Here is a 110734-nt window from a genome sequence, read left to right as displayed (position 1 = left end):
ACGCCCTTCATCCGCCCACCCACGGTCCAGATCGACACCGTCCGCGCGTCCATCCGCCAGGACAGGCAGCGGTCGTCGAACGGCTGGGCCGCGCCCGGGCGAAACACGATCGGCCGGGCCAGCACCCGCTCACGCCGGGCGGAGCCGGGCCTGCCCAGATTGCCGTTGCGGACATGGGCGTGCAGGGTGGCGTAGGCGTCGGCGACCTTCTTGATGACATGCTGCGCGGCCTGAGCCGCCAGCCCGTACCTGTCCTTGACCTGCCCATAGACGTGCCTGCGCAGATCGTAATTGCGAAACACCCGCCGGTCGTGGGCGAGCTGCGAGACCCAGGTGGCCGCGTCGTTGACCACGCGCAACGTCGCCTCCAGCGCCGCCGCCTGCTCAGGCGTCGGCAGCAGCCTGACCTGCACCACCAGCTTCACCTCGAACACATTATCGCCAACCCCATGCCACCGGGATAGGAAACGAAGAACGCCCGGGCTGAGCCGCTCCACGGCCTACCGGTCACCGCACCGCTCGGGCCTTGGCGGCCCTCCCGCGCTGTCGTTTCCTCCCAGGCGTGAACGCCCAGGGTTCCACGCCAGATCACGCTGAAAATGTCCGCTCCTGCCTTGTTCGTGAACGTGCCCGTCAAGGACCTCCACCGCTCCAAGAGCTTCTACACCGCACTCGGCTTCGACTACTTCGGCATGACCGACGACATGGCGTCCGTGATCGTCAGCGAGCGCACCCAGATCATGCTGCTGACCGAGCCGACCTTCGCCGGCTACGCCAGGAACGAGGTCGCCGACCCCGCCAAGACCACCCAGGCGATCCTGGTCCTCGGCCTCGACGACCAGGAGCAGGTGGACGAGCTGCTCGGCAAGGCCGTGGCCGCCGGAGCCGAGGAGCTCGGCGAACCCGTCACCGCGGGCGGACGCTACCAGCGTCACTTCGCCGATCCTGACGGCCACCACTGGTCCGCTCTGTGCATCGCGGCTCCGGGCAGCTGACATGACGATCCCCACCATGGTCACCGGGACCGCGACGTCGGCCGACGGCACGAGCATCGTGTTCGACCGCCTCGGCGCGGGACCGGTGGTCGTCCTGGTCCATGGCGCGATCACCGACCGGTCCCATCCGACGCTCGCCGAGGTCGCCCGGGTCCTCTCGCGCTGGTTCACCGTGGTCAACTACGACCGCCGTGGCCGGGGCGGCAGCGGGGACACCCGCCCCTACGCCGTCCAGCGAGAGATCGAAGACCTTGCCGCCGTCATCACCGCGACGGGCGACCGCGCCATGGTCTTCGGCGGGTCCTCCGGCGCCGCACTGGCACTGGAGGCCGCCGCCCGCCTGCCCGCGATCACCGCCGCCCGCCTGCCCGCGATCACCTGCCTGGCCCTGTGGGAGCCGCCGTACCACGTCGACTCGACCGCCCCTCACCTGCCGGACGACTTCGCCGCCCGCCTCACCACGCTGATCGAGGCGGGACGGCCGGGCGACGCGGTCGAGCTGTTCATGGTGCGGGCCGCGGAGGTCCCCGCCGACGCGGTCGCCGGCATGCGGAGCCATGCCAGTTGGCCACACCTCGAGGCCATCGCCCGGACCCTCGCCTATGAGGCCGAGATCATGAGCCCCGCGAACCGCCTCCCCACTGCCATCGCCGCCTCGCTCACCCAGCCCGCACTCGTCCTCAACGGCGGTGACAGCCCCGCCTGGATGCGCAAGGCCGGAACCGCCGTGGCCCGCACCATCCCCACCGCCTGCCACCGGCTCCTCCCCGGCCAGTCTCACGACGTGGCCCCTCAGGCCCTGGCCCCCGAACTCCTCGAGTTCTTCGCCAGAGAGCAAGGTCACCCCTGATCATCCACCGGGCTCGATCCGCGTCCAGACGCCGCAACGCACGACAGGCTGGCCGACAACAGAACCCGTCACCGATGTCGTGGGATTGATCCGTCAAGCATGCCCCGGGACAACACACACATATCAGCACCAATGCGCATGCAAAACACCCATGTTTCTACTAGGCTGCCCACCTGACCTTAACTCTGACGCATCTGCTGATACGCAGCAAACTGCTGCTTACGCCTCTTATAGCTATAGCAACGAACAACTGAGGAGTTCCGTTTTGACCCATCCGCTCGATGGCACGGAGAATGAAGCGATCTCAATCGCCGTGGATCCCTCCCTGTGGGTCCTTGGGGCGGCTCCGGACGCGTTGGACGAGCAAGCGCGCTCGTGGCGAGGCCTGAAGAAGGCCGCGGCGTCGACCGACCACCAGATCAGCGGCGCGGCGAAACGGGTCATCGGCACCGGGTGGTTGGGAAGGACCGCGAGCGCATACGACAATCATCGAAGGAAGGTGGGCGGCGGACTGGACGACCTCGCCCAGACAGCGGGCAAGGTCGCGGATCTGCTGGAGCAGACAGCCGAGATCCTCCGGACCAACCAGGACCTACTGACGCGTGAAGCCGAAAAGATCTCCGGTGTGCCGTCAAGGCAGGGCACGCCGCTGTCCTTCTATCCCGCGGACGCCACCCAGGCGCGACTGGTGCGCGACGCCGTCCATGTCGCGAAACAGATTCGATCGCGTGTGGACGAGAAACTAGCCGAAAAGCGCGGGCAGCTTGAGTCGGCGCAGTCCACGCTGGCCGACATCGCCAAAGCCTGGAAGCCGCGAACCATCGGCATGCTGAACATGAACATCGGCATGGGATACAAGAACTCCCCCAAGAATCCTGAAGGCACCGACCAGAACGATATCCCGGACGTCGCGCAGACCATCGCCGACAAGAACATCGATGTCGTCACCATTCAAGAGATAGCGGGCACCGAGGCGAAGAACCTCGAGCGGGAATTGGAGAAGCGCACCGGAGACGACTGGACGGTCCACTTCGGCGAGACGAAGAAATCTCCATATTGGGGGGACGGCTGGCTGCCGAACGGCGTGTACGAGCCGTTCGGCAATGCCGTCGCGGTACGTCACGGCCGCACCATCGACTCATCGCAGTACGTCGACAATCACGATCTGACCGCAGAGGGGGACTTCATCAGAACCCCGGACGGCGGGTATGTGACCGACGGTACCGCGAGGAAGGCGGTGGAAATCGAGATCACGTTCGGGGGCAGTTGATCCTTCGGACGAGCCTCACCAACGCGGGACGGTGATGTCGACGCGCTGGCCGTCGTGATCGGAGGATCCTCCGTCGACGCGTTCCGGATTCTGGGCCACGATCCCGGGAGCGGTGATCACATAATCGATGTGCCTGCCGCCGCCAGAGGTGCCCCCGTCGTTGAGCCGGCCCGCGTCAATCCGATGACCGTCTTCCTCGAAGCCCTTCATGGCCTCCGCGGACCGGTCTCCCGCATTGGATTCCACGTTGAAATCGCCCCCGACAACCCCCGGGCTTTTGTTGAACAACTGGTGGAACTTATCGATCTGTCCCGCTCGAACATGGTCGTCGGCCGCGGCATCGTTTCCAGGGTTTTCCTCGCCGTGCAGGACCGGGGGGCGCACTTCTTCGCTGCCGGTGGAATGGACGTGGGTGCTGTATACGCTCAGCGTCTGCCGGCCGAGCGTCGCATTGATCCGGTCGGCCTCTTCATGATCAGTCTCCTTGAAGGAGCGGATCACGTCCCGCAGTCGGATGACGTCCTCATCCAACACCATGCGCAGGTGATCCGCGGCGGTGCCGCCGGCCTCCTTGACACTGCCAAACAAGCCGGACATTTCCTTTGCGGCGGGCGTGTTGCCGAACGCGTTGAAGCCAGGAAAATACTGCGACCTGGACGCGATGGGGTTGTCAGATGCCTTGGTCAAGGCATCCCCTGCTTTCGCCAGCGCGCTGTTCGCCTGAGTCACTGAGGTGGCCAGCGCGCCAACCTCCTCGTAGTACATCAAGACACGTGAGGCCATGATCCAACTGTAGGGCCAATGAATTCAGGTTCGCCGCGATTTGTGTTTTTTGCGCGCGTCTCGCGGCTCCTTCGATCTCCGAGGACGGAGCCGCCTGATTCGTTCACACGACGGCTGAGCCCATCGAGGCCCGGTCCGGCGCGACGCGGCGGCGCCGGGTCGGCAGCCCGAGCGTCGGGTTGGCGACGGCCCAGGCGGCGCCCTTGCAGACCAGTTCCTTGTAGACGGCGGCGAGCCGTCCGGTCAGGGCGGCCCGCACGGCGCGGTCGTCGGCGGTGACGTACTGGATCAAGCCCTCCTTGCGGCCCAGTGATACGCACTGGTTGAAGTAGCGGATAGGCGTGTTCGGGAGCTTTCCGCCGGTCAGGCGGGCCGCGATCGCGTCGGCGGCCTGCCACGCGGTCGGACTTCCCGAGGCGCACGACATCCGCAGCGGCTTGTCGCCGGGGCCCATCGCCAGGGCGGCGTCGCCGACGGCGTACACGTCCGGGTGCGAGACCGAGCGCATGGTCCCGTCGACCACGATCTGGCCGGTGCCGCTGACCTCCAGGGCGGTCGCCTTCGCGATCGGGTGGACCGCGAAGCCGGCGGTCCACACGGTGACCGCGGCCGGGATGGCCCTGCCGTCAGCGGTGGCGACGCGGTCGGCTTCGACGCCGGTGACGTCGGCGTGCTCGTGCACGGTGATCCCGAGCTTGCCGAAGACCTTCCGCACGTGCTCGCGCCCCTTGGGCGAGAGCCAGTCGCCGAGGCCGCCGCGGGAGGTGAGGGCGACGTCGAGGTCCGGGCGGGCCTCAGCGATCTCGGTCGCGGTCTCCAGGCCGGTGAGACCGCCGCCGACGACGACCACGGTCTGCCCGGCGTCGAGGCGGGCCAGGCGCTCGCGCACCCGGAGCGCTCCGGGACGGCCGGCGATCTCATAGGCGTGCTCGGCGGTTCCGGGGACGTTCCGGGCGTTCCACCCGCTGCCGAGGGCGTAGACGAGCGTGTCGTAGGCGAGTTCGCCGGCGCCGTTCGCGTCGATGACGGCCACGGTCCGGCGATCGACGTCGACGCCCGTGACCTTCGCGAGCCTCACTTCCACGCCGGTGCCCGCGAACATCTCGCTTAAAGGCCGGGGCTTGAGGCGCTGGCCGGCCGCCAGCTGGTGCATGCGGACGCGCTCCACGAAGTCGGGCTCGGCGTTGACGAGGGTGATGGCGACGTCCTCGCGGTGGAGCCGCTTGGCGAGGCGGCCGGCGGCGACGGCTCCGGCGTACCCGGCTCCGAGGACGACGATGCGGTGTTGCATTTCCTTGCTCCTGTCTTGCGCGGGTTTGCCACTTGAACCGGCCGGCCCGCCGTTTCCTGACAGGAACGCGATGTGAAGCACCTCACATGGCGCTCAGAAGGCGTGGAACAGGGGCGCCCCGTGGTCGGCGGTCGCCCAGCGCGCGGTCGCACGTTCGAGCTTGTCCGGGTTGACCTGGTTGCGGATTGCGGCGATGCCCTCGGCGGTGACCTCCAGGGACATGACGCCGACGACTCGGCCGTCCACGACGACCAGGACGGCGGGGTCGCCGTTGGCGGTCCAGGCGTAGACCTCGGGCGCGCCGCCGATCAGGGCGCGCTTGGCCTCGCCGGGCGCGAACAGGCCCCGCAGGAACTTCGCGACCGCGACGGCGCCCTCGAACGCCTTGGCGCGTGCCGGGACCTTGCCGCCGCCGTCGCCGATCGAGATGGCGTCCTTGGCGAGCAGGCGCACGAGCGGCTCGATCTGGCCGCTGGTGGCGGCCGCCAGGAACTCCTCGACGATCCGCCGGGCCGCGGCCTCGTCGATCGCGGAGCGGGCCTTGCCGTCCGCGACGTGCTTCTTGGCTCGGTGGAAGATCTGCTGGCTGGCGGCCTCGGTGATGTCGAGGATCTCGGCGATCTCCCGGTGCGGGTAGTCGAAGGCCGCCCGCAGCACGTACACCGCCCGCTCGTTGGCGGACAGGCGCTCCATGAGGGTGAGGACCGCGTACGAGACCGACTCGCGCCGCTCGGCGGTGTCGGCCGGGCCGAGCATCGGGTCCCCGGCGAGCAGCGGCTCGGGAAGCCACTGGCCCACATAGGTCTCGCGGCGCGCCCGCGCGGAGCTGAGCTGGTTGAGGCACAGGTTGGTGAGGACCTTCGTCAGCCAGGCCTCGGGGACCTCGATGCGGTCGACGTCGGCGGCGTGCCAGCGCAGGAACGTCTCCTGCACGGCGTCCTCCGCCTCCCCGGCGGAGCCGAGAAGGCGGTAGGCGATGGCCTCCAGGCGCGGCCTGGAGGCCTCGAACCGGTCGACGTCGCTCGCGCTCAACGGCATGGCCCGATACTAATCAGCCCGAACGGCGCGAATCGCGAGGAACCAAACTCGGGCTTGGAGCGCAGGAACCATCGGCCCCCCGACTCCCCCGTGTCGTTCTCGTTGTGACGCTGGCCCAGGTGTTGTCGTCGGGCCAGTACCGAGCCCTCGTTCTGCGCCGGCCGACGGTTTAGCCGACGCAGCCCGGAATGGTGTTCAGCGGACTGCAGTTATCGGGGGTGTTGTTACGGACAATCGAGTTCCGGATCTCGACATTGGCGTTTCCGGTGGCGATTCCACCGCCTCCGGATCCCGTGTTCCCCTCGACCACGACACGGTCGAGCTTGGTGGTGCCCAGGTTGGAGATGCCTCCTCCCAGGCCGCCGGAGGTGTTGGTGGTCACGGTGCTCGAGATGAGGTGCGACACGCCGCCCGGCTGGGTGTTCAGCGCCCCGCCGTTGATCGGCGCGCTGTTGCCGGTCAAGGCACTCCGGTATACGGTCAGCGTCCCGAAGTTGATGATCGCGCCGCCTCCGACGCTCGTCGCCGAGTTCGCGTTGAGCCGGCTGCGGGAGATCGTCGCTTTGGCGCCCGCATTGTTGGCGAACGCGCCACCGTTCGATCCGCTGTTGCCGGAAAGGGTGGCCTGCTCCAGAACCACGGTGCCCGCGTTGAGAATTCCACCACCGAGGCCCGCCGTGCTTCCGCCGAGAATGGCGACCCTTTGGACACGGAGCGTCGCTCCTGATGCGACCTCCAGGACGCGGAAGGCCTCGGAGGCGCTCGGGTCACGCCTGATCCTCGTGTTCGACCCGCCCACCAGAGTGGTGTCGCCCGTGACGACCGGCAGCGCGACGCCGGGGGCGTTCGCGGTGGCGTAGTTGTAAAGGCAGTACGGCGCGAGAAGGAGCCTGGCGACTCCGAATCCGTTCGCCGCCCGGATCGCCGCGGCGAGCGCGGCCGCGTCGCACGGAACGACCAGGACCCTCGCCGGGCCGGCCATCGCCTGTGCTGACGAGGGCACCGCGACCAGCGTGATTCCCGCGAACACAGCGGCCCCGACGCCGCCGACGATTCTAGAGAGAAAGCCCATCGCGCCACCCCTATACAGAAATGGACATTTGTCCTATTGGTGACGAAGACCTGTCGGCATCGCCGACAATAGGGAAACATGGCTGAGCGCGGTGAATCCTCGGGGCGCAGCTCTGTTCTGAACAGTTGACCAAGATTTGCGATCGCCTTTCATGGCGCCGCACGCCCGACGTCGTTACGCCGGCTCCCCCGGCGGGGTGGCCACTAACCAGGTGGAAGGCCCCAGGGAGGCGCAGCTGGCATGGTTCGCCCTGGCAGTGGTGGCCTTCGTCGTGGCGGGCGGGCTGACGCGCCGGGACGTGGCTTTCCCGGCATCCGAGAAGGACCGGATCGAAAGGTTCAACGCGCTGCTCGGCCCCTCGGGAACGCCCGTTCCGCAAAAGGCGTTTCCCGCCGGGATGATGACGGAGATGCGCTACGGGGGATACGCGCTCTCCGGCATGGCCATAGCCATACAAATCGAGAACACCAGCTCGCGGTCCCTGTCGATCTCAGCCATCCGGGTCACCCGGCTCCGGAAGTCGCGCATCGCCACCGGCGCGGTCTTCTATCTGCCGTCGGGAGCCGGAGACGGTCATCACATGTTTCTTCGACCTCGATTGGCCCGACCCCATACCGCGCGTATTCTCCTCGACGACGGACCTCGGCGACGAGCGCCGCCCGCCCACCGACATGCCCTTCTTCCGCGCCCATGGAGTGGCTGTCGCGGCGAACGACCGCTCCACTCCGCTGGACATCGTCTTCAACGCCGACAACGCCTCCTATGATTTCGCCATAGCGTTCGACTACACCTTCCAGAACGACGACCGGAAGTACACACAGACCCTCCTCAACGGCGATCAACCATGGCGGGTCACCGGCTCGGCCTGCCGCACCGACCGAAATCGGGTGACAAGACGTACAAGCCGAGCCTGCGCTATGAGTTCGTGCGGGACATGGCGTATGTCCACGACGAGTACGTGACGGTGCTCAGCACTCCGGCGCGTGGTTGCGCGCGACCGCCGATGAATCACGAGATCTCCACTCGCTGAAATACCTGTCGCATATCCCCATTGCCCACCCGTATGGTGTTGCCATGGTGGGGCGGCTGGTCGTCGTCATAGGTTTCGACGGCATCGAGCTCATCGACGTCGCATGTGTGACTACCGGTTTCGACTTCGCCAACCGGCAGGGCGCCGACCCGGCGTACCAAGTGGTGTTCGCGACCCCGATGGGCCGGCCCGTGCGGTGCGACTCCGGGCTCGAGCTGCCCGGGCAGGGCCGCATCGACACGATGGGCGGTCCGATCGACACCCTGATCGTCTCGGGTGGCCAGGGGCACGAGACCGCCGCCGCCAACCCTCGGCTCGTCAGCCAGGTCGTGCGGCTCGCCAGGCTGTCGCGTCGGGTCGCGTCGGTGTGCACCGGGGCGACCGTGCTGGCCGCCGCCGGGTTGCTCGACAACCGCCGCGCCACCACGCACTGGTACGAGGCCGGACGGCTCGCCACCCGTTTCCCGAAGGTGCGGGTCGACCCCACGCCGGTCTTCGTCCGGGACGGCGCGGTCGCGACATCAGGCGGGGTCACGGCTTCTCTGGATCTCACGCTGTCCTTCATCGAGGAGGACCACGGGGCCGAGCTCGCCCGTCGCGTGGCCATGGGCACGGTCACCTACCTGAGACGTCCCGCGGATCAGGGGCAGGTGAGCCTGTTCAACCAGATTCCGCACGCTGACCAGGCCCTGGTCCGGCGGGTCATCGACTACGTGACCAGCCACGTCGACGGGGATCTCAGCGTCGCCCGCCTGGCCGCGCTCGCCGGGGTGAGCGAGCGGCATCTGAGCAGGCTGTTCGTCGAGTGCGTCGGCCGGACCCCCTCGCGGCTGGTTCGCGACACGCGCCTCGAAGCGGCCTCCCAGCTGCTCACCGCGACCCGTGAGCCGGTCGCGGCCATCGCCCGGCGGTGCGGGTTCGCCTCCGCCGAGTCCTTACGGCAGGCGTTCGTGGCATGGGCCGGGGTCTCGCCGTCGCGGTTCCGGGGAAGATCATAAGGCTCGGTGCCACGGTCGGCGCCGGCCCGGGGGAACCCGGGCCGGCGCACTCGCGCGTCCGGCGTCAGCCGCCGGCGCTGAAGGACGATCCGCCGTTACCGTAGACGGTCATGTCCACCCAGGGGTGGGACTCCTGGATGCATGAGACGTAGGGGACAAGGCAGAAGACGCCCTGGGTCCGCTTGCGCCACTGGGTCGATCCGCGGCCGCCGTTGCTCGTCAGCGACTCGTGGCCCTTGAACGACCAGCCCACCATGTAGACCTCGGCCCACCTGGTGTACCAGTGGGCACTGGTGATCCGGGAGCCGTCACGGCAGTAGTCCATCCTCTGGAAATACTTCCAGAGCCATTGGCCTACGCGGTTCTTGCCTCCCCGGTAAGCGGTCCAGATCCAGCAGGAACTCGCCATGATCCGGGACCGTTCCTCCGCGGAGACGATGACGCCGTTCTGGGCGAGCCTCGCGAGATACTCCTCGGGGGCGATGGTGTCCAGCGGCTCCTCGCCGTTCTCCGTGGTGGCCAGTTCGGTGTCCGGGTCCGCCGGGGACGACGAGACCTTCTGGGACGTCGTGCTCTCCGCTCCCGCCGCGGGCGCGAGCGTCAAGCAGGCGAGCGCGACCGCAAGCAGCAGAACAAACGCATGTCGTACGAGTGGAATACGCCTTCGCAGGCTTTTCATGGCTGTCCTTCTCCGCGATTCACAAAGAATCGCATATCGGCCTGAGCGAATGGACCTTTCACTAGTAGTACGGTCCTGGACGGGGAGCTCGACAAAATTCATCTCCGATTTCCGGCCGGGCGGTTCATGGCCCGCCGTACGGAGGCCGTCGCACGGCGATACCGCATCTCGACGGCGGCGGCCGATTCACCGCGCACGACCCCGATCTGCACCCAGGTCGCGCCCTCCATCCGCAGGCGGACCAGGTGGCGGATCTCAGGGTCGAGCCGCGCGATCAGGGTTGCCGCACGCCGGGCCTCGTCCCAGTCGGCCACGACGTCCTCGAAGCCGTGGGGGCGCGGCATCAGCGCCGCGTGGTGGCGTAACACCTGGTCGCGGGCCGTTCGACGGTGGTGGTCGACCACCAGTCGCGCCGCGACGGTGGCCAGGAAGGGCCACGCCCGCTCCTCCACCAGGCCGGCGAAGGTGGCGGTGCGCAGCAGCGCGTCCTGGACGACGTCCTCCGCTTCCGCCCCCGCCCCCATACGCGACGCCAAGGCCAGCAGCCTCGGCCGGTGCGCCATCAGGACATGCCAGCGTTGCTCTGTGACATTCATGCCACGGCCCTCTCCGATTTCCTGCAGGCCAAGGGCCCGGCAAAGCCGCCTGCCCCCAGCCGCCCCGTTGGATGAGTTCATCTCGCGACGAACAGACCGGACGTCACCAGGACCGCCGCCGGACATTTTCGGGCCGCCCTGGGAAATTGCCGGTCAATGTCCGCTGCTGATCCTGGCCCGGTTCATCGCACGCACCGGGCGGTCACCCCGTACGGCCTCTCTTGGTTCTGATCAGGATCGAAGCAGTTCGAGGCCTTGGCCGGAACGCGCCCGGGCGTGCCCTGTCCGGATCTCCGGGGTTCCCGTCCGGTTGTCAGGGCGTGGAGAGGTCGATCTCGACGACGGAAGAGTCGTTCGACGTTGCTTCGTGTTGAAACTCGGGTCAGGCCGGCCTGGCGGCGAAGCCCCAGGCCGGCTCGTTCACCTGTCCGTCTCACGCTGTCGGCGACAGACCGCCGGACGCCGTGAGACGGTGATCAGGCCGCTCGCCTCGGCCGGCAACAACGGCACCCGATCGGGTGACACGCGGGCCCCAGTCACGTCAGCGATCGGCTGTGGGGGGCCAGGCTGGTGGGACAAGCTCCGTAGCTCGTCCTTCACGTTCCGATCTTCGCGTCTGCCCGGTGCGCCGTACCGAGAGCGGTGATGAGTTCCACGGTGAGCGGCTCCCCGCTCGGCAGGCCGCCTCCGGTACCCAATGGGGCGTCCCCCGGGCTGATCAGCAGATTCCCCGCGCAGAGCGAGGTGTTCAGTGCCACGCCCGGGTCGACCGCGAGTAGGCCCGACTCGCTGATGGTGGCGAACACCAGGTACCGGGAGCCGATGACGAAGTCGTATCCGCACGCGGCGCTGTCGGCGTTGGTGGCCACCTCGAACTCGGCGCTCGACTTCCCCTTGTAAATGTGGTCGGCCCGGAAGGTGTAGACGACCGGTGGCGGGGGATCGAGCGGGTCTCCTTCGACCCGGCGAGCGGCCATCACCGTCCCGGTGAAGACGGCCGCCGCCATCTTCACCTGCTCGGCCGGTTGGAGAGGAACGCAGGAGCAGGCGCATGCCGTACCGGGAGCGACCATAATGGCCCCTGCCAGCAGAAGCAGCACGACGAGTAGTCGATGTCTCATGCCCCTCACGACGCATCCCTCCGCGCGAGGGTTCTCCATCGGATCATGTTTGGAAATCCCTTTGCTTCAGGAAGACGAACCTCATGACGAGACGGATGACCGGATGCGCCAAGGGCGCCGATACCCGTTCACCCGCGACCGGATGAAGAACGTCAAGGCCGCATCGCGGACGATCCGCTTGCCCATGCTCACCGCAGACGTCTCGAACCTGTTCCGGCAAAGATGAACCCGGCAGGCGGCAAGGCGAAGTACCTCATGCCGGCCCTTGTTCTGGGCGCGGCTCCCGTTCTGCTTGCCGACTGGTTCATCGTTGCGTCGGTCCTGGGACGCGACTGCGTCGTATCAGAGGGAGGCAACATAACGGATTGTGGTGGCGGGCTTTCGGAGGAAGAGCTGTCCGTCGCATCGGGCCTGATCGCACTGGTGATGCTCATCCTCCAGCTAGGGCTGATCATCCTGGTGCGCCGACGCATCCGCTCCCGCCCGCAATGAGCTTGCCTGATGGTGACGAGTCCGCCACAACGCCGCCCGCGCGAGAAGAGCGGCTCTTGCGGGAGCGGTTGGCTGCCCACAGCACCTTCGCCGGCGGAGTGATCAAACCGGAGGCCTGGTCTCCAGCCGCTCGGCCACGGTGACGTCCTCCATCGCGACGGGCGGCGTTGAGGCGCGAGTCGAGCCCTGGCGGGCCTACCGCCGCGCATACTCCCGGACGGCCAGGGAGAGGGCCAGGACGTACGGGCCGAGCAGCAGTGCGGCACACAGCAGTGCATACCAGAACTGTGGCCTGAACGGCCCGAGCAGGAGCCCGTCGGCCGCCCACGTCAGCACGGCGACCGCGACCGGGACCACGAAGAAGGCGAACCAGGCCAGCACCCCGGCGAACCCGGCCAGCCACACCCAACGGAACCACCGCCCGGCCCGTATGTCGGCGGGCGAGGCCGCGAGCAGCTCCGCCGCCTGCGCCGGGGTGAGCCTGCCGAACGCACGCCGCAGCAGCAGGCTCTTGACCCGCCACAGGTCGCGGCAGCCGAGCGCGTTGACCAGCACCGCGTACAGGTCGGTACGCAGGAAGACCATGCACTGCCACAGCAGGCCCGCCAGCTTCACGAACACCCACACCGCGAGCGTCGCGTCCACCACGGGAGCCGGCGACCACACCCCTTGCCGGATCAGCAGACGCGCGCCCAGCAGCAGGCTGAGCAGGACCACGTCCACCGCCATCCCGCCGAGCAGCGGCCCGTAGCGGCGGCGGCGCGGCACCGTCCACATCTGCGAGAGGTCGGTCTCCAGGACGAGCAGCATCATCCGCCGGTCCACCCCGAACCGGGACTCGATGCCGATCGCGCGGGCGGCCAGCCAGTGCCCGCACTCGTGCAGAGCCGTCGACGCCAGAACGAACGGCATGAGCAGCAACGCGCTCAGCCCGACGTCGTCGAGCAGGAACGCGTCCTGGGCCGGGCTCGGGAACAGCGACGGCGAGGCGGCGAACACGGCCAGACAGAACAGGGCGAGGGCGGTGTAGCAGGCCCAGGCCACCCGGCCGAAGAACGGGCGGGCCACGCGCCGGCTCACGCCCCCCATCCAGCGCCGCATCTGGATCGGCGCGGTGCGCACGACCCGGAGTTGCACGTCCGGCCGATCGTCGACGAAGCCCAGCTCGGCGAGGGTCGCCATGAACGACGGCACATCGACGGGCTCACCGGCGAACGCCTCGGCCTCGGCGGCGGCCTCCTCCTCGGTCGCGCCGCGCAGCAGCGCCGAGATCACCACTCCGCCCACGGCGGGCATGGCCACGAAGGCGCCGGTGGCCGGATCGCCGACCAGGGCCTCGTCGCCCTCCTCGACCACGGTGAGCGGGCGCAGCCGGACCCTGCCGGTCATGGGGGTCACCGCCTGGCCAGCGCGCACGCCGGGCAGCCCGGGTCGCGGGGGAACGGTTGCCACACGGGGACGAGCCCGTTCAGCAGGTCGAGGACGACGCGGGCCCCGGCCGCGCGCGGCGGCTCGACGCCGGTCAGATAACGCATGACCTCGTAGGCGACCAGCGATCCGACCTGCATCGCCATCGGCCCGGTGAGGCCGTTGGCGAGCCGCAGCCCGCGAGTGAGCCGCTGCGCGACCGCCGCGGTCGTGCGTCCGTCCGGGCGGCGCAGGTCTGACTCGTCACAGCGCAGGCAGGCGCTACTGCCCGGGTCGACGGAGAAGTAGATGAGCTGGGTGCGAGTCATCCCGCCGGCGACCAGCGGGACGCCCGCGCGCAGCGCCGCCTCGTTCACCCACAGGTTCGCGTCGGGCGCGCCGTCGAGGCCGCCGGCGATCACGTGAACGTCCCCGGTCAGGTCCTTGAGGTCGTCCGGGCCCGAGATCCACCGGTCCACGGAGCGGACCTCGATGCCCGGGTCGTACTCGCGCACCCATTCGGCGGCGCGTTCCACCTTCGACCGGCCGATGTCGGCGTGCCGGTAGAGGAACTGGCGGGCGAAGTTGCGCGGAGCGATGTCGTCGCGATCCACCAGCGTCAGCGCGCCGACGCCGAGCCCGGCCAGGCACTGCACCAGGGACGAGCCGCCGCCGCCCGCGCCGAGCACGAGAACGTGCGAGTCGCGCAGCCGCCGGACGAACTCCGCTCGCGACCTGTCCAGCCGGGCGAAGGCCCCGAAGAACGTCAGATTGGAGAAGTGCCGCTCATCGGCGTCCGGGTCGCCCAGCAGGCGTTCGGCGGCGTCCTCGACCAGGCCGAGGGAGTCGAGCCCGGCGAGCCCGGCGCGGACGTCGTCCCCCGTGACGGCGACGCCCCGCGCGGTCAGCGCCGCACTCAACTGCTCCGCGGTGGCCGGCCCGCGGGCCAGTTCGTCGAGGAGCGCCGCGATCCGGCCGTCCGGATCAGCCAGCGTGTACGCCTCGCGCGGGTCGTGGACCACCACCAGTTCGTCGCCGAGGGATTCCCACGCGCACTCCTTCAACATCACCTGCATCGCTCATCCGCATCGCTCGTCGGGACGGAGTCGGTCGGGAGGCGGCCGCACCGCCTCCCGACCAGCTGAGAGGCGGTGCCTCAGGTCACGAACTGGGTCGCCTTGACGGCCTCGACCTTGCGAACCTCGATCTTCACCTCGTCCACCTCCTTCCGATGCTTCGATGTTTCGATCAACTTCCTCTCTTGGCCCACAGAAACCGCATATGGTCGCCATACAAGGACCGACCGCTGACCGTGCCGGGGAGACGAGGGTGGACTTCGCGATCCTCGGACCGGTCCAGGTCGCCGACGCGGGGCGGCCCATCCGGCTGGCCGCCAAGGCGCGCGCGCTGCTCGGCGTCTTCCTGCTCCATCCGAACACCGTCCTGACCAGAGACCGGCTGATCGCCTCGGTGTGGGACGACCCGCCGCGATCCGCCCTGCCGAACCTGCAGACGTACCTGACCGCGCTGCGCCGCGCCGCGATCGACGTCGAGACCGTGCCACACGGCTACCGCCTGAGCCTCGGCCCCGACCGGCTCGACGTGCTCGCCTTCGAGGAGGCCGTACGGGAGGCCCGGCTGGAGGCGGCGCGCGGAGAGCCCGCCACGGCGAACCGGCTGTTCGCGCAGGCGCTGGCGCTGTGGCGCGGCCGGCCCGCTGAGGACGTGACCCTGGCCGCGACGGTGCAGGCGCGCATCGCCGAGCTGGAGGAACGCCGGGAGAGCGCCCGGCTCGGCTGGATCGACGTACGCCTGCGGCTCGGCCTGTACGACGAGCTCGTCGGGGAGCTGACCCCGTTGGTGGAGGCCACGCCGCTCAACGAACGCCTGTGGCACCGGCTCATGCTGGCGCTGCACCGGGCGGGCAGGCGCGCCGAGGCGCTGGAGGCGTACCAGCGGGCCCGCTCGGTTCTCGTCGCCGAGCTGGCCGTGGAACCCAGCCAGGAGTTACGTGACCTGCACGCGGCGGTCCTCGACGACGCTCCCGTCCCCGCCCCCGCGCTGGAGGCGGCCCGGGAGCCCGCGTGGACGGGGATCTGCCTGCTCCCCGCCGACATCGCCGACTTCGTCGGCCGCGAGACCGAGACCCGCGACCTGGTCGCCGCGCTGGACGGCGGCAGGGCGGCGCCGGCCATCGTGACGGTGTCGGGGCCGCCCGGCGTCGGCAAGAGCACGCTGGCGGTGCATGTCGCGCACCTGGTACGGGAGCGGTATCCCGACGGTCAGCTGTTCGTCCGGCTGCACGACGCGTCGGCGTCGCCCCGCGACCCGTCCGACCTGCTCGCGGAGCTGTTGCGGGCGCTCGGCGTCGACTCCGCCGGCGTGCCCTCCTCCACAGAGGAGCGGGCGGCGATGTACCGGGCCAGGATCGCCGACCGCGCGGTGCTCGTGCTGCTGGACGACGCGGCCGGCGAGGCCCAGGTACAGCCGCTGATCCCGGGCACGCCCAGATCGGCGGTCCTCCTCACCTCCCGTGGCCCGCTGTCCGCGATGCCCGGCGCGATCACGTACGCCTTGGACGTGCCACCGCCCGCCGATGCCCACGACCTGCTCGCGGGCGTGGCCGGGGCGAGCCGCGTGGCGAGTGACCCGGAGTCGGCGGAGGCGATCCTGCGTGCCTGCGGGCGGCTGCCGCTCGCCCTGCGCATCGCCGGGGCGCGGCTGGTCGCCCGCCCGGCCTGGCCGCTGGCCGAGCTGGCGCGCCGGCTCGCCGACGCCTCGGCGCTGAACGAGCTGCACGCGGGCCACCTGGATGTCCGCGCCACGTTCGAGGCGAGCTACGCGACGCTGTCGGCACCCGCGCGGCGCGCGTTCCGGCTGCTCGGGTCGGTGGCCGCCGACGGCGTGGCGGCCTGGATGGTGGCCGCGCTGGCGGATGCGACCGCGTACGACGTGGACGGCTCCCTGGAGGAGCTGGCCGTCGCCGGGCTGATCACCGCCGGCGAGGCCGACGCCGCGGCCCGGCCCCGCTACCGCATGCACGACCTGCTGCGCGGCTTCGCCGCCGAGCTGTTCCTCGCCGAGGAGAGCAGAGAATGCCGGACGGCGGCGCTGCGCCGGGTCGCCACCGAGGCCCGCGCCCGTGCCGCCGACGCCGCCCGCGAGCTGCCCCTCGCCTTCGCCCCGCCGCCGCCCGGCGTCACGGCCCGGACGCCGCCCTGCCCGGAGGGCGGCGCCTGGCTGGCGGCGGAGCGCGGCGTGCTCGTCACCGTGGCCGAGACCGCCGCCCACTGCGGGCTGGTCCAGGAGGCGGCCGAACTCGCTTACGCGCTGGCGCCGTTCCTGGTCGTGCGCGGCTTCCACGACGACGCCGTCCGCATGCTGGGGGCGGCCGCCGGCGCCGCCGCCGCGGCGGGCGACACCGTCGCCGAGACGCGGTTGCGGTTGGTACGCGCCGACGCCGAAGTGGATCGCAGACGCGCCAGCGCGGTCGCGGACGAGTTCCGCCACCTGCTCAGCCGCTGCTCACAGGCTGGGGACCGGCACGCCGCGGCGTACGCGCTGCTCGGGGTCGCCGCCACCCTGGAGGCCGACCTGGGCTCCGCGCTCGCCGCCGCCACCCTGGCCGCTGAGCGGTTCCACGCGCTGGGCGACGGGCACGGCCTGCTGAGCGCGTGGACCGAGATCGCCGGGGTCCAGTTCTACCTGGGCCGCTACAACGCCGCCGGGACGACCTGCCGCCGAGCCCTCGCCCACCTCGAGGACGACAGCGCCGGCTCCAGCGCCATCCACCGGGCCCGTTTCCTGCGCGCCCTCGGCATCGCCTGCTACGAGACGGGGCGCGTCGAGGAGGCGATCGGCCACTACCGGGCCAGCCTCGACCTCTGCCGCGAGTTGCGATGGAGCAGCGGCGAACGACTGGCGCTGCACCGGCAGGCCCAGGCCGAGGCCGCGCTGGGTCGCCACGACACCGCCACCGGCATGCTCGCCCACTGCGCGGAGATGTTCGTGAACGCCGGAGACACGCGAGGGCAGGCGCTGATCGCCTACACGCTGGGCGAGATCAGCCGGTGGCGGGGGGACGAACGGGCGGCGCTGGCCCACTTCACCACCTGCCTCGACCGGCTCGATCCGCTCAACGAACACGTCTGGTCCGCTCGCGCCCGCGAGCAGATCGCCCGCTCCCGGGCCGCCCTCAGCTGACCGCCCGCTGTCGCCCCCCTTGATGGCCCGCCGATCGCCCTGGCTCCCTTCACGAGATCACCAGATCGGCTTCATGCGGTACGGCGTTGCGCGTCTACGCGGAGCCCAGAATGATGTGGCACCACACGGACGAAGGCGGCATGGTGGACTTCGTCGATCCGACGCACCGGCAAGCGGCAGCTCATCCACCTCTGCGTGTCGACCACACTTCGAGTGACCGACGATGGGTACGAGTGCCGAACCGACCAGTCCACCACCACGGTGAAATGGTCGCTGTTCGGACGGATCGTGACCGGCACCGAGTTTTGGCTGTTCTTCGCAGGTAGGCAGTTCATGGGCTTCCTTCCCAGGCGCGCCTTCAGCAGCGAGCAACAAGCCGAGCTCGATGACCTTCTGGCTTCTCGGCAGAACGCAGGAATTGCCTGACCGTGCTACGCCTCGAGCATTGACCTCTGCCTGACGAAAAGTCAGTCGCTGCCGGTCGCGGAAGTCGGCTGGCTCCGCGACGCCGAGCCCTCCACGGTCGAAGCCTGGTCATCGCCCGGCGACGAAAAGCGTCGGCACGTACCCGACGACCTTTACTGCGTCTACGGAAAGGAGCAGAACCGCCACGCCATCAGAGTGGAATATCTGCCTGACACCAGCCACCTGGTCACCTCGGCGGGACGCAACTCGGGCACAAAAAGCCAGTGGCGGCCGACGAGGAAGGGATGATGGTGCAGCTGATCGGCGAGGGCCGACGGGGTGCAGACGGTGAGCTGGAACCGTTCCTCGCCCTGCTCTCCCTGCGGGCCAACGTACATCTCCAGTAGCTCACAGGCATGGGTGGGTTCGTCGAGACTGTGCCCAAGTTCGAGGTCAGGCCATCGGAAGGCGCCCACTCGTGCTCTCATCACTCAATGATCGCGCACCATGGTGCAGCCATGAGGCTCCACAAACCGCGAATGATCGCGCGGTGGCCGTGGCCATGTGACCCACCCCCGAGATTGCACACGGACGAAGGGCACACCGCCCGCTTCTACCGTTATCGGGATCAGTCATTGCGGTAGGAATGTGATGTGAGCTCTGACTTAGTCACCCGCATCCTCTACAGAACCGGTTTCGTGGTCCGGTTGGTGCTGTTGTTCCCCCTGCTCGGAGGACTGGCCGTGGCCAGCGCCTCTTCCTTGCCCTCTTCTCGGACTTTGGAGCAGTTCCGTAGTGTGATGCTGGCCGGGGAGGTCGACCGGATCACCTATGAAGTCGACGACTCAGACCAATTGGTATTTCTGGTGTGGTCAGAGTCGCCTTTCGCCTGGCGGCGGGTCGAGGGCCGGATCGCGGACTTCGCGGGGCCGTACACGACCGCGCGCCTCACGACGGACTTGGGCAGCGCGTCTGTTCAGCCGTCCTTGGTGGTACAGCAGCCGACGTCGTCCTCTCGGATCGGCGTCTCCTCCGACTGGCCCTTCGGCATTTCAGGTGGCTGGTGGGTCTCCGTCCCTTGGCTGCTCGCCTTCCTCGCCATGCTGCGCTTCACCCCACGTCTCGCCAACCGGTGGGCGTGGTTCTGGCTGTTCACAGTCGGCCAGATCGGGGTGTTCGTCTACCTCATCCTGGAGCCGAGACCTTTGTGGCGAGGGCCTGGCGAAGGGCTCACCCGCGCCAAGCGGGTGAACGGGAGCGGCGGCTGTGGATATTCGATCCTCCTGGCCTTGGCCTCGGTGCCCGTGGCACTGGGCATCGCATGGCTCGTCGCACTGGCCACGGGCTGACGTTCATCGCGATTGATGCCCTGAGGAGACCCGCCCGCTGAGCGCCGCATCAATTCTCGGGTTCCGGGCCGACGAACAGGATGGCCTGGTTCTCCGAGCCGACCAGGCCGTCGTGGACGTACCAGCCGGGATCGACCTTGTCGGCGGGAACACCGTTCGGGTACGGCCGGTCGGAACCCAGGAAACTGTAGCGGTACTCGATGGGCACGTTACGCGCGCGGAGAATGGCGACCGCCTCGGCCACGGTGTACTTGTCGATGCCGGGCAGGCCGATGCCTGCGCCCGGCTCGTCCCCCTGACCCGTTTCGTACATCTCCCCTGGCCGCGCGGCGCGGCCGAAGACGATGCTGGCGTGCGCTCGGTAGCCCACCGGCACCTTGACGGCCACCCCGCACGCGAGTTCCCCGCACGGGCCCTCGATCGTCTCGATCCGGCCGGCCGGGTCGTCACCGTCCTCCATGAACAGGACCGAACCTGCCCGGTCCGGGCTTGTGGGGGCCAGTTCGAGGTCGATGTCCATTCCCTGCTGCCGGAACTCCTCCTGGTAGCGTTCGGGATCGGCGACCGGGTCCTGTACCCGGACAATCAGGTATCCGCCCTCGCGCTGGAAGGAGAGGGCCGCCGCCTCGGCACGCTGCGGTCCGACCCAGCCGGACGAGACTGCGACCACCGCGGCAGCCATCGCCGCCGCGAGCGGAAGGCCGACGAGCAGGCGCCGCCGCCACCAGGACCGGGGTGTGGGTTCCGGGGTGGTCGCCGTGATGTGCTCCGCCAGCTCTTCCCGGGACTGCCGGCTCACCAGCGCGGCCACTTCGTCGTCGGTGACGGGGTTGAGGCGGCCGATCGAGATCTTGGTCATACGGGGTCTCCTTCCTGTACTTGCGCGCGGGCCGTACGTCGCGGAGGGTCTTCCAAGAGGGCGCGGGCCAGACGGCGGCGGGCCCGATGCAGGCGGATCCGTACGGCAGTGGTCGAGCACCCCAGCACGATGCCGATCTCGGCGGCGGACGGCCCCTCCCAGTCGGCCAGCGACAGCACCTCCCGGTAGCCGTCGGACAGTTCCGCGAATGCCTCGGCCAGGGCGTCCATGTCGGCCGGTTCTTCCCTCAGGTGCTGAATCGCGCTCAGCTCGGATGCCAGCCGGGCGGTCAGCGCCGTGTGCCGCCGTTCACCGCGGTGATGGTTGGCGAGAACCCGCCGCGCGACCCCGAACAACCACGGGCGCGCCTTCTCGCCCGCGGGCACGTCATCCAGCCGGCGCCATACGGTCAGGAAGGTCTCGGCGAAGACGTCCGCCGCGTCATGGCCGTTCGACGTCCGCCGAACCACGTACCCGAGCACCGGATCATGGTTGGCCCGGTACAGATCCTCGAAACGGCGACGCCTGTCGTCAGGTGGTCGCACGAACCCACTTCCTCTCTGCAGGACCGGTGTGCATCCGACACCACACGTGTCCTGCAGAGAGCGGATGATTTCAGAGCTGTTCGCTGAGATCACGCGGTCGGTCCTGTGGGAGGCCCCGGAGGCGGGACGTCGCGCAACCAAGCGAAGGTCTGGATGCGCTGTACCGGCACGACGAGGATTGATCAGCGTGAGCCTGGCCTTCGCCACCGAGGCAGCCGGTCACGACCGGGAGAACCAAGACTTCGTAGGTGCAACCCCGGATGCGGTGGTCGTCCTTGACGTGGCCGTCGCCATATGACCCCGACTCCCAAGGTCGCGAAGTGTCACTGGAGTAGCTAAGCGACGTCGGGCCGTGTCATCAGCGGCGACCGCAGATGCAACGCCAGACTGGGACTGGCCGGGGGTACGGTGCTCCACGTCGCCACCGCTGTCCCCGTGTCGGCGTCGACCACCAGCCGGACCCGGTGCGGGGTGGTGATGACGTAAAGCTCGGCGACGAACGTGTTGCCCTGCCAGGCGCCGGCCGCGACGACAGGGCGGCCGAGCGGTGAGCTTTCCCGCCACTCGCCGTGGCCGGCCTCGACGTCGAGGGACGACCCGAGTCGCAGGAGCCAGCCACCGTCCACGGGATCGACGATCACCGTGGTTCCGTCGGGCAGAGCCGAATCCTCGACGGAGGCGTCGAGTCTCGCCTTGACGGAACGCTCCGGGGCGGCCGAACCCGGCACCGGCGCGAGTGACAGCCGCCGCAGCCGATCGGCGAGGATCTCGTCGTCCCGGGTGCTTCCCGCGTGGTCGACGCCGGGCAGCAGGCATTCCCAAATGGCGTCGAACACGTCCTGGGCCTGCCCCTGGGCGGTCACGGCGACCACGAGATCGTGCGACGGGACGACCACGCACTGCTGGCCGAAGGAGCCGTGACCGTGGTAACCGTGACGCGACATCCAGAACTGGTAACCGTAACCGCAGCTGAAGTCGACGTTGTCCTCGGATGGCTGGGTGTCGATGTGCCGGCTGGTCGCGAGCTCCACCCATTCGCGCGAGACGAGCCGCCGGTCGCCCCAAAGGCCGCCGCGCAGCAGCAGTTCGCCGAAGGCGGCGACGGCCTCGGTCGTGAGGTGCAGTCCGTGGAATCCGAAGGCGGCGCCGCTCGCCACCCGGTCCCATTCGGCGTGGTCGACGCCCATCGGCTTGAAGAGGCGCTCGTCGAGCAGCTCCGGGAGGCCGCGGCCCGTGACCCGTTCCACCATCCGGGCCAGGATGAAGGTGGTCGGATTGTCGTAGGCGTGCCGTGTTCCCTCGGCCTCGGGAAACGGTACGCGCAGGAAGCCCTTCACCAGGTCGCCCGGTTCCAGTTGCCAGGCCTCGGCGAGGCTGTCCGTACGGTGTCCGGCCGTCATGGACAGCAGGTGGTGAACGGTGAGACGGCGTCCCTGCTCCGAGATGTCGGCCGGAACGTGGTCGGGCAACACGTCCACCACCCGATCGTCCAGCGAGAGCAGCCCGTCGGCGATCGTGAGCCCCACGGCGACCGAGGTGAACGACTTGGTCAGCGAGTAGAGGAGGTGCGGGCGTTCGGCCGAGTAGGGCGCCCACCAGCCTTCAGCGACGACGTGACCGTGGCGCAAGACCATGATGGAGTGACACTCGATGGATTGCGCTTCGAGCCGGTCCAGCAGCGCGGTAACTGCGCGGGACGACATCCCCGAGTCGGCCGGTGTCGACCGTGGGAGTAGGGCGCGCTGGGAAAGCATCCCGGCAGCCTAACAAAACCACCCAATCCGCCCAATCGGGTTACGAGACATCACTTCGGACTTGCGGATCTGATTCTCAGTAAGGGGGCTCTCGCCGCGCCCTCACGGTGCCGCGAAAGTGCCCTGCCGGCGCACCGTGTGCCAGCGCAGCCGCACCCCCAGCAGCGCGGTCGCCACCGATTGGAACACCACCAGATAGATGAGCTGCCGGTAGACCACCTGCTGTAGCGGCAGCGCCCACAGCGCCGACACCCGCTCCCCGTCCAGGCGCAGCGCGTACCAGCCGGCGGCGGCCTGCACCACGACGAACCCGGCCCACACCGCCACCGCGGGCAGCGGGTCGCCGACGGCCACGTGGTAGACGGCCATCAGGTCGACCACCGGCGCCAGCAGCGGCAGCAGCACGTGGAACAGCGCCAGGTAACCCAGGCAGCGGCGGCCGAACGGCCTCGGCTCGGCCAGGGCGCGGCGGTGCTTCCACATCGCCTGCATCGTGCCGTAGCACCAGCGGTAGCGTTGCCGCCAGAGCTGGCGCAGCGTCGCGGGCGCCTCCGTCCAGGCGATCGCCCGTTCCTCGTACACCATCCGCCAGCCCGCCCGGCAAAGCGCCATCGTCAGGTCCGTGTCCTCGGCCAGCGTGTCGGTGCTCACCCCGCCGAGCGCGACCAGCGCGTCGCGCCGGAACGCGCCGATCGCCCCCGGCACCGTCGGCATGCAGTCGAGCAGCTCGAACGCGCGCCGGTCCAGGTTGAAGCCGATCACGTACTCGACGTGCTGCCAGTGGCCGATGAGCCCGCGCCGGTTGCCGACCTTGGTGTTGCCGCTCACCGCGCCCACACGCGGGTCGGCGAGCCGACGCACCAGATGCCCGATCGTGCCGGGCTCGAACACCGTGTCGCCGTCGACCATGACGAGGATCTCGTGGCGCGCGTGCCGGATGCCGGTGTTGAGCGCGACCGCCTTGCCCCCGTTCGCCTGCCTGATCACCCGTACGCCCGGCAGCCCGGTCGCGGCGACGGCCTCGGCGGTGCGGTCGGTGGAGCCGTCGTCCACCACCAGCACCTCCACCGGTCCGGGGTACGAGGTCGCCACAAGCGAGCGCACGGTCGCCGCGATCCCCGCCTCCTCGTTGTACGCGGGCACGATCACGCTCACCCCCGGCGGACGGTCCCACCGTCCGGCCCGTTCCGGGTCGCGCGAGCGGCGGGCGTGCACCCGGGCCAGCACCACCAGGAGCACCAGCCGTGCCAGCGTCAGGGCCCCGGTGACGAACAGCACCCACCACAGCGCGGTCGTGAACGCGTCGGCCCCGCGCTGCGCCAGGCCGAGCGCGGTGCCGGCGATCCGCGCAGTCTGCTCGGCCGGACGGTGAGCCGACGGCATGCCGAGCGCGGACGTCAGCGTCTCGGCGCGGTAGCCGGCCCGGTCCAGCTTGTCGAGCAGCCGGCCGACGGCCTCGACCGTCTGGGCGCGGTCGCCGCCGGAGTCGTGCATCATCACCACCGCGCCGCGCCCCCCGGACGGGAGCGCGGCCTTGACGATGTGGGACGCGCCCGGCCTGAGCCAGTCCTGGGTGTCGAGGTCGGTCAGCGCGATCAGGTAGCCCTGGCGGCCGAGCGCCGCGAGGCTGTCCCACTGCTCGACGGTGATGGTGCTCGGGGTTGAGGAGTACGGGGGACGGACCAGCGTCGTGTGCAGGCCCGTGGCTCCGGCCAGCGCCTTCTGCGTGAGGTTCAGCTCCAGCTTGGCCCGCCAGGCAGGGATGGCGGCCAGGTTGGGATGGGTGTAGGTGTGGTTGCCGAGTTCGTGGCCCTCGGCCACGATCCGGCGGGTCAGCTCCGGGTGGGCGGCGATCTTCGAGCCGACCGCGAAGAACGTCGCCTTGGCCCCCCACGCCTTCAGCACGTCCAGCAGGCGCGGCGTCCAGTCGGGATCGGGCCCGTCGTCGAACGTCAGCGCCACCGTGCGGGCCTTCAGGCGGGCACTGGACGGCTCGCCGCCGGTCAGGTTGAGCACCGGGCCGCCCCGGTGCAGCGGTTCCAGCCAGGTCACTGGGCTACCGCTGCCGGGCGCGGGCCCCGTCTCGCCGACGACGTTCTTGACGAAACCGTCGAGCACCAGCGCGCACCCCACCAGCGCCATCACGGTGAGCAGCAACAGCCAGTGACCCGACGGCTCGCCGTCCCGACGACGCGCCCGCCTCTTCACCCCATGACCGGCGTCACCTGCCCGCACAGGCTCGGGGGTCGTGCCGGGGCGGGGACGGCGGCGGCGCCGGGCGGGGGTCACGCCGGTGCTCCGGAAACGATGACGACCGGGGCCGGCGACGCTTGACCGGTGAGTTCGGGCTCGGGGGTCGCGGTCGCCTCAGGCTCGCGGGGCGGCACGATGTCGCGGATCGGGCCGAGTTCCGGCTCCATCGCCGCCTCCGTCTCGCGCCCGGTCGCCGGCGGCTCGGACGTGCGCGACTGCCGCGCGGACGGGGTGGCGGGAGACGCTGACCGGCTCATCTGGCGCGTACGGGAAGGCGCGGCAGACGTGCGAGGGCCGGGCTCCCGCCGGGACGCGGACCGGGACGGGGCCGGCGGGGTCCTGGACGGGGCGGAGGACAGCTCGCGCTTGGCCGGTTCGCCACTGGAAGCGGTGTCGTCGAGGATCGTGCCGGACGAGCCTGCAGGCCATCCGAGCCAGCCGTCGTCCGACAGCGGCGTGTCCGTGAGCACCGCGCCCACGAGCGTCGCCGTCATCGCGAGGGCGAGCGTGCTGACCACGGCCGCGCCCACCGTGAACCATCTCCTCCGCCGACCGCTGTGGTCGACGAAGACCGCGCCGTCAGGGGGCGCGGATTTTTCTCGGGCAGAGACAAGGGGGGACACATAGCCTGCTTTGAGGAGGAATCGGGCATAAGAGTAGCTGATTCCGCAGGTCCGCCCACCTCGCGGCCCCCCCACTCGGCCCGGATCACTACCAAGTACGCGACTGGACGGCCACGGCCCGGCACTGCCACGCCTCGTTGTTGCCGAGTGGCCCTCATCCGCGCTTGCTGCGCCCTGTCTTCGTGGAGCTGAGCCGGCTCGTGAGGCTCTTCGGCAATGGCCAGAGATGGTCGTGACGCAAAGTTTCAACTTCGACCGTCTTGGCTACTCAGCGTCTTTTGCATTCCCCAGAACGGCGACAGAACGGGCCATGGCGGTCGCTCTCACCAACCATCGCCTGAAGACACGACAGGAACTACGTGAGCAACTAATCGATGGCTTCATCGAGTCTTTAAAAGGAGACACCGTAGCAGCGTTAGCAGGGACGAAGCTACAAGCCGCACGCATTGGTGACCGCGAGTTACTGCGTAAGTACTACGAAGCAGACAACGTCTACGAGGTGGTGGACGCGATGCACTCGATATTACTGAAGGCCATGAATGCCGAGCGGGCTGCTCAGAACCTCCAGCCACTCGAACTATGTGACATCGACCACCTGGTTCTGTCTCCAGAGTCAGCAAGACAGCAGCAGGCGTGGAGAAAGTCTCCTTCTACTTTTAAGGTTGACCCCGCGCTGAGAATTAGGACTGATCGAGCGAAGGACCAAGGCGAATTGCACGGCCAGGCTCCCAAGATAGCCGCGAAGCGTGGAACAGCACGATCTTGACCTCACTCAGGGAGAAGCTCGTCTGAGCTAGAGAGTTTCAATGGCTGGGGTTACGGCGGTTTGAGGTCGAGGCCGGTCTCGGCGATGAAGCCGCTGATCAACTGGGGTCGGTACCGTGCCCCACCCGCCGCCCGACACCGTGACCACCGGCGTCACCCCACGCCTCCGCACCTGCTCCCGGCGTGCCCGCGCCTGGGCGGTCAACCCGCCAGGCAGGAGACTGGGCTCGTCTTCACCGCTGCCAGCGGCCGGCCGATCGAACCGTCCAACTTCCGGCGCAGCTTCGCGAACACCTGCGCCAAGGCGGGAGTGCGCAAGGTCCACGTTCACGCCACCCGCAAGACCTGCGCGTCCTTGCTCGTCGCCCTCGACGTCCCCCCTAGCGTCGCCATGCAGATCCTTCGCCACTCACAGATCGCGGTGACCATGAACATCTACAGCGAAGTCTCGTCGGAGGAAACGCGCAAGGCGCTGAAGCGCTTGGGGCAGCACCTCGGCTCCTGAGCCTACGTACACCCTTAGGGCCGCTTCCCAGGGAGCGGCCTTTGGCATAGCGTCAGGGGCTCTGATCTGTCGGTACCCCTCACTACGATCACCGCATGTTTGGCTTAGAAACGGTGGAGTCGATTCTCCTTGTCCTGCTGCTGCTGGTCATCGGGATCGGGATCAACAGGTGGATAGGACGGCGCAAGGTGGTGCGCATCTACATCGGCCTGGACCACATCACTCCTGTCGATGTTCAGGTCCGGGCTCACGACCTCATCGAGGCGGGCAAGTTCCGCGGCGCTGTAGAGCTGATCCGCAAGGAATCCCAGGTATCCCGGCGAACCGCAGTGGAAGCCGCACAGGTTCTGCGCGACGGTGGGATCCTGCCGGGCTTCCCTGTGTTCGATGATGGTGACCTGTCCACCAGGGTTCGCAAGCTGATCAAAGCTGGCAACCGAAAAGAGGCCGTCTTCCTTGTGCGCAGCACCGAGGACATGAGCCAGTCAGAAGCCGAAGCCTTCGTCGACTCCCTCTCACGAGAGCCGAACGCCTAACTCGGAGTGAGTTGTCGCCGCCGCTGTATTTTGCAGCTGTACGAGATCGAAAAGGCCGCTTCCCGATCATGGGAAGTGGCCTTTGACGTGCGGTGGAGCCTAGCGGATTCGAACCGCTGACATCCTGCTTGCAAAGACACACGCCGACCCCGCGCTACCAGCGCAAACGCAGCTCAGCCCACTGATCGACTCCCCGCAACGCCCCGCTGTTCCCCCTGGTTCCCCGCCCCATCGGGCATGCAACGGGCACGCCAGCCACCGTCTCCGGTGGGCCGGGGCTGAGGAACGAAGCCCTGGACCTTCGATCGCCCCCAACCAGCCACGGTGCCCGGCCACCCACAGGCGAGCCCGATCCTTGCCTGTTCGTTGACGGTATGTTCTGGTCGTGGGTTGGGATAGCGAGGGTGTGCTGGCGGGCCGGTACCAGAGACTGGGGCGGATCGGGCAGGGCGGGATGGGCGTGGTGTGGCGCGCTTATGACGCCGAGCTGGAACGCGAGGTGGCCATCAAGGAACTGCGGGTGCCCGAGCAGGTCACCGAGCAGGAACGGCGCGTGTGGTACGCGCGGATGCAGCGGGAGGCCCGAGCCGCCGCCCGGCTGAGGCACCCGGGAATCGTCACCGTCTACGACCTGGTGATGGGCGAGGACGGTCGCCCGTGGATCGTGATGGAGCTGATCCACGGGCAATCCCTGGAGCACCTGCTGAGCGAGCAGGAAGCCCTACCCGAGCGGCAGATCGCCGCAATCGGGTTGGCGATGTTGGAGGCGCTGTCGGCCGCCCATGCGCACCGTATCGTGCACCGCGATGTTAAACCGGCCAACGTGCTGCTGGAGGGCGATCGGATCGTCCTCACCGACTTCGGCATCGCCGCGGTGGAGGGCGATGCCACCCTCACCCGCCCGGGCACGGTGCTGGGCACGCCCGCCTACATGTCCCCCGAACAGATAGCCGGCCGGGCCGTCACTCCCGCCGCGGACCTGTGGTCACTCGCCGCGACCTTGTACGCAGCGGTGGAAGGCCGCCCGCCGTTCACCGCCCCCACACACGGGGCACTGTTCATCGCCATCGCCACCCAGGACCCCGCTCCACCCGAATGCGGCGGGCCGCTCGCGCAAGTCCTGAATGGCCTGCTGCGTAAAGATCCCGCCAACCGGCTATCCGTCGCGCAGATCCACGATCTGCTCACCACCGTGACAGGCTCCAGCAGCAAGCCCGACGCCCAGGCCCGACCCGCTGAGCAACAACCCGCGACCCGCACCGACACCCTCAGCTACACCGTCGACCTGACCCTCGTACAGGGCCCCGTACCCTCCCCAGATGACAAGGGGCTGTCCCGACTAACCCGTGCTGTCGAGGATCTGCCCAAGCAGGAAGCCGTCGCCATCTACCGGCGGCTGGCCGAAGCCGACCCCGACCGCCACCGCCCCAACCTAGCCCAATCGCTGCACAACCTCGGTCACACGCTGTATCAGCTGGACCGCTTCGCCGAGGTGGCATCCGCAAGACAGGAGGCCGTCGCCATCTACCGGCAGCTGGCCGAGGCCGACCCCGACCGCTACCGCCCCAACCTCGCCGAATCACTGAGCCACTTCAGTCACACGCTGTATCGGCTGGACCGCTTCGCCGAGGAACTGCCCGTGGAACAGGAGGCCGTCGCCATCTACCGGCAGCTGGCCGAGGCCGACCCCGACCGCTACCGCCCCGACCTCGCCCAATTACTGAGCAACCTCGGCAACACACTGAAGAGGCTGCACCACCATGCCGAAGCGGCACCCGTCGAACAAGAGGCCATCGCCATCTACCGCCAGCTAGGCCGAAGCTGACCCCGCCCGTGATCGCCCGGTGGCAAGCCGACCGGACCGCAGCCGGCTACCTCGCCCCGGACACCGGCGAGGTCCTGCCCACCTGGGAACAGGCCCTCGACGCGAGGTGGCGCGCAAGCTCGACGAGCTGGCACGGGGAGCCCTCGGCACATCGGGCACGGCCACAAGAACAGGCCCTCTGACGATCAAAAGCCCAGGCGGCTGGCCTGGGCTTTGCGTGAGTGGAGCCGAGGAGATTCGAACTCCTGACTTCCTGCTTGCAAAACTGACCGATCATAGCGGAGACAAGAGTTGACCTGGACGTTCTACTCGCCGTATGGACCCGTGAGCGACCGCTGTTGACCCCTCCTAATGGCCCGCTAATGGCCCGGCGATCGATCATGTACCTGCGGTTCACGAGCGCGTGATCCACCCAATGGCGACAGAAGGAAGATCACACTGAAGCCGTTCTCGCACGGCAGGGAATCGGGGACATCCGGCTGGTGGAGCTCCGGACCGATGGTGGCTACCAACCTCTTGTCGTCCGCGATCGCGTCGTAAACTCGACAGCATGACGGCACCGCAGGAAGAGTACGAAGATCTTCACCGGCTGGTCGACCAGCTCCGGCCAGATCAGGTCCGTGAAGAGCGTGCGCGACTGCTCCGGCTCGTCCACTCGCGCATCGAGGAACCTGAACTGAGTTCCGATGGCCTGCCAACCCTCTTCGGCGCCTTCCAAGCGGGTCGTAGCGACGCCTCGGAACGGGTGGAAGAAATCCTCGCGGAGGGCTACGGTCACGAAGCGTGATCGTAGTCGACACCGGCCCGCTCGTGGCCGCGACCTTTCGAGACGACAAGAACCACAAGCGTTGCGTGCAGGAGTTCGCGCGGCTCCACCACGCCGATCAGCCGCTGCTCGTCCCAGCTTCATCGCCGGTGAGAGCTGCTACATGATCGGCAAGCTTGGCGGTGCGAAGGCGGAGGCGGCGTTCCTCCGGCTGCTTGAGTCCGGGTGGTTTCGGCTCGTCGATCTCACCGAGGCGGATCTTTCGAGAATCGCGGTCCTCGTCGAGCGGTACCACGACCTTCCCCTGGGCGCCGCCGATGCCTCAGTAGTGGCCGTGGCGGAGCGGATGCGAGTCACCGAAGTGATGACGATCGATGTCCGGGACTTCTCCGTGGTCCGTCCGGTACACATCCCCGCGTTCACCCTGCTCCCTCGGTAGGCGGAACCGACCCACGCCACGCTTGCTGACCACGTAGCAAGACGCACGACGAGGCCACCGCCGCCTACTGACGACTCTGACCACCAAAAACACGAACACCCTGTTCCTTGAACAGGAACGGGGCGCTGTAGAGGTGGAGCCTAGCGGATTCGAACCGCTGACATCCTGCTTGCAAACAGGAGCCGGCCTCCCCGTAGAGAGGCCTTCGTCCTGGTCAGGCGGCAGGTACGGGCTGATGGCATGTGATCACGTAAGCCGATGTTGCTGTACCTGCTGCTGTACACAGCTCCCCGGCCGACGGCCTACCTTGGTCGTTCCGAGGAGGCGTGAACTGCTACCGCAGGATTTCGGCGTCTCGCCCACATCTCAGGCAATGGCTGCGATGTCCCCATCGTCGAAGTAGATCGACTGATGGAGCTGACCGCCGAGAGCAGTGGCGTACCGGGCGAGAACGTCCTGTCCGGAGATCTTGCCCTGCTCGATCTGCGAAACGCGGCCCTTGGTGACCCCCATACGCTGTGCGATGTCCTGCTGGGTCATCCCCCGACTACGGCGGATCTCGGCAAGCCGGTGTCCTTGCACCTTGGCGAGGAGTTCCCGCTTGCCCGCCTCCACGGCTTCCTCGCCGCCGGCACGTTCGACGTGCTCAGCACGGATGTCCTTCCAGCGCGCATATTTCGTCACGATCCGCCCTCCTCCGCCTGCCGTTCCTTCATGTAGACCTCGTAGCGGTGCTCGGCGATCGGGATGGCCTGCCTGTACCAAGCGTTCCACCGCCCGGCCTTATCACCCGCGACCAGCAGGATGCTGGATCGCCACGGATCGAAGGCAAACAAGATCCGCACTGTCCCCGGCCGTAGCTCCTTCAAGTTCTGCAGACGTGAAGCGGTGATGGTATCGACCAGCGGCCGCCCCAGACCTGGCCCTCCTTCAGCAAGCAGATCAATCGCTTGCACGACACGCTTATGCGTCGCGTCGTCGAGTTGCTCGATCCATTCGCGCACCTCGTCGACGATGTAGACGTCCCACTCGTCGGCCACATGCCGCAGTATAGCGAATAGTATACCTCTCTATCCGGAAACCAGCGCACCAGGGCTGCCGCCCTGCGCCGCACGACAGCTCATCGGCTGCTTCGGCACGCTCCCCGTCAGCGTGCGGGCAAGATTCTTAATAGGCGCGCCTCGACCTGTGTGAGGGACGCTCCGTACATACCCGTGAGTGACCGCTGTTGGCCCTCTTGCTGGCCCTTTGATGGCCCGACGGTCCGTCCACCCGGCAAGGACCTACCCGCCAACAGGCACGTAGGCCCGAGAACTTCTCATGCTGTGCAACGGCGCGGAGCCGAAGGTGCTGCTTGTACTACCGTCGAGCCCATGCACGCTACCATTGATCTTGCCCATCGCATGGCATGCCTGCCTCTAGGCAATTCGAACTCTGTGTGAGCTGACGTGAAGCTCCGCGACTTGGACGCGATGAGCGTCCTTGTCGTGCTTGGAGTACGCAAATGTCGCTCGTCACCCTGGGATCCCTCACGGTCCTCTTGGTGCTTCTCCCGATCCCCGTCGCCGCCTTCGTGGCGATCTTCTCCGACCGGAAGCACCGTCACGCAGTGGTGGTTCTTCGTCTGCTCGTCCGGGCGCTCACGGAGATCGTCCGTCGTAAGCAGACGCCGTAGTCACTCACTTAGTCACGCACCCTCGCCAACAATCTTCGGCGAGGGTGCGTTTTTGCTGGTGGAGCCTAGCGGATTCGAACCGCTGACATCCTGCTTGCAAACTGACCGATCATGGCGGGAGTCGTGCGTTGACCTGGATGTTCGAGTCTCCGTGCTTACCCGTGAGTGACCGCTGTTGACCCCTCTTAATGGCCCGCTAATGGCCCGGCAATCAATTACGTACCTGCGGTCCGCGTGATGCGCACGTCGGCCGACGAGGTGAACCGTGCTGTGCCTCCCTCCAGAGAGAAACCCTCGGTGTCCGGTGGGCCGGGGCTGAGGAGTGAAGCACTGGACCGTCGATCGCCCCCAGCCATCTACGGCGGCCGGCCACAGGATGGCGATCGTGAGGGCGTCATCCAAGTCGAGTCGAGAGCCCGCAAAGTCACACCCAGCGACACGTGACCGCGCCCATCATGTGGAGCATCAAGCGCGAACTCGCGTTCCAAGGATGTCCAGCAGCGGACACCGTTCCAACCTCGCCACTCAACTACGAGGCCCCTCCAAGAAGCCGGACAGGGTGCAAACCAGGTTGGCATAGAGTCTCTCGACCTTGGCGACTGTTGACGTGGTCAAACCGTCGTCATGCAGCTCCGTCGCGACGGTGTATACGTAGCCATCACCGTATGGATCCTGTGGAGGATGGACGACCCACCGCAGGCCGCCTGAGGTGTGCAGGACGAATGGTTCACTCACGATGGCTCACAGTATGTCCATAGTTCGAACCGCAACCGGCAGGCGCAAGCCGAGAGTGTCGGATTAGAAGTGGGCGCTGGTCGTGAGCCAGATGACATGCTGACCTGTGGCTGAGTATTTGGTTGTCCCCTCGCCAGGCATAAGTGTTCCGCGTATACTCTGGATCTTGTCTGGTGTATCGACGCTACCGAACGAGCGGAACGGAAACCATACCGTATTAGCAACTCGAACCTTGCGCGCCCTATCGATCCAGCAACCGAATCCGAGCAACTGCGAGAGGAATCATGCAGGACACCTTAAACTCCGCAATCAAACACTTTGGTGCGGCTCTAATTTCGTACTCATTGAATATCGACGAGATGTCCTTGATGGAGATAGCCATCGGTGCAGCAGATATCTCACCAGAAAAGCGAGACCTGTTGACCGAGCTTACACGGCGCCTTGAAGAAGAAAGGATTTCCTGTGCCATCTATGACCTTCCATCGTCTACCGTCCTGTTACGACTGACCGAGGAAACATCGTCGGGCAAGCGCAGCCTCTTCAATTCCTGGAGACTTGCCGCCGGAGGATCGTTGCCCGATTTCACGACGGGCGACCAGGTCATCGATGCGTTCGCTCCGATCGCCACCGAGATGTATCCACTTTGCATCGCTCGAAGAATGGAAGGACCCTTCGGCCTGATCTATCTCACTCACTCACTATTCGATAACACTGAGCGGCCAGACTTCGAAAGGGCTATACTGGGCGATCCATCACTTAAGAGACTAGTCGGCATCGAAGAAAGAAAAGGTCGCCAGGTTAAGGCAAGAGTGAAATTGAACACAGGGCAATCTGGAGGGATCTTTATAACTGAACTGCAGAACTCTATTCTAAGCGCCGCCTACATCTACGCCCGAATGAAGTCAGGCCTAGATGTTGAGGGCTTCAGAGTTGCACTTATGGATATCTTTCGCCTACTCAGGGATGCCGTGGAGGGCAAGCCAACTAAGATTCCAGTTTGGATAGGCTTTGTCAATATAGCTGTGCCTAGGGAGATAATTTTTCCATGGGGAATCGTTCATCCCTACGGGCAGCCCGACAGCTTTGAGTTCGTTCCAGGTGACAATCGGCCAACTAGAGGCGGACAACATGAAGCTGCGCTTGGTTTCGTACTCGAGACTTCCCGCGACTACCAAATCGAAATCGACTATGATTATCTAGATGACTCGGGCGAAACTCAGTGGCCCGCCAGCATGAAGAAGGCGGATGATGCTTTACAGCGCGCCTGCGAGCACACTCAGCTCACATTTAGTCTGTCGATTGACCGAAGCCCGCCAGTTGCCTGCAATAAAACATGGACTCTGGTAGTCGACCCACTGGCGATGACTGTGGGGCTCTCAGGGCAAATGCGATCCTCTGTCCCGATTGATTATCACGTAGTTCAAGAGCATGAAATAGATACTGCACAAGAATGGGGGGATATTCTACATTCAACGCCATCCTCAAAGGTGGACATTGCTCTACGGCGACTAATTACTGCGACAACGAATCGCACGAATCCTGTCGATGGATTCATTGATGCTGTGGTCGCCTGGGAGAACCTTTTCGCGGGAACCAGCCAGGGGGAACTTTCGTTTAGAATTTGTGGCGCGATGTCCAAGCTTCTGGAAGTCGATGTCGAGAAGCGCCTTTTGCTCCACAAGGAGTTGACCGGTCTATACAACAGTCGAAGCAAAGTAGTACACGGGTCAAAAGAACTAAGCGTCGAAGACGCGGCTGCGTCCAGGGATCAGGCTCTGGACGTGTTGTTGCGCTGCCTTCGCACGCTCTACGCTGATTACCCGGAGCTCTTGAGCGACCCAGATCGTTCGCGACGCATCATTCTCACACATTAGAGCGCTTAGCAGACACAAGCCTGCGACTCAGCCGGCTGAGCAAACCTGGCCACGCTCAAGGCTTTGGCTGACATCGCATCTGACTCGTGCTTACGCTCCCGTGCATTGCGAACAAGGTCAGCAGCCAGCGTTCTATGAAATATGCGTAGTTCGAAGAATATCTCTAACGTGTCCTTGAAAGAGGCTCAGGAGCACCGAACCTAGGAGTTCCCATTCTTTGAAGATTTTTTCTACCAGGAGAAGATAAATAATATATTTGCAGGATGTATCCCAGTTTGGCCGGCCTGTTATTGGGATCGCTCGGAGCAGGTTAAATGATGGCGAAATCGACGACAGCATCTCCGCAGCTTGCACTCGAGGATGATTCGGCGCTTTGATCGAACAAATATGATACAGAAACATGCCACCCAAGGTAGCAACAACCGCATCGCGAGCCCTTACAACAGTTCTATAGTCATGTTGCTGCATTATTTCTACCTGAAGGTCTGGCGCCGGGAAGAAGCCCCGAGATTGCTGCAGCTCTCCAGAATTCTCATATTTCTCAAGCCTTGAACGCAGATATTCATACGAATCGTCATCTCCTCCTAGCGTAACATTCAACGCCTCCGCCAAGACGTCGGCGCCGATCGCACTGGGGCCTAGTACTCCAGTTATGGATAGGTCCACTGCGGCTTTCCATCGCGGATGCTGACGCAGCAGCCGGCGGAGCTTCGGGTTCAAAATATTGATATACGTTTGCGCTGCCTGTGTTGCCTTGTCTTCCTGCTCTTCCTCGTTCGCTTCACCACCTGCGGCTTTATAGACATGACGCAATATGCCTCCCATTCGATTCTCTATATACCAAGCCAGTGCGTTCTTGGTGGCGGATTCGGATGGCTCAACTCCGAACTCCATGGTGAAAATCCGCAAGGTCAACTCACCGATCGGCATTCCTTGCGATGCATGTTTGCCTGCAGCCACAACCATTTCAACGACATGTGGATCTAAGAATGATTCACTGCCCCGCCCTCGACCGCGGCCGACCCTCTTATTGCGGGGGATGAGTCCAGCGCTTCGCCACCGTTCAAGCTGAGAATGACTAACGACAACCTGGTGGAGTGAAGCGAGACGTATAATTTCCAGGTCCGTTTGGCTTGGTGGCGTTCTACTCACATTTCTCTCCGTTCGATCTTCGAGGTCCTGCCTATCCAGCGTCGCAGGACCTCGAAAGATTAGATGATCAACACTGGCTGTCGGGGTTGGGCTCCTGAGTTTTGTGCGCCTTCTTTTCCATCCGCCTATGCCGGGCCTTCCAGTAGGCCGATGCTGTGGCGAGAATCAGAGCTGCTACCAAGTGTGCTGGTACGTGGGCTACAAGTCCCTCGAAGGCTAGCTCGGCGAGATCTGCCATGCTTATCTACCCCTTTCATCGCTAGAACTGAGCATCTCAGCGAGAGGTGCAGTAGATGGCATCTCGGTCGCGGGGTTGTATCAGAAGGTCAAACGACCGCCGCAAGGTAGTGTCGAGATCGTTGATCCGCCACGCTGCTCGGTGAGCCAGGGTGAGGAACGATCCCTGGATCGTCGATCGCCCCCAAGCGCATACGGCGGCTAGCCACGCCGTGGCGATCGTGAGGGCTGCATCTGTGCGGCGGCGCGGCAACCCCGGCGCCGGAGCGTTCGGTCAGTGCGGCGGGAGCGGCTTACGGTGCCCGGCCCGGTGTCCCGCCGCCGTCCGGGACCGGCCCCCAGGCCGCACGCCCGGACGGCGGGCGGGCGAAGGGCCGGAGGTACGGCGGCGCGCCGCGCCGCCGCTTGATCACCTATAAGAACAATTCGGCAGTGACTGGCGCGGTCTGGTGGTAGAACGCTCGGTGTGGTGGAGCGACGGGATCGGCTGAGGGCGCTGGGTGAGCTGCTGCGGCGGCTACGCAAGGACAAAGGGCTGACCGGCAAGGGTCTCGCGCAGGTGGCAGGAGTCGCACAGCCTACGATCTCTCGGATTGAGACAGGGCAACTGCTCCCCACTGCCGATACGGTCGAACGGCTGGTTGCCGCACTCCAGCTCGACCAGGCCAGTCGCGCCGAGTTGGATGCTCTGCTTTCACGACTCCGCGACGAGGTCTCCCGCCTGAAGGCTGGGCTTGCCGGCCGGGAGGCTGCCAACGCTTCCCGGATACGAGCGAGTCGTCAGGTGATCTGCTTCCAGTCCGCGATCATTCCCGCGCTTCTGCAGACGGCGGAGTACGCCCGGTTGGCGGTGGCGGTTGGCCGTGATGTCGACGAGGACGACGCAGCCAAGGCCGCGGCCGTGCGTGTGGAGGCGCAAGCCGTGCTCTTCGATCCGGCCCGGGAGTTCTCGTTCCTCCTCACGGAGGGCGCCGTACGGACCTGGCCTGGACCTCCTTTGTTGATGTCGGCCCAGCTTGACCGCTTGGCTCAGGTGGCGACGCTGTCTCACGTGAGTCTGGGCGTCGTCCCGTGGACCGTCCAGGTGCCGGCGTTCCCGCTGCACGGATTCACCGTCTACGACGGTTCCGTGAGCGTGGTCGAGAGCTTGACCGGCGACATCATGCATTCCGAGGCCGACGAGCTAGCGACGCATGTCGAGACGTTCGAGGCGTTCGCGGCCGTGGCGGTGTACGGCGACGAGCTGCGCGCGTTGCTCGGCAGGATCGCTGACGACTTCCAGCGCTTGCCCGATCACTTCTGAGAAGTGACGCATTTATGCGTCGAATAGCTTGAGCTACTTCTAGCCTGACTCATAGTCTGACGCCATCCGATGTATAGCCCCCTAGACGACGGAGCTTCCCCATGTCGGCCTGGCGCTTCTCTCGCTACTTCCTCGGCTCCGCCCCCTCCATCACGGAAGCGCGACGGTTCGTGACCACGCTCCTGCACGGCTGGCCCGTCATCGACGAAGCCGAACTCATCGTCAGCGAACTGGCCACCAACGCGATACGCCACACCAACAGCGGCCGGTTCGGGGGCCGCTTCCTGGTGAGTGTCCAAGCTCACCCGAACCAGCTATGGCTCGGTGTCCTCGACGAGGGCAGTCCGTCCTCACCCAAGGTGTTTCGGCCCTGTCCCGAGGGCGAAGGCGGACGCGGTCTGCTTCTTGTCACCAGCCTGTCGACCAACTGGGGCGTGTGGGGCGACGACCACGGTCGAACGGTATGGGCCATGCTGAGCACGGCACCTCATACGGCAGCACGTCGATGACCTCCTGCCTGGCACCGCATCTTCCGATGCGGCAGTCATCGTGCGCGTCGCTCGACTGGCACGCGCCTCGCGACGACGGGCGATGTCGAGTGATCGCCTGGACCTGCGACTGCCGGTGCGTCTATTACGAACTATGCGAGTCCGGAGGCTTGGCCTTCATCCGGCGTGTCACCCAGGATCGTCCGCCGACCGTCGCCGAGACTCATCGGGTGCGGGTACCCGAAGCCCGTACTACCTGGCAGGCCTTGCTGACGGGGCTGGCTCGGTGAGTCCGCGGGGCGTCCCCAATCGACGCTCGGCAATCCGTGCGGTCAGCTCAAACACCGGCGAACCAGTCGAAATCATTCTGTCAAGGGGGATAGACGACAAAGCGTCTAGGGGCCTAGACTCGCTCGCATTGATCAAAGGGGGACCGATGCCGCCGAGTGACGTTGAGCGTATCGCCGCGATAGATGACCCGTTCCAATTGCTGCGGGTCGCTACTGAGCGTCTCAGCGCTGCCCAGCAGGAGGTCACCGAGCTTGCCCGGCTACGCAGACGAGTCATCCAGGACTTGCATGCACAAGGGCTCTCGTACGCGCAGATCGCCAAGGAAGCGGGGCTCACACGCGGTCGCATTCACCAGATCCGGCACACCGGCCCGGCACCCGAAGGCGCGTTCCTCGGCCGGGGCGCTGTGACGGTGGTGACGCCACTGCGTTTCGACGCCGCAACTTCGCGGTCCGTCGTGGCACTGGACGACATGCGCGCCGGCAAGCGTTTGGAGGACCTGGCCCGCAGCTTCGGGTTGGACGTCGCGACCGACAACGTCACCGTTGACGGAGAGATCAACCTCAACCGGTCCGGCCTGCTGGTCATCTGCGGCCCGCGAATGTCGGCGGCTATGCGTGATACCTACGATCGCGACCCTGTTATCCGGTGGGACCGGGACGACAAGGGCTGGTTGCTGCGGGACACGCGGACAGGCACGGTGTACCGTTCCGGATCCCAGAGCGACCCACAGCGGCCCACCGACTCCGCCTACCTTGGTCGTCTCGCCCGCCCGGACGGCAACGGCACGATCATCGCGATTGCCGGCATCCACCCCAGCGGCTCACTGGGCGTGATCCAACTTCTCGCCAACGAAACGGCCACCCTGTGGGGCCAGGTAGAAGATCACCGATTCTCCGCAGTCGTCGCGGTCGAGTACGACCCCACGACCGGGGAACCCATCCGGGCGGAACTGGCAAGTCCCCTGTATCGGCACGACGAGGACTGATCAGCGTGAGCCTGACCTTCGCCACTGAAGTGGCCGGTCCCGACCGGGAAAACGAAGACTTCGTAGGCGCCACCCCTGACGCGGTGGTCGTCCTTGACGGTGCCGGCCATCCCGCACGCCTGCAGACCGGATGCGTCCACAGCGTGGCCTGGTACACGCGCATGCTCGGCTCGTCCCTCCTCGGCATGCTGGCAGTCAACGACCGCCCACTGGCCGACATGCTGGCCGAGAGCATCAAGACCGTCGCCTCACTGCACTCCTCGTCCTGCGACCTCGCCCATCCTGGATCACCATCGGCGACCGTGCTCCTACTCCGCCGTACACCCGACTCCCTCGACTGGCTGGTCCTGGCCGACTCCGTCCTCGTACTAGACATGCACACCACGGCCGAACCCATGGTGATCAGTGACAATCGGCTGGAGAGTGTCGCGGATGGCCTGCGAACACGCCTCGACTCCCTGCCCACCGGCTCCAGCGACCACGAGCAGGAACGCTACGCCTTCGTAGAAGCCCTACTCCGCCACCGCAACCGAGACGGCGGCTACTGGGTCGCCTCCGCCGACCCCCAGGCGGCCGAAAACGCCCTCACCGGCAGCGTTCCCACCGATGCGGTACGGGCTACGGCCCTGCTCAGCGACGGGGCATCGCGTCTAGTCGACCTCTTCGGGCTCGCGAGCTGGCGACGTCTCCTCGACATCCTGGAGAACGAGGGCCCCGCCGAACTCATCAACCAGGTCCGTACGGCCGAAGGAACGGACCCGCACGGCGCTCGCTGGCCACGTAGCAAAGCCCACGACGACGCCACCGTCGCATACTGGCGACTCTGACACGCCGATCTGTTTACCCCCCTAGACAGTTGGGGAGACTGCGGTTATCGTCCTCTGCATAGCCCCCTAGACAGTTAATCAAGCGGAACTGCCACTGGCGTCTAGGGGGATAGACAAGGAGGTGAGGGACGATGGCACTTCAGGGACCGATCCCTGTGACGTTCGCAATGGTCTTCCCGCACGGCCGCTATGTCGTGGGGGAGGTCGAGCCGGTGAAGGACTTCGACGCCTCAACCAACGGACGGTTCGTGCAGGCGCGGGACAAGCAGGCCGGGGAACTGGTCTGGCAGGTCTCGGTCATGGACGCGGACCCCACGCTTAAGGCCGCTCAGAAGACGGTGGCGGTGAAGATCCTCTCCCCGGTCCAGCCGGTTCCTCCGGCACCTATGCCGGGGCTACCGTTCACACCGGTCGAGTTCGACCAGATCACCGTCACGCCGTACGTGAACGGCAACGGCAGGCTCGCCTACTCCATCCGGGTTCGCGAGATGCGGGCTCCCCGGCCGGTCGGCAAGCTCAGCTCAGCGAAGGACGCGGCGTGACAGCCCGGCGTGGACAGGCTCGGCCGACCGGCGTGATCACTCTCAACACCCGTTCCGGTGCGATCGCCGAGAACTACGCCTACCAGCTCCGCACTCCTGTCCTGGCGCTGATGTTCGGACTGGTTCAGGTGCAGGTCACCACGGCAGCGTCGGACCGGGTGACGGCGGCTGAAGTGGAGTTCGCGCGGCAACTCGCAAAGGAGGCGCAGCACTTCGCGCGGTGCGTGGAGCGGATTCATCGGCGCGGGGTGACGGCGGCGTGAGCGATCTCGACCCGTACACCTACGTCACGCTGTCGATGCGGCCGGGCTCGGCTCCGCGTCTGGGCGTCTCGTTCCACACAGCCGAGCTCCGGGTTCGCGCCGGGATGCTCGACACTCCGCGGCCGTTCCTGGAGTTCTGCTCAGGTGAGGCTGAGGTGTCCATCTCCACCACCGGTGGCGGGCCGGTCTGTGACTCCGACGTTGCCACCGCCCGAGAGATCTTCAACGCCGCCGCTCGCTACCTGGCCGACTGCGAGCGCCTGCACATCGAACAGTCGGCCAAGGCCACCACCGACACAGCGGCCTGACACGCCAGGCGGGGCCGCCAGAAGCGCCAACTTCCGGCGGCCCCCGATCTTCTTCTCCCTGATCTCACTCATGAGAGGTTCCAACCTTATGTTCAAGCGGCTGCCTGGTGACGAGACACGCAACCTTGTCACCACCACGCCCGACACGGCCGTCGTCTTCCGCCCGGCCGTCGTCACCACCCCAGCGATCATCACCATCGTCATCGTCGCCTGGCGGCTGCTCGCCGGGCTCGTCCGCACGATCTGGCGGCATCCCATCGCGGTCACTACCGCGAGCACCCCCGCCGTCATCACCCTGGTCTACGGCTGGGGTACCGCGCTGCTCCTCACGACTCCGGTCCCGGTCGGTCTCGTCGCTTGGGCGCTGACCGACCGTTCCAGTTTCGCCCGCTGGGTCGGCTACCGGCTGCTGGCCTGGTGGCGGCTCATCTGGGTCTACCGTCGTCACTGGCAACCCGTCATGGTCGTCTCCGGTCTCGGCAGGCACCTGCGAGGCCGCGACTACCTGCCCCGCCTGGGAAAGATCACGTGCACCTCCTGGGCCGACACCGTCACCGTCCGCATGCTCGACGGCCAAGCCGTCAAGGACTGGACCGACCGCACCGACCACCTGGCGCACGGCTTCGGCGCCACCTCCTGCCGCGTCACCGTCGCCACTGCCGGACGGCTCATGCTCACCTTTCCAAGACGTGATCCCTTGGCCACGGCGATACCAGCGCTCCCGATCCCCGAAGAACCGAGCGTGGGTCCGGTTGAGGTCGGTAAGCAGGAGGACGGACGGCCATGGCTGCTCAAGGTGCACGGCACTCACGTCCTGGTCGCGGGGGCCACCGGGGCGGGCAAGGGCTCGGTCATCTGGTCCACGATCCGCGGGCTGCTCCCCGCCGTTCGGGCGGGCCTGGTCGAGATCTGGGCCCTGGACCCCAAGCTGATGGAGCTGTCCTTCGGCCGGGTGCTCTTCGGCTCCCGCTACGCCGCTGATCCCGCTGACTGCGCCGACCTGCTCGACGACGCCGTGAAGGTCATGCAGGCCCGCGCCGCGCGCTTTGCCGGCCACCAGCGGGCGCATACGCCCACCGTTGACGATCCGTTCGTCCTGGTCCTCGTCGACGAGGTGGCGTTCCTCACCGCCTACCAGTCGGATAAGGACCTGAGACGGCGCATCTCCGCTGCTCTGGCCACGCTCACCACCCAAGGCCGCGCGGTCGGCGTCGGCGTCATGGCGGCTCTCCAGGATCCCCGCAAGGAGGTCATGAACATCCGCAACCTGTTCCCCGACAAGATCGCACTCAGGCTCGACGAGTCCGAGCAGGTGGACATGGTCCTCGGTGACGGCGCGCGGAACCGTGGCGCTCTGGCAGACCGGATCTCGGCCCGGCCGGAGCTGGGCGCGGGCGTGGCCTACGTCCGGCTTGAGACCTCGCCCGACCCGGTCAGAGTCCGCGCGGCCTATGTCGCCGATGACGACATCCGCGACATGGTCGCCGAGTTCGCCAGCGCCTCCGAGGTCGGAAAGGAGGTCCGTTGAACGATCCGAGAGACGCGTCGGGAGTCTCGATCTCCCGTCGCTCAACCCCACGAGCGCTCCGGATGGCCCAACCGCTCGCCCGTGAGGTCGCCGAAGAGGTCGCCAAGCTCAACGGCGTCTGCGTCCGGCCCGTCGCCCTCCGGCGGCTCGACCTGGTCACCGGCAAGGCGGAGATCGTCGATGTCCCGTGTGGGGCGACGATGGAGAGCAAGTGTCCTTCCTGCGCCAAGCGCAACCGGCAGCTCCGGATGGCTCAGTGCCGGGAAGGGTGGCACGTCGCCGAAGAACCCGTTGACAGCCCTGCCCCAGCCACCGAGGAACAGCGCTGGCTGGTGGAGTTCCGCGCGGACATGCAGGCACGACGCGATGCGGCTGCCATTGCCGGCGAGGACACCACCGACTGGGACGCGGTCCTCGCAGGGCTCGACGAAGAGATCAACGACGCAGGCATGCGCGGCAACGTCGTCGGCCGGACCACCCCCAAGCGGGTGCGCTCGACCAGACGGCGGCAGGACGCCCCCGATCTGCCCAAGCGGAAGATGGCCAAGACCACACTCGGACGGACCTTCGAGTCCCCCGACGGCAAGGTCTACCGGCCCTCGCTGTTCGTCACACTCACGCTCCCGTCGTACGGCAAGGTGCGTAACGGCGTGCCGGTCGATCCCGAGACCTACGACTACGCGCAGGCTGCTCGGGACGCGCTGCACTTCTCCAAGCTGGTCGATCGGTTCGTGCAGAACCTTCGCCGCGTGGCCGGCTACGACGTGCAGTACTTCGCCAGCGTGGAGCCACAGAAGCGGCTCGCGCCACATCTGCACATGGCGATCCGCGGCACCCTGCCACGAGCGGAGATCAAGCAGATCGCGGCGGCGACCTACCACCAGGTGTGGTGGCCGCCCTGCGACCGAGTCCGCTTCGAGGGCGAACACCTGCCCGTCTGGCAGGACGGCGTCGGCTACCTCGACCCCGACTCCGGCGAAGTGCTGCCAACCTGGGACCAGGCCCTCGACGAGCTGGACCACGACGACGCGGCCGAACCCCTGCACGTGCTCCGCTTCGGCACCCAAGTGGACGTCAAGGGCATCCTGTCCGGCACTCCGGACGCCGACCAGTGCATCCGCTACCTGTCCAAATACCTGACCAAAAGCCTCGGCGAAACCCTCGACGGACAAGCCCAGCGAGAGCACGCGGCCCGCTTCGTCGACGCCCTGCGCTACGAACCCTGCTCGCCCTCCTGCCCGAACTGGCTCCGATACGGCGTGCAGCCCAAGGGCGCCAAGGCCGGCATGGCTCCCGGCCGGTGCCGCTCCAAGGCCCACAAGCCCGAACACCTCGGCTACGCGGGCCGTCGTGTCCTCGTCTCCCGCAAGTGGTCGAACAAGACCCTGGCCGAACACAAGCAGGACCGTCGCACCTGGGTCCTGGAAGCCCTCGGCCAGGCCGACGAACCGACCGACCCGCTCCGCTACGTCTGGAAGCCCGTCCCGGCCGGTGACGCCAACCTCGCTCCACTCGCCGTGCGCCTCCTCAGATCAGTGGCAGAACGGCAACGCTGGCGCGCGTACATGGCCCAACTCCAGGCCCAAGCAGACGGGCAAGACCATTCGGCAACACAGCAGGCAGGGAGGGCTGCATGACACAGACGGACGCCTCCATGCTCCCCGAGTGGGCTCGTGGCCGGTTGCTCACGGTCGAACAGGCCGCCGAGCGGCTGAACACCTCGGTGCGCTTTCCTCGCCGCCTGATCGAGGAGAGGCGAATCGCCTTCGTCCACATCGGACGCAACGTGCGTATCCCTGAATCGGCGCTTGAAGCCTTCATCGCTGCGGGACTCGTCGAACCGATCACTGTCACGCGCCGTAGGAGGGCCGCGTAAATGGCCAAGGACTCACTTCCCATGCCTGAGGAAGAGCCCCGACGTACCCACAAGAGGAAGCCTGCCAAGCGACGCTTCGGCCGTGTGCGGAAGCTACCCTCCGGCCGGTTCCAGGCTCGATACGCCGGTCCTGACGGTGTGGACCGCCCAGCCCCGGAAACCTTCGCGACCAAGACCGACGCGGAAGTCTGGCTGACCAAGATCGAGGCACAGATCCTCGACGACGAATGGATCAACCCGGACGCCGGAAAGATCGCTCTCGGCAAGTACGCGCTGGACTGGATAAGCGAGCGACCGCGGCTTCGCCCTCGGACGGTGGAGCTGTACGGCTACCTCCTTCGCAAGCACATCGCCCCGACCTTCGAGGACAAGCCGCTGAACGAGATCAAGGAACCCCACGTGCGACGGTGGCGCAAGAACCTACTCGACCAGGGGGTCAGCGAGGTCACGCTCGCAAAGGCATACCGGCTGCTCAAGGCCATCCTCACGACGGCTGTGGATGACCAGCTCATCAAGCGCAACCCATGCCGCATCAAGGGCGCCGGACAGGAGCGGTCTTCCGAACGCCCGGTGCTCACGGTGGCGCAGGTCTACCGCGTCGTCGGTGTCATCGGACACCGCTACCGGGCTCTCGTACTGCTGGGCACCTTCGCAAGCCTGCGTTGGGGCGAGATCGCCGGGCTCCAGCGCCGAGACCTGGACCTCGACACTGGAACCGTCCGGATCGAACGCCAGTTGATCCAGATCACCGGGAAGGGCCTGATCTTCACCGAACCGAAGTCAGCGGCGGGCAAGCGGACCGTCGTCATCCCGGACCTGATCCTTGATGAGCTTCGGGCACACGTGAAGGACTTCACCCAGGACGGAGATGAAGGCTTGGTCTTCGCCGGCCCGGATGACGGTCCTCTCCGCAACACCAACTTCAACCGCCGCGTCTGGGCCAAGGCTCTTCAGGAAGCGGGCGTACCGAAGATTCACTTTCATGACCTGCGACACACGGGCAACACCCTGGCGGCCAATACAGGGGCGTCGATCAGGGACTTGATGACCCGCATGGGCCACTCCAGTACTCGGGCCGCGATCATCTACCAGCACTCCACCGACGAACGTCAACGCGAGGTAGCGCAGAAGCTCAACGACCTGGCACGTGGTGCGCTCGACAAGCCATCGGGCACGCAACGGGCACGGGGCTCGGAATAACCCTGAGAAAGATCAAAAGCCCAGGCCTCTGACCTGGGCTTTTGTGTGGGTGGAGCCTAGCGGATTCGAACCGCTGACATCCTGCTTGCAAAGCAGGCGCTCTGCCAGCTGAGCTAAGGCCCCTTCGACGAAGATAGCTTACCGGGCCGGCGCCGGTAGGTGGTGCGGGCCCAGGTCGTCGCTGAGGATCAGGCCGGGGAAGTCGGCGATCGAGTCGAGGATGTGGGTGGCGCCGCCCTTCTGGAGGCGTTCGCGGCTGTGGACGCCGGTCATGACGCCGGCCACGATCGAGGCGCCGGCTCGGCGGCCGCTGAGCATGTCGCTCTCGGCGTCGCCCACGACGGCCACCTGGCGTACGTCGTCGATGCCGAGTTGGAGGACGGCGTGCAGGATCATGTCGGGCCAGGGGCGGCCGCGACCGCCTGCGTCTTCGGGGGAGATGGCCAGGTCGATCTTGTCGTCCCAGCTGAGGACGCTCAGGACGCGACCCAGGGTGGCGCGGCTGAAGCCGGTGATGACGGCGAGCTTGACGCCGGAGCCGCGGATTTTCTCTAGGACCTCGAGCACGCCGGGCATGGGAACGAGCCCCGCCCGTTCGACGGTGCCCTCGTACGATCGCTCGAACGTGAGGTTGGCCGCCTGCGCCTGGGCCTCGTTGTCGGGGAAGATCCCCCGGAAGACATCGATCTTGGGACAGCCCCGGGACCGGTGCACGTGAACCATGGCTCGTGCGTACGCTCCGGTCCCGGGGACTATGCCCTGCGTGGCTATCGCCTCGGCGAAAGCGCGCTCGACCATGGCGATGTCACCGACTGTTGTGCCGGCCAGATCCAGGCACGCCAGCTTGATGGGGACGACGTCACTCATCGCCTCGCCAGGTCGGTTAGTTCTCGCTGCCGGTGGCCTCGGTCCAGAGATCGAGCTCGGCGCGGTCGGCCTGCACTTTGCGCCAGACCAGCAGCCCCCCAAGGGCGATCAGCGCCAGAACAACCAGCTTCTTCACGGTGTGACCCCACTTCTTCGACGGTCTCACCTGCCGGGGTGAGACCCAACGGTTGACAGCAGCCTAGCAAGGGATGGCTGCGGTCCTGTGTCGCGCACGAACCAGATGTATCGGATGTGCGAGGTTGGACCAGGCTGTCCCGGGTGGGACCAGCCCTGACCCGTCCTATCTTGGACAACACTCGGATCATGCCAAACAATCGCGGCTCGGGTCGAACCCTACTCGGGGGATGCGGGCTGTGCGCTGGTGTCGGTACGGGTTCTGGATCGTTCGGCCCATCTGACGGCGGGGGCCATGGCAAGGCCCGCCACCAGGAATCCGGCGCCGATCACGAGCCATCCGGCGGCGCCCCAGCCCATCACGACCGTGGTGAGGACGACCGGGCCGAGCATCCTGGCCAAGGCCACGCTGGTACCGAAGAAGCCCTGGTATTCACCGTGCTTGTCGTCGGGGGCCAGCGCGAAGCTGATCTCCCAGGCGCCGGCGGCCTGCAGCATCTCGCCGAGGACCTGGAGCGCCATGGCGATCAGCAGGACGGCCGCGGCGAGCCAGGCCGAGGAGCCGGTGGCCGACAGGGCGAACACCATGCAGGCCGCGAGCATGACCAGCCCGGCGTGGCGTACGGATCTGGAGGCGTCCGGCAGGCCCTGGACGCGGCGGGCGACGCGGACCTGGAAGAGCAGGACTCCGGCCGTGTTGATCACGAGCAGGACGGAGACCAGCCAGGTCGGCGCGGAGGTGCGCTGGGCGATCCACAGCGGGACGACCAGGCTGAGCAGCGGCATGTAGAAGAGCATGACCGTGTTGATCAGCGTGACCAGCGCGTACGGCCGGTCGCGCAGCACGGCCGGCCGTCGGCGGGACGGCACGGCCGGCACGGCGGGCAGCCGGAGCAGCATGAGCGCGGCGGCCAGGAAGCCGGCGGCGTCCAGGAGGAACAGGGTCAGGTACGCCTCGCGCGTGTCGAGGTGGAGGGCGAGGCCGCCCAGGGCTGCGCCGACGGCGAGGCCGCCGTTCAGGGTCGCCTGGAGGACGGCCCGCACCTCGGTCGGTTTGGCGGGTTCGATCAGGCCGGCGAGCAGGGCCTGGCGGACGGCCGACAGCCCGGTCTGAGCGGTGCCGTACAGGCAGGCGACGAGTACGAAGACCGCGAAGGACCGGACGAGGACGAACGACGCGACGGCCGTGGCGGTGGTGACGGCGAGCAGGACGGCGACGCCGCGGGGGCCGTGCCGGTCGGCCAGGCGGCCGATCGGGATGCCGGCGAGCGCGCCGACGGCCCAGCCCAGGGTGAGGCCGAAGCCGATCTGGGTGGGGGTCAGGCCGATGATCCTGGCGAAGTACAGCGCCGAGGTGACCAGGTAGGCGCCGTCGCCGATGGAGTTCGCCAGCTGTGCCAGGGCCAGCACTCGCCTGGGCGACATGTCAGACCTTGTGCGAACTGGCGGTGTCATGCGGCGAATCTACGGACGAACTTGTCCCGATATAAGCTCCAATTTCTGGTCAAGTGATTGGGCCAAACATGGACGTGCACGTGACCCTGTCCGGGCGCGGTGACCTGGCCGCTCAGGTCTACCGGCAACTGCTGGAGGCGATCCTCGACGGGCGGCTCAGGTCGGGCGAGCGGCTGCCGCCGACGCGGGAGCTGGCCCGGCGGCTGGAGATCTCGCGCAACACGGTGGCCGTGGCCTACGACCGGCTGGTGGCCGACGGGTTCCTGGCGGGACGGGCGGGCGCGGGGACGTTCGTCTCGGCGGAGCCGGTGCGGGGCCGGGCCGCGCCGAAGGGGGTCGTCCGGCCGCGGGCGGTGTGGGAGACGATCCCGCCGTTCAGCCCGATGGCGCCGGCGACGTACGACTTCCGGGTGGGGGTGCCGGATCCGCGGCTGTTCCCGATCGAGAGCTGGCGCCGGTTGATGGCCCACGAGTCGCGCGCGAGCACCGCCGGATACGGGGATCCGGCGGGGCACGAGGGGCTACGGGAGGCCATCTCCCGGCATATCGGGATCAGCCGATCGGTGCGAGCGGGTGCCGGCGACGTGCTCATCACGAACGGCGCCCAGCAGGCGCTCGACCTCGTCGGGCGGGTTCTCGTCGAGCCGGGCGCCTGCGTGGCCGTGGAGGAGCCCGGCTACCCGCCCGCGCGGCTGCTGTTCCGCTCGCTCGGCGCGCGGGTCGCCGGAGTGCCCGTGGACGGCGAGGGCATCGACGTCTCGGCCATCCCGAGCGCGGCGCGGCTGGTGTACGTGACGCCGTCACACCAGTTCCCGCTCGGTACACCCATGTCACTGGCCCGCCGGGCAGCGCTGCTGGCCTGGGCGAAGCGGCGGCAGGCGGTGGTGATCGAGGATGACTACGACAGTGAGTTCCGCTTCGGCGACCGTCCGCTGGAGCCGCTGCAGAGCCTGGACCGGGCGGGCCGGGTGATCTACGTCGGCTCGTTCTCCAAGACGCTGCTGCCGACGCTCCGTCTGGGCTTCCTGGTCGCGCCCGCCTCACTCGGCCCCGCGCTGCGCGCGGCCCGGCGGCTGACCGACTGGCACGGGACGCTGCCCGTCCAGGCGACACTGGCCAGGTTCATCGATGAGGGGCTGCTGGCCCGGCACATCAGGAAGGCGACCCGTGAATACGCCGCCAGGCACGCGCTGATCGCCGACGCTCTGGACCGGGACGACCGGCTCCGCCGGGTGCCGTCGGTCGCGGGCCTGCATCTCTGCGCCCGCTTCGCCCCGGGCGTGTCGGTACGGCCCGCGCCCGAACTGGCGGTGGAGCAGCTCGACGCCTACCGGGGCGAGACCACGGCGCAGCCCGGTCTGGTGCTGGGCTACGGCGCGATCGGGCAGCAGGCCATCCCGGAGGGGCTGCGGCTGCTCGCCCGGTCGCTGATCCCGGAGGGTCGCTCGGCCGGTCGCTAGAGATCTCTCCGGCTCCAGAACCTCTTGGCCCGCTCGCCTGACAGCTCAGGCTCGTCGGGCGGCGAGGGCTGCTGCACGATGACCACCGTGGTCCTCGCGTGGCGGGCGCAGTACATGCTGGTCGACGGCAGGAACATCCGGCTGAACAGGCCCCGGCGGCTGCGGCCGAGGACCAGTAGGTCGCCCTCACGGGCGAGATCGACGAGGTGGTAGCCGGGGTCGCCGACCCTGCCGGCCACGACCGTGGTGAGGTCGTCGGGCATCCCACCGGCCACGTCGTCGAACACGCCCGCGACCAGATCGGCGCACCTGGCCTCCTCGCCGGCCCTGATGGTGTTCTGCACGGGTAGCGCCTCGGGGAACGGATGCACCGGCGCCCGGCTCACGTGCACGGCGACGAGGGCCATCCGGTGCAGCCTGGCCGCGCCGATCGCCCAGGCCAGGGCCCATCGCGAGGCCGGGGTCTCGTCCACCCCGACGATCAGCCTCGCTCCGCCGGGCAGGTCATGATCCACGGCGACTCCTTGGAGAGGTACTCGACCATAGTGCGCCCGGCCGCCGGTTACCTGAAGGTGGCAATTTGCGAACTTTCGGGCCCTTTACAAAAGGGGCATCGCGGTGCGGCGCGCGCCGCGTTACGCCTCGTTTCACGCCAGTGCCAGCAGGCCCTCGAACAGCACCTTGAGCTCCAGATCGTCGAGCACGTGGTACGGCTGCGCGGCCCGGCGGTTGGTGTCGTCCTCAATCTCGTCGCGCAACGGACCCGCGCAGAGGTCGACGATTCCGGCGGCAGTGAGCCCGGCCGCGTGCCAGGCGGCGGCGTGGGCGTCGGCCCGGTGGTAGCGGAGCGCGGCGAGGCGGTTGAACAGCAGCACGCCCGCAGGGGTGCCGTCCGGCTCGTACGGCGGGGTCACGGCCGCGAAGGCGCCGCCCGGGTCGCGTTCGGCCGTGTCGAGGACCCTGCCCGCGAGATCGGCGAGCGTCACCAGGTCGTGGGCCGCCCAGATGCGCCGGGTGGCGGCGGCGTGGGCGGCGTAGATGCCGTCGATCGCGGCGAGCGCGGCGGGCGTGGGGCGCAGGAGTCGCTCGCCGTCCTCGGTCAGGGTGCCCTGCCGCAGGTGGTCGCGGATCTCGACGTTCAGGTCGTGGGCGCTGCCGTACCGGTAGACGGCGGCGAGCTCGTCGAGGGTCAGGGGGCCGAGTGGGAGGCGGTAGCGCAGGTCCATGAGGAGCCCGCCGGTCCCGGTGCCCGCTGAGGCGTGGACGTTGATGTGCACCGCGTTGATGACCGGGGCGATGGTCGCGGCATACGTCGACAGGTCACGAAATTTCGGCATTGCGCGCCATTATGCCGTGACTTGCGTCACCTGCCCCGGTCGTCCAGGAAAAGGATGGAAGTAGCCGCCGGGCCATGGTCACGCTCGGCCGCGTCACGGCCGACGGACGGGCCTATCGGGAGTCGATCCGGGCCTGGCCGGGGCGATCTGGGGCCGATCCGGGGGCGAGCATCGTGCGTGTCATGATGGCCGCGAGATGTCCGCCTCGCTGCCCTTCCGCCTCGCGCGCACCTCGGCGTTCGCCGTGGTGTGCCTCGGGCTGGGCGTGGTGGCCCACACCTTCGGCGGGGGCGGCGTCACGCCTCCGGCCATGGCGGGGGCGCTGGCGCTGGCGTTCGCCGCGGCCTATCCGCTGTCCGCGCGTGAGCGGACGATGCGCTCGATTCTGCCGCTGCTCGGCGCGTTGCAGGCCGTCATGCACGTCGGCTTCTCGCTCGCCTCCTCGCTCACCTTCTCGGTCGGCTCGCCGGTCGTGGCTCACGCCCATGCGGGGCCGCTGCCGGGGGGCGGCATGCTGGTGGAGCACGGGGGGCTGGTGCCGGGGGTCGGCATGCTGGTGGCGCACGGGTGGGCGATCGGGCTGACCGCCCTGTGGCTGGCGCGCGGTGAGGCCCTGTTCTGGGCGGTGCTGCGCCGGCTGGCCGTACGCCTGCTGGCCGTGCTTCTGCCGCCCGTCCCGTGGACTCCTTTCCTTTCTCCCCGTACGGCCGAGCCGCCGGTGCTGCGCTCGGCCGTGCTGCGGCATGTGGTGAGCCGGCGAGGTCCGCCGGTGGTCGTCGATTCCCTCTGACATTTCGTCATTTCGACCACCACGCCCGGCTCGGCCTGCCGTACCGGGTGGAGAAAGGCATTTCTCGTGTTCTCTCGTCATGTTCTGGCTTTCGGCTGTCTGCTCGCCCTGACGGCGTGCGGGGCCCAGCCGACTTCCACCTCCGCCGCCGGCGACGCCCCGGCTCAGACCACCGCCCCGGCACAGGTCACCGCTCCGGCGGGCGCTGGGCTGTCCATCACCGATCCCTGGGTGAAGACGACCGAGAAGGGGATGACGGCCGCGTTCGGGGTGCTGGTCAACGACTCCGACGCCGCGGTGACGGTCGTCTCCGCCGCCTCGCCGCTGTCGCCCACGATCGAGCTGCACGAGGTCGTGGAGTCCGGCGGCAAGATGGTCATGCGAGCCAAGGAGGGCGGCTTCGTCGTCCCCGCCCACGGCACCCATCCGCTCGAACCCGGTGGTGACCACATCATGCTGATGGGCGTCACCGAGCAGGTGAAGCCGGGAGCGCGCATTCCGTTCACGATCACGGTCAAGGACGGGCAGCCGCTGGAGTTCACCGCCGTCGGCAAGGACTTCGCCGGGGGCAAGGAGGACTACCAACCGGGCATGGATCACTGATGGCGGCCGGAATCAGCCGGCGCGGGCTGCTGACCGGCGGCGCGGCCGTCGCCGGCGGCGCCGCCATGACCGTTCTGGCCACGGCGGCGGCTCGGGACGCCGGGCCGGCCGGCGGCGTCGCGACCGCCGGACAGTCCGTCCCGGCCGCCTCGCGCACCTCGGGCGGATCAGGCACGTCTGGTCCGTCGGGCGGATCAGGCGCGTCTGGTCCGTCGGGCGCGTCCGGCGCGTCGGATGTCAGCGCGTCGGCCGTGGAGCCGTTTCACGGGCCACACCAGGCCGGGGTGGCCACAACGCCGCAGGCGCACGCCGTGTTCGTCGCGTTCGACCTGCGGCCGGGGACCGGCAAGGAGGCGGTCGTCCGCCTGATGCGCCTGCTGACCGACGACGCCCGCCGCCTCACCCAGGGGCGGCCGGCGCTCGCCGACACCGAGCCCGAGCTGGCCGTGGCGCCCGCCCGGCTGACCGTCACGTTCGGGTTCGGCCCCGGACTGTTCGCCGCCGCGAAGACGAAGTCACCCCTGGCGCCACTGCCGTCGTTCACCACCGACAAGCTGGACAAGCGGTGGAGCGGCGGCGACCTGCTGGTGCAGATCTGCGCCGACGACCCGATCACCGTCGCCCACGCGCTGCGGATGATCGTCAAGGACGCGCGGTCCTTCACCCGGGTCCGCTGGAGCCAGCGCGGTTTCCGGCGCAGCGCCCACGCGCAGGCGCCGGGCGCCACCCAGCGCAACCTGATGGGCCAGCTCGACGGCACGGTCAACCCCACGGACCTGGACCGGGCCGTGTGGATCACCGACGGGCCCGAGGGGCTGCGCGGCGGGACGACGCTGGTGCTGCGCCGCATCCGGATGAACCTGGAGACATGGGACGCCGCCGACCGGGTGGCCAGGGAGTTCACGATCGGCCGCCGCCTCGACACGGGCGCCCCGCTGACCGGCCGGGCCGAGCACGACGAGCCCGACTTCGCCCGGCTCAACCGGCTCGGCTTCCCGGTCATCTCGGAGTACGCGCACATCCGGCGAGCCCGTACGGAGGATCCCGGACTGCGCATCCTGCGCCGGCCGTACAACTACGACGAGGGGGTGACCGAGGCGGGCACGTCGGACTCCGGGCTGATCTTCGCCTCCTACCAGGCGGACATCGGCCGCCAGTTCGTCCCGGTGCAGCGCCGGCTGTCGGAGGGTGACCTGCTCAACGAGTGGGTCACCACGATCGGCTCGGCGGTGTTCGCCGTCCCGCCGGGATGCGGGCCGGACGGGTGGATCGGAGACCGGTTGCTCTAGGCGAATTGCTCTAGGCGAAGTCACCTCGGGTCACCCGGAGCCCCCCGGAGCCCCCCGGAGCCACCCGGAGTCAGGCCGCGCCGCGATCGGGCGTGCTCATGTCCCCCGTCCCGGGCGTGCCGTCGGCGAGCCCGTAACGCAGGTAGACGGTGCCCTTCGGGCCGGCGACCGGTGGTTCGAGGAGGGTGACGTTCGTGGGCACCGCGCCACCGTCGAACACCTTCTTCCCGACGCCGAGCACGATCGGGTGCACCCAGAGGTCGAGACGGTCGAAGAGCTTCTCCCGCAGGAGGGTCTGCACCAGGTTCAGGCTGCCGACGACCTTCACGTGCTCGTGCCGGTCACGGATCTCGCGCACCGCGCCGGCCAGATCGGGGCCGAGTCTCGTGGACCCGGCCCACGAGAGGTCGGGCCTGCCCCGGGAGGCCACGTACTTCGGGACACTGTTGAAGAGCGTGGCGATCTGGTTGTCCTCGCCGCCCTCCTGGTGCGGCCAGTAGGCGGCGAAGATGTCGTACGTCCGCCGGCCGAGCAGGAGGGCGTCCGTGCCCTCGTACGCGGCACTGACCTGCGCCCCGGCGACCTCGTCCAGCAGGGGCGCCTGCCAGCCGCCGAACGGGAACCCCACCGGGTCCTCGTCGGGGCCGCCGGGCGCCTGCCCGACGAGGTCGAGGGTTGCGAACAGCTCGATGTGGATGAGACCCATGCCGTGCTCCTGATGAGTTGGTCGTCTCCGTCGGGAGGTAGACCTGCGGGCGCCGTCGGACTCATCTGTGGCGCTAGGCGAAGCCGCCGGGAAGGTAGGCCGGCGGGCGGTCGGAGGAGGGCCAGACGTAGTCGAGGTCGTCCGGCTCGGGGCCGAAGATGGGCCCGTAGAAGTCAGGGGCCTTGCGCAGCAGCGCGGAGCGGTGGCTGCGGTGCAGGCCGTCGTCACCGAGCCAGGGCGGCAGCTCGCCGGCCGCTTCGAGCTGCGCCTGGGTGCGGACGCCCGTCCTGCCGCAGTGGTGGGCCAGTTCGCGCGCCAGCGTGTCGGCGCAGGTGTCGCTGCGGCCGGTGGAGCACCAGTGGTGGCACACCTCCAGGCCGTAGCGCACCAGGCCCTCCTCGTAACCCGCCCACATGCGCACCGCCGGATGGTTTCGCCAGCCGTAGCCGGGGACGGTGAGCGCCCGCAGGATCTGCAGCGCCTCCACGCGCTGCTTGCCGAGCCGCAGCGGGTCGAGCACCTGAGCGGTCAGCGCGAAGTCCGGATAGGGCAGAAAGGTTTGCATGAACCCCCTCGCTCGCGATCACGCTTCCTACCGCTCCTTCCGCAGGTCAGGGCGGTCGAAACGTGCCGGCGAGGCCCGGTAGAGCAGCAGCGCCGTGAGGCAGCCGCCGGCGAGGACCGCCGCGGCCCCGGCCAGTTGGCCGGCCTGGATGCCGCTCGCCAGCGCGTCCACGACGGCGGCCCGTTCGGCGTCCGTACCGGCCATGGCCAGGGCGGCCGGGAACGAGCCCGCGCCGGCGGCGACCGCCGGGAGCAGGGTGAGGAACCGCGCGTTCATGACGGCGCCCAGCACGGCGACGCCGAGGCTGGTGCCGACCTCGGTCATGGTGCCGTCCACACCGGCTCCGGTCCCGGCCTTGTCCAGCGGGATGGCGCTCATGACCGCCTCGACGATGGCCGGGTTGGCCAGCGCGCAGCCGGCTCCCATGAGCACCAGGCCGAGCAGCAGCACGCCGTACCCGCCCGTGGTGAAGGTGGCGACGACCACGAATCCGGCGGCCAGCAGCCCCATCCCGAAGGCGATGGAGAGCGGGAGCCCGAGGCGGCGGATCAGCGCGGCGGACACGCCGGTGAAGTTGAGCGCGACGACGCTGAGCGCGAACGGCGCCATGAACAGGCCCGCCTCCAGCGGCGCGTATCCGCGGACGAGCTGGAGCTGCTGGGTGAGCAGGAAGAGCACCCCGCCGCTGCCGAAGGTGATCAGCACCACCCCGGCGATCGCGGCCACGAAGCGCCGGTCGCGGAAGAAGTGCATGTCCAGCATGGGATGCGGGGTGCGGTGCTCCCACAGCGCGAAGGCGGCCAGCAGGAGCGCGCCCGCGACGGCCGGGAGCAGCACCCGGGCCGAGCCCCAGCCGTGCTCGGGCCCCGAGATGATCGCGTAGACGGCTCCGGTCATCCCGGCGGTGCCCAGCAGCGCGCCGAGCAGGTCGGGCGGGCCCGAGCCGGGGTTCTTCGACTCGGGCACCAGGATCCGGACCGCGACCAGGCCGATCAGCACGATCGGCAGGTTGATCAGGAAGATCGCGCCCCACCAGAAGTGCGCCAGGATCAGCCCGCCGATCGGCGGCCCCGCCGCGAAGCCCAGGGCGTTGACCGCGCTCCAGACGCCGATCGCCTTCGGGCGCTCCTCGGCGTCGAAAATCTGCATGACGACGGCGAGGGTGGTGGTCAGCAGCAGCGCCCCGCCGACGCCCATGCCCGCGCGGGCGGCGATGAGCTGGCCGGTCGATCCGGCGAACGCGGCGGCCAGCGACCCGGCGCCGAACAGCGCGAGCCCGGCCAGCAGCAGCCGTTTGCGCCCGTAGCGGTCGGCCGCGCCGCCCGAGGCGAGCAGCAGGCCCGACTGTACGAGCGAGTAGGCGTTGATCACCCACTGGACGTCGGCGGTGGTCGCGTCCAGCTCCCTGCCGAGGGTGGGGATCGCCACGTTGAGGACGGTGTTGTCGAGCAGCACGACGAGCTGGGCGAGGCAGATCACCATGAGGATCGGCCACCGCGTGGGGAGCCGGGCCCCGGCTCCCCTCTCCGTGTCCGCGATCACCGTTCGGCGGCGAATCGGGCGATCGGGTTCGCCAGGTCTCCGACCAGTTGGAGCGCCGCCGACGGGTCGGCCAGATCGACCATCTGCTGGTTGTCCCGCAGTTGCAGCCGGTTGAGGCAGGACAGCGCGAACGTCTCGGCGAACAGGTCGTAGCGCTCGAACCTCCCGGCCAGGTGCGGGACCGACGCCTGGTAGCCGGCGGCGCACTCGGCCACGGTCCGCCAGAAGGTCTCCTCGTCGAGCACGCCGTCGGCGGCCAGGGCGTCGCTCAGGAAGCGGAAGAAGCAGTCGAAGACGTCGGTGAAGATCGAGAGCAGCTTCATGTGCTCCGGGACCTCCGCGCGGACACGGTCCACGCCCGGCGGCAGCGGCGCGTCCGGGTCCATCACCACGATCTCCTCGGCGATGTCCTTGAAGATCACCCGTTCCACCGTGCCGCCGTCGAGGACCAGGATGACGTTCTCGCCGTGCGGCATGAACGCCAGGTCGTAGGCGTAGAAGCTGTGCAGCAGCGGGGTGAGGTAGGCGTCGAGGTAGCGCCGCAGCCACTCCTCGGGGGCCAGGCCCGACCGCTCGACCAGCGCGCCCGCAAAAGACCGGCCCTCGTGGTCGACGTGCAGGAGGGAGGCCATGGTGGCCAGTCGCCGCCCCGGCTCCAGGCCCGGCACCGGGCTCTCCCGCCACAGCGCCGCGAGCATCTTGCGGTACGGCGAGTATCTGTCGGTGGCGGCCTCGTACTGCCGGTGACGGTAGCCGACGGCGGCCCGCTCGCGCAGGATCGTCAGCCGGGTCGCCCGCAGGATCTCGTCGCCGGCGACGAGATCGGCCAGCCAGTCGTTGATCGCCGGCGTGGCCTCCATGTACGCGGCCGACAGGCCCCGCATGAAGCCCATGTTCAGCACCGACAGCGCGGTCTTCACGTAGTGCCTGGACGGGACGGTGGTGTTGAAGAAGGTGCGGATCGACTGCTGGGCGAGGTACTCGTCGTCGCCGGAGCCGAGGCAGACCAGCCGCCGCTCGGCGACCTCGGCGGCGAAGGTCACCGACAGCTTGTTCCACCACTGCCAGGGGTGGACCGGGATGAGCAGGTGGTCGGCCAGGTCGAGCCCCAGCTCGGCCAGGGTGGCGGCGAAGCGGGCGAGCACCTCCTCACCCAGTTCGTCGCGCATGAGGCGGTCGTGGTCGATGTCGGCCGAGCAGGTGAAGGTGGCGTGGTCACGGTGCGCGGCCAGCCAGATGAGCCGCACCGGGCGCGCGGCCTCGGGCGCGTACGCGTGATACTCGTGCACGCCGTAGCCGAGCCGGCCGTTGTTGGCCACGAAGCACGGGTGGCCCTCGGTCATGCCGGTCTCGATCTCCTGGAACGAGGCCTTGGCCAGCTCGGCGGCGCCGACCTGCGGCTTGGTGAGCTTGTAGGCGGCGCTGGACAGGGTGGAGCCGATCTCCTCCAGGTAGATCGGGAGGATCCGGTCGCTCAGGCCGAGGGTGCCGCGCAGCTCGACGCAGAACGCGATCGCGTCCAGCGGGAGCTCGGCCCCTGCCCCGGCCTCTGCCTCGGTCCCGGTCTCGGTCCCGGTCTCGGTCCCGGTCTCGGTCCCGGTCTCGGTCCCGGTCTCGGTCCCGGTCTCGGTCCCGGGCTCTCCGGAGGCGGGGACGCGGTGCCGGGTGATGCTGCCGGCGTCGATCCGCCAGTGGTCGAGCGGCAGCAGCGTGGCGGCGAAGCGGTACTCGACCGTGCCGTCGTCGCTGCGGACGGCGTACCGGCCGCCGGGGATCGGCTCGGGGATGAGCAGCCGCTCGTGGGCGAACTCGGACAGCGCCTTGCGGACCAGATGGCGGTTGGCGCGGGCCCAGGTGCCGGGCGTCAGGTGGGCGACGGCCTCACGGGGGTTCACGCGGTCACTCCTCGGTGATCTCGGCGGGCGGCGGAACGGAAGCGGTCCCGGGTGCAGACGCTGAGCAGCGCCTCCTTCTCCGGTTTGGCGACGGGGCCGACGACCTCGAACCCGACGGCCGCGTTGAGCGCGTGCACCGCCGTGTTGCGGACGTCGGGCTCGACCACGACGCGGTGGCAGGCCGGGTCGCTGAAGAGCAGCTCCATGACGGTGGTGATCACGGCCAGGGTGAAGCCGTGGACCGGGGTGTCCGTCGGCGCGCACAGGAAGTGCATGCCGACGTCGCCCTCCTCGGCGTCGTACAGGCCGGCGAGCTCGACGTGCGCCGGGTCGTAGCGTTCGACCAGGAAGGCGGGCCGGCCGTCGACCAGCCCGAGGAACGCGTCGTGGTGCGGATGCGCCTCGATCCGGCGGTACTCGGCGACGACCCGCGCCAGGTCGGCGTCCAGCATCATCCAGAACGCCGCCTTGGGGTGCGTCACCCAGCCGTGCAGCTGCTCGGCGTCGGTGTCGAGGTCGAGCGGGCGCACCGCCAGCTCGCCGATCCGCTCGTCCGTGCGGGTGAAGAGGATCTCGCTCATGCGATGACGCCCTCCGGCGCGCCGAACTCCTGGAAGGCGATGGCCTTCTCGATCGGGTAGAACTCGCGGCCGAGCAGCTCGCGGACGATCCACGAGTTGCGGTACGGGCCCATGCCGAGGTCGGGCGAGGTGATGCTGTGCGCGTGGGTGGCGCCGTTCTGCAGGAAGATGCCGCGGCCGGTGGTGTCGATGCTGTAGTTCCTGGCCACGTCGAAGCGGCCGTGGGCGTCCCAGCGGATGCGGTCGCGTACGGGCTCCAGGAAGGCGGGCACCTGGTACTTGTAGCCGGTGGCCAGGATCAGGCCGTGGGTGCGCAGCGAGAAGTCGCGCTCCTGCTCGACGTGCCGCAGCCCGAGGGTGTATTCACCCCGGCCGTCGTCGTAGGAGGCGCTGGTCAGCGCGGTGTTGGTGAACAGCCGGGTGGGGATCGGGCCGCCGACGGTCTTCTGGTAGAGCAGGTTGAAGATGTCGTTGATCAGGTCGGCGTTGATGCCCTTGAACAGCCCTTTCTGCTCCTCCTCCAGCCGGTAGCGGGTGTCCTCGGGCAGCGCGTGGAAGTAGTCCACGTACTCCGGCGAGGTCATCTCCAGCGTCAGCTTGGTGTACTCCAGCGGGAAGAACCTCGGCGACCTGGTCACCCAGTTGAGCCGGTAGCCGCGGGCGTCGATGTCGCCCAGCAGGTCGTAGTAGATCTCGGCCGCGCTCTGGCCGCTGCCGACGACGGTGATGCTCTCCTTGTCGCGCAGCGCGGCCCTGGCACCGAGATAGCCCGCGTTGTGGATGAGGTCGCCGCCGAGTCCCTGGCAGGCGTCCGGGAGGTACGGCGGGGTGCCGGTGCCGAGGACGAGGTGCCGGGCGCGGTGCTCGGTCGTCTCCCCGGTGCCCGACCTGACCGCGCGGACCGTGTAGAGCCCGTCGGCCTCGTCGTACTCGACGGAGGTCACCTCGTGGCCGAAGCGGATGCCGCGCAGCCGGGCGGCGGCCCAGCGGCAGTACGCGTTGTACTCGCTGCGCATCTGGTAGAAGATCTCGCGGATGTAGAACGGGTAGAGCCGCCCCGACTCCTTCAGATAGTTGAGGAAGGAGTAGCGCGAGGTGGGGTCGGCCAGGGTGACGAGGTCGGCGATGAACGGCGTCTGCAGGGTGGCCGAGTCGAGCAGCATCCCCGGATGCCAGTCGAAGTCCGGCTTGCTCTCCAGGAACAGGCCGTCGAGCTCCTCGATCGGCTCGGTCAGGCAGGCGAGACCCAGGTTGTACGGGCCGAGCCCGATCGCGATGAAGTCGTGCGTGGACATACGGTTCCTCCCGTGGTGGGTCAGCCGGCCTGGCCGCAGGTTTCGAGGGGGGCGCGGTCGTTCACGTACCGTCCCGCGTGCTCGGCGATGAGCTCGACGACGTGCGCGATGTCGTCCAGCGTCGTCTCCGGGTTGAGCAGGGTGAACTTCAGGTAGTGCCGGCCGTCGACCTTGGTGCCGGCGACGACGGCCGCGCCCGAGGCGGCCAGCGCCTCGCGCGCGTACAGGTTGGCGTCGTCGGCCAGCTTGCGGCCGGGGCCCTCCGGCGGCAGGTAGCGGAAGACGAGGGTGCTGAGCTGCGACTTGGTGACGATCTCGAAGCGCGCGTCGGCGGCCAGCAGGTCCCAGGCCGCGGCCGTACGGTCCACCACCTCGTCGAACAGCTCGCCGATCCCGTCGGGGCCCATGATGCGCAGCGTCATCCACAGCTTGAGGGCGTCGAAGCGGCGGGTGGTCTGGATGCTCTTGTCGACCTGGTTGGGGATGCGCTGCTCGGCCATGCGGGCGGGGTTGAGGTAGTCGGCGTGGTAGGTCGCGTGCCGCAGCACGGCGCCGTCGCGTACCAGCAGGGCGCTCGAACTGACCGGCTGGAAGAAGGACTTGTGGAAGTCCACGGTCACCGAGTCGGCGCGCTCGATGCCGTCGAGCAGGTGCCGCCGGGTGCGCGACACGAGCAGGCCGCAGCCGTAGGCGGCGTCCACGTGCAGCCAGGTCCCGGCCCGCGCGCACAGGTCGGCGATCTCGGGCAGCGGGTCGATGGTGCCGAAGTCGGTGGTGCCGGCCGTGGCGACGACGGCCATCACCAGAAGGTTCTCGCGGCGGCAGCGTTCCAGCTCGCGGGCCAGGGCGGCCGGTCGCATGCGGCGGTCCGGGCCGGTCTCCACCGTGATGACGGCGTCCGGCCCGAGACCGAGGAGTTTAGCCGACTTCTGCACGCTGAAGTGGCCCGCCTCGGAGGCGATGACGCGCAGCCGGGGTAGCGGCTCGTGTCCGGCCGACGCCGCCGAGCCGGCCGTCGCGAACGCGCGCGCCTCCTCGCGGGCCAGCAGCAGGGCCTGGAGGTTGGACTGGGTGCCACCGCTGGTGAAGACGCCGTCCGCCTGGTGGCCGAACCCCACGCGCCCGGCCGTCCAGTCGATCAGGCGGCGCTCGATCAGCGTGCCGCCCGCGCTCTGGTCCCAGGTGTCGAGCGAGGAGTTGACGGCCGTGAGGACGGCCTCGCCGAGCAGGGCGGGGATGACGACGGGACAGTTGAGGTGGGCCAGGTAGCGGGGGTGGTGGAAGTAGACCGCGTCGCGCAGGTAGACGTCCTCCAGCTCGTCGAGGGCGGCGGCGGGGTCGCGCAGGGGGTGTTCCAGGTCGATGGCGGAGATCTCCGGGACGAGCAGCGAGGGGGAGATCCCGCTGAAAGGCCGGTCGGCGGCGGCGATCCGGGTGGCCACCCGGTCGATCCCGGCGGCCAGCGCCTGCCGGTAGTGGTCCATGGTCGCGTGGTTGAACAGGTGGAGCCTCGCGCCTGCCGGTTCGGATACGGCGGCTGCCGATGGGACATCGACGGGGTGTCCCCAAAAAGTCATGGTCAGTCCTCAACAGTCACGGACGTTGCAGTTAGGTTAGGCTAACCTAACTTAGGGCTGATCTTGGCTCTCCAACGACCCCCGCCCGGACACCCTGGGGCTCAGGCGAGGGGGCACTCTGCGGGCAATATGAACCTTTTGTACTGGCAATACTTAGGTTAACCTAACCTAAGTATCTGTCCAGAGGTAGATCGTGGTTCTGGTCCGCTTGGCCGTACATAGCGAGGACTGTGTGAGCATCGAGATCTTCCGGGACTCCTGGGGCATCCCGCACCTCCGCGCCGGCGACTCCCGGGAGCTGGCCCACGCCCAGGGGCACAACGCCGCCCAGGACCGGGCCTGGCAGATCGAGGTCGAACGGCACCGCTCGACCGGCACCACCGCCGCCTTCCTCGGCCCCGACGCCGTCGGCTGGGACCGCTTCGCCCGGCAGGTCCGCCTCGACGACACCGCCCGCCGCTGCTACCACGCCCTCGACGGCGACACCGCCGCCTGGGTGCGGAGCTATGTCGACGGGGTCAACGCCGGCCTCGGCGACGGGGCGCTTCGGGCGCCGGAGTTCGCCGCCACCGGCCTCACTCCCGGCCGGTGGGAGCCGTGGACCCCGCTGGCCGTGTGGCTGTCGCACCACATCCTGTTCGCCGGGTTCCCCGCCAAGCTGTGGCGCGAGGCGGTCGCCCGGCGGCTCGGCGCGGACGCGATCGGACTCTTCGCGGCCGACGGGCCCGGCAGCTCCGGGAGCAACGGCTGGCTCGTGCCCGGCGACCGCACCAGCACCGGGGCCGCCCTCCTCGCCGGCGACCCCCACCGGTTCATCGAGGAGCCGGGCCTCTACCAGCAGATCCACCTGTCCTGCCCCGAGTACGACGTGGTGGGGCTGGCCGTGCCCGGCGTCCCCGGCATCGCCCACTTCGGGCACACCGGCACGGTGGCCTGGGCGATCACCAACGCCATGGCCGACTACCAGGACCTCTACCGCGAACGGCTCCGCCGCCGGGGCGAGGCGGTCGAGGCGTACGGTCCTGACGGCTGGGAGCCGGTCTCGGCTCATCTGGAGCGTGTCGAGGTGGCCGGCGCGGACCCGGTCGAGGTCGAGGTGATCGAGACCGCCCGCGGCCCGGTCGTCCTCACCGGCGGTTTCGCGTGGGCCGCTGACAGCGCCGCGCTGGACGGGGGCGCGTCGGACCAGGGCGCGTCGGACCAGGGCGCGTCAGACCACGGCGCGTCGGACCAGGGCGGGGGTCAGGGGGCGGCGGTCAGTCTGCGGTATCCGCCCCGGGTACGAGGTGACCTGGGGTTCGAGGCGTTGCCCAGGCTGCTGCGGGCCAGGACCGTGGACGACGTGGACCGGGCGTTCGACCGGTGGGCCGAGCCCGTCAACGTCGTGCTGGCCGCCGACACGGACGGCGGCCTGCTGCACCGCGTCGCGGGCGCGGTGCCGATCCGTCACCCGGCGAACGGCACCCGCGTCGTCCCGGCCTGGGAGCGTGAGCACGAGTGGCGGGGCTGGCACGACCCGATGCCCCGCGCGCCGGTCGGCGGCCTCGCGGTGATGGCGAACGAGCGGGGCCCGTCGGAACCCCTGGGCGTCGAGTTCGCCCCGCCGCACCGGGCCTACCGCATCCGCGAGCTGCTGGAGGCGGCCCCGGCCTGGTCCGCCGGCGACATGGCGGCCGTCCACACCGACACCTTCCTGCCCTCCGCCGCTCCCCTGCTGGACCTGCTGGCCAAGCTCGACGGGCTCTCCCCCGAGGCCGTACGGCTGCGTGACCGGCTGCTCGCCTGGGACCGGCGCATGGACGCCGCCGGCACCGGCGCCACGGCCTACGCGGCGGTGCGGTCGGCCGTGGTCCGCAGGCTGGCGGCCCACCCGGCGCTGTCCGCCCTGCCCGAGCCCCCGCCGTGCCCCGAGATCTTCCTGCCGTGGCTCGCGCTGCTCCCGAGGGTGGCGTACGCGATGGAGACCTTGCTGACCACCGACCGGCTGCCCGGCCTCGACCAGGCCGAGCAGCTGCGGGCGGCCGTCGAGGAGGTCGCGGCGGCCGGAGGGACAGAGGTGGCGTGGGGCGAGCTGCACCGGCTCACGCCCTGGCGGGCACTGCCCGGCCCGGCGTCGGACGAGTGGCACGGGGCGGGCGGCGACCACGACTGCGTGCTGGCCACGTCCAGTGTCCCGGGGCTGACCGACCACTTCGCGCGCGGGCCGGCGGCGCGCTATGTCTGGGATCTGGCCAGGCGCGACGACAGCCTGTGGGTGGTTCCGTTCGGCGCCTCCGGCGTGCCCGGCGACGCCCACGGCCGCGACCAGCTGCCGCTGTGGCTGCGCGGAGAGCTCGTGCCCGTGATCACCGACTGGAACCGACTCACCGAGGAGCGGCATGTCCCCTGAGATCCCCACCCCCACGTCCCCCGCGCGCCGTGCGGCCGTGCACGAGCAGGTGATCGACGGCTTCGGCACGGTCCGGGTCGTCCCGCTGGACCCGGCGGCCGACCTCGACGTGATCTACCCCTGGGTCACGCAGGAACGGGCCAGGTTCTGGGGCATGCTCGACGCCACCCGCGAGCGGGTGCTGGAGTTGTACGAGTTCGTGGGCACCCTCGACAGCCACCACGCCTTCCTGCTGCACCGGGACGACCGGCCCGTGGCGCTCTTCCAGAGCTACGATCCGGAGTTCGACCCGGTCGGCGAGTGCTACGAGGTGCGGCCCGGTGACTACGGCATCCACCTGATGATCGGGCCGGTCGCCGGTGAGCCGGAGCCCGGCTTCACCGGCGCCCTGCTGACCACGTTCCTCACGTACGTGCTCGCCGACCCGAGCCGCAGGCGGATCGTGGCCGAGCCCGACGCGCGCAACGACAAGGCGATCGCCCGCCTGGTACGCACCGGCTTCGTGCCCGGCCCCGAGATCGACCTGCCCGGGAAGCGGGCCCGCCTCGTCTTCCTCAGCAGGGAGACGTTCGAGCAGCCGCACCGGCGTTGACCGGGTCGGCCGCGGTCGCCAGGACTCGCGCGAGGCTTGTCGAGCCGGGCCGACGGCGTGCATCACGACCTCGCGCCTCGCCGCCGGGTCGCGAGGCGCGTCAGGCCGGAGTGGCCGCCCTCGACGCGCTGGCGGGGCTCACCAGGACGGGAGTGTCGACTCCCGGTCCTCCTTGGTCATCAGGTGGGCGTCGGGCCCCGGGAACACGAGGGTCTCGTGGCCGGTGTCCAGCCAGTGCACCACGTACGGCGGAGATCCGTCAGGGTGACGCAGCTCCGTGATCACGCCTACCCGCCGGTGCTCGTCGTGGTAGGTGCCCTCGACGACCAGCCGGTCTCCAATCGCTGCCTTCATCTCGGTCTCCTCTCGTCGACCACGGTGTTCGCTGGCCGGTGACGACGGTGGAGCAGGCCCGCAGTACGGTTACCCGTCCCGTTCTCTGATTATCGTCCCTTTTGTGCCCATTCGTCATACCCGCTCGGGGCCCCGCCTGACACTCTTCCGGGAACGGATTCAGGCTCGCGGCATGCGGCCGGCCACGTCGCGCAGCGCCACGACGAGCCGGTCCACCTGCTCCGCCGAGGTGAACAGGGCCGGAGTCACCCGGACGCAGTCTCCCCTGGTCACACCGCCGCGCCGGACGGTGAAAACGCGGTGGTGGCTCATCAGCCGGTCGGCGACGGCCACGTTGTCGGCCTCGCTGGTGTGCCCGCGCAGCCGGAACGCGGTGAGGGCGCCGTACATGGACGGGTCCTCGGGCGTGAGGATCTCCAGGCCCGGGAGGTCCAGCACCTGGTGCACCCAGCGGTCGCGCAGGTAGCGCAGGCGGGCCTGCTTGACCTGGGCGCCCAGCGCGTCGTGGAAGTCGAGGGCCGTGGGGACGGTGAGGATCGGGGCGACGTTCATGGTGCCGGAGTGGACCCGGGAGCGGATGTCGGTGAGCGGGTACGTCTCGTCGGCGAAGACGGAGTCGACGTCGGCCAGGCGGTCCTTGCGGATGTAGAGGAATCCGGCCCCCAGGGGGACGCCCATCCACTTGTGCAGCGAGAACCCGGCGAACTCCGCGTCCAGATCGGCGATGGTGAAGTCGAGGTGGCCCCAGGAGTGGGCGGCGTCGACGATGACGTCCACCCCGTGGCCCCGGGCCATCGTGACGATCTCCTTGACCGGCGTGACGAGCCCGGTGCGGTTGTTCATGTGCGACAGCAGGAGCAGCCTGACCTTCGGATGGTCGCGCAGGGCCCGCTCGTAGGCGTCCAGCACGGCCTGCCGGGTCGCCGGCTCGGGGACGGCGAACCTCTCGACCGTCACCCCTCGGCGCCCGGCCAGCCAGTTCATCGCGTACTGCGCGCTGTGATAGTCGAGGTCGGCGTACATTACCGCGTCGCCTGGCCGCAGCCCGCGATAACCGGCGATCAGGTTCTGCAGCGCCTCGGTGCCGCCACGGGTCAGCGCGATCTCCTCCGCCGTGACACCGAGCAGGCCCGCGATGCGCCGCCTGATCTGGTCGGCCTCGCCCTTGTACGTGGTGCGCAGCAGGTGGGAGTTCTCCTCGTTCAGCCGGTCGACGTTGCGGAGGTAGGCGTGTCGCACCGGTTCGGGCATGATCCCGTAGTAGCCGTTCTCCAGGTTGACGAAGTCCGCGCTCACCCGGAACCTCCCCGCCACCTCCCGCCACACGGCCTCGTCACGCGCCACCAGCTCGGGGTCGGCGACCGGCAGGCGAGGCAGCTCAGCGACCGGCAGGCGAGGCGGCTCGGCGACGGCGGCCGGGAGGCGAGGCGACTGGGCGGCGGCCCGCCTGCCGGAGGCGCCCAGCGCGAGCGTCGCACCGGCTCCGGCCACCATCGCGCGCCTGGACAGGGTCATGTCATCTCCCAACGGATCGGCGGCGTACGGCCGGGCGGGCATCGCGCGGGGGGCTTTTCAGTGTGGCCGTACGGCGCGTGCCGATCCGGGCAATCGGCAGGCTCCGGGCGTGGCGTCCGCGTCAGCGCCGCCATCAAATGACGAAATACACCATTTCATCCTGAAATATGTTGATTAAGAGGTGAGTGTGTCTTTTCTTGGCGAAGTTCTTTATCCTCGGGACGCGCCTCCCGCTCGCCGCCGGGCATCATCATGGACGTGTTCGCCACCCGATCACCGCATTTCCGGCACCCGGCCTTTTCCTTCGTCCGGGCGTTCGGAAATGCGCTGATCGCGCTGTGCCTGCTGACCTGCGCGCTGTTCACGCACGGCGGCGCGTGCGCGGCGCTGATCATCTCGGAGACCGGCCACGCCCAGCACGCGGCGGAGCCGCCCCGGGCCGACGGCCTGCGAGGAGACGCCTGCTCGCACGGCCAGTTGCCCTCGGGTCACCGTCATGGCGCGGAGCCCGACGTCGCGACCGCGATGACGCCCGTTCCGGACATGCCGGGCACGCTGGACAGCCTGACGGCCCATTCCGCTGTCGCCGTGCGCCTGAACGTACGGCCACCGCACCAGCACTCCCATCGACCACCGACAATTCCGCCAGATTCCCGTGTGATGCGCATATAGCCGAAAGTTGGCCGCCTTCGCGATAAAAGGCAGGTGGCACCGCGTCGGCCATATTCACGACGGGAGACCGGACACCGGCTTCCGTCCACCACATCGGGGATTGCAGCAAATGACACCGCGCTACTCGGCGGCACAGGCGGCCTGCGCCGCGTATCCGTCACTCGGCCTCACCGTCGGCAACACGCCGCTGACCCACATCCGCGAACCCGACGCCCAGGAAGGCCGGGGCTTCTGGGCCAAGCTGGAGGGGTTCAACCCGGGCGGCATCAAGGACCGCCCGGCCCTGCACATGATCCGCCAGGCCCGCGCCCGGGGCGAGCTCAAGCCCGGCGGCACGATCGTCGAGTCGACCAGCGGCACGCTCGGCCTCGGCCTGGCCCTGGCCGGCATCGTCTTCGGCCACCCGGTGGTCCTGGTGACCGACCCCGGCATGGAGCCGCTCATGTGCCGGCTGCTGACGTCGTACGGCGCGCAACTGGAGACGGTGCCCCGGCCGCACCCGGCGGGCGGCTGGCAGGAGGCCCGCCGGCTGCGCGTGGCGGAGCTGATGAGCCGGCTCCCCGACGCCTACTGCCCTGACCAGTATCACAACCCCGACAACGTCGGCGGCTACGCCGGGCTGGCCCACGAACTGCTCGGCCAGCTCGCCCGGATCGACGTGCTGGTCTGCTCGGTCGGCACCGGCGGACACAGCGCGGGCATCTCCCAGGTGCTCTACCAGCACTTCCCGCACCTGAAGCTGGTGGGCGTCGACACGGTCGGCTCGACCATCTTCGGCCAGCCGGCCCGGCCGCGGCTGATGCGCGGCCTCGGCAGCAGCATCTACCCGCGCAACGTCGCCTACGACGCCTTCGACGAGGTGCACTGGGTCAACGCGGGCGAGGCCGTGCACACCTGCCGCGCCCTGGCCGCCCGGCACTACGTCTCCGGCGGCTGGAGCACCGGCGCGGTCGCGCTGGTGGCCGGCTGGCTGGCCCGCACCGCCCCGGCGGACCGGCAGATCGTGGCCGTCTTCCCCGACGGGCCGTGGAGATACTGGAACACGATCTACGACGACGACTACTGCCGGGCCAACTCCCTGCTCGGGACCGTGCCCGAGGACGAGCCCGACCTGATGGAGACGCCCACCGAGCGCGAGGCGCGCCGCTGGACCCGCTGCGTCAACGTGGTCGACCCGCTGGAGGCCGGGCGGTGCTGAGCACGCTGCGGGAGTTCCGCTCCTTCGACCGGTCCGTCCAGGTGCTGCAGATCAACCAGGTCGGCATCAACCTCGGCTTCTACATGCTCATGCCGTATCTCGCCCAGCACCTGGCCGGGGGCGCGGGCCTGGCGACGTGGGCGATCGGGCTCGTCCTGGGGCTGCGCAACCTCAGCCAGCAGGGCATGTTCCTGGTCGGCGGCACCCTGTCGGACCGGCTCGGCCCGAAGCCGATGATCATGGCGGGGTGCGCGCTGCGCACGGTCGGCTTCGCGCTGTTCGGGCTGACGACCTCGCTGCCCGTGCTCATCCTGGCGGCGGTGCTGACGGGCCTGGCCGGGGCGCTGTTCAACCCGGCGGCCCGCGCCTGCCTGGCCCGCGAGGCCGGGGAGCGCAAGGTGGCCGCGTTCGCCGTGTTCAGCGCGTTCTACCAGGGCGGCATCCTGCTCGGCCCGATCGTCGGCGTGCTCCTGCTGGGCACCGGTTTCACCGTCGTGTGCCTGTCGGCCGCGGCGATCTTCGCGGCGCTGACCGTGCTCCAGTGGAGGTATCTGCCCGGCGGGCGCGGCGTGGCCGCCGGACAGCCGGTGTCGCGGGACTGGCGGCAGGCGTTCGGCGACCGGGCGTTCGTCTCCTTCGCGGCGGCGATGATCGCCTCGTACGGGCTGTCGTACCAGATGTATCTCGGGCTGCCGCTGGAGGTGCAGCGCGTCGGCGGCGGCGAGTGGGGCGTGACGGCGCTCTACGTGATCGCGGCGCTGCTCGGCATCGCCGGGCAGGTACGCCTGACCGCGTGGTGCGCCGCCCGCTGGACCAGGGGCCAGGCGATCATGCGGGGGCTTGGGCTCATGGGGCTGGCGTTCCTGCCGATGGCGCTGGCGGCGCACCTGCCCCTGCCCGCGCCGTGGGCCATGGCGCCCGTGGTCGGATGCTCGGTCCTGCTCACGGTCGGGACCCTGATGGCCTTCCCGTTCGAGATGGCGTTGATCGCCGACATGGCGGGAGACCGGCTGGTCGGCACCTACTACGGGCTCTACAACCTGCTGTCCGGTGTCGGCATCCTGGCCGGCAACCTGGTGGCCGGCGCCCTGGTCGACGTGGCCCGCGACTCCGGCTGGCCGGGCCTGCCATGGGCGCTCCTCGCCGTGGCCGGCCTCGCCTCGGCGGGGGCCGTCCGGCGCCTGGAGCGGCGCGACCGGCTGGCCGGCGCCGGTCGCGTGGCCGCCACCCCGTGACCCGGCACGCCGGAACGCTCGGCGGAGGGTGCCGTCCGCCGAGCGTCCCGTCACGTGTCAGTCGCGGGGGTCCCAGCCGTCGGTGTCGACGTCCAGGTTCAGTTCGCCGGCGATGTCGTCCCACTTGGTGAACTTGAAGTTCGTGTTCTCCCGGTCGACCACGGCGGGAGTGTTCTCGCCGTCGTGCGCGATGAACACACCTTCGTCGAAGTCGCCCAACGGCACGTTCAGCACGGTCGAGCCGTCGCTGTGCTCGACACCGTCGATGCCGTCGTGCTCCCCGACGCGGAACTGGCCGAGGTAGGCGTTGGCGCCCTCCTTGCGGTAGACGGCGAAGGTGTTGTCACCCTGGCTGGACGCCAGCAGGTAACCCTTGCGGTCGTCGCGGTAGTAGATGGTGAGGCCCTCGGCGTCGGCCGTCAGGCGCTGGCCGCCGTAGCCGGGGTCGGCGCCGGGCGTGCACTCCTCGGTCGCCGGGTCGTACGTGCCGGGCACGCCGAACTCACGGACCTTGTCGAGCAGCACCGGCGTGCCGGTGAGGTCGGCCCGCATCCGCCAGATGCCGACATCCTCCTGGGCGGCGTAGAGCACGTCGGTCTGCTGGTCGACGACCATGCCCTCGACCTGCGCGAGCTCGTCGGGCTCCATGCACGGGGCCCAGGTCTGGCCGTTCGGCAGGGTGAACGACGCGGGCAGGGTCAGTGTCCTGACGACCTGGTAGCCGACCTTGCCGGCCGGCTTGGCGACGAGCTTGACCAGGGCGATCGAGGTCTTGTGCCGGCGGCTGACGAGCGCGTACGTGCCGGTGGAGTCCTTCCAGGCGGCCAGGCCGTACGCCGTCTCCTGGTCGTTGACCTGCTCCTGGCTGGTGTTGAAGACGAACGGCACAGCGGGGTCGGTCACGTCGGTGAGGGCGCCGTTGCCGTCGACGGCGTAGAACCGGATCTGGTCCCGGCCACGGTCGGAGACGATCGCCAGGTCACGCGAGTTGAAACCGTAGGTGACGTCGACGTTGTTGAACCTCCCGGCCTCGTCGTCGGGGCCCGGAGCCGCGGGGGCCGCGAGATGCTGCCGCTGGACGCCGTCGAGGTCGTAGACGTAGAGACCGCCCTCCTTCGCGGTCGCGATCACCACGCTGCGGCGGGACCTGGTCGGATGGAGCCAGATGGCCGGATCGTCGCCGTTGGCGTTACCACCCGCTTCGTCGTCGAACAGCGCGGGGGTCTCCACCTCCGGGGTCACAGTGGCGATGGACTGTCCCGATGCTGGTGTGGCTAACACTCCTGCCAGGGCGAACACCATGGTCGCCAGGAAGGTCCTGGGCAGAGGGCGCATTGCGTCTCCTCGGTTCGGGGGGTGGGGGCACCTATCAAGGTAACTAGATATTTACGACGAGGCAACATTAAGTCCTTATGTCATGACATAAGGTTTTATGCGGGGGCGCGACTCGTACGGCCGGCACGTCCTCCTGACTCGTACGACCGGCACGTCCTTCCACCCGGCACGCCGCCGAACCGCTCGGATCACCCGTGGTTGACGCGCCAGAAGTCGGAGACCGTCTGACGGTTCTGGAGGTCGCCGAGCAGGCCCTTGGGATCGGTGTGGAAGAGCTGGCCCTGCCAGTCGGTCAGCCCCTCCGGGACGACCAGCGGCTTGACCGTGCTGTTGCCGGAGATGCCGCCCTCTCCGATCTCATGCTTGACGCCCTCCTCGGTCATGATGAAGTGGACGTACAGCTTGGCCGCGTTCGGATGCTTCGACTTGCCGGCGATCGCCACATACTTGGGATAGCTGAAGCCGGCGAACGGCACCATGCCCGAGCAGGTCGACTGGGTGTATCCCTTCTCCTCGTTGTTGCGGAACTTCGAGATCGACATGAAGCCGATCTTGGTGTCGGTGCTGCTGGGCGCGCCGACCGCGGCGGAGATGTCCTCGTCGGACCCGGTCAGCACCGGCTTGTTGGCCGCCATCCGCTTGACCCACTCGTAGGCGGCGCTCTTCTCCTTGGTCTCCAGCGGCTTGCCGTACTTCGCCTGGTAGGCCTGCTCCAGCGCCTGGCCGCCGTGCGCGTCCATCTGGGTGAAGAACGACAGCACGGTCGGTTTGCCCAGCGGGTCCTGCATGACCAGCTTGCCGGCCCATTCCTTCTCGGTGAGGTCCCAGATGTTCTTCACCGGGCAGCCGCCGGGCGACAGCTTGGTGTTGTAGGCGAAGATCGTGGCCTTCGACAGCGCCAGCAGGGGGTTCTGGTCGTCGGCCGGGATCTGGTCCTTGAGGTCGGCGGGCACCCAGGTCTGCGCCACACCCTGCGGGATCAGCTGGCCGACCAGCACTCCCCCGTCCTCGTACATCGCCGCGTCGATGGTGACGTTGTCCGCGGCGTGCTCCCTGGTCATCTTCTCGGCCGTCTGCGGGGTGTCGGACTTCACCCCTTCCATCGCGATGCCGTACTTGGCGGTGAACGCCTTGGCCACTTCCTCGATGTCGCCGCTGGAGTCGTAGACCAGGAGCTTGCCCTCCTTCTTCGCGGCCGCGACCAGCGCGTCCAGGTTGAAGTCCGCATCGAGGGAGGCGCTGGGCAGCGGCTTGGCCGCCGTGTTGTCCGAGGGGGCGACGGCGCTCGTGGAGGGTGCGCAGGCGGCGACGGCCAGGGCCAGCAGCGACACGGAAATGAGATTGCGGGTACGCCTCACGATGGCGTCACTCCTCTTGCTTCTCGGGGGATGGTGTGCGTCGCCCAGAGCCCCGAGTGGGCACCGCAGTGCGCCTAACGATGAACGTCACGTGAACATTTTGTCAAGACATACTTACCTTTCTGGGCGAGTCTCGGCCCGCTCGGCGAGCGAAGCCCCTGCCCACCGCTCACCTTGGCCCAAATTAAACTTGTCGTCCTTATGTCTGGACAAATCATTGACGTTCATCTGATGTTCATCTAGAACTGGAGGCACCTGGACAAGGAGACATCATGCGCGATCGGCGGCTCCATCCGTGATGGGATGGCCCCTCGCGTTCGGAGCGGCTGCGATCCTCTTCGTGCTGATCAGCGGTGCCAACGACGGCGCCACGCTCATCGGCCTCGGCCTCAGGTTCCCCCACTCCCCGGGCTGGACCGTCGCGGCGCTCCTCGCGGTCGTGCTCTTCGCCGGGCCGTACGTGCTGGGCATGACGGTCGCGCGAACCTTCACCGAGCGGCTGGCGGGGCTGGGGACGGCCGGCGGCGCGGTGGCGTTCCTGTCAGGAGTGCTGATCGCGGTGGTCGTGGTCGCGGTCCTGAGCGGCAGAGGGCTGCCGACGAGTCTGACGCTCGCGGTCATCGGCGGCATCAGCGGAGCGGGGCTCGGCGCCGGTCTCCCGGTCTCGTGGTCGGCCCTGGGCACCGTGCTGGCGATCGGCGCCGGCGCTCCCCTGGTCGGGCTGGTCCTGGGCTACCTGCTGGGGGCCATGTCGCGCCGGGTGCCCTCCCACCGCCGGATGCCGCGGCTCCTGCTCGGCGCCCACCTGCTGGCCTACGCCGCCCAGTGCGTGGCCTACGCGGTGAACGACGGCCAGAAGATGATCGCGGTGGTGAGCGTCGCCTACGGCGTCGACCGCGACGGGCTGGGCGGGGTCGGCCGCGTCTCGGTCCCGCCGGCCTGGATGGCCGCCCTGGTGCTGATCTTCCTCGCCGGAGCGCTGACCAGCCTGACCCGCGTCGGGGAACGGCTCGGCCGCGGCCTGGTCCTCACCCGGCCGTTGCACATCGTCTCGGCCGAGACCGCGGCCACCGGCGCCGTCCTCGGCAGCTCGGCGCTCGGGAGCCCGGTCAGCATGACGCAGTCCATAACAGCGGGGGTCGTCGGCGTGGCGACCAGCGAAGGAGCCAGGAGGGTGCGATGGCAGGGCGTCCTGAACGTGGGTATGGCCTGGCTGCTCACGCTGCCGTCGTCGATGGCGCTGGGCTGCCTGGCCGGGCTCGCGCTGAGGCTGCTGTGAGGACTTCCGACGGCCGCCTCCGGCGGATCGCCCGAGCCTGGGACGACCTGCGCGGCGGATCGGGACGGCGGATCGTCGGCCTGGTCCGCGCCCAGATCACCGTCGTACGGGCGGGCGCCGTGCTGGCCCACTCGACCTCGTCCGGCGCCGTCGAGCGCTCGGCCGCCCGCCTCCGGATGACGGAGATCGAGCACGAGGGCGACGCGGCGCGGGCCGAGCTCGTGCGGGTGCTGCGGCGCGTGCTCGTGACCCCCATAGACAGGGAGGACCTGTTCCGGCTCTCCCGCTCGGTGGACGACGTGCTGGACCACCTGCGCGACTACGTCCGGGAGAGCGACATGTTCGGGCCCGGTGACCTCTCGTTCGCGGCCGAGCCGCTGCGGGCGGTGATCGACGGCCTCGACGAGCTGGAGAACGCCGTGGTGAAGATGATCGACGATCCCGGCTCGGTCACCGTGGCCGTCCTGGCCACCCGCAAGGCCTGCAGCCGGGTCCGCCAGCTCTACCAGACCAGGCTCACGGAGCTGTTCGCCGGATCACTGGAGATGGACACGCTGCGCGAGCGTGAGCTGCTGTCACGTCTCGACGCGGTGGGCCGGCGGCTGGGCGAGGCCGCCGACGCGCTCGCCGACGCGATGCTCAAACGAAGCCACTGAGAGAACGACCGCGCGCCTCGCGGCGCTCCTCGTGACCCCCCGAAGGAAGTACCGATGGCTCTTCTCACCAAGGCGGAGACGCCGCCGCCCCCACCGAGACGGCGCAGACTGGTGTACCGGCTCCGGGTGCTGCGCCACGACCCCACCGCGGCACTCGGCCTGATCCTCGTCGCCCTGCTCGCCTACCTCGTCGTGGCGCCACTGGTCGCGGTCGTGTCGGACGCGTTCCGGCTGCAGTACGGCGACCAGGTGCACGCCGGGCAACAGCCGGGCGAATGGACCGGCTACTACCTGTGGCGGGTGTTCCGCTCCCAGATCAGCGGCCTGCTGTTCTGGGAGCCGCTGCTCAACACGCTGGTCGTCGCCGTGGGCACCGTGGTGTTCGCGGTGGTCGTCGGAGGCGGCATGGCCTGGCTGGTGACCAGGACCAACGTGCCGGGCCGCAAGTGGCTCGCCGGTGCGCTGGTGGTGCCGTACATGCTGCCGTCGTGGACGTTCTCACTGGCCTGGCTGTCGCTGTTCAAGAACGAGCGCGCCGGCGGACAGGTCGGATTCCTGCAGGCCATGGGCATCCGGACCCCCGACTCGCTCGCGTACGGCGCGGTCCCGATCATCATCACCCTGGGGCTGCACTACTACCCGTTCGTCCTGCTCCTGGTCGGAAACGCGCTGCGCCGCATCGACGCGCAACTGGAGGACTCCGCCCGCATCCTCGGGGCCCCGCAGCGGACCGTGATCCGCAGGATCGTGGCACCCCTTATGCTTCCGGCGCTGTCCTCGGCCGTGCTGCTGGTGATCGGCCGCGTGCTCGGCACGTTCGGCACGCCCTACGTCCTCGGCCTGCCGGCCGACTTCCGGGTGCTGTCGACAGGGCTCTACCAGTCGATCCGGGACCGCAGCACCGGAGTGGCCTCCGTGCTGGCCACCGTCATCGTGATCATCGGCATCCTGATCGTCTTCACCGACAGCCGGCTGATGCGCGAGCACCGCCGGTTCGTCACCGTGGGCGGCAAGGGCGCGATGGACCGGCTGGGCGACCTGCGCCGCTGGCGCTGGCCCGCCTTCGCGCTCGGCCTGCTGGTCTTCGTCCTGAGCGTGCTGGTCCCGGTGTTGACGCTGCTGCTGTCGACGGTCACCCGGACACCTCTGGACCTGTCGACGTTCACCCTCGACTTCTGGCTGGCCGAACGGCTGCCCGGAGCGGTCGGCTTCCCGCATGGCGTCTTCCGCGGGTCCGAGCTGTGGACCGCGGCCTGGAACTCGCTCCGCATCGTCGGCCTGGCCTCGCTGATCTGCGCGCTGTGCGGGCTGCTGATCGGTTACGTCGTGGTGCGCGGCAGCGCGCCCCGCATCGCCGGGTTCCTCCGGCAGGTCTCCTTCCTGCCCTACCTCATCCCCGGCATCGCGTTCGCCGCCGCCTCGCTGTCGCTGTTCGCCGTCGCCCGGGGGCCCGTCCCCGCGTTGTACGGGACGACGTTCCTGCTGATCCTGGTGATGGCCGTGACGCACCTGCCGTACAGCTCACGCTCGGGCATCGCGGCGATGATGCAGCTCGGCCGTGAGCCGGAGGAGGCCGCGCAGATCGCCGGCGCCTCCTGGTGGCAGCGGATGCGGCGGATCATCTTCCCGATCCAGAAGGGCGCCCTCGTCACCGGGATCGTGCTGCCCTTCATCTCCGGGCTCAAGGAGCTCAGCATCGTGATCATGCTGACCACCACCGGCACGGAACTGCTCACCACCCTGTCGATCGGCCTCGTGGACTACGGATACACCCAGCTCGCCAACGCGGTCGTGCTCGTGATCGCCTTGGTCTCCTTCACCATGACCTACCTGACCCAGCGGCTGACCAAGAGCAGCCTGGCGTCCGGCCTTGGAGGATAGATGCCGAACATCACCCTGAGCGGAGTCGCCAAAAGCTACGGCGGTGGCGACTACGCCGTGAAGAACCTCGACCTGACCGTGCCCGACGGCGCGTTCATGTGCCTGCTCGGCCCCTCCGGCTGTGGCAAGACCACCACGCTGCGCATGATCGCCGGTCTCGAACAGCCCAGCGCGGGCACCATCGCCGTCGGCGACCGGATCCTCGACTCCGTCGAGCGCGGCCTCTACGTGCCGCCGGAGAAGCGCGACATGGGGCTGGTCTTCCAGAACTACGCCCTCTGGCCACACCTGTCCGTGCGCGAGAACGTCGAGTTCGGGCTGCGCATGCGCAAGGTGCCCGCCCCCGAGCGGCGGGCCAGGGCTGCCGCCGCGCTGAAGATGGTGCACGTCGACGCCGCCATGGAGCGCTACCCCTCCCAGCTGTCCGGCGGGCAGCAGCAGCGGGTCGCGCTGGCCAGGATGCTCGCGATCAACCCCACGGTGCTACTGCTCGACGAGCCGCTGTCCAACCTCGACGCCCGCCTCCGCCTGGAGATGCGGGCCGAGCTCAAGCGCATTCACGACGAGTCCGGCGCGACCATCGTCTTCGTCACGCACGACCAGTTGGAGGCCCTCACCATGGCCACCGACATCGCGGTCATGAACGAGGGCGAGCTGCAGCAACTGGCCGCTCCGATGGAGTTGTACGCCAGGCCCGCCAACCGGTTCGTCGCCGAGTTCGTCGGCAGCCCGCCGATGGCGATCGTCGACGTCGGCGCCGCCCCCACGGGACTGGCCGGCTCACTGCTGCGCTTCGTCGAGTCCCGCGCCGCCGGATGCGCTCCGGCCGGCATCGGCATCCGGCCGGAGGCACTGCGCCTCGACCCGCCGCCCGATGCCGCCTGGTCCGAGGAGGCGCTGGTCGAGGCCGTGTTACCGGCCGGCTCCTCATGGACCGTACGGCTGCGCATCCTGGACGCCGAGCTGTACGCGCTGTCGTACACGCCGGTCGAAGCCGAGCCCGGCGACACGCTGACCTGCTGGACCGACCAGATGCACCTGTTCGGCGAGGGCGGCGACCGGATCTCGTCCTGGGACAGGACGAAGGTCGGCGCGTGATCCGGCCGAAGGCGCTGCTCCTCGACTTCGGCGGCGTGATGGTGGAGAGCGTGAAGCGCCCGTCGTGGGGGGCGGAGCTCGCCAGCGAGGTGCACGACCGCCTCGGCAGGGCCGGCTTCCACGGTCTCACCGTCGAGGAGGTCGAGAGCGACATCCGGGCGGGCGCCCGCGCCGACACGTACTGGAAGGACTCGACCTCCAGGCAGTTCGCCCCCGAGGAGATGACGCACCGCCGGTTCTGGGCCGACTTCGTGGCCGGAGACTGGCCGGAGCAGGCGCGGGCGCTGGTGATCGCCGAGGCGACACCACTGTGCGCGCGGATGGGCGAGTTGCGCGGCGACCGCAAGACCCGCCCCGGCACGGAGGAGCTCCTGGCGGCGTGCTGGTCGCGCGGTGTCACACCCGGGGTCGTCAGCAACGCCCTCTGCGGAGCCGTCCACCGTGACTATCTCGCCCGCACCGGCCTCGACCGTCAGGTGGCGGTGCAGGTCTACAGCGACGAGGTCGGCGTCCGCAAGCCCAATCCGGAGATGATCTGGATCGCCTGCCGGGCCCTCGGCGTCGATCCCGCCGACACCTGGTACGTCGGCGACAACTACGACCGGGACGTGGTCTGCGGGGCCCGCGCCCAGGTGGGAGCCACCGTCCTGATGGTCTCCCGGAGCACGGACAAGATCCCTTACAAGGTACGGCAGAGCCCTCAGGCGACCGTCGAGGATCCGCGCGGCCTTCTGAACCTCCTGGAGGAGACATGGACCTGAACGGCTCGCGTGAGCTGGCGGCCATCGCGTCCGAAGCGGCCCGATCGGTCGGCGACCAGCTGAGGGACGCCTTCCGGTCCCGGCCCGCCGTCCAGACCAAGCGCGACTTCCACGACCCCGTGACCGAGCACGACAGGGCGGCCGAGGAGCGCATCCGGGAGGTCCTGACCCGCCTGTGCCCCGGCAGCGTGGTGGAGGGCGAGGAGGACGGGGTGCGGGGCGAGGGCGACCTCCGCTGGTACGTCGACCCCATCGACGGCACCGCGAACTTCGCCGCCGGCCTGCCGTTCTTCTGCACCTCGATCGGGGTGGCGGTGGACGGCGCGGTGGTGGCCGGCGTCGTCTACGACCCGGTCCGCGACGACGAGTTCACCGCCTCGCTCGACGGCGCCCGCTGCAACGGGGAGCCGATCCGCAGCCGGGGCGCGCGCGTGGATCGGGAGGCGGTGCTGCTGTCGAGCTATCCCACCCCGCGCGATCTCGCCGCGGAGGGCGACGCGGCCCTGCGCAGGTTCGGCCGGATGGTCAACGCCTTCGCCAGCACGCGCCGTCCCGGGAGCGCGGCTCTGAAACTGGCGCACGTCGCGGCCGGCTGGTCCGACGTCGCGTACGGCACGCACGTCAACCCCTGGGACGTGGCGGCCGGCTCGCTGCTGGTCGAACAGGCCGGAGGCGTCTACATCCCGCTGTCCGGCAGCGTCTTCACGCCCGGAGGCTACCTGGCCTGCGTGGGCGGCTTCGACCTCGCGGGGTCCGTGATGGCCGAGGTCGCCACGGTGAGGAGTGCCTCGTGATCCGCTGGATCGTCACCGATCTGGACGGGACCCTCGTCGGACGCGATCTGGTCATGGTGCCCGCCAGCCGCCGGGCGCTGCGCCGTTTCCTCGCCGCGGGCGGGGAGGTGTTCATCGCGACCGGACGGATGGAGGCGTCGGCCCGTCCCTTCTACGACGAGCTGGGCCTTTCCGGGGAGGCGATCCTCTACAACGGCGCCCGGACCGTCGACCTCGGCACCGGATCCGTGCTGCGCTCGCGCCACCTGCCTCCGGCCGCCTGGAAGTCACTGCTCGGCCTGTTCGACGAGCTTCCGCGCGGCGTCTATCCGGTGGTGTTCTCCGGTGAGGAGGCCCTGGCGACGCACGACGTGCCCGAGTTGCGGCGTTTCGCGCAGCGTGACGGGATCCGGCTGCGGCATCCGGGCGACTGGTCCACCCTGCCGCCCGGCGAGATCACCAAGTGCATGCTGATCGGAGCTCCCCTGCCCAGCCTGGACATCCCGGAGACGACCCTCGTCCGATCCGAGGCCACCTACCTGGAGGTTCTCCCCCCGGGCGCGACCAAGGGCGCGGCGCTGCGCGAGCTGGCTGTGTCCCGGGGCGTGCCGCTGACGCAGGTCGCCGCCATCGGCGACAACCCCAACGACCTCGACATGATCGAAACCGCCGGGCTCGGGGTCGCGGTCGGGGACGGCCATCCCGACGTCCGGGCCGCGTCCGACGTCGTCGTCGGCGCCTGCGCGGACGGCGCCGTCGCCGACCTGGTGGAGCTGGCCCTGTCGTAGTCCCGTCATGGGGTCGAATCTGACGAGATCGCGTCAGATACCGGCTCAGTTCCTGGTTCCGGCGCCGGTCGGCTCTCTAAGGTGCAAGCCATGCACCCCGACCCGCCCGGTGGAGCGACGGCCGTCGTCACCGACCTGACCTCCTATCCCGTCAAGGGATGCGCCGGCATCCCGGTGACCGAGACGCTCGTGACGGCGGCCGGCCTCGCGCACGACCGCAGCTTCATGGTGACCGGCGAGGACGGCGTGTTCCGCAGCCAGCGACGCGATCCGCGACTCGCCACCATCCGCCCCACGATCGACGCGGAGGGCGACCGGCTCACGCTCCGGGCGCCGGCCTTCGAGGCGCTGACCGTCCAGGTGGACGTGCGTGGCGCCCGGCGCGACGTGCTGATGTTCGGCGACCCGTACAAGGGGATCGACCAGGGGCGGGCCGCGGCCGAGTGGCTGTCCGACGTGCTGGGCGCGCCGAGCAGGCTGGTACGGGTGCCGCCCGAGCACGACCGGGTGACCGGCGGCTGGATCCCGGGCAGGCCCGGCTACGCCGACAGCGGCGCGGTGCACCTCGTCTCCGAGGCGACGCTCGCGTTGCTCAACCAGCGGCTCGCCGACGGTGACGCGGCGCTGCCGATGGCCCGCTTCCGTCCCAACATCGTCGTCGGCGGGTGGACCCGACCGCACCAGGAGGACCTGGTCCGGCGGCTGCGCATCGGCGACACCGGGCTCGGGTACGCCAAGCTCGCCATCCGGTGCGCCGTCACCATGGTCGACCAGGAGAGCGGCGGCAAGGTGGGGCCGGAGCCCATCCGCACCCTCGCCACCTATCGCCGCACCGCCGGCGGCGGGGTCGCGTTCGGCGTGAAACTCTCCGTCGTACGGACCGGCAAGCTCGCCGTCGGCGACGAGGTCGTCGTCGAGTCCTGGGGCGAGCCGGAGCTCCAGGCGCCGTGAGTCACACCCCTGCCGCGCGGGCGGATCTCCCGGTGAAGTGCTCAGGTCGACCGGTGGAGCAGGCTCCGGACCTCCGCCAGCAGATCGACCTGAGCCCGCCAGTCACCGCCCGAGATCCCGATGACCGCGTGCCGCGCCCCGGCGTCGCGGTAGGCGGCCAGCCTCTCGGCCGCCTTCTCCGGATGACCGGTGAGCGGGATCTCGGTGACCTCCTCCAGCGGGCGACCATAGGCACTCGCGATGCCCGAGGCGATCTCCTCCCGGGACGGCAGACCCGGCCCGGATCCCAGAGCGCCGGCACCTCCGATCGCGATGACCGGCGCGGGCCGGCCGTGCTCGGCGGCCAGCTCGGCGAGCCGCGCCCCGCCCTTGGCGACCTCGGCGGGGGAGATCAGGGAGGGGAACCAGCCGTCCGCCAGCCGCGCCGCCCGCTGGATCGCCACGCCGGAGGCGTTGCCCACCCACACCGGCGGCATCGCCACGGCGGGCGCCAGCTCGACGACCGGCTCGCCCGGCTCGTCCCGCAGCCGGGTCTTCTCGCCCGCCAGCAGTCGGGGAAGCAGCTCAAGAGCGGTGTCGGTGCGTCCGCCGCGCTCACCGTAGGGCACTCCGGCGGCGGCCCACTGCGCGGGCCCGCCACCCGAGCCCACCCCCAGCACGAGGCGGTCGCGGGACACATACTGCAGGGTCGCGATCTGCTTGGCGACCCAGGCGACGGGCCTGATCGCGGGGACGAACACGCTGGCGCCGATCCTGACCCGGCCGGTGGCCGCGGCGGCGGTGGCCAGGGCGATCGACACGTCGAGCACCGGCCCGCCGACCGCCAGATGGTCGCCGTGCCACACACCGTCGAGCCCGGCGTCTTCGGCATGCCGAGCGGCCTCTCGCAGGTCGATGCCATCGCGACGTTGGACGGCGATGCCAGGCAGGATGACGCCGATCTCGAAGCTCTCCATGGGCACAGCATGCGACCTCAAGCCAGGTTGAGGTCAACATGGGCACAGCGCGCGACCTCAAGCCAGGTTGAGGTCAACGTGCGGGTCGGGGCCCGGGCGCGCCCGAGGGTCGGCCCCGACCGCGTGACCAAGACCGGCCGTTGCCGCCGGCCGGGTCGCAGGTCCTGACCGTTGTGCCCCCGGTCGTCGCCGCCGACCGTGCGGCAGGCCCGACCGCCGCACCGCACGGCCGTTTGCCGCCGACCGTGCGGCACGGCGGTCAGGAGGTGCCGCCGAAGTCGACCTCCTTGGTCTCGACCGTCCCGGCCGTCCGCCCCGGTGCCGCCTGGAAACGCCAGTAGAGGTTGGTGTGCGCGATGACCTGCTCCACCGGCGGCGCCCCCCACGCCGTCTTGTCCTGGGCCGTGTGGGCGTCGCCAACCAGGATCGCGTCGTATCCCCTGGTGAACGCGCCATGCAGCGTCGATCGGATGCACGCGTCGGTCTCCGCTCCGGCGACGACGAGCCGGCCGACCCCGAGGCCCGACAGGACGGTCTCCAGGGTGGTGTCCTCGAAGGAGTCGCCGTAGGACTTCTCGACGAGCGGCTCGGCGTCGCCCGGAGCCAACTCGGGAACGATCCGCCATTCGACGCTCCCTCTCACGAGCTCCTCGTCGAAGTGCTGCACCCAGACGACCGGAACCCCTTCGCGCCGTGCCGTCTCGACCAGGCTGCCGATGTTGGCCACGACCGCGTCGCGCTCGTAGGCGCCCTCGACGACGGCGTTCTGCACATCGACCACGAGCAGCGCGGTGTGGGGGCGGTTCTCGAGAGTGGTCATGGTCTCCCCTTGATGATCCGGTGTCCACCCACCGTAGACGGCCCCACCGACAACGAGCGGGTCGGTCACTCCTGGCGTCCCAGCGGGCCGAACACCACGTCCTTCTCCTGCCGCAGGACCTGGCCTCCCGTGCCGTACGCGGTCACCGTGACCGGCGGCGAGTCCAGAATCGTGAGCGGCTCACCCAGCGCGTCCTCGCGTCCGCGTGGATCCGGGACCGACTTCCCGGGCACCCGGGCGATGAAGAACCCGTTGCTCACCCGCGCGTCCGTCCGCCTCCCGTCCGCCCAGTCGATCTCGACCCGGCGCACCTCGGCGGTCACCCGGCCGGCCACGACCCGGTAGGGCTCATCCCTCTGCAGCCGTTCCGGCCCCACAGCGTACGAATGCGTCTGCACGGTGTAGGCGTCCACCCGGAGACCGTCTGAGATGTCCGGCAGATTCCCCGGGGCCTCGAATCCCCAGTAGGTGAACACCGCACGCTCCGCGAACTCGGGCTGCGTGGTCGGCGTACAAAGGACGAAGCCGGACTCGCTGCCGACCAGAGCGGTCGACCCGCCCTGGTCCCGGTACTCCGCCAGCAGCCGGAAGTCCCGCACGGCGCCGTGCTCGGAGATGCGCCGCTCGCCGTCCATGTTGTGGACCGGCCCCCCCTTGGGCATGCACTCGCGGACGGCCCGCAGTTGCTCAGGGGTGTTGTCCGGCAACGTCGCCACACCCGCCGCCGTGTGCCCGCCGGGTCCGCCGAAGGCGCCCGTGACCACTACCGCGACCACCGAGGCGGCCGCCACGAGTCCGGCGATCGACCACGACAGGCGCCGTCGCCGGATCGAGCCGGCCCGTGCCCGCCTGACGTAGGCGAGCGCGTCCACGGGTCCCGCCTCCTCGGCCATCAGTCGCAGCTCTCCGGCGATCCGCTGTTCGTCGACGGTCATCTCAGGCCTCCAGGGTGATGGTCTCGCCGACCAGCTCGCGCAACCGGGCGACGGCTTGGTGGGTCTGGCTGCGCACGGTCCCCACCGAGCAGCCCATGATCTTGGCGACCTCGGACTCCGGGAGGTCCTCGTAGTAGCGCAACACCAGGACCGCCCGCTTACGCGCGGGCAGGGAACGCAGCGCCTGGGCCAGGGTGAGGCGCGTATCGACCTCACCGGTCCGGTCCTGCGAGACGCTTTCGGGGGGCGTCTGGACCACGCGTTCACGGCCCCAGCGCGGACTTCGCCAGCGACCGACCTGGTCGCGGTACATGACCTGGCGCACGTACGCCTCAGGACTGTCGCGGATCCGTCGCCAGTGCGCGGCGGTCTTGGTCAGCGCCGTCTGCAGCAGGTCCTCGGCGGTGTGCTGGTCATTGGTCAGGACGTAGGCGAGCCTGATCAGACTGTCGGAGCGGGTGGCGACGAACTCGGTGAAATCTCGATGCTGGTCGGGGTGCACAAGGTTCTCCTCGGGTCTCATCCGCTTAGATGCGGACAAGCCCGTGGATCTATGGCGTCGATCTCGGACTCGCCGCTCATCAGCCGGACGATGCCCGAGCGGGCTGCCGCGGGATCGCGTGGCGCCCTACCCGGTCAGTCACGCTCCAGGTCGAGCAGCCCGCGCCGGAAGGCGACGGCGACGGCCGCCGCGCGGTCGTTGACGCCGAGTTTCGTGTAGATGTGCAGCAGGTGCGACTTGACCGTGGCCTCGCTGATGAACAGCCGTGCGGCCACCTCACGGTTGGTGGTGCCCTGGGCGACGAGGTCCAGGATCTCCAGCTCCCGCGCGCTCAGCGGCTCGGCCGGCGCGCGCACCTGCCCGAGCAGGCGGGTCGCCACCGACGGGGAGAGCACGGCCTCGCCCCGCGCAGCCGTACGGACGGCTCGGACGAGGTCGTCGCGCTGGGTGTCCTTGAGCAGGTAGCCGGTGGCCCCGGCCTCGACGGCGGGCAGGACGTCCTTGTCGGTGTCGTACGTGGTGAGGACGAGGACCCGGGCGGTGATCCCGAGCCGGGCGAGCTCCCTGATGGCCGTGACACCGTCCATGTTCGGCATGCGAAGGTCCATGAGGATCACGTCCGGGTCCAGTGCCCGGGCCAGGTCGACGGCCTGCGCGCCGTCGGCGGCTTCGGCGAGCACCTCGAAGCCCGGGTCGCCGGCGAACATGCCGCGGATGCCGTCGCGGACGATGGGATGGTCGTCGGCGATCAGCAACCGGATCGGACGTTCAGCCACGCGTCACCGCCGGAACACTGGCGGAGATCGCGGTGCCGCCGCCCGGTTCTGACTCGATCGCCAGCGTGCCCGCCAGGCGGTTCACCCGCTTGCGCATCGAGGCCAGCCCGAAGCCGCCGCCGTCGCGGACGCGCTCGGGGTCGAATCCGGCGCCGTCGTCGCGTACGTCCAGGGTGACCACATCCTCCATGTACGACAGGGTCAGCCCGACCCGCGACGGGCCCGCGTGCTTGGCCGCGTTGGCCAGGGCCTCCTGCGCCGTGCGGAGCAGTGTCTCCTCCACCTCGGGATGCATGGGACGGACCGTACCAGTCGTGGTGAAGTCAGCCCGCACCTCGTTGAGCTCGCTCCACCGGGCCACGACCTCGCGCAGCGCCTCGGGCAGCGGCGCCGACTCCAGCTCGCCGGGCCCGACCGCGTGGACGGAGCGCCGGGCCTCGGCCAGGCTCTCCCGCGCCAGCCGTACGGCGTTGTCCACGTACCGCTGCCAGTCGTCGGCCTGCCTGGCCGCCTGGAGTTGGGTGATGATGCCGGTCAGGCCCTGCGCGAGGGTGTCGTGGATCTCCCCCGCCATGCGCTGCCGCTCGTCCAGCACGCCCGCCTCCCGCGCCTGGAGCAGCAACTGGGCATGGAGACCGGCGTTCTCCCGCATCGCCTCCTCAAGTTGCGCCACCATTCGGGTCCGCTCGTCGCTGCGCTCGGCGGTGATCTCGCCGACGAAGCTGAACAGGCCGACCACGGCCACGATGGCGACGGTGAAGAGCAGATAGGTGAGGATCCCGGACGGGGTCAGGTCGGGCGGCCCATCGTTGTAGGCCGCGACACTGATCGCCGCCGTGGCGGTCACTCCGACGAACCGCCACATCCCCTTCAGGTACTGCCACGAGTGAAGGTAGCCGGTGAAACCGAAGAAAGCGGCGAACCACACCCCCTGCGTACAGAGCACTCCGATCACCACCACGAGCCCGGCCACGTAGACCGCGCCTCGCGGCACCAGCCAGATCCAGGCGGCGGCCATCCCGGCCAGAGCGACGGGCACCCACGACCAGCCGTCGGTGAGGAGGGCCAACACCGTGGAGATCATCAGCAGGACGTACGGAGCCGCCGCCATCTGGCGTTGCAGAAGCCGTTCCCACCGGTCGAGCCGCCCCGTCATGCTTCACTCCCAGCGGAAGAACCGGGCTGCGGCGATGCTGATGACCAGCGCGTACGCGGCCAGCACCATCAGGAGCAGCGGATCAGGCGCGCCCCCCGCCCAGACATCCTGCAGGCTCTGCCGGAAAGCGCCCAAAGGAGTGTATTCGCCGACAGTGGCCAAGATAACCGGCATCTGGTCCTTGGGCTGCATCAGCCCGGCGAGGAAGGCCATCGGAAAGTACAGCAGGACACCCCACCCGTTGGCGGTCCGCCCGTTCGGAGCCAGAGCCGCGATGAGCAGCCCGATGGCGAACATCGCCGCCGTACCGAGCAGGAACGCCACCGCGACCAGCAACCCCCGGGAGGGCAGGTGAGCCCCCAGCATGGTGCCCGCGACGGTCATCAGCAGGCCACAGGCGACCACCGCCAGCACGAGCTGCAGGAGCAACTGCACCACCAGCATGTTCGCCGGACGCACTGGGGTGGCGGAGAGCCGGCGCAGGATGCCCCGCTCGCGATAGGTGGCCAGAGTGGTCGGCAGCAGGTAGAGCCCCACGAGCCCCACGGCGATGGCCAGCGCCATCGGCAGCAGCACGGTGTCACCCGGTTCGAGGGAGCTCCCGAAGACCACCAGGATGAACAGCGGGATGAGCAGCGAGAACATCGCGCCCGGCTCCCTGGTCAGCAGCTTCAGTTCGACGATGGCCAGCTTGGTCATGATTGTCTCCGTCAGTGGGTGGGGTCGAACGAACGGCCGGTCAGGGCGACGAAGGCGTCGTCGAGGGTGCGCTTGTCGATGCGCAGATCGCTGACCAGGATGTGGTGCCGGGCGAGCGACGCGGTGACGGTCGTGGCGAAATCACCGCGGCCCGTGACGACCACCCGGTTTCCGGTCCTGCTCACCGCCGTCACGCCGGGCAGTTCCCCCAGCTCGACCAGGTCACCGCTCACCAGCGTGAACCTCATGTGATGCTCGGCGTCGCCCCCGCCGATCAACCCGTCCGGGGTGTCGATCGCGACGACCCGGCCGCCGTCGAAGACGGCGACCCGGTCGCAGAGCTCCTCCACCTCGTCCATGAAATGGCTGACCAGCACCACCGTCACACCGTTCGCACGAACCCGCTTGATCAGCTCCCAGGTCGTACGGCGAGCCTGCGGGTCGAGCCCCGTGGTCAGCTCGTCGAGAAAGGCCACCCGCGGATCGCCGACCAGCGCCAGGGCGATGAACAACCGCTGCTTCTGCCCTCCCGACAGCTTCCCGAACCGGGCGTCGCGCTTGTCGGCCAGCCCCCACTCCTCCAGCAACCGCCTCCAGTCGCGCGGCCTGGCGTAGAAGGAGGCATAGAGGTCCAGCGCCTCCCACACCTTGATGTTCTCCGGCAACTGCGTGTGCTGGAGCTGCACCCCGATCAGCTCCCGCAGCTCCCGCCCGTCCTTGACCGGATCCAACCCCAGCACCCTGACCGACCCGGCATCGGGCCGGCGCAGTCCTTCCACACACTCGACGGCGGTGGTCTTGCCGGCGCCGTTGGGCCCGAGGATGCCGAAGATCTCGCCCTCCTCCACGGAGAACGACACCCCGTCCAGAACCGTCAGCTCTCTGTACCGCTTGCGCAGGTCGGTGACCTCGATGACTGCCATGGCTCAAGCATCTTGCGCCCACTCCTCGGGCGAATCGGCTTGTCAGCCAGGATCCTCCCGGTACGCGGCTGACCCTGGAATCCACCGATCGGTTGATGCCGGGTACGCGAGTTTCCCGGTACACGGCAGCCGGCCGTTTCAGGTGGCGGTGTACTGCGCGGCGTACTCCTCGGATGGGGCGATCGGCGTGATGACGTCGATCAGCACGCCGTTGGGGTCCGGCACGATGAAGTGCCGCTGGCCGAAGTCCTCGTCGCGCAGCGGCAGCTCCGGGGTCAGCCCCTCGCCGACGACCAGGCGCTCCCATTCGGCGTCGACGTCGGCCACCTCGACGTTGAGCAGCAGTCCCGCGACCGGCCGCCGGTAGGCCTGCGGCAACGTCGGATGAGTGTGGTCGAGCAGCGCCAGCTCGTGGGAGCCGCGGCGCAGGCTCACGTACCAGTCGGCTTCGAACGTCACCTCGAAGGCGAACAGCCGCACGTAGAAGTCCTTCGATTCGGCCACCTTGGCCGTGCAGATCACCGGATAGAAGCCGGTCAGGTCCATGACTCTCCCTTTCACATACCATCGGTATGTGACGGTACGGTAGTTCGCGTACTCTCGGTATGTCAATGTGGGGGGCATGGTGACCAGAGCGGAGCAGAGGGAGCGCACCAGACGGACACTGGTCGCCGAGAGCAGGCGCCTGTTCGCCGCCAAGGGCTACGCCGCGGTGGGTCTGGCGGAGATCGTGCGCGAGTCCGGAGTGACCAAAGGAGCGCTCTACCATCATTTCGAGGGCAAGGCCGACCTCTTCCGCGCCGTCCTGGACGAGGTGCAGCAGGAGGTGGCGGGCCGGGTGGTCGCGGCGGCCGAGGCGGCGGGAGATCCGTGGGCCCGGTTCAAGGACGGGTGCGCGGCCTTCGTGACCGCGAGCGCCGACCCCGAGATCCAGCGGATCATGCTGATCGACGGGCCGGCGGTGCTCGGCTGGAACGACTGGCGGGCGATGGACGAGGGCGCCTCCGCCAAACACCTGGCCGAGGCGCTCACCGACCTCGTCGAGAGCGGCACGATCCCCGACCAGCCGATCGCGCCGCTGACCCACCTGCTGTCGGGAGCGATGAACGAAGCGGCCCTGTGGCTGGCCCAGACCGCCGCCCCCGGCGACCTGACCGCCACGCTCGCGGCGCTGTCTCGCCTGCTGGAGTCACTGCGCGCGCCATGACGTCCCTGGTCCGGAGCCGCCGATCCGGCGCGCGCGGTCGATGTCGGCTCGTTCCATCTCGTCCAGCGACAGTTCGACGGCGGCCAGCGCCTCCTCCAGCAGGGGAAGCAGGCGGCGTCTGAGGGCACGGATCCTGCGGTCGGTGGAGGCGACCTCGGCCGCCACGACGCGTACGGCTTCCGCGGCGATCGCGTGCTCCAGCCCGGCGCGCAGGGCGGCACGGTAGGCGTCCGCAGCGGGAACGAGCGCGGTGGTGATCGGGAGGGGAGCCGCCGCGCCCGGTTCGGGGAACGCGCACGAGACCCGGGCCGGATAGCTCGTGCCCACGGCGTCGGCCCAGTACACGTGCGCCTCGGCGAGGTCGTCGCCGGCCGCCAGGCGCACTGCCCGGCGGCCACCGAGCCGGGTCACGCGGCGGAGCCATTCGTCGGCCGCCCGGCATGCGGCGGACCACTCCGCCTCGGTCCGTGCCGCGTTCCGGGTGAGCCGGTCCTGCTCCCGCCGCAAGATCCACAGCTTCTTGTCGAGCACGTCGAGCCCGTGCCGGACCGCCGGCAGGCGGCGACGCAGCCACATCCGCCCCGCCTGGCCAGGCGGGATCCGCAGTCTCATGACTCTCCCTCGTATCCCGCTTCCAGCGACTCCTCGCTGAGCATCGACAGTTCGCCGCGCGGCAGCACGGAGACCACCTGCCAGGCCCGTTCGAACGTCTCCTCCAGGGTGCGGACCTCGTCGGGCCGCTGGGCCAGCAGGCGCGTCCGGAAGGCCTCCGCCATGGCCAGGTAGCGGCGGTCGGCCGGGCTCAGCGCGCTCTCGCCCACCACGTCGGCGAGTTCGCCGGCCTGCCGGGCGCGGGACAGGCCCGCCTGGATCTGCGCGGCCAGGTCCAGATGCTCGGGCCGGGTCCGTCCCGCGCCGACCCCCGCGCGCATCATGCGGGAGAGGGACGACAACGGATCGATGTGCGGGTACGAGGTCACCTCACGGCTCAGCAGAATCTGGCCTTCGGTGATGTATCCGGTGAGGTCGGGCACGGGATGGGTGATGTCTCCGGCGGGCATGCTCAGTACCGGCAGCACGGTGACGGAGCCGGGACGCCCCCGGATCCGGCCGCACCGCTCGTAGATGGAGGCCAGGTCGCTGTAGAGGTAACCGGGGTAGGCCCGGCGGGCCGGAATCTCGCCACGGGCGGTCGACACCTCGCGCAGCGCCTCGCAGTAGCTCGTCATGTCGGCCAGCACGACGAGAACGTGACGGCGCAGGACGAACGCCAGATGCTCGGCCACGGTCAGCGCTATCCGCGGCGTGAGCAGCCGTTCGATCACGGGGTCGCCGGCGAGGTTGAGCAGCACCGTCAGCTCCGCGGCCGACGAACGCGTGTCCAGGATGTCGCGCACCGTCCCCGCGTCGCCATGGGTCAGTCCCATGGCGGCGAAGATCACGCTGAACGGCGCGTCACCGGTGTGGGCCTGGGCGGCCACCTGGGCGGCGAACTCCAGGTGGGGCAGGCCGCTTTCGGCGAAGACGGCCATCTTCTGGCCGCGGACCAAGGTGGTCAGCGCGTCGACGGCGGAGACCCCGGTGATCACGGGTTCGGCCGGAGGCTCTCGCACCGTGGGATTCATCGGCAAGCCGGCCACGGGGGCGCTGTCGTGGCCGAAGACCGGCGGGCCGCCGTCCAGGGGCCGGCCGCGCCCGTTGCAGACGCGTCCCCGCCATCCGGCCCCGACCGGGATGCGCAGCGGGCTCCCCGCGAAGGTGACCCGGGTCGTCTCCGCCCTGAGTCCTCCGGTGCCCTCAAGGACCTGGACGACGGCGAGATCGCGATCGACGTCCAGGACGAGGCCGTGCCTGCGCTCACCGGACTCCAGCGTGATCGTGGCGTACTCGTCCCAGCCGACGTTCTGGACGCCCTGGACGACGACGAGGGGGCCGCGTAGCTCGGCCACGTCGGTGTACTCGATCGGAGCCCACGTCGTCACCGCAGCGTCTCCAGATCGTTCAGCACGGTGTCGCGCCGTGCCTCGACCTCTTCCTCCGGCGCCTCCTTGGCGCGCAGGAGGGGAGAGAAGTCGCGATCTTCGACCGCGGCGGCGGGCACTCCCCGCTCGACCAGGTCCAGGCAGCGCGCCAGGACCGCCAGCAGCGCGTCGGCGATGAGAGCGGTCCGTTCGGGCCGGCAGTACGCGTCCAGACTGCTCAGCGAGCTCTGCCTCAGGAAGCCCTCCCGCAGCAGGCGCCCGGCCAGCAGACCGATGCGCTCATGGGCGGGCAGCGCGCCCGCCCCCACCAGCTCGGCCAGCGCGGTCAACCGGTCGGCCTCGGCCAGCAGGCCGCCCACGCGCGCGCGGCGGGCGGCGTTCGCCGGGTCGTCCCGGGTCAGGGCGTCGGCGTCGCGGGAGAAGGACTCGCGCCAGGAGATCGCCGGGTAGTGCCGCGCGTAGGCGAGGTCGCGGTCCAGGGCCCACAGCGTCCGCACGAACCGCTCCGTCTGCGCGGTGACGGGCTCGGTCAGATCTCCGCCCGGGGGCGAGACGGCCCCGATGATCGTCACCGACCCGGTGGCACCGCCCAGCGTGACGACCCGTCCGGCCCGCTCGTAGAACGCGGCCAGGGCGGAGGCCAGGTCCGCCGGGTAGCCCTCCTCGGCCGGAAGGGTTCCGCTGCGGGAGGCGAACTCCCGGCGCGCCTCGGCCCAACGTGAGGTCGAGTCGGCGATCACCACCGCGACGTAGCCCATGTCGCGGAAGTGCTCGGCCACCGTGACCCCCGTGTAGATGCTGGTCTCGCGCGCCATCATCGGCATGTTGGAGGTGTTGGCGATCACGACGGTCCGGTCGGAGAGCCGCCCCCCGGTACGGGGGTCCGGCAGCTCGGCCAGCTCGGCGACGACGTCGGCCATCTCGTTGCCGCGCTCCCCACAGCCGATGTAGACCACCACGTCGGCGTCGCACCACTTGGCGACCTGCTGAAGGAGCACGGTCTTACCCGTGCCGAACCCACCGGGCACGGCCGCGGTGCCCCCGAGGCACACCGGCAGGAGCAGGTCGATGACCCGCTGCCCCGTGATGAGCGGCACCGTCTCGTCCAGCCGCGACGCGTACGGCAGCGCGCTGCGCACCGGCTGGCGGCGGGTCAGCCGGACCTCGGCACCCCCGACGACGGCGACCACGGCGTCGTGAGCACAGCGGCCCGGCTGCCGGATGGCGGAGACCTCGCCTCCCGGCGACAGGACCAGGTAGGCGAGCGAGCCCGCGCCTTCGACGCGCCCGATGGCCGTGCCCGGCGCCGTCTTCCGCCCCTGCTCGACCAGCGGCGTGAACGGCCACGAGCGGGCGACGGACGCGAGCGTGGGCACGGCCGGGTCCAGCCAGGGGCCCGCCCCGGTGAGCGGCCGGAGCAGCCCGTCGTACACTCCGCCCAGCAGATGAGGCCCCAGCAGAGCCGAGACGGGAGATCCGCCGCGCTCGGCGGGATCGCCAGGGGCCAGCCCACCGGTGTACTCATACGCCTGCGCAGTGGCGCTGCCACCTCTCAGCGAGACGATCTCACCTGGCAACTTGTGCGGCCCGAGCAGGACCAGCTCGTACATGGCCGCGCCTGGCAGGTCCTCGACTTCGACCAAGGGGCCGTTGACCCTGGTCACGGTGCCCACAGCCGCTCCACCTCCGCTCCGAGCGCCTCCACGGCCCGTGCGGCCAGCGCGCCGAGCGTGCAGTCGACCCGCCGGCCGCGCCCCTTCGCCAGCACGCCGCCGTCAGGCTGCTCCTCGACGACCAGGTCCGCGCCCCCGGCGGCACGGGCCAGGGCGCTCAGCCGGTCGAGCAGCCTGGGGTAGCAGGGATCGTCACGCAGGGCCCTGACTGCGGCGGCCGATCGTACGCGTAGTTCGTCCAGGGCCTCTCGTCGGGCGGCGAGTTCCATGTCGCGGGCCTGGCGCTCGGCGCGGATCCGTTCGGTGACCGCGGCCGCCTCGGCCTGGGCGGCTCCGTCGGCGCGCGCGTCGGCGAGGATGGTCCGAGCCTCCTGGCGGGCGGCGGCGACCACCTGGGCAGCCTCTTCCTCGGCCCCGGCGACGATCGCCCGGGCGTCGATCCCGGCCTGCCTGGACAGGGTTCCGGCCAGCGGCGCCAGAGCGTCCCGCATGGTCGTCACGGCGGCATCACCACCGTAGGTAGAGCGCCCCGGAAGGTCGTCACGGCGGCATCACCACCGTCAGCCTCTCTCCGGCCCGCTCGCTGACGGCTTCGGCCGCCTCCGGGGTGAGGATCACCACGGCGACGTCGTCGCCGAGGGAGGCCCACGCCGCGCGGGCGGCCTCAGGAGTGTCGGCCGACAGGACGACCGCTCCGGCGAGCCGGAACCCCGCCACGCGGACGGTCTCGCCGATGACCGCGACGATCGCCATGGCCGGTCAGGCCCGTCCGATGAGGATGATGCCGATGACGAGCCCGTAGATGGCGATCCCTTCGGCCAGGCCGACGATGACGATGGCACGCCCGAACAGCTCGGGCCGCTCGCTCATCGCGGCGAGCGCCGCTGCCCCGGTGTAGGCGACGGCGATGCCCGCGCCGATCGCCGAGCTGGCGACCGCGATGGCGGCGCCGAGCAGTGCCGCCCAGTTGCCGCCGGACGGGTCGGCCGTCGCCGTCCCCTGGGCGGAGCCCGCGGTCACGGCGCAGACCAGGAGGACGACCGCGGCGAGCGCGATGACCGCGTTGAACGCGCGCAACCCCCGTCTCAGCCAAGGGAACATGGGACGGCCTCCTTGGGCGTCGGCGGCAGGTGCCAGGGGCGAAAGGGCCGTCCCTCGGCTTGGAAGACCCTGGAGAACAGCTCGTAGTACTCCAGCCGCAACGCCTGTACACCGGCCACGAGCGCCTCGATCGTCAGCGCCAGCACGTTGCCCAGCAGGAACACCGCCGCCGCGGCGAAGGGGTTGGCGGCCCACAGCCCCGTGGCCGCGCTCCAGACGATCCAGCCGACGGCGGCGTGTGTGAGGCCGAAGGCGGCGAGGCGGGCGAAGGACGCGACGTTGGCGCCCAGCCGGACGACCACGTCGAAGAGCTGGATCAGCGCCTGCGCGGTCGCGCCCGCGCCGCCTCCCGCTTCGGCGTAGAAGCCGGTGAAGGCCAGGACCAGGCCCACCACCGCGATCACGCCGCCGGCGACGGCCAGCCAGCCGAGCTTCGCGTACCAGCCGAACAGGGCGAGCCCCAGCCCGAAGAACAGCGCCGAGCCCGCGACCCCTGCCGGCGAGTACAGGGTGGCCGGCCAGCCGCCCTCCCGCCACCGGTTCACCACGCCCAGCAGGTAGGCGACCGCGAGCAGCAGCGCACCGCAGGCCAGAGCCGCGGCCAGCAGGGTGACCGGGTCGGCCAGCGGCCGCACCCAGAGCACCGGGACCACGCCCGTGGGGCCGAAGAACTCGCCGTAGAGCAGGCCGAAGAGCATGCTGGCCAGCCCCGCGCCGACGACGAACGGCCACGCCCGGTGGAGGCGCGACAGCCATCGCGGGCGCTCGCGATACAGCCCGAGCGCCGCGACGAGCAGCACCAGACCGTGACCGACGTCGCCGAACATCATGCCGAACATCAGGACGTACGCCCCCACGGCCAGGGGCGTCGGGTCGAGGTCGGCGTACGGCGTCGTCCCGTAGGTGTCGACGAGCGGAGCCAGGGTGCCGCGCAACCCTTCGGAACGCAGCAGGGACGGGGCCTCCTTGCCCCGGGGACGGTCGAGCGGCACCACCGCCCCGCCTTCGGGTGCCACCTGACCCGCGAGTTCCGGAACGACCTTGGCGGGCGTCCAGCCGGCGAGCGCCGCCACTTCACCGCGGACGACTGCGCTCTTCGAGACCTCCCGCAGCTGCGCGTCAGGTGGTGTGGACAGTTCGACGACTCCGGCCGCGCCCACGATCCGCAGCACGTCGTCCAGCGAGCGGGCGGGGGCGACGATCGCCACCCGCTCCATGCGGACGGGCCGCAGCGCCTCTCGCCAGCTCATGACGCCGGTCGCCGATCGGGTGAGCGCATCGCGGTCACCGCCATGCGGCCTGTTCCAGGGCGGCTCGCACCCGGCGGGCGTCGGCTGCCAGGACGGCGACCGCGCCGAGAACCGGTCCCGCCGTGAACCCCGCCCCCGCCAGGAGATCGCGCCCTTCGTCTTCCACGCGCCGCCACCAGCGTTCCTCGCCTCGCCACAGCTCGCGCGGGTCCTCGATCTCGTGGAGCACCCAGCGTGCCGCCGTGGGAAGCCGCTGAGCCATCTCAGGTATCGAGGACGCGTCGAGCGCGCCGTCACCGACGAGCGTGCGGCAACGCCCTCGCGCTCGCTCGGCCAGTCCGGCGCCCTCCGCCAGGTGCGTACGGGCGAGCAGCAGGGCTGTCGCCCCCAAGGCCCACGACCTGGCCCGCGGAACGGTCTCGACGACCCGTTCGGCCCAGGCCAGACGCATGTCCAGTTGAATCTCGCGAGGACCGGCACCGCCCGGGTCTCCCCACGGGGAAGCGGCCAGGGTGGCCCGTACCTCGGCGAGAGATCCGCACAGCCGCAGCCTCTGCCACGCTGCCTCCAGCGATCCCAGGGCGAACTCCGGCTCCGTCTCACCTCCCCCGAGCCGGCGGATCAGCTCGTCCGCGTTGGCGAGCTCGAACCAGCGGGCCAGCACGCGGACCATCTGCCCTCCCTCCCGGGGCAGCCAGCCGGCCAGGACCCGCAGATGCCACAGCAGGGTCGCCAGGACCGACCACTGGGCCTCCGCCAGGCTCTGCCCACGCCGCACATCATGTCCGTACGGCGTGTCACCCAGCCGAGCCACCGCCTCGGACACGGAACCGCAGGCCGCGATGCGCCGCGCTCCCGCCGTCCCGGCCCTCCGCCGGACGAGGGCCCTGGCACGTGTCGCCCCCGCGACCCACGAAGCGGTCATGATCGCTCATCGGCCAGGGACCTGACCAGGTCGGTCACCCGGGCCACCATCTCCGGCATCCGGGCGGCCGAGCGCGTGCGGACCCCCTCAGCGGCGGCTGAGGGCGCCGATTCGGCCACCGCTTGATCGTGGTGCCGGCGAGCGAGAGCCGCCGACCGAGCACGCTCGGCATCCGCCTCCGCGTGGGCCGAGGCGACGATGGCCGCGGCCCGGTCGTGGGCGCGCGCCCGCATGCGGTCGCCACGGCGCTGGGCGTGTTCGCGCTCGTTCGCGCACGCGGCCTGGATGTCGGCGAGTGCCGAGAAGATCGGCTCCAGCTCCTCGGCCTGGTCGGCCACGTAGTCCTCGGGAACCCCCGCGGGCGCCGCCGCCCCGGGCACGCCGGAGGGGCGAAACCGGGCCAGGAAATCGCCCAGCCGGATCATCGCTCTCACCTCCCCGCGTCCCGTCACCTTGGGTCATGCCCCCGGCACAACCAACGGCCGGTCAGCACACGGCCGTATGTTGGCCAGGCCGCGGACCGGCGGATCAGCGCCGCGCGCCGCGCAGGCGCACCCGCGGACCGGCAGGTCAGCCCCGCGCGCCGCGCAGGCGCACGGCGGTGACCTTGTACTCCGGGCAGGAGGTCACGGTGTCGGCGTGGTCGGAGGTGAGGGCGTTCGCCCGGCTGGACGGGAAGTGGAAGGTACAGAAGACCTGGCCCGGCGCGACCTCCTCGGTGAGCCGGGCCGGAAGCACGGCCTGCCCGTGCCGGCTTTCGACCAGCACCGTGTCGCCGTCGCGCACGGCATGACGGGCGGCGTCGGCCGGGTGCAGGTCGAGGTGGTCCGAGGGGGCGAGCTCGATGGTGCCGGACCGCCTGGTCATGTTGCCGGAGTTGTAGTGCGCCCATCGGCGGCCGGTGATCAGGATCAGCGGATAGTCGTCGTCGGGGCTCTCGCCCGGCGGCAGGTAGGGGCGGGCGGCCAGCCGCGCCCGCCCGTCCGGCGTGGCGAATCCGTCCAGGTAGAGCTTGGCCTCCCCGGGATGTCCGGGGTCGGGGCACGGCCAGGGGATGGCGCCTTCGCGATCGAGCCGCTGGTGCGATATCCCGGCGAACACCGGCGCCACCCGGCCGCATTCGGCCAGCGCCTCGGCGGGGGTCGGGCAGCCCAGGTCGGCACCGCAGGCGGCGGCGATCGCGTGCACGATGGCGAAGTCCGTGCGTGCCTGGCCGGGGGGAGCCAGGGCGGGCCGTACGCGCTGGAAGCGCCGGTCGAAGTTGACGAAGGTGCCGTCCTTCTCCAGCCAGGACGCGGCGGGCAGGACCACGTCGGCGTGGCGGGCGGTCTCGGACAGGAACAACTCCTGGCTGATGACCAGTGGGCAGGACTCCAGTGCCTCGATGACCCGGTTGGTGTCAGGGTCGGTGGCGCAGACGTCCTCCCCGACGATCCACAGCACCCGCAGCGCCCCTGAGCGTGCCGCCGCGAACATCCTCGGGATGCGCAGGCCCTCGTGGTCGGGCAGCCGGGCACCCCACACCCGCTCGGCCCGCCCACGCGCGACGCCGTCGGTGACCCGGCCGTAGCCGGGCAGCAGATCGGGCAGGGCGCCCATGTCGGAGGCCCCCTGGACGTTGTTCTGCCCTCTGAGGGGGTTCACGCCGAACCCGTGATCGGTGCCGACCGCGCCGCGCAGGATCGCCAGGTTCGCCAGGGTACGAACGCCGTCGGTGCCGTGCAGGTGCTCGGTCACGCCGAGCCCGTAGACGATGGCCGGCCGCTCGGCCACCCCGTACAGACGGGCCGCCGCGACCAGATCGTCCGCCGGCACGCCGGTGATCGAGGCCACCCGGTCGGGCGGGTAGCCGGCGAGCATCGCGGTCAGCTCCGGCAGCCCGACGGCGCGGTGCCGCAGGAATTCCTCATCGACCAGGCCGTCCGTGAGCAGCACGTTGGCGAGCCCGTTGAACAGGGCGACGTTGGTCCCCGGGCGGGGCCGCAGGTGCACGTCGGCGTAGCCCGCGAGCCCGACGGCCCGGGGGTCGACGACGACCAGCCGCGTGCCGTGCAGCACCCGCTGAAGCAGCCGCGCCCCGACGACCGGGTGCGCCTCGACGGGATTCGCGCCCACCACGAGCAGGCAGTCGGCGCGCTCCACGTCCTCGAACGCGTCGGTGCCGCCGGACAGGCCGAACGCGGCGGTCAGTCCGGCGGCGGACGGGGAGTGGCACAGCCTCGAGCAGTTGTCGACGTTGTTGGTGCCGATGACGACTCGCATGAACTTCTGGATCAGGTAGTTCTCCTCGTTGGTGGCCCGGGCCGAGGTGATCGCCGCCACCGCGTCGGGGCCCGCCTCGGTCACCGCGGCCCGCAGCCCGCGGGCGATGTGGCCGAGCGCCTCGTCCCAGCTCACCGGCTCCAGGCCGGACCGGCGGCGCAGCAGCGGCTCCGTGATCCGCTCAGGAGAGCGCAGGAACCCGTGGGCGAAGCGGCCCTTGACGCACGCGTGCCCCCGGTTGACCGGGCCGTCCGCGGCGGGGCGCACCGCGGCGACCTCACCCTCCCGGGTCAGCACGTCGAGCGCGCAGCCGACGCCGCAGTATCCACAGGTGGTACGCGTGCGGGTGAACGCGGCCAGGTGAGTGCCGATCGGCAAGCCCGGTTCGGTGAGGGCACCGGTGGGGCAGGTGTCCACGCAGCCGCCGCACGCGACGCAGTCCGATGCGGCCCAGGGGCCACCGGTGCCGGGCGCGACCACCGTCTCCGAGCCGCGCCCCACCAGCGTGAGCGCGAACGTGCCCTGGACCTCGGCGCACATGCGTACGCAGCGACCGCAGGCGATGCACAGATCCCGGTCGAGATGGACGAACGGATGAGAGTGGTCCTGGCCCCCGCCGGCACCGCCTTGCGCGGCTTCCGGCCCGATGCCCAGCGCCCCGCACACCCGGGCCAGCTCCCCATCCCCCTCCAGCGCCCGCGGCGGAAGCGCTGAGACGATCACCTCCACGGCGTCACGGCGCAGCCGGCGCAGGTCCTCTTCCTCGACACTCACCTGGGCGCCGTCGACGGCGGGGGTCACACAGGCCGCGACGACTCGCCCGTCGAGCCGTACCAGGCAGGCCCGGCAGGAGCCGACGGGCGTCAGCCGCTCGTCATGGCAGAGCGTGGGCAGATCGACGCCCGCCGCGCGTAGTGCCGCCAGCACCGAAGCCTCACCGGGGAGATCGACGACGGCCCCCTCCACCGTGACCCTCATCCGCCCCACCCCCGCAACCGATCCCCGTAGGCGCGGGCCAGGCTCCGCACCGCGTGCGGCAGCCGACGACCGAACGCACACAGGCTGGCCTCGCTCATCACGTTCAGCATGCGGGTGTAGGAGTCACCCGGTGGGGCGCCGGACCTGGCCTGCTCCAGCCCGTGACGGGAGCCGACCCGGCACGGCGAGCAGGCGCCGCAGCTCTCCGCCGCGCCGAACCCCCACACGTGCCGCAGCACGTCCAGCGGCTCCAGCCGCCGGTCGACGGCCACCAACCCGGCATGCCCCAGCGCGGCACCGTAACCCGCCAGCCCCGCCTCCGTGAGCGGCACATCGAGATCCTCTTCCGCCAGGAACCCACCCAGCGGGCCGCCGACCTGCAGCACACCGAGGTCGGCCCCCTCCCGCAAGCCGCCGCCCAACTCGGTGACGATCCACCGCACCGGCACGCCGAGCTCGACCTCGTAGCAGCCGGGCCGGGCGAACCGCTCCGACAGGCAGACCAGCTTCGTACCGGTCTCGCCGGGCGCGCCCCGGCGGGCGTAGGCGCCGCCACCTCGGCTGACGATCCACGGCACCGCGGCCAGCGTCTCGACGTTGTTGACCACCGTCGGCGCACCCCACACCCCCTGGCTCGTCGGGTACGGCGGGCGCGCCCGCGCACAACCGCGACCGCCTTCCAGCCCCGCGATCAGCGCCGTCTCCTCGCCCGCGACATAGGAACCGGCGCCGGCCACCACCTCCACGTCCAGATCCACGTCACTGCCGTGCACCCCTCGGCCCAGGTGCCCATCGGCGCGCGCCTGCTCCACGGCCTGCCGCATCGCCGCCAGCGCCCGCGGATACTCCGAACGCACCAGGATCAGACCTCGGCGGGCCCCGCTGGCGAAGCAGGCCAGCGCCAGCCCTTCCAGCACCCGCGCCGGGTCGGCCTCCATCAGCAGCCGGTCGGCGTACGAGCCGGGATCGCCCTCGTCGCCGTTGGCGATCACCACCGTGTCCGGAGAGCCGCCCGCCGCCGCCCACTTGGCCGCCACGGGAAAGCCCGCGCCGCCCCGGCCCCGCAGGCCTGAGGCCCCGACCTGCGACCGCACCCACTCCGGCGAGCGCCGGCCGACGGTCTCCATCCAGCTCCGCCACGCGGCTTCACCTGCCACGATCCCCGCCAGCACGACCGTGTCGCCGGTGGCGTCAGCCGCCGGGATCGGCGGTGCCTGCGGGCGCGCACGTCCGGCCACCTGGTCGACGACATCCGGGCCGACACAGGGGGTCTCCCCGTCCAGGCAGGCGGGGCCGGCGTAGCAGTAACCGAGGCAGCGGACCGTACGCAAGGAGACGCCCCCGTCCCGATCAGGACCCTCATCGGCCATGACGCCGAGCACGTCCTGGATGGCGGGCAGCTGCCGGCCCGCCTGAGCCGCGAAGCACGCGGTCGCGGTGCAGACCCGCACGTGGCGGTCGCCGTGCGGGATGGCCAGATCCGCGTAGAACGTGGCCGGCCCCAGCCCCGCCGCCGCGGGCAGCCCGAACCGTCCGGCCACCTCCGGCGCCCAGCTCCCAGGCCCTTCCCCGTGCTCCTCGGCACCTTCGGCAAGAGCCTCAATCAGGCGGACACCTGGCCGGCCGCGCCGCTCAGCCAGGGCGCGAAACGCATCGAAAGGATGGCATCACGAATTTCTACCTGCCCATTTCCCGGATAACAGACACACAGTGAAGCGCTCAGGCCCCGGTGGGGGCGCGACCGTGATCGGCCGCGTACGCGGCGAACACCTCCGCGGGCTCGCCGTCCGTGTGGAGGAAACGCTGATCAAGGATGGTGGCGAGGTCTTCCAGCGCACCGGCGAGCAGGGCGGCCGTCAGCCGCACATCTACCCGTCGGGCCGCCTGCCCAAGCTGGGCGAGGTGAGTGGCATAGCCGATCGTGGCCGCCAGGGACGAGTGGTCCTCACCGTCATGGAAGTAGTAGCCCTCGGCGTACTGGGTGAAGTCAATACGGACACGCACCACCTCGGTCGCCAGGCTTCCCAGCAATGAGGCGCCCACGGCGCAGTCGAGCTGCCGCACGGACGGGTCCGTGCGGTGCAGCAGCGCCAACCGGATCGCGAGCACCCGTCGGCGGGTCAGCGTTGGGAAGATCTCCAGCACCCACGAGACGGTGGCCGTCAGCAGGACGAAGCCGATGAGAGCTTCCAGCGGCGAGGCCACGCGGAGCCAGCCTTCGGCAGGCACGATGTCCCCGAGCCCGAGGGTGGCGACCATGACGAGTGACAGGTAGATGGAGTCGAGTAGTTCCGGCTCCTGCGACAGGCCGGAACCAGGCGCGAAGGCGAACGCCTCCGGCATGTGCGGCCAGTAGACGATGGCCCAGCCCAGGATGATGGTGACGGCCCACATGCCGACCACCGTCACCATGGCGAGCGGACCGACGAGCCCGACCACCCGCCTGCGCGCCCGGAGCCGCCCGGCCAGTTTCCACAACGCCGCCATGACGAGTCGGCTCAGGCCTCCGTGGCGGGTGGGGTGCCAGAGCGTGTGGAACAGGTCTCGTAGGGCGACCATGATGAGCGCGGCTCCGAGCAGCGAGACCAACCACTCCATTCATCTCTCCCGCAGTGTCCTGTGGAGCGGGCGACCCCGCGCAGCCGGGGCCGAGGTGATCGGCCGCCCGAGCCGGGCCGCGCTTGGAGCTTAGGCCGCAGACCTCGTTGGCGAACGCAGACTCGCCGCATCGCCGGCGCACCCAGGCTGTCCGGGCGGCAGAATCCACCAGGACACCCGGACCACGTGCACGACGACGTCTACGAGGACCCGGACGGTGTCAGCGGCTTCACCGATCAGAAATCCTCCGCCACGTCGTCAGTTCTGGTAGCCCCTCGCACCGGTGGAAGGATTGATGACCATGACCGACGTTAGACCGCTGGGCGTCGACGAGGCCACGTTTCTCGCGGCGGTCCGCTCAGGCGACACGGCGCGGTTCGCGCTTGTCACGGAGCGCCACCGGCGTGAGCTGCAGGTGCACTGCTACCGGATGCTCGCGAACTACGAGGACGCCCAGGACATGACGCAGGAGACGTTCCTGCGAGCGTGGAACAAGCGGGAGTCGTTCAAGGGCCACGCTGCGCCGCGGACCTGGCTGTACCGGATCGCGACGAACGCCTGCCTCGACTTCCTGGAGAAGCGCAACGACCGCACACCCGTGCCTGCCGAGCTGCCGGGAGCGGGCTCGGAAGTGCACTACCTGCAGCCCTACCCGGACCGGATGCTCCCGGAGGATCCGCAGGAATCGGTGGTGGCCCGGGAGACGATCGAGCTGGCGTTCATCGTCACCGTCCAGCACCTGCCGCCGCGGCAGCGGGCGGTGTTCATCCTGCGCGACGTCCTCGGCTGGCCGGCGCCGAAGGCCGCCGACGCCCTCGAGCTGACCGTCGCATCGGTGACCAGCGCACTGCAGCGGGCCCGTGTGACGATGCGCGAACAGCTGCCCGACCGCCGCCTCGACTGGCGGCGCCCCGCCACGCACGAGCTGTCGGATGACGAGCGCGGCGTGGTGAAGTCGTATATCGACGCCCATGAGCGCAACGACCTGGACGGGCTGACGGCCCTGCTGCGCGACGACCTGCGCTTCACGATGCTGCCCGATCCGGGCACCTTGGTCGTCACGGCCAAGGACGCGGTGGACGGCTGGGTCTCCAGCGGGCTCTTCCAGCGCGGCTACGACGACTGGCGCTGCATCGCCACGACGGTCAACCGCATGCCTGCCGCCGTGCTGTACCTCCGCGGCCCCGACGACCCGGAGTACCGTTTGTTCAACATCGCGGTCCTGCACATCGTCGACGGGAAGGTCGCTGAGCTCACCGGATTCGACGCCTCCGACAAACCATGGCTGGACCTGCCCGCGACGCTGTGATCAGACAAGTCCCCATCGTCGACGAGTCCAGCGCGCGAACTCGATCTCCGCCGGTGTGGCACCCGGCTGCTTGTCGGCGGTCGGCCAGTGGGAGCTCATCGCCTCCCACAGCCTGCGTCCATACAACGCCAGGCCCGTCGCGTCCACCCGGTCGGACCACCACTGGAACAGCTCGGCGCTCGGCGACGAGTCCGGTCCCTCCCCTCCACTCCAGCCGAGGTCGTCGCCGGGCGCGGCGATGTAGCCGTCCAGGGTCACGTTCGTGCCGAAGATCAGTTTCCGCGTCGTGCCAGCCTTCCGTGAGTCGATCTCATACGTGCAGACGGGCACGGCGTGGAAACCTCATCTGTGCGCAGAAGCCCAGAGGTCAAAGGCCACCCTGGATGCCACCGTCAACAGCATCGGCGCGTGGGTGGGCAAGGTCCGCACCGCCTTACAGCACCCGACCAACGGCCCCGCGTTCCGGGGCGGCCCGGCGGATCGCGCTGTGGCGATCGCATCTCTGAGACATGACCGGATCGAGTGTCACCGTAGTTTGTCACGCAGGCATCAAAAAGGCCGCTTACCGAAGATCGGATAGCGGCCTTTTGCCTGTTCAGTTGTGGTGGGGCTACCAGGACTTGAACCTGGGACCTCTTCCTTATCAGGGAAGCGCTCTAACCGTCTGAGCTATAGCCCCGCGCACACAGACCGTATCGCATCCCCGCCGGTGGGCGCGAATCGGTTGGTGGAACGAGGAAAAGCTTACCGCCTCCGGCGTGTTGTTCGCGCCGCACCCACCATGGGAGTGCGGCGCGAACCAACACGCGGACCACGGACGACCGAGGACTACTCGGCCTCGCTGAAGGTCACCTCGACGCCGCCCACCAGGTCGGAGGCGACGTTGTAGATGACCGCTCCCAGGGTGGCCAGCGCGGTGATCAGCACGACGTTGACGGCGCCGATGAGCGCCGTGTAGCCGAGGATGCGCACCGGCTCGAACCAGGAGGCGATGTCGATGGGAATGGAGTTCTGGCCCTGCTCTCCCTGGCCGAGCTGGTTGACCAGGTCGACGAGCGAGTCGAACACGCCCAGAGCGGACAGCACGCCGTACAGCACGGCGACCGCCACGAAAAGCACCACGAAGCAGACGATCGACACCACGAAGCTGAACTTCATGGCCGACCACGGCTCGATGCGGCGCAGCACCAGGTGTGCCTTACGGGGCAGGCGGGCTCCCGAGTTGGAAGACTTCTTCCGTGGGAGCTCGACCAGCGGAGGAGGAGCCTCGGAGGTGAGCGACGGACGGGCTCGGGCCGTCTCGTTGCCCTGCCCGTCGCTCGGCGGGGGCTTGACCGGAGCCGGCTGAGTGGCCGGCACCTTGTGCACCGCCGTCGCGTTGTTGTCCTCGGGGCGCTGGTCGCGGGTCTCGGGCTCGCTGGGTTTCTTGGGCTGGCCGTTGTCCCGAGCAACCGCCTTGATCCTGGCGCTGGGGCTAGGGCTACCGCCACCCTGGGCGCTCATGACTTACTCTCCTCCCCCGTCTTCCTCAATGTCCACCGCAGCCTCCATCGACTCGGCGTTCCGGGCGAGGGCTACCACACTGTCGCCTTCGGCGAGATTCATCAATCGCACTCCCATGGTCTGGCGGCCGGACTGCTTGATCTCGCCGGCACTCGTCCGGATCACCCCGCCAGCGGATGTGATCGCGAAGACCTCATCCTCCGGGTTGACCATGACGGCTCCGACCAGCTTGCCACGAGAGCTCACGATTTTCGCAGTCAGCACGCCCTTACCACCACGACCTTGAACCGGATACTGCTCAACCGGTGTTCGCTTCGCGTACCCGGCCTTGGTGGCGATAAGCACATCTTGTCCGTCTGCGATCCTATTCATTGCGAGAAGTTCGTCGCCTTCAAGGAATCGCATGCCGATGACGCCGCTCGTCGCCCGGCCCATCGGCCGCAGCGCCTCGTCGGAGGCGGTGAAGCGGATCGACTGCGCGCCCTTGGAGACGAGCAGCAGGTCGTCCTCCTCGGAGACCAGGCGGGCGCCGATGACCTCGTCGTCGTCGCGCAGGTTGATCGCGATGAGGCCGCCGGACCTGGGGGAGTCGTACTCCGACAGGCGGGTCTTCTTGACCAAGCCACTGCGGGTCGCCAGCACGAGGTAGGGGGCGACGTCGTAGTCACGCAGGTCGAGGACCTCCATGACCGTCTCGTTGGGCTGCATGGCCAGCAGGTTGGCCAGGTGCATGCCCCGCGCGTCGCGGCCGGAGTCGGGCAGTTCGTACGCCTTGACCCGGTAGACCCGGCCCTTGTTCGTGAAGAACAGCAGCCAGTGGTGGGTCGAGGTGACGAAGAAGTGGTCGACGATGTCGTCCTGGCGCAGCTGCGCCCCGCGCACGCCCTTGCCGCCGCGCTTCTGCGCCCGGTAGAGGTCGGTGCGGGTGCGCTTGGCGTAGCCGCCGCGGGTGATGGTGACGACGATGTCTTCCTCGGCGATGAGGTCCTCGATCGACATGTCGCCGTCGTAGGCGGTGATCTCGGTACGCCGGTCCTCGCCGAAGCGGGCGACGATCTCGGCGAGCTCGTCGCCGACGATCTGCCGCTGCCGCGACTCGGAGCCCAGGATGTCGAGGTAGTCGGCGATCTGCGTCATCAGGTGGTCGTACTCGTCCTGGATCGCCCGCCGCTCCAGGGCGGCGAGCTTGCGCAGCTGCATGTCGAGGATGGCCTGCGCCTGGATCTCGTCGATCTCCAGCAGGCCCATCAGGCCCTGCTGTGCGGCGGCGGCCGACTCGGACGCGCGGATCAGGGCGATGACCTCGTCGAGCCGGTCGAGCGCCTTGAGCAGCGCGCGCAGGATGTGGGCGCGCTCCTCGGCCTTGCGCAGGAGGTAGCGCGTCCGGCGGACGATGACCTCGATCTGGTGGGCCACGTAGTGCGTGATGAACTGGTCGAGCCGCAGCGTGCGCGGCACCCCGTCGACCAGTGCCAGCATGTTGGCGCCGAAGGTGTCCTGGAGCTGGGTGTGCTTGTAGAGGTTGTTGAGCACGACCTTGGCGACGGCGTCGCGCTTGAGCACGATCACCAGGCGCTGCCCGACGCGGGACGACGACTCCTCGCGGACGTCGGCGATGCCGGTCACCCTGCCCTGCTTGACCAGCTCGGCGATCTTGAGGGCGAGGTTGTCCGGGTTGACCTGGTAGGGGAGCTCGGTGACGACGAGGGCGTGGCGGCCCTTGTTGTCCTCCTCGACCTCCACGACGGCCCGCATGGTGATCGAGCCGCGGCCGGTGCGATAGGCGTCCTCGATGCCGCGCCGGCCGACGATCAGCCCGTGGGTCGGGAAGTCGGGGCCCTTGACCCGGGCCATGGCCGCTTCGAGCAGCTCCTCGTCGGAGGCCTCCGGGTGCTCCAGCGCCCACTTGACGGCCTCGGCCACCTCGCGCAGGTTGTGCGGGGGGATGTTGGTGGCCATGCCGACCGCGATGCCGCCCGCGCCGTTGACGAGCAGGTTGGGGAAGCGGGCCGGCAGGACGACCGGCTCCTGCGAGCGTCCGTCGTAGTTGGGCTGGAAGTCGACGGTGTCCTTGTCGATGTCGCGCAGCATCTCCATGGCGATGGGCGCGAGCTTGCACTCGGTGTAGCGCATCGCCGCGGGCGCGTCGTTGCCCGGAGAGCCGAAGTTGCCCTGCCCGTCGACCAGCGGATGACGCAGCGACCACGTCTGCGCGAGCCGTACCAGCGTGTCATAGATCGAGGTGTCGCCATGGGGGTGGTAGGAGCCCATGACGTCACCGACGACGCGCGAGCACTTGAAGTAGCCGCGGTCGGGGCGGTAGCCGCCGTCGTACATCGCGTAGAGGACGCGGCGGTGCACCGGCTTGAGACCGTCACGCACATCGGGCAGCGCACGCGACACGATGACCGACATCGCGTAGTCCATGTAGCTGCGCTGCATCTCGGTCTGGATGTCGACCGGTTCGACGCGTTCCGGCGAAGCTGGAGGCGGAGTGTTCACTTCCGTCACGTGTAAAGATCCTTTTCTGGTGTACGGCTGTCGCTACACGTCCAGGAAACGGACATCTCGCGCATTGCGAATGATGAAGGCCCTGCGCGCCTCGACGTCCTCACCCATGAGCACGCTGAACATCTCGTCGGCCTGGGCGGCGTCGTCGAGCGTGGCCTGCAGCAGGATGCGGGTCGCGGGGTTCATGGTGGTCTCCCACAGCTGGTTGGCGTTCATCTCGCCGAGACCCTTGAAGCGCTGGACACCGTCGTGCCCGCGCGGGTCGCGCTTGCCCCGGGCGATGCCCTCCTGGATGATCGCGTCGCGCTCACGATCGGAGTAGGCGTAGGAGGCGTCGTCGCCCTTACGGTCCCACTTGATCTTGTAGAGCGGCGGCTGCGACAGGTAGACGTGACCGCCCTCGATCAGCGGCCGCATGAACCTGAACAGCAGCGTCAGCAGCAGCGTGGTGATGTGCTGGCCGTCGACGTCGGCGTCGGCCATCAGGATCAGCTTGCTGTAGCGCAGTTTGCCGATGTCGAACTCGTCGTGCACGCCGGTGCCCATCGCCGTGATCAGCGACTGGACCTCGATGTTCTGCAGGACCTTGTCGACCCTGGCCTTCTCCACGTTGAGGATCTTGCCGCGGATCGGCAGGATCGCCTGGAAACGCGAGTCGCGGCCGCCCTTGGCCGAGCCGCCGGCGGAGTTGCCCTCGACGATGAACAGCTCGCACTTGCTGGGGTCGTTCCACTGGCAGTCGGCCAGCTTGCCCGGCAGCCCGCTGCCCGACTCGAGCAGCGACTTGCGCCGCGTCAGGTCACGGGCCTGACGCGCCGCGAGCCGGGCCCTGGCGGCCTGCAGCGACTTGTTGATGATGTCCTTGGCCTCACCGGGGTTGCGCTCGAACCACGCGCGCAGGTGGTCGTTGCACGCCTTCTGGACGAACGACTTGGCCTCGGTGTTGCCCAGCTTGGTCTTGGTCTGGCCCTCGAACTGGGGGTCGGCCAGCTTGATCGAGACGATCGCGGTCAGGCCCTCGCGGACGTCCTCACCGGAGAGGTTCTCGTCCTTGCCCTCCTTGAGGAACTTCTGCTCGCGGGCGTAGCGGTTGACGATCGACGTCAGCGCCGCGCGGAAGCCCTCCTCGTGGGTGCCGCCCTCGGCCGTGTTGATGGTGTTGGCGAAGGTGTAGACCGACTCGGAGTAGGAGTTGTTCCACTGCATGGCGATCTCGACCGAGGCGCCGTCGCCGTGCTCCTCGAAGTCGATCACCGAGGCGTGCGCCGGCTCCTTCTTGGAGTTGAGGTGCTTGACGAAGTCGGACAGACCGCCCTCGTAGTGGTATTCGACCCTGACCGGCTCGCCGTTGATGTGGTCGGGCCGCTCGTCCGTCAGGACGATCGTGAGGCCCTTGTTGAGGAAGGCCATCTCCTGGAAGCGGCGCGAGAGCGTCTCGAAGTTCCACGTGGTGGTCTCGAAGATCTCGGGGTCGGCCCAGAATGTGATCATGGTGCCGGTCTCGTCGGTCTCCTCGCCCTGGGCCAGCGGCGCGGTCGGCTTGCTGCGCTCGAAGCGCTGCCGCCAGTAGTGGCCGTTCTGCTTGACCTCGACGTCCATGGCCGACGACAACGCGTTGACGACGGCCGAGCCGACGCCGTGCAGGCCGCCGGAGACCGCGTAGGACTTGCTGTCGAACTTGCCGCCCGCGTGGAGCGTGGTCAGCACGACCTCCACCGCGGACCGCTTCTCGACCGGGTGAATCCCGGTCGGTATGCCACGGCCGTTGTCCACGACACGCACGCCGTTGTCGGCCATGAGCGTGACGTCGATGCGGTCGGCGTGACCTGCCAGAGCCTCGTCCACAGCGTTGTCCACGATCTCGTAGACAAGGTGGTGGAGACCCCGCTCGCCGGTTGAACCGATATACATACCCGGGCGCTTGCGAACCGCCTCAAGCCCTTCGAGTACGGTGATTGAGCTAGCGTCGTAGGACAAGTGCCAAATCCTCCTGCCGCGGACACGCGGCGGGGGAGGCGTCACATGCGTAGCTGAGCTGCCCCTGCCGTGCCCGTCACCGTCGTGAGTGCCCCGTTGCGCTCGCCACCCGGGGGAGTCGGCGCGTCGCATGCGCGCCAGGGGTGACACGCAAGCGGACGTGTCCGGAATCCGCTTTCATTCTACCGGCTCCAGACGCCCAAGGTGGCATTGAACGCGCCTGTGGCGGCCTCTAGCTCGTTTTCCCCCCGTTTGGAGCTCCCCCACACGGGACCGGGGGTCATCGCGTCTGCGGCTCTCTGATCGGTTTTCGGGAGTGTACGGCTCAGCCGTACGTGTCCCCGGGCCCCTTGCTGCCGGTGACCCGGAGCCCGCCGGCCGGACGGGGGGCGTTGAGCGGCCCCCTGACCTTGACCTTCGTCACCGTGCCGTCGCCCAGCTCCTCGTTGAGCCGGCGCACCAGGGTGCGCGCGAGCAGGCGGACCTGCGTCGCCCAAGCCGTGGAGTCGGCGACGATCAGCACCTCACCGTCGTCGAACGACTCGGGCTTGGTGTGCGCGGCCAGGTCGGGCCCCACGATGTCGGGCCAGCGCCCGAACACCCCGCCGACGGCCGCGGACCGCTCCCAGCCCCGCTCGGCCAGCAGATCCATGATCGCGCGTCCGAAAAGCTGGGGATCGCCGGCGTCCCTGCGGGCGCCGGCCGCCTTGCGCCGGGGCTCGCGGCGGGGGAGTTGCCCGCGTTTGGCGGCGTCGGCCTTGGCCTGGGCGAGCTTCTCCCTGGCCATGGCGGCCCCCCTGGCCGTGGGATTGTCGTCACCGGACACGGGTCACGCTCCCTTCGGCTACGTCGAATCGGGCACCGATCAGCTCGGGCGGCACGTCGTCCGCCACGGCGGCGGTGATCAGCACCTGCTCGGCGGGCGCGACGATCTCGGCGAGGCGGCGCCTGCGCTGGCTGTCGAGCTCGGCGAAGACGTCGTCGAGGATCAGCACCGGATCGCCGCCGTCGGCGCGGAGCAGGTCGTAGGCGGCCAGGCGCAGCGCCAGCGCGAACGACCACGACTCGCCGTGGCTCGCGTAGCCGCGGGCCGGCAGATCGCCGATGCCGAGGATCAGGTCGTCGCGGTGTGGGCCGACGAGGGTGACCCCCCGCTCCAGCTCCGCCGGGCGGACCTCCAATAGCCGCTCGCGCAGCCGTTCCTCAAGGGTTTTCCCCAAGTCTGTGGATAACGTCTGTGTATCAGAAGATCCCCGCTCACCGGCGTCTTCGTCCTCAGCGACATCCCCGCCTGTGGACAACGTGCTGCGATAGGCCAGGGTCGCGGGGGCGCTCGTGGGGGCCAGCCCGGCGTAGGCTCCGGCGACCAGCGGGCGCAGCTCCTCGATGAGATCGAGCCGGGCCTGGAGAAGCTCGGCTCCGTGCCGGGCGAGGTGGGCGTCCCACACCTCCAGCGTGCTCAGCACGTCGCCCGCGCCCGCCGCCGCGAACCCGGAGTCACCCTCGGCCCGCCGGGCGCTCCTGGTGCCTCTGCGGGCCTGCGCGGCCGTGCGCAGCAACGCACCCCGCTGCTTCAGCACGCGGTCGTAGTCGGCCCGCACGCCCGCGAACCTGGGCACCCTGGCCACCAGCAGCTCGTCGAGGAACCGCCGCCGCTCCGACGGGTCGCCCTTGGCCAGCGACAGATCCTCAGGGGCGAACAGCACGGTGCGCAGCAGGCCGATGACGTCACGCGGCCGGGACACGGGGGAGCGGTTGAGCCGCGCGCGGTTGGCCCGGCCCGGATTGATCTCCAGCTCGACCAGAGCCCGCCGGTCGTCACGCTGGACGGCGCAGCGCACGATCGCCCGGCTCGCGCCCTGTCGCACGAGCGGCGCGTCGGTGGCGACCCGGTGGCTGGACTGGGTCGCCACGTAGCCCAGAGCCTCGACCAGGTTGGTCTTTCCCTGCCCGTTGGGCCCCACGAACGCCGTGACGCCCGGCTCCAGGCCGAGCTCCACGGACGCGTAGGACCGGAAGTCGG

107 protein-coding genes, 3 tRNA genes and 2 pseudogenes (1 of these 112 only partly in view) are annotated in these 110734 nt (G+C 69.3%); 46 read left to right on the top strand and 66 right to left on the bottom strand.

Annotated elements, in window-relative coordinates:
* Window positions 1–425 (bottom strand): annotated as a pseudogene (locus IEY82_RS03990) (RNA-guided endonuclease TnpB family protein); the annotation flags it as partial.
* Between the two features lie 174 nt (window positions 426–599).
* Here IEY82_RS03990 and IEY82_RS03985 point away from each other — a divergent pair.
* The 3 genes from IEY82_RS03985 to IEY82_RS03975 all read left to right on the top strand — a co-directional run bounded on the left by IEY82_RS03985 (window position 600) and on the right by IEY82_RS03975 (window position 3115).
* Entirely contained in the window at window positions 600–995 is a 396-nt protein-coding gene (locus tag IEY82_RS03985; protein WP_189122509.1) for a VOC family protein, read from the top strand.
* 1 nt (window position 996) lies between these two features.
* On the top strand, window positions 997–1845 hold the full coding sequence (locus IEY82_RS03980; RefSeq protein WP_225262128.1) for an alpha/beta fold hydrolase: 849 nt from the start codon (window positions 997–999) through the stop codon (window positions 1843–1845).
* 265 nt (window positions 1846–2110) lie between these two features.
* Window positions 2111–3115, top strand: coding sequence for a hypothetical protein (locus tag IEY82_RS03975; protein WP_189122508.1), 1005 nt, complete (start codon window positions 2111–2113; stop codon window positions 3113–3115).
* A gap of 15 nt (window positions 3116–3130) precedes the next feature.
* Here IEY82_RS03975 and IEY82_RS03970 read toward each other — a convergent pair whose 3' ends face one another.
* The 4 genes from IEY82_RS03970 to IEY82_RS03955 all read right to left on the bottom strand — a co-directional run bounded on the left by IEY82_RS03970 (window position 3131) and on the right by IEY82_RS03955 (window position 7299).
* Entirely contained in the window at window positions 3131–3898 is a 768-nt protein-coding gene (locus IEY82_RS03970; RefSeq protein WP_189122507.1) for an endonuclease/exonuclease/phosphatase family protein, read from the bottom strand.
* Window positions 3899–4001: 103 nt separating this feature from the next.
* Window positions 4002–5189, bottom strand: a complete 1188-nt coding sequence (locus IEY82_RS03965) for an NAD(P)/FAD-dependent oxidoreductase (RefSeq protein WP_189122506.1) — start codon at window positions 5187–5189, stop codon at window positions 4002–4004.
* A 93-nt stretch (window positions 5190–5282) separates the two neighbouring features.
* Entirely contained in the window at window positions 5283–6227 is a 945-nt protein-coding gene (gene sigJ / locus IEY82_RS03960; RefSeq protein ID WP_189122505.1) for an RNA polymerase sigma factor SigJ, read from the bottom strand.
* A 169-nt stretch (window positions 6228–6396) separates the two neighbouring features.
* Window positions 6397–7299 (bottom strand): hypothetical protein, encoded by a 903-nt coding sequence (locus IEY82_RS03955; RefSeq protein ID WP_189122504.1) that lies wholly within the window; start codon window positions 7297–7299, stop codon window positions 6397–6399.
* A gap of 1074 nt (window positions 7300–8373) precedes the next feature.
* On the opposite strand from IEY82_RS03955, the gene IEY82_RS03950 reads away from it, so the two are divergent.
* Window positions 8374–9327: a GlxA family transcriptional regulator gene (locus tag IEY82_RS03950; protein WP_189122503.1), complete on the top strand. Its 954-nt coding sequence runs from the start codon at window positions 8374–8376 to the stop codon at window positions 9325–9327.
* Window positions 9328–9391: 64 nt separating this feature from the next.
* On the opposite strand, the gene IEY82_RS03945 is transcribed toward IEY82_RS03950, so the two are convergent.
* From IEY82_RS03945 to IEY82_RS03935, 3 genes are all read right to left on the bottom strand, one after another.
* Window positions 9392–9931, bottom strand: coding sequence for a hypothetical protein (locus IEY82_RS03945; RefSeq protein ID WP_189122502.1), 540 nt, complete (start codon window positions 9929–9931; stop codon window positions 9392–9394).
* Window positions 9932–10104: 173 nt separating this feature from the next.
* Window positions 10105–10602 carry an RNA polymerase sigma factor gene (locus tag IEY82_RS03940; protein ID WP_225262126.1) on the bottom strand — a complete coding sequence of 166 codons (498 nt, stop codon included), beginning with the start codon at window positions 10600–10602 and terminating at the stop codon, window positions 10105–10107.
* 596 nt (window positions 10603–11198) lie between these two features.
* On the bottom strand, window positions 11199–11609 hold the full coding sequence (locus IEY82_RS03935) for a hypothetical protein (RefSeq protein ID WP_229697535.1): 411 nt from the start codon (window positions 11607–11609) through the stop codon (window positions 11199–11201).
* Between the two features lie 336 nt (window positions 11610–11945).
* Between IEY82_RS03935 and IEY82_RS03930 the strand changes: the two genes are divergently transcribed.
* The gene (locus IEY82_RS03930) at window positions 11946–12215 is read left to right on the top strand and encodes a hypothetical protein (RefSeq protein ID WP_189122500.1); all 270 of its coding nucleotides are present in this window, start codon (window positions 11946–11948) and stop codon (window positions 12213–12215) included.
* A gap of 195 nt (window positions 12216–12410) precedes the next feature.
* On the opposite strand, the gene IEY82_RS03925 is transcribed toward IEY82_RS03930, so the two are convergent.
* Entirely contained in the window at window positions 12411–13604 is a 1194-nt protein-coding gene (locus IEY82_RS03925; RefSeq protein WP_225262124.1) for a hypothetical protein, read from the bottom strand.
* 5 nt (window positions 13605–13609) lie between these two features.
* The gene (locus IEY82_RS03920; protein WP_189122498.1) at window positions 13610–14698 is read right to left on the bottom strand and encodes a HesA/MoeB/ThiF family protein; all 1089 of its coding nucleotides are present in this window, start codon (window positions 14696–14698) and stop codon (window positions 13610–13612) included.
* Between the two features lie 253 nt (window positions 14699–14951).
* On the opposite strand from IEY82_RS03920, the gene IEY82_RS03915 reads away from it, so the two are divergent.
* Window positions 14952–17825: an AfsR/SARP family transcriptional regulator gene (locus IEY82_RS03915; protein ID WP_189122497.1), complete on the top strand. Its 2874-nt coding sequence runs from the start codon at window positions 14952–14954 to the stop codon at window positions 17823–17825.
* Window positions 17826–18020: 195 nt separating this feature from the next.
* Window positions 18021–18251, top strand: a complete 231-nt coding sequence (locus IEY82_RS03910; protein ID WP_189122496.1) for a YcxB family protein — start codon at window positions 18021–18023, stop codon at window positions 18249–18251.
* 161 nt (window positions 18252–18412) lie between these two features.
* On the opposite strand, the gene IEY82_RS03905 is transcribed toward IEY82_RS03910, so the two are convergent.
* Window positions 18413–18718 carry an Imm8 family immunity protein gene (locus IEY82_RS03905; RefSeq protein WP_225262122.1) on the bottom strand — a complete coding sequence of 102 codons (306 nt, stop codon included), beginning with the start codon at window positions 18716–18718 and terminating at the stop codon, window positions 18413–18415.
* Between the two features lie 165 nt (window positions 18719–18883).
* On the opposite strand from IEY82_RS03905, the gene IEY82_RS03900 reads away from it, so the two are divergent.
* The gene (locus IEY82_RS03900; protein ID WP_189122495.1) at window positions 18884–19579 is read left to right on the top strand and encodes a hypothetical protein; all 696 of its coding nucleotides are present in this window, start codon (window positions 18884–18886) and stop codon (window positions 19577–19579) included.
* A gap of 49 nt (window positions 19580–19628) precedes the next feature.
* Here the strand turns inward: IEY82_RS03900 and IEY82_RS03895 are convergent, their stop codons facing one another.
* From IEY82_RS03895 to IEY82_RS03875, 5 genes are all read right to left on the bottom strand, one after another.
* On the bottom strand, window positions 19629–20438 hold the full coding sequence (locus tag IEY82_RS03895) for a hypothetical protein (protein ID WP_189122494.1): 810 nt from the start codon (window positions 20436–20438) through the stop codon (window positions 19629–19631).
* Window positions 20435–20983 (bottom strand): RNA polymerase sigma factor, encoded by a 549-nt coding sequence (locus tag IEY82_RS03890; RefSeq protein WP_189122493.1) that lies wholly within the window; start codon window positions 20981–20983, stop codon window positions 20435–20437. The genes IEY82_RS03895 and IEY82_RS03890 overlap by 4 nt, the downstream gene beginning before the upstream one ends.
* A gap of 335 nt (window positions 20984–21318) precedes the next feature.
* Window positions 21319–22686, bottom strand: a complete 1368-nt coding sequence (locus tag IEY82_RS03885; protein WP_225262169.1) for a serine hydrolase domain-containing protein — start codon at window positions 22684–22686, stop codon at window positions 21319–21321.
* A gap of 153 nt (window positions 22687–22839) precedes the next feature.
* Complete coding sequence (locus IEY82_RS03880) at window positions 22840–25026, bottom strand: bifunctional polysaccharide deacetylase/glycosyltransferase family 2 protein (protein ID WP_225262118.1); 2187 nt, start codon at window positions 25024–25026, stop codon at window positions 22840–22842.
* Window positions 25023–25520, bottom strand: a complete 498-nt coding sequence (locus IEY82_RS03875; RefSeq protein ID WP_189122491.1) for a hypothetical protein — start codon at window positions 25518–25520, stop codon at window positions 25023–25025. Before IEY82_RS03875 ends, IEY82_RS03880 begins: the two co-directional genes overlap by 4 nt.
* A gap of 325 nt (window positions 25521–25845) precedes the next feature.
* Between IEY82_RS03875 and IEY82_RS03870 the strand changes: the two genes are divergently transcribed.
* The 3 genes from IEY82_RS03870 to IEY82_RS03860 all read left to right on the top strand — a co-directional run bounded on the left by IEY82_RS03870 (window position 25846) and on the right by IEY82_RS03860 (window position 27419).
* Window positions 25846–26379, top strand: coding sequence for a hypothetical protein (locus IEY82_RS03870; protein ID WP_189122490.1), 534 nt, complete (start codon window positions 25846–25848; stop codon window positions 26377–26379).
* 84 nt (window positions 26380–26463) lie between these two features.
* Window positions 26464–26883 (top strand): tyrosine-type recombinase/integrase, encoded by a 420-nt coding sequence (locus tag IEY82_RS03865; protein ID WP_189122489.1) that lies wholly within the window; start codon window positions 26464–26466, stop codon window positions 26881–26883.
* 95 nt (window positions 26884–26978) lie between these two features.
* Window positions 26979–27419, top strand: a complete 441-nt coding sequence (locus tag IEY82_RS03860) for a hypothetical protein (RefSeq protein WP_189122488.1) — start codon at window positions 26979–26981, stop codon at window positions 27417–27419.
* A gap of 93 nt (window positions 27420–27512) precedes the next feature.
* Here IEY82_RS03860 and IEY82_RS03855 read toward each other — a convergent pair.
* Window positions 27513–27575: transfer RNA gene (locus IEY82_RS03855), tRNA-OTHER, on the bottom strand.
* Window positions 27576–27804: 229 nt separating this feature from the next.
* On the opposite strand from IEY82_RS03855, the gene IEY82_RS03850 reads away from it, so the two are divergent.
* The 3 genes from IEY82_RS03850 (at window position 27805) to IEY82_RS03840 (ending at window position 30449) form a co-directional block, all read left to right on the top strand.
* Window positions 27805–29244 (top strand): serine/threonine-protein kinase, encoded by a 1440-nt coding sequence (locus IEY82_RS03850; protein WP_189122487.1) that lies wholly within the window; start codon window positions 27805–27807, stop codon window positions 29242–29244.
* 550 nt (window positions 29245–29794) lie between these two features.
* Complete coding sequence (locus tag IEY82_RS03845) at window positions 29795–30031, top strand: hypothetical protein (protein ID WP_189122486.1); 237 nt, start codon at window positions 29795–29797, stop codon at window positions 30029–30031.
* Between the two features lie 142 nt (window positions 30032–30173).
* Window positions 30174–30449: a PIN domain-containing protein gene (locus tag IEY82_RS03840; protein ID WP_225262115.1), complete on the top strand. Its 276-nt coding sequence runs from the start codon at window positions 30174–30176 to the stop codon at window positions 30447–30449.
* A 366-nt stretch (window positions 30450–30815) separates the two neighbouring features.
* Here the strand turns inward: IEY82_RS03840 and IEY82_RS03835 are convergent, their stop codons facing one another.
* Window positions 30816–31133, bottom strand: coding sequence for a helix-turn-helix domain-containing protein (locus IEY82_RS03835; protein WP_189122485.1), 318 nt, complete (start codon window positions 31131–31133; stop codon window positions 30816–30818).
* Complete coding sequence (locus IEY82_RS03830; RefSeq protein WP_189122484.1) at window positions 31130–31489, bottom strand: type II toxin-antitoxin system RelE/ParE family toxin; 360 nt, start codon at window positions 31487–31489, stop codon at window positions 31130–31132. The genes IEY82_RS03835 and IEY82_RS03830 overlap by 4 nt, the downstream gene beginning before the upstream one ends.
* Window positions 31490–31953: 464 nt before the next feature.
* On the opposite strand from IEY82_RS03830, the gene IEY82_RS03825 reads away from it, so the two are divergent.
* Window positions 31954–32124: a hypothetical protein gene (locus tag IEY82_RS03825; protein WP_189122483.1), complete on the top strand. Its 171-nt coding sequence runs from the start codon at window positions 31954–31956 to the stop codon at window positions 32122–32124.
* A 356-nt stretch (window positions 32125–32480) separates the two neighbouring features.
* Here IEY82_RS03825 and IEY82_RS40240 read toward each other — a convergent pair whose 3' ends face one another.
* Window positions 32481–32702: a DUF6228 family protein gene (locus tag IEY82_RS40240; RefSeq protein ID WP_225262113.1), complete on the bottom strand. Its 222-nt coding sequence runs from the start codon at window positions 32700–32702 to the stop codon at window positions 32481–32483.
* A 441-nt stretch (window positions 32703–33143) separates the two neighbouring features.
* Between IEY82_RS40240 and IEY82_RS03820 the strand changes: the two genes are divergently transcribed.
* Window positions 33144–34733 carry a HEPN domain-containing protein gene (locus IEY82_RS03820; protein ID WP_189122482.1) on the top strand — a complete coding sequence of 530 codons (1590 nt, stop codon included), beginning with the start codon at window positions 33144–33146 and terminating at the stop codon, window positions 34731–34733.
* A 132-nt stretch (window positions 34734–34865) separates the two neighbouring features.
* Here IEY82_RS03820 and IEY82_RS03815 read toward each other — a convergent pair whose 3' ends face one another.
* Window positions 34866–35699 (bottom strand): hypothetical protein, encoded by an 834-nt coding sequence (locus IEY82_RS03815; RefSeq protein WP_189122481.1) that lies wholly within the window; start codon window positions 35697–35699, stop codon window positions 34866–34868.
* Between the two features lie 889 nt (window positions 35700–36588).
* Here IEY82_RS03815 and IEY82_RS03810 point away from each other — a divergent pair.
* From IEY82_RS03810 to IEY82_RS03760, 11 genes are all read left to right on the top strand, one after another.
* Entirely contained in the window at window positions 36589–37425 is an 837-nt protein-coding gene (locus tag IEY82_RS03810) for a helix-turn-helix domain-containing protein (RefSeq protein ID WP_189122480.1), read from the top strand.
* Between the two features lie 101 nt (window positions 37426–37526).
* A complete protein-coding gene (locus tag IEY82_RS03805) occupies window positions 37527–37934 on the top strand; it encodes an ATP-binding protein (RefSeq protein ID WP_189122479.1) in 408 nt (135 codons plus the stop codon).
* Between the two features lie 415 nt (window positions 37935–38349).
* Window positions 38350–39192 (top strand): sigma factor-like helix-turn-helix DNA-binding protein, encoded by an 843-nt coding sequence (locus tag IEY82_RS03800; protein WP_189122478.1) that lies wholly within the window; start codon window positions 38350–38352, stop codon window positions 39190–39192.
* A 5-nt stretch (window positions 39193–39197) separates the two neighbouring features.
* Window positions 39198–40019, top strand: coding sequence for a protein phosphatase 2C domain-containing protein (locus IEY82_RS03795; protein ID WP_189122477.1), 822 nt, complete (start codon window positions 39198–39200; stop codon window positions 40017–40019).
* Between the two features lie 155 nt (window positions 40020–40174).
* Window positions 40175–40561, top strand: coding sequence for a plasmid replication, integration and excision activator (locus tag IEY82_RS03790; RefSeq protein ID WP_225262110.1), 387 nt, complete (start codon window positions 40175–40177; stop codon window positions 40559–40561).
* Entirely contained in the window at window positions 40558–40824 is a 267-nt protein-coding gene (locus IEY82_RS03785; protein WP_189122475.1) for a hypothetical protein, read from the top strand. Before IEY82_RS03790 ends, IEY82_RS03785 begins: the two co-directional genes overlap by 4 nt.
* Window positions 40821–41132, top strand: coding sequence for a hypothetical protein (locus IEY82_RS03780; RefSeq protein ID WP_189122474.1), 312 nt, complete (start codon window positions 40821–40823; stop codon window positions 41130–41132). Before IEY82_RS03785 ends, IEY82_RS03780 begins: the two co-directional genes overlap by 4 nt.
* A gap of 88 nt (window positions 41133–41220) precedes the next feature.
* Window positions 41221–42660, top strand: a complete 1440-nt coding sequence (locus IEY82_RS03775) for an FtsK/SpoIIIE domain-containing protein (protein WP_189122601.1) — start codon at window positions 41221–41223, stop codon at window positions 42658–42660.
* A gap of 62 nt (window positions 42661–42722) precedes the next feature.
* Window positions 42723–44297, top strand: coding sequence for a replication initiator (locus IEY82_RS03770; RefSeq protein ID WP_189122473.1), 1575 nt, complete (start codon window positions 42723–42725; stop codon window positions 44295–44297).
* Window positions 44294–44536 carry an excisionase family DNA-binding protein gene (locus IEY82_RS03765; RefSeq protein ID WP_225262108.1) on the top strand — a complete coding sequence of 81 codons (243 nt, stop codon included), beginning with the start codon at window positions 44294–44296 and terminating at the stop codon, window positions 44534–44536. The genes IEY82_RS03770 and IEY82_RS03765 overlap by 4 nt, the downstream gene beginning before the upstream one ends.
* A gap of 21 nt (window positions 44537–44557) precedes the next feature.
* Window positions 44558–45736, top strand: a complete 1179-nt coding sequence (locus tag IEY82_RS03760) for a tyrosine-type recombinase/integrase (RefSeq protein ID WP_189122472.1) — start codon at window positions 44558–44560, stop codon at window positions 45734–45736.
* Between the two features lie 50 nt (window positions 45737–45786).
* Here IEY82_RS03760 and IEY82_RS03755 read toward each other — a convergent pair.
* From IEY82_RS03755 to IEY82_RS03745, 4 genes are all read right to left on the bottom strand, one after another.
* A tRNA-Ala gene (locus IEY82_RS03755) sits at window positions 45787–45859 on the bottom strand.
* Window positions 45860–45874: 15 nt separating this feature from the next.
* Window positions 45875–46603, bottom strand: a complete 729-nt coding sequence (locus IEY82_RS03750) for an HAD-IA family hydrolase (RefSeq protein WP_189122471.1) — start codon at window positions 46601–46603, stop codon at window positions 45875–45877.
* A 16-nt stretch (window positions 46604–46619) separates the two neighbouring features.
* Window positions 46620–46739 carry a DLW-39 family protein gene (locus tag IEY82_RS38860; protein ID WP_214635294.1) on the bottom strand — a complete coding sequence of 40 codons (120 nt, stop codon included), beginning with the start codon at window positions 46737–46739 and terminating at the stop codon, window positions 46620–46622.
* 218 nt (window positions 46740–46957) lie between these two features.
* Window positions 46958–48163 carry an MFS transporter gene (locus tag IEY82_RS03745; protein ID WP_189122470.1) on the bottom strand — a complete coding sequence of 402 codons (1206 nt, stop codon included), beginning with the start codon at window positions 48161–48163 and terminating at the stop codon, window positions 46958–46960.
* 98 nt (window positions 48164–48261) lie between these two features.
* On the opposite strand from IEY82_RS03745, the gene pdxR reads away from it, so the two are divergent.
* Entirely contained in the window at window positions 48262–49653 is a 1392-nt protein-coding gene (pdxR, locus tag IEY82_RS03740) for a MocR-like pyridoxine biosynthesis transcription factor PdxR (RefSeq protein ID WP_189122469.1), read from the top strand.
* On the opposite strand, the gene IEY82_RS03735 is transcribed toward pdxR, so the two are convergent.
* Both IEY82_RS03735 and IEY82_RS03730 read right to left on the bottom strand, forming a co-directional pair.
* Window positions 49650–50168, bottom strand: coding sequence for a universal stress protein (locus IEY82_RS03735; protein WP_189122468.1), 519 nt, complete (start codon window positions 50166–50168; stop codon window positions 49650–49652). The two genes, pdxR and IEY82_RS03735, sit on opposite strands and share 4 nt — an antisense overlap.
* 132 nt (window positions 50169–50300) lie before the next feature.
* Window positions 50301–50990: a hypothetical protein gene (locus IEY82_RS03730; RefSeq protein ID WP_189122467.1), complete on the bottom strand. Its 690-nt coding sequence runs from the start codon at window positions 50988–50990 to the stop codon at window positions 50301–50303.
* Window positions 50991–51186: 196 nt separating this feature from the next.
* On the opposite strand from IEY82_RS03730, the gene IEY82_RS03725 reads away from it, so the two are divergent.
* From IEY82_RS03725 to IEY82_RS03715, 3 genes are all read left to right on the top strand, one after another.
* Complete coding sequence (locus IEY82_RS03725) at window positions 51187–51780, top strand: MFS transporter (RefSeq protein WP_189122466.1); 594 nt, start codon at window positions 51187–51189, stop codon at window positions 51778–51780.
* Between the two features lie 66 nt (window positions 51781–51846).
* Window positions 51847–52383, top strand: a complete 537-nt coding sequence (locus tag IEY82_RS03720; protein WP_189122465.1) for a copper chaperone PCu(A)C — start codon at window positions 51847–51849, stop codon at window positions 52381–52383.
* Window positions 52383–53672 carry a Dyp-type peroxidase gene (locus IEY82_RS03715; protein ID WP_189122464.1) on the top strand — a complete coding sequence of 430 codons (1290 nt, stop codon included), beginning with the start codon at window positions 52383–52385 and terminating at the stop codon, window positions 53670–53672. The genes IEY82_RS03720 and IEY82_RS03715 overlap by 1 nt, the downstream gene beginning before the upstream one ends.
* Before the next feature lie 70 nt (window positions 53673–53742).
* Here IEY82_RS03715 and IEY82_RS03710 read toward each other — a convergent pair whose 3' ends face one another.
* The 7 genes from IEY82_RS03710 to IEY82_RS03675 all read right to left on the bottom strand — a co-directional run bounded on the left by IEY82_RS03710 (window position 53743) and on the right by IEY82_RS03675 (window position 61740).
* The gene (locus IEY82_RS03710) at window positions 53743–54378 is read right to left on the bottom strand and encodes a dihydrofolate reductase family protein (RefSeq protein WP_189122463.1); all 636 of its coding nucleotides are present in this window, start codon (window positions 54376–54378) and stop codon (window positions 53743–53745) included.
* 73 nt (window positions 54379–54451) lie between these two features.
* The gene (locus IEY82_RS03705) at window positions 54452–54943 is read right to left on the bottom strand and encodes an MSMEG_6728 family protein (protein ID WP_189122462.1); all 492 of its coding nucleotides are present in this window, start codon (window positions 54941–54943) and stop codon (window positions 54452–54454) included.
* A 27-nt stretch (window positions 54944–54970) separates the two neighbouring features.
* Window positions 54971–56485, bottom strand: coding sequence for an MFS transporter (locus IEY82_RS03700; protein WP_225262106.1), 1515 nt, complete (start codon window positions 56483–56485; stop codon window positions 54971–54973).
* Window positions 56482–58380, bottom strand: a complete 1899-nt coding sequence (locus IEY82_RS03695) for an IucA/IucC family protein (RefSeq protein ID WP_225262104.1) — start codon at window positions 58378–58380, stop codon at window positions 56482–56484. The genes IEY82_RS03700 and IEY82_RS03695 overlap by 4 nt, the downstream gene beginning before the upstream one ends.
* A complete protein-coding gene (locus tag IEY82_RS03685) occupies window positions 58377–58961 on the bottom strand; it encodes a GNAT family N-acetyltransferase (RefSeq protein ID WP_189122461.1) in 585 nt (194 codons plus the stop codon). The genes IEY82_RS03695 and IEY82_RS03685 overlap by 4 nt, the downstream gene beginning before the upstream one ends.
* Window positions 58958–60256 carry a lysine N(6)-hydroxylase/L-ornithine N(5)-oxygenase family protein gene (locus IEY82_RS03680; RefSeq protein WP_189122460.1) on the bottom strand — a complete coding sequence of 433 codons (1299 nt, stop codon included), beginning with the start codon at window positions 60254–60256 and terminating at the stop codon, window positions 58958–58960. Before IEY82_RS03680 ends, IEY82_RS03685 begins: the two co-directional genes overlap by 4 nt.
* Window positions 60257–60276: 20 nt before the next feature.
* Window positions 60277–61740: a pyridoxal phosphate-dependent decarboxylase family protein gene (locus IEY82_RS03675; protein ID WP_189122459.1), complete on the bottom strand. Its 1464-nt coding sequence runs from the start codon at window positions 61738–61740 to the stop codon at window positions 60277–60279.
* Window positions 61741–62065: 325 nt separating this feature from the next.
* Here IEY82_RS03675 and IEY82_RS03670 point away from each other — a divergent pair, with 325 nt between their 5' ends.
* A complete protein-coding gene (locus tag IEY82_RS03670) occupies window positions 62066–64222 on the top strand; it encodes a penicillin acylase family protein (protein WP_189122458.1) in 2157 nt (718 codons plus the stop codon).
* Complete coding sequence (locus tag IEY82_RS03665; RefSeq protein WP_189122457.1) at window positions 64212–64814, top strand: GNAT family N-acetyltransferase; 603 nt, start codon at window positions 64212–64214, stop codon at window positions 64812–64814. Before IEY82_RS03670 ends, IEY82_RS03665 begins: the two co-directional genes overlap by 11 nt.
* Window positions 64815–64952: 138 nt before the next feature.
* On the opposite strand, the gene IEY82_RS03660 is transcribed toward IEY82_RS03665, so the two are convergent.
* Both IEY82_RS03660 and IEY82_RS03655 read right to left on the bottom strand, forming a co-directional pair.
* A complete protein-coding gene (locus tag IEY82_RS03660) occupies window positions 64953–65168 on the bottom strand; it encodes a DUF1918 domain-containing protein (protein WP_189122456.1) in 216 nt (71 codons plus the stop codon).
* A gap of 159 nt (window positions 65169–65327) precedes the next feature.
* A complete protein-coding gene (locus IEY82_RS03655; protein ID WP_189122455.1) occupies window positions 65328–66683 on the bottom strand; it encodes an aminotransferase class V-fold PLP-dependent enzyme in 1356 nt (451 codons plus the stop codon).
* 258 nt (window positions 66684–66941) lie between these two features.
* Between IEY82_RS03655 and IEY82_RS03650 the strand changes: the two genes are divergently transcribed.
* From IEY82_RS03650 to IEY82_RS03640, 3 genes are all read left to right on the top strand, one after another.
* Window positions 66942–67355 (top strand): hypothetical protein, encoded by a 414-nt coding sequence (locus tag IEY82_RS03650; RefSeq protein ID WP_189122454.1) that lies wholly within the window; start codon window positions 66942–66944, stop codon window positions 67353–67355.
* 109 nt (window positions 67356–67464) lie between these two features.
* Complete coding sequence (locus IEY82_RS03645; protein ID WP_189122453.1) at window positions 67465–68553, top strand: PLP-dependent cysteine synthase family protein; 1089 nt, start codon at window positions 67465–67467, stop codon at window positions 68551–68553.
* Window positions 68547–69788, top strand: coding sequence for an MDR family MFS transporter (locus IEY82_RS03640; RefSeq protein ID WP_189122452.1), 1242 nt, complete (start codon window positions 68547–68549; stop codon window positions 69786–69788). Before IEY82_RS03645 ends, IEY82_RS03640 begins: the two co-directional genes overlap by 7 nt.
* A gap of 57 nt (window positions 69789–69845) precedes the next feature.
* Here the strand turns inward: IEY82_RS03640 and IEY82_RS03635 are convergent, their stop codons facing one another.
* Together IEY82_RS03635 and IEY82_RS03630 are read right to left on the bottom strand one after the other, a co-directional pair.
* Complete coding sequence (locus IEY82_RS03635) at window positions 69846–71123, bottom strand: phytase (RefSeq protein ID WP_189122451.1); 1278 nt, start codon at window positions 71121–71123, stop codon at window positions 69846–69848.
* Window positions 71124–71311: 188 nt separating this feature from the next.
* Window positions 71312–72454, bottom strand: a complete 1143-nt coding sequence (locus tag IEY82_RS03630; protein ID WP_225262102.1) for an ABC transporter substrate-binding protein — start codon at window positions 72452–72454, stop codon at window positions 71312–71314.
* 367 nt (window positions 72455–72821) lie between these two features.
* On the opposite strand from IEY82_RS03630, the gene IEY82_RS03625 reads away from it, so the two are divergent.
* The 8 genes from IEY82_RS03625 (at window position 72822) to IEY82_RS03590 (ending at window position 80668) form a co-directional block, all read left to right on the top strand.
* Window positions 72822–73760 (top strand): inorganic phosphate transporter, encoded by a 939-nt coding sequence (locus tag IEY82_RS03625; protein ID WP_189122449.1) that lies wholly within the window; start codon window positions 72822–72824, stop codon window positions 73758–73760.
* Window positions 73757–74416: a DUF47 domain-containing protein gene (locus IEY82_RS03620; protein ID WP_225262100.1), complete on the top strand. Its 660-nt coding sequence runs from the start codon at window positions 73757–73759 to the stop codon at window positions 74414–74416. Before IEY82_RS03625 ends, IEY82_RS03620 begins: the two co-directional genes overlap by 4 nt.
* A 54-nt stretch (window positions 74417–74470) precedes the next feature.
* A complete protein-coding gene (locus IEY82_RS03615) occupies window positions 74471–76297 on the top strand; it encodes an ABC transporter permease (RefSeq protein WP_189122447.1) in 1827 nt (608 codons plus the stop codon).
* Window positions 76298–77395 (top strand): ABC transporter ATP-binding protein, encoded by a 1098-nt coding sequence (locus tag IEY82_RS03610; RefSeq protein ID WP_189122446.1) that lies wholly within the window; start codon window positions 76298–76300, stop codon window positions 77393–77395. It abuts the gene before it with no gap.
* Complete coding sequence (locus tag IEY82_RS03605) at window positions 77392–78156, top strand: HAD family hydrolase (protein WP_189122445.1); 765 nt, start codon at window positions 77392–77394, stop codon at window positions 78154–78156. The genes IEY82_RS03610 and IEY82_RS03605 overlap by 4 nt, the downstream gene beginning before the upstream one ends.
* Window positions 78147–78950 (top strand): inositol monophosphatase family protein, encoded by an 804-nt coding sequence (locus tag IEY82_RS03600; RefSeq protein ID WP_189122444.1) that lies wholly within the window; start codon window positions 78147–78149, stop codon window positions 78948–78950. Before IEY82_RS03605 ends, IEY82_RS03600 begins: the two co-directional genes overlap by 10 nt.
* A complete protein-coding gene (locus IEY82_RS03595) occupies window positions 78947–79717 on the top strand; it encodes an HAD family hydrolase (protein WP_225262098.1) in 771 nt (256 codons plus the stop codon). The genes IEY82_RS03600 and IEY82_RS03595 overlap by 4 nt, the downstream gene beginning before the upstream one ends.
* A 90-nt stretch (window positions 79718–79807) precedes the next feature.
* Complete coding sequence (locus IEY82_RS03590) at window positions 79808–80668, top strand: MOSC domain-containing protein (RefSeq protein ID WP_189122443.1); 861 nt, start codon at window positions 79808–79810, stop codon at window positions 80666–80668.
* Between the two features lie 41 nt (window positions 80669–80709).
* Here the strand turns inward: IEY82_RS03590 and IEY82_RS03585 are convergent, their stop codons facing one another.
* The 9 genes from IEY82_RS03585 to IEY82_RS03545 all read right to left on the bottom strand — a co-directional run bounded on the left by IEY82_RS03585 (window position 80710) and on the right by IEY82_RS03545 (window position 87981).
* Complete coding sequence (locus IEY82_RS03585; RefSeq protein ID WP_189122442.1) at window positions 80710–81624, bottom strand: LLM class flavin-dependent oxidoreductase; 915 nt, start codon at window positions 81622–81624, stop codon at window positions 80710–80712.
* A gap of 259 nt (window positions 81625–81883) precedes the next feature.
* A complete protein-coding gene (locus IEY82_RS03580) occupies window positions 81884–82444 on the bottom strand; it encodes an isochorismatase family protein (protein ID WP_189122441.1) in 561 nt (186 codons plus the stop codon).
* A 65-nt stretch (window positions 82445–82509) separates the two neighbouring features.
* Window positions 82510–83379 carry a hypothetical protein gene (locus IEY82_RS03575; protein ID WP_189122440.1) on the bottom strand — a complete coding sequence of 290 codons (870 nt, stop codon included), beginning with the start codon at window positions 83377–83379 and terminating at the stop codon, window positions 82510–82512.
* Between the two features lies 1 nt (window position 83380).
* Window positions 83381–83881, bottom strand: coding sequence for a SigE family RNA polymerase sigma factor (locus IEY82_RS03570; protein WP_189122439.1), 501 nt, complete (start codon window positions 83879–83881; stop codon window positions 83381–83383).
* A 134-nt stretch (window positions 83882–84015) separates the two neighbouring features.
* A complete protein-coding gene (locus IEY82_RS03565; protein ID WP_189122438.1) occupies window positions 84016–84657 on the bottom strand; it encodes a response regulator in 642 nt (213 codons plus the stop codon).
* A complete protein-coding gene (locus IEY82_RS03560) occupies window positions 84650–85813 on the bottom strand; it encodes a sensor histidine kinase (RefSeq protein WP_189122437.1) in 1164 nt (387 codons plus the stop codon). Before IEY82_RS03560 ends, IEY82_RS03565 begins: the two co-directional genes overlap by 8 nt.
* A 3-nt stretch (window positions 85814–85816) precedes the next feature.
* Window positions 85817–86512 (bottom strand): ABC transporter permease, encoded by a 696-nt coding sequence (locus tag IEY82_RS03555; RefSeq protein WP_189122436.1) that lies wholly within the window; start codon window positions 86510–86512, stop codon window positions 85817–85819.
* A gap of 11 nt (window positions 86513–86523) precedes the next feature.
* Window positions 86524–87435 (bottom strand): ABC transporter ATP-binding protein, encoded by a 912-nt coding sequence (locus tag IEY82_RS03550; RefSeq protein WP_189122435.1) that lies wholly within the window; start codon window positions 87433–87435, stop codon window positions 86524–86526.
* A 138-nt stretch (window positions 87436–87573) separates the two neighbouring features.
* Window positions 87574–87981, bottom strand: coding sequence for a VOC family protein (locus IEY82_RS03545; protein ID WP_189122434.1), 408 nt, complete (start codon window positions 87979–87981; stop codon window positions 87574–87576).
* A gap of 76 nt (window positions 87982–88057) precedes the next feature.
* Here IEY82_RS03545 and IEY82_RS03540 point away from each other — a divergent pair, with 76 nt between their 5' ends.
* Complete coding sequence (locus IEY82_RS03540; protein ID WP_189122433.1) at window positions 88058–88642, top strand: TetR/AcrR family transcriptional regulator; 585 nt, start codon at window positions 88058–88060, stop codon at window positions 88640–88642.
* Here the strand turns inward: IEY82_RS03540 and IEY82_RS03535 are convergent.
* The 12 genes from IEY82_RS03535 to IEY82_RS03480 form a co-directional block, all read right to left on the bottom strand.
* The gene (locus IEY82_RS03535) at window positions 88625–89254 is read right to left on the bottom strand and encodes a V-type ATP synthase subunit D (RefSeq protein WP_189122432.1); all 630 of its coding nucleotides are present in this window, start codon (window positions 89252–89254) and stop codon (window positions 88625–88627) included. The two genes, IEY82_RS03540 and IEY82_RS03535, sit on opposite strands and share 18 nt — an antisense overlap.
* Window positions 89251–90624 carry a V-type ATP synthase subunit B gene (locus tag IEY82_RS03530; RefSeq protein ID WP_189122431.1) on the bottom strand — a complete coding sequence of 458 codons (1374 nt, stop codon included), beginning with the start codon at window positions 90622–90624 and terminating at the stop codon, window positions 89251–89253. Before IEY82_RS03530 ends, IEY82_RS03535 begins: the two co-directional genes overlap by 4 nt.
* Window positions 90621–92297: a V-type ATP synthase subunit A gene (locus IEY82_RS03525; protein ID WP_189122430.1), complete on the bottom strand. Its 1677-nt coding sequence runs from the start codon at window positions 92295–92297 to the stop codon at window positions 90621–90623. Before IEY82_RS03525 ends, IEY82_RS03530 begins: the two co-directional genes overlap by 4 nt.
* Window positions 92285–92788 carry a V-type ATP synthase subunit E family protein gene (locus tag IEY82_RS03520; RefSeq protein ID WP_225262167.1) on the bottom strand — a complete coding sequence of 168 codons (504 nt, stop codon included), beginning with the start codon at window positions 92786–92788 and terminating at the stop codon, window positions 92285–92287. Before IEY82_RS03520 ends, IEY82_RS03525 begins: the two co-directional genes overlap by 13 nt.
* A gap of 49 nt (window positions 92789–92837) precedes the next feature.
* A complete protein-coding gene (locus IEY82_RS03515; RefSeq protein WP_189122428.1) occupies window positions 92838–93050 on the bottom strand; it encodes a V-type ATP synthase subunit F in 213 nt (70 codons plus the stop codon).
* Window positions 93051–93056: 6 nt separating this feature from the next.
* Window positions 93057–93398, bottom strand: a complete 342-nt coding sequence (locus IEY82_RS03510; protein ID WP_189122427.1) for an ATP synthase subunit C — start codon at window positions 93396–93398, stop codon at window positions 93057–93059.
* Complete coding sequence (locus tag IEY82_RS03505) at window positions 93383–94648, bottom strand: V-type ATPase 116kDa subunit family protein (RefSeq protein WP_225262096.1); 1266 nt, start codon at window positions 94646–94648, stop codon at window positions 93383–93385. The genes IEY82_RS03510 and IEY82_RS03505 overlap by 16 nt, the downstream gene beginning before the upstream one ends.
* A 34-nt stretch (window positions 94649–94682) precedes the next feature.
* Window positions 94683–95573, bottom strand: a complete 891-nt coding sequence (locus tag IEY82_RS03500) for a hypothetical protein (protein WP_189122426.1) — start codon at window positions 95571–95573, stop codon at window positions 94683–94685.
* On the bottom strand, window positions 95570–95998 hold the full coding sequence (locus IEY82_RS03495) for a hypothetical protein (protein WP_189122425.1): 429 nt from the start codon (window positions 95996–95998) through the stop codon (window positions 95570–95572). The genes IEY82_RS03500 and IEY82_RS03495 overlap by 4 nt, the downstream gene beginning before the upstream one ends.
* 145 nt (window positions 95999–96143) lie before the next feature.
* Complete coding sequence (gene fdhF, locus IEY82_RS03490) at window positions 96144–98813, bottom strand: formate dehydrogenase subunit alpha (protein WP_189122424.1); 2670 nt, start codon at window positions 98811–98813, stop codon at window positions 96144–96146.
* Entirely contained in the window at window positions 98810–100453 is a 1644-nt protein-coding gene (locus tag IEY82_RS03485; RefSeq protein WP_263647585.1) for an NAD(P)H-dependent oxidoreductase subunit E, read from the bottom strand. The genes fdhF and IEY82_RS03485 overlap by 4 nt, the downstream gene beginning before the upstream one ends.
* Window positions 100454–100532: 79 nt before the next feature.
* Entirely contained in the window at window positions 100533–101411 is an 879-nt protein-coding gene (locus IEY82_RS03480) for a potassium channel family protein (protein WP_189122423.1), read from the bottom strand.
* A 301-nt stretch (window positions 101412–101712) separates the two neighbouring features.
* Between IEY82_RS03480 and IEY82_RS03475 the strand changes: the two genes are divergently transcribed.
* Window positions 101713–102720, top strand: coding sequence for an RNA polymerase subunit sigma-70 (locus tag IEY82_RS03475; protein WP_189122422.1), 1008 nt, complete (start codon window positions 101713–101715; stop codon window positions 102718–102720).
* A 30-nt stretch (window positions 102721–102750) separates the two neighbouring features.
* Here IEY82_RS03475 and IEY82_RS03470 read toward each other — a convergent pair.
* The 7 genes and pseudogenes from IEY82_RS03470 to recF all read right to left on the bottom strand — a co-directional run.
* A pseudogene (locus IEY82_RS03470) lies at window positions 102751–103029 on the bottom strand (dihydrofolate reductase family protein); the annotation flags it as partial.
* A gap of 293 nt (window positions 103030–103322) precedes the next feature.
* Window positions 103323–103399: transfer RNA gene (locus IEY82_RS03465), tRNA-Ile, on the bottom strand.
* Between the two features lie 149 nt (window positions 103400–103548).
* Entirely contained in the window at window positions 103549–104223 is a 675-nt protein-coding gene (locus IEY82_RS03460) for a DUF3566 domain-containing protein (protein WP_189122421.1), read from the bottom strand.
* A 3-nt stretch (window positions 104224–104226) separates the two neighbouring features.
* On the bottom strand, window positions 104227–106734 hold the full coding sequence (gyrA, locus tag IEY82_RS03455; RefSeq protein ID WP_189122420.1) for a DNA gyrase subunit A: 2508 nt from the start codon (window positions 106732–106734) through the stop codon (window positions 104227–104229).
* Between the two features lie 33 nt (window positions 106735–106767).
* On the bottom strand, window positions 106768–108711 hold the full coding sequence (gene gyrB, locus IEY82_RS03450; RefSeq protein WP_263647455.1) for a DNA topoisomerase (ATP-hydrolyzing) subunit B: 1944 nt from the start codon (window positions 108709–108711) through the stop codon (window positions 106768–106770).
* A gap of 325 nt (window positions 108712–109036) precedes the next feature.
* Window positions 109037–109537 carry a DciA family protein gene (locus tag IEY82_RS03445; RefSeq protein ID WP_225262090.1) on the bottom strand — a complete coding sequence of 167 codons (501 nt, stop codon included), beginning with the start codon at window positions 109535–109537 and terminating at the stop codon, window positions 109037–109039.
* Window positions 109527–110734: the 3' portion of a DNA replication/repair protein RecF gene (recF, locus tag IEY82_RS03440; RefSeq protein WP_189122418.1), read on the bottom strand. The gene runs 25 nt beyond the window's last position; 1208 of the gene's 1233 nt are visible here — the last part of the coding sequence; its start codon lies off the right edge, out of view — the gene reads right to left on this strand; it ends in the stop codon at window positions 109527–109529. Before recF ends, IEY82_RS03445 begins: the two co-directional genes overlap by 11 nt.

It is taken from the genome of Nonomuraea cavernae (assembly GCF_014646355.1).
GTDB lineage: Bacteria > Actinomycetota > Actinomycetes > Streptosporangiales > Streptosporangiaceae > Nonomuraea > Nonomuraea cavernae.
Note: the sequence above shows the minus strand (reverse complement) of the source record. Positions and strands in the feature narration are given on the sequence as shown.

Bases quoted from the DNA above. Each gene is read 5' to 3' on its own strand.
- IEY82_RS03980 (WP_225262128.1), top strand. From the start codon at position 997: ATGACGATCCCCACCATGGTCACCGGGACCGCGACGTCGGCCGACGGC.
- IEY82_RS03665 (WP_189122457.1), top strand. From the start codon at position 64,212: ATGTCCCCTGAGATCCCCACCCCCACGTCCCCCGCGCGCCGTGCGGCC.
- IEY82_RS03860 (WP_189122488.1), top strand. From the start codon at position 26,979: ATGTTTGGCTTAGAAACGGTGGAGTCGATTCTCCTTGTCCTGCTGCTG.
- IEY82_RS03815 (WP_189122481.1), bottom strand. From the start codon at position 35,699: ATGGTTGTGGCTGCAGGCAAACATGCATCGCAAGGAATGCCGATCGGT.
- IEY82_RS03965 (WP_189122506.1), bottom strand. From the start codon at position 5,189: ATGCAACACCGCATCGTCGTCCTCGGAGCCGGGTACGCCGGAGCCGTC.
- IEY82_RS40240 (WP_225262113.1), bottom strand. From the start codon at position 32,702: ATGCCAACCTGGTTTGCACCCTGTCCGGCTTCTTGGAGGGGCCTCGTA.
- IEY82_RS03770 (WP_189122473.1), top strand. From the start codon at position 42,723: ATGGCCCAACCGCTCGCCCGTGAGGTCGCCGAAGAGGTCGCCAAGCTC.
- IEY82_RS03550 (WP_189122435.1), bottom strand. From the start codon at position 87,435: ATGGCAGTCATCGAGGTCACCGACCTGCGCAAGCGGTACAGAGAGCTG.
- IEY82_RS03710 (WP_189122463.1), bottom strand. From the start codon at position 54,378: ATGGGTCTCATCCACATCGAGCTGTTCGCAACCCTCGACCTCGTCGGG.
- IEY82_RS03935 (WP_229697535.1), bottom strand. From the start codon at position 11,609: ATGGCGGCGGCCGTCTTCACCGGGACGGTGATGGCCGCTCGCCGGGTC.
- sigJ (WP_189122505.1), bottom strand. From the start codon at position 6,227: ATGCCGTTGAGCGCGAGCGACGTCGACCGGTTCGAGGCCTCCAGGCCG.
- IEY82_RS03730 (WP_189122467.1), bottom strand. From the start codon at position 50,990: ATGCCGAAATTTCGTGACCTGTCGACGTATGCCGCGACCATCGCCCCG.
- IEY82_RS03560 (WP_189122437.1), bottom strand. From the start codon at position 85,813: ATGACGGGGCGGCTCGACCGGTGGGAACGGCTTCTGCAACGCCAGATG.
- IEY82_RS03615 (WP_189122447.1), top strand. From the start codon at position 74,471: ATGGCTCTTCTCACCAAGGCGGAGACGCCGCCGCCCCCACCGAGACGG.
- IEY82_RS03930 (WP_189122500.1), top strand. From the start codon at position 11,946: ATGAACCCGGCAGGCGGCAAGGCGAAGTACCTCATGCCGGCCCTTGTT.
- IEY82_RS03495 (WP_189122425.1), bottom strand. From the start codon at position 95,998: ATGATCCGGCTGGGCGATTTCCTGGCCCGGTTTCGCCCCTCCGGCGTG.
- IEY82_RS03535 (WP_189122432.1), bottom strand. From the start codon at position 89,254: ATGAGACTGCGGATCCCGCCTGGCCAGGCGGGGCGGATGTGGCTGCGT.
- IEY82_RS03765 (WP_225262108.1), top strand. From the start codon at position 44,294: ATGACACAGACGGACGCCTCCATGCTCCCCGAGTGGGCTCGTGGCCGG.
- IEY82_RS03820 (WP_189122482.1), top strand. From the start codon at position 33,144: ATGCAGGACACCTTAAACTCCGCAATCAAACACTTTGGTGCGGCTCTA.
- IEY82_RS03575 (WP_189122440.1), bottom strand. From the start codon at position 83,379: ATGACCGTCGACGAACAGCGGATCGCCGGAGAGCTGCGACTGATGGCC.
- IEY82_RS03675 (WP_189122459.1), bottom strand. From the start codon at position 61,740: ATGGACCACTACCGGCAGGCGCTGGCCGCCGGGATCGACCGGGTGGCC.
- IEY82_RS03585 (WP_189122442.1), bottom strand. From the start codon at position 81,624: ATGGAGAGCTTCGAGATCGGCGTCATCCTGCCTGGCATCGCCGTCCAA.
- IEY82_RS03555 (WP_189122436.1), bottom strand. From the start codon at position 86,512: ATGACCAAGCTGGCCATCGTCGAACTGAAGCTGCTGACCAGGGAGCCG.
- IEY82_RS03950 (WP_189122503.1), top strand. From the start codon at position 8,374: ATGGTGGGGCGGCTGGTCGTCGTCATAGGTTTCGACGGCATCGAGCTC.
- IEY82_RS03610 (WP_189122446.1), top strand. From the start codon at position 76,298: ATGCCGAACATCACCCTGAGCGGAGTCGCCAAAAGCTACGGCGGTGGC.
- IEY82_RS03865 (WP_189122489.1), top strand. From the start codon at position 26,464: ATGAAGCCGCTGATCAACTGGGGTCGGTACCGTGCCCCACCCGCCGCC.
- IEY82_RS03510 (WP_189122427.1), bottom strand. From the start codon at position 93,398: ATGTTCCCTTGGCTGAGACGGGGGTTGCGCGCGTTCAACGCGGTCATC.
- IEY82_RS03645 (WP_189122453.1), top strand. From the start codon at position 67,465: ATGACACCGCGCTACTCGGCGGCACAGGCGGCCTGCGCCGCGTATCCG.
- IEY82_RS03580 (WP_189122441.1), bottom strand. From the start codon at position 82,444: ATGACCACTCTCGAGAACCGCCCCCACACCGCGCTGCTCGTGGTCGAT.
- IEY82_RS03775 (WP_189122601.1), top strand. From the start codon at position 41,221: ATGTTCAAGCGGCTGCCTGGTGACGAGACACGCAACCTTGTCACCACC.
- IEY82_RS03515 (WP_189122428.1), bottom strand. From the start codon at position 93,050: ATGGCGATCGTCGCGGTCATCGGCGAGACCGTCCGCGTGGCGGGGTTC.
- IEY82_RS03540 (WP_189122433.1), top strand. From the start codon at position 88,058: ATGGTGACCAGAGCGGAGCAGAGGGAGCGCACCAGACGGACACTGGTC.
- IEY82_RS03925 (WP_225262124.1), bottom strand. From the start codon at position 13,604: ATGACCGGCAGGGTCCGGCTGCGCCCGCTCACCGTGGTCGAGGAGGGC.
- IEY82_RS03845 (WP_189122486.1), top strand. From the start codon at position 29,795: ATGACGGCACCGCAGGAAGAGTACGAAGATCTTCACCGGCTGGTCGAC.
- IEY82_RS03745 (WP_189122470.1), bottom strand. From the start codon at position 48,163: ATGTCGCCCAGGCGAGTGCTGGCCCTGGCACAGCTGGCGAACTCCATC.
- IEY82_RS03685 (WP_189122461.1), bottom strand. From the start codon at position 58,961: ATGAGCGAGATCCTCTTCACCCGCACGGACGAGCGGATCGGCGAGCTG.
- IEY82_RS03545 (WP_189122434.1), bottom strand. From the start codon at position 87,981: ATGGACCTGACCGGCTTCTATCCGGTGATCTGCACGGCCAAGGTGGCC.
- IEY82_RS03460 (WP_189122421.1), bottom strand. From the start codon at position 104,223: ATGAGCGCCCAGGGTGGCGGTAGCCCTAGCCCCAGCGCCAGGATCAAG.
- IEY82_RS03475 (WP_189122422.1), top strand. From the start codon at position 101,713: ATGACCGACGTTAGACCGCTGGGCGTCGACGAGGCCACGTTTCTCGCG.
- IEY82_RS03635 (WP_189122451.1), bottom strand. From the start codon at position 71,123: ATGCGCCCTCTGCCCAGGACCTTCCTGGCGACCATGGTGTTCGCCCTG.
- IEY82_RS03905 (WP_225262122.1), bottom strand. From the start codon at position 18,718: ATGAGAGCACGAGTGGGCGCCTTCCGATGGCCTGACCTCGAACTTGGG.
- IEY82_RS03660 (WP_189122456.1), bottom strand. From the start codon at position 65,168: ATGAAGGCAGCGATTGGAGACCGGCTGGTCGTCGAGGGCACCTACCAC.
- IEY82_RS03760 (WP_189122472.1), top strand. From the start codon at position 44,558: ATGCCTGAGGAAGAGCCCCGACGTACCCACAAGAGGAAGCCTGCCAAG.
- IEY82_RS03840 (WP_225262115.1), top strand. From the start codon at position 30,174: ATGATCGGCAAGCTTGGCGGTGCGAAGGCGGAGGCGGCGTTCCTCCGG.
- IEY82_RS03715 (WP_189122464.1), top strand. From the start codon at position 52,383: ATGGCGGCCGGAATCAGCCGGCGCGGGCTGCTGACCGGCGGCGCGGCC.
- IEY82_RS03885 (WP_225262169.1), bottom strand. From the start codon at position 22,686: ATGTCGTCCCGCGCAGTTACCGCGCTGCTGGACCGGCTCGAAGCGCAA.
- fdhF (WP_189122424.1), bottom strand. From the start codon at position 98,813: ATGAGGGTCACGGTGGAGGGGGCCGTCGTCGATCTCCCCGGTGAGGCT.
- IEY82_RS03920 (WP_189122498.1), bottom strand. From the start codon at position 14,698: ATGCAGGTGATGTTGAAGGAGTGCGCGTGGGAATCCCTCGGCGACGAA.
- IEY82_RS03955 (WP_189122504.1), bottom strand. From the start codon at position 7,299: ATGGGCTTTCTCTCTAGAATCGTCGGCGGCGTCGGGGCCGCTGTGTTC.
- IEY82_RS03725 (WP_189122466.1), top strand. From the start codon at position 51,187: ATGTCCGCCTCGCTGCCCTTCCGCCTCGCGCGCACCTCGGCGTTCGCC.
- IEY82_RS03705 (WP_189122462.1), bottom strand. From the start codon at position 54,943: ATGCAAACCTTTCTGCCCTATCCGGACTTCGCGCTGACCGCTCAGGTG.
- IEY82_RS03940 (WP_225262126.1), bottom strand. From the start codon at position 10,602: ATGAATGTCACAGAGCAACGCTGGCATGTCCTGATGGCGCACCGGCCG.
- IEY82_RS03985 (WP_189122509.1), top strand. From the start codon at position 600: ATGTCCGCTCCTGCCTTGTTCGTGAACGTGCCCGTCAAGGACCTCCAC.
- IEY82_RS03655 (WP_189122455.1), bottom strand. From the start codon at position 66,683: ATGACCCTGTCCAGGCGCGCGATGGTGGCCGGAGCCGGTGCGACGCTC.
- IEY82_RS03680 (WP_189122460.1), bottom strand. From the start codon at position 60,256: ATGTCCACGCACGACTTCATCGCGATCGGGCTCGGCCCGTACAACCTG.
- IEY82_RS03805 (WP_189122479.1), top strand. From the start codon at position 37,527: ATGTCGGCCTGGCGCTTCTCTCGCTACTTCCTCGGCTCCGCCCCCTCC.
- IEY82_RS03520 (WP_225262167.1), bottom strand. From the start codon at position 92,788: ATGCGGGACGCTCTGGCGCCGCTGGCCGGAACCCTGTCCAGGCAGGCC.
- pdxR (WP_189122469.1), top strand. From the start codon at position 48,262: ATGGACGTGCACGTGACCCTGTCCGGGCGCGGTGACCTGGCCGCTCAG.
- IEY82_RS03800 (WP_189122478.1), top strand. From the start codon at position 38,350: ATGCCGCCGAGTGACGTTGAGCGTATCGCCGCGATAGATGACCCGTTC.
- IEY82_RS03750 (WP_189122471.1), bottom strand. From the start codon at position 46,603: ATGAGTGACGTCGTCCCCATCAAGCTGGCGTGCCTGGATCTGGCCGGC.
- IEY82_RS03895 (WP_189122494.1), bottom strand. From the start codon at position 20,438: ATGACCAAGATCTCGATCGGCCGCCTCAACCCCGTCACCGACGACGAA.
- IEY82_RS03505 (WP_225262096.1), bottom strand. From the start codon at position 94,648: ATGAGCTGGCGAGAGGCGCTGCGGCCCGTCCGCATGGAGCGGGTGGCG.
- IEY82_RS03480 (WP_189122423.1), bottom strand. From the start codon at position 101,411: ATGGAGTGGTTGGTCTCGCTGCTCGGAGCCGCGCTCATCATGGTCGCC.
- IEY82_RS03825 (WP_189122483.1), top strand. From the start codon at position 31,954: ATGTCGCTCGTCACCCTGGGATCCCTCACGGTCCTCTTGGTGCTTCTC.
- IEY82_RS03590 (WP_189122443.1), top strand. From the start codon at position 79,808: ATGCACCCCGACCCGCCCGGTGGAGCGACGGCCGTCGTCACCGACCTG.
- IEY82_RS03600 (WP_189122444.1), top strand. From the start codon at position 78,147: ATGGACCTGAACGGCTCGCGTGAGCTGGCGGCCATCGCGTCCGAAGCG.
- IEY82_RS03970 (WP_189122507.1), bottom strand. From the start codon at position 3,898: ATGGCCTCACGTGTCTTGATGTACTACGAGGAGGTTGGCGCGCTGGCC.
- IEY82_RS03500 (WP_189122426.1), bottom strand. From the start codon at position 95,573: ATGACCGCTTCGTGGGTCGCGGGGGCGACACGTGCCAGGGCCCTCGTC.